We start from the raw sequence: 115343 nt of genomic DNA on the forward strand, positions 1-115343 counted from the left end.
AATGGAATTTAAAAAAGATGACCCCTATTCAATTTAGGAATCATCTTCTAGTTGCTTAACCTCTTTTTTTATTGTGTCCTTGACATGGGTGCCATTTTAGAAGCTTATTCATTTTTCGGTAGCCTTTTTTATTTCTTGATGGCGGTCAATGAATGATAAAATATCATAAGTCTTGCTAAATAGAATGAGTTGGATTTGAGATGTCTAAGTTAACTGTTAGTTTTCGCTTATAGTCTGCAAAAAGCATAAAAATTAACAATAGTAGCAGAATCACCATCGAGAACGGAATTATCCATAACTGGGAAGGAACAAGCGACCATCCGATTACAGTAATGATAATTGATAATACAGGAGACATAATGTAAAAAGGTTTGCAATTATAGAGCCACCCATATGGGAAGAAATGGGCCCCAGTAATGATGGCGAAAAATAAAACCATCATATTTGGGTCTTTAGCGAATGCCCAAAACATAATTGGAAAATAAATAAATTGGGCCACATTGAATATAACACCCAAACCGCTTAGTTGAATATCTTTAAAAATCCACTCAGCTTTAATAAGTTTTGAAATCAAAATTGCCAATGGAAACAAGATTCCGGTTGCAAACAGCATGATGACATTTTTTGAGTTAATCTCAATGTCTAATGTAAAAACCACTGTAATAATTGTCCAAATGATTGCACCTGACAATAAAAACCCAATACCGTTTTTACCCCTGACAGATAGCTTGTTTTGTACTTCCTCTAGATTCAAATTTACTCCACCTTCCCAATGTAAAGTTTCTCAACGATTCGTTAAATAGGTATACGAATTGATATCGAATTAGTTTCATAATATTCTGATATAAACACATAAAGTAACCTTAATAAAACGATTGGTGAATTGGAAATATGGAAGGCAAAAAACTCGCCGCAGCGAGTTTTTTAGTTGTTATGCGTGTGGAATTTCATTTACGATTTTTTCAAGAGCTTCCTTTATCGGAGTTAGCGGACGACCAAGTATTTTTTCAAAGTCATTGCTTTCAACAGCAAGTGAACCATTGCGAATACTTTCTTGGATCCCGACGACAATTGGAATAACATAATCAGGTAATCCAATGCCTTTCATTGTTTCAGCGTATTGCTCATCATTAACTTGTCGAACAGGTACTTCTTTTCCAATCACTGAACTTAGTTCTGCTACTAATTTTTCTTGTGTTAAAAGAGGTCCTGACAATTCATATACCGTATTTTCGTGACCGTTACCTAATAAAATGGCTACTGCAGCATCTGCGTAATCCTGCTGAATGGCCCATCCAACTTTTCCTGGACCTGCTGAAGTTACCCAAGGTGCACCTGCTATGGCTCCTTGAATACTACCAATTTCGTTTTCTAAATACCAATTGTTACGCAAGAATGAGTAGGGAATTCCCGTTTGAATGATGGCTGCTTCTGTTGCCACATGTGGAGGTGCCATGATATTTTTGCTTTCTGTAGCATTAGCAATGCTGGTGTAGGCAATAAACTTAACATTTGCCCGTTTAGCGGCTTCTACCGCATTTGTATGCTGACGGATTCTTGTTTCATTATCGCCATCAGCGGAGATGATTAATAAACGGTCGATACCAGCAAAAGCAATATCGAGAGTGTCTGGTTGATCAAAATCTCCTTGGCGTACTTCTATACCAAGGGAACGTAAATTTTCAGCTTTGTTCGGATTTCGAACACTTACTGCTAATTGACTTGCAGGAAGTGTATTTAATAATGATGCAATTATTTTTGAACCTAATTTCCCGGTTGCTCCAGTGATTAAATATTTCATAGTACATTACTCCTTTTGATGTTAATTGTAATCGTTTTGGTTACATGTATTCATTTTAGTTACATGTAGTTCGTTTGTCAACTGATAATACCCTTATATATATTGTCCTTAATTTGATATAATGTACTTGTAATTAAATTAATTACATGATTATCACTAAATATTTCAACAGAAACTAGGGATGGTGAAGTTGGTGTCCATCAGTAGCAGATTTGCGGTAGGAATTCATATTTTAACTCTGATTGATTTTAATAAAGAGGGAACAAGTTCTTCTGAATTTATAGCGTCGAGCGTTAATACGAATCCAGCTTTGATAAGAAAATTAATCGGAATGCTGAAAAAGGCTGGATTAGTTGAGGTACATCCTGGTATTGCGGGGGCAAAACTAGCAAAGAATTTATCTGAAATTACGTTATTGGATGTATACAAAGCGGTGAATGTGGTACAGGAAAAAGAATTGTTTAGTTTACATGAAAATCCAAACCCACAATGTCCTGTAGGTAAAAATATCCAAAGTACAATAGAACCGATATTGGCAGCAGCCCAACTTGCAATGGAAAAGGTTTTGGGGACCGTAACTATCGAGGATATTGTAACGGATATTGAGAAAAGAGTGTAAATAGTGAAGTAGTTACGGACCCGATTCTTGAACCCTTAAAAAATCGAAGAACCGTCTTAAATAAGACGGTTCTTCAGTAATTAATTACGTTATTTTCCATTTATTGAATGAGGAATACACAATGAATTTTGAGATTTGTAATTAAATATATTGTGCTGTGACAGACCGCTCACAGTATACAATACCTTCTGGTGGACCCTCATAAAGTATTTCACCGCCGCCTGTTCCCCCATTTGGCCCTAAATCGATAATCCAATCACTGTTTCGAATGACATCCAAATTATGTTCGATAACAATAACGGTATTCCCTTTATCAACGAGTTTATTAATGATCGTAAGTATGTTAGTAACATCTGACATATGCAAGCCAGTTGTTGGCTCATCGAGGATATAGATATTACCTTTTTTATTAAGTTCTTTAGCAAGTTTTAGTCTTTGGCACTCTCCACCTGACAGGGTATTGAGTGGCTGGCCGATAGAAAGATAACCAAGTCCTACTGTGCTGAGACCTTTTAGTTTCATCTGAATGTCTTTTGCTTCGAAAAAATCCCAAGCATCTGCAACAGTCATTTCCATGATTTCCACAATATTTTTCCCTTTGTATAAGTAGTGGAGTACGTCCTGTCGATAACGAGTCCCATTACACTCACTACATTCCACTTCCATTTTATCCATAAAAGATAAATTGAGTTCAACGGTTCCAGTTCCTTTACACGCCTTACATGCACCTGTCGAGTTGTAGCTAAATAATCCGCTGTCTACATTGTTTTCAGTAGCGAATACTTTGCGAATTGATGACATTATGTCAGTGAAAGTTGCTGGGTTGGAGCGGCTGTTGGCGTGTACTGGGCTTTGGTCGATTAGATTTGCCTCAGGATAATCCTTGGCAAAGACTTCGTTGACCAGGGTGCTCTTACCAGACCCCGCTACTCCAGTCACAACAGTGAAAATACCTGTTGGTACGTGGAGGCTGATGTTTTTTAAATTATGGAGGGAGCTTTTCCGACTTTCATAAAAATCAGAAACGGGTCTCGACAGCTTTTTGATGGCTATTTTATTATTTAGAAATTTAGCAGTAAGTGTATCAGAAGCCAAGAAGTCCTTGTAAGTGCCGTTAAACATAATTTCTCCACCACCAGAACCAGCGAGCGGTCCGACATCAACAACATAATCGGCAATTTTAATAACATCGGGATCATGCTCGACGACCAGAACGGTATTCCCTTTGTCACGCAGTTTTATGAGTAATTCATTGAGCAAATGAACATCCCTTGGATGAAGACCTGTACTTGGTTCATCAAAAATATACATTAGACCTGTTAAGGTACTGGACAAATATTTGACCATTTTAACCCGTTGAGACTCACCGCCGGATAGGGTAGGAGTTTCCCGAGTTAAAGTCATATAATTTAAGCCAATGTCACAGAGATTTCGTAAGCGCTCCATAATGCCAGTTACAATTGGTTTAGCATTAGGATCATTAAATTTAGAGAGGACATCAAATAACTCATCTAACTGCATCGCAGTCAGTTCATAAATTGAATAACCATTGATTTTGGAGGTTAGTACCTGCTCGTTATAGCGCTTACCAGCACAGGCTGGACACGTACCTGTTGTGGTGAATTCAAGTAGTTTCTTTTCACCTTGTTTTGTTGTGTCTTTGTCTCTCTTTACATTTTGGCGCATAAACTTAACCGCCAAGCCTTCGTAGGTTGTATTGATTTCGCCATTTTGATAATTGACTACGACTTTTTCAGGCTCAGCGTATACCAGCTTGTCAAATTCTTCTTTTGAGTAGTCGTTTATCTTTTTGTCATTATCAAAGAAACCGGATTCCGCATATGATTTCCAAAGCCACGTTCCCGTTCCATATCCTGGCAGTAAAATCGCACCTTCATTTAAAGACTTATCCTTATTTAACGCAGTATCAATGTTTAAAGTAATAGTCCGACCAATCCCTTCACAGGTGGGGCACATGCCACTAGGATCATTAAATGAGTAAGCATTGCCGTAGCCGAGGTGAGGTTCTGCGAAACGTGAAAATAACAAGCGCAACAGGGGATTGATATCGGTTATAGTGCCAAGGGTTGATCGGGCATTCCCACCCAGACGTTTTTGATCGACAACAATGGCCGTTGATAGATTATGTATTTCATCAACTTCAGGTCTAGAGTATCTTGGTAAAAACAATCGGGTAAAGCTGCTGTACGTTTCATTTAATTGTCTGCCTGCTTCCTGAGCAATTGTGTCAAAAACGATCGATGACTTACCGGAACCGGATACTCCTGTAAATATTGTTATTTTACCCTTAGGAATCCGTAAATTAATGTTTTTGAGGTTGTTTTCTCTGCCATTTACTATTTCGATATACTCTTGCTTCATAAAATCCTCCTCCTCAGATGTTACTCTATTGTCGCTTTAATCATTTTAACTTTTGCTTTTAGTCAAATAATATGAATACAGTATTATCATATAACATTCAAGCAATATTTCGGTTATGATACACAAAATTATTGATATAATCATATTTATGGGACTAATAAATTAACGATGGACTTTAAGGTTTAACTTTAAAGTAAAGGTGATAGATGACAATGGATGAAAGATTTACACCGAAGCAGATTGCACAAGCATTAGAAATAAGTTCGACAACCTTAAGACGCTATGAAAGTTTAGATTTAATTCCAGAAGTGCCCCGAACACAGAGTAAGCATCGACTTTACACAGAGGTACATTATCAAGCGTTTATCACAATCCGAACTATGCTAAAGGGATACGATTATTCAGTTGTGTATAAGGCAATGCGAAAGATAAAATTTGAGTCGGTTGAAGAAGCCCTGTGGCTGGTCAATCATCAACAATATTTGCTGCAAATTGAAAAACAAAGAGTCGAGGAAATCCTGAATTTAATAAAAAACGCAGATTTTGATGTTTATAAAGATATTAAAATCAAAGAACATATGTCAATTGGAATTGTCGCTGAAATTGCTGGAGTAAACACTTCTGCCATTCGCCATTGGGAATCCGAAGGGCTGCTTAAATCAGAACGAAACCCAGAAAACGGTTATCGGATGTATAGTAAAAATGAATTAAAGAAAGTTTTAGTAATTAGCAGCTTGAGGAAAACGATTTATTTTATCGAACCAATGAAAAAACTCCTAAACGAACTTGAGCTACATCATATTGAAAAAATCGAGCAATCCTTTCAACTTGCTTTGGGTAACCTAAATCATAAACTATTGCTGCAATTTAACTCGATCAAGGAAATGACGAAATATTTAGATTTATTAGCGGGCACACCATTAAAAAACCCTGATGTATAGTGAGACATCAGGGGTGACGACGGTCGGTCAGTGGACACTAATTGTTATAAATTTTCTCTTCCTAAGTTAATTATACCATTTCAAAACAAGCGTTTATAGACTATTTATTTTCAAATTCTACTGCTAAAATCAGTTAGGACATGAATGATAAGGAGAGATGTGAATGAATTCTTTGGTTCTCGGTTTTCAGGAAATGGAAAAAACACAGCTTTGGCTTGTTGGTGGCAAAGGATCAAATTTAGGGGAATTATCAAAAATTGATGGAATACATGTTCCTGAAGGATTTTGTGTTACTACAGCAGGATTCCAAAAAGCCATCGAACAAAATGAATCGTACCACGCCTTGTTGGATCGACTAACAAAGTTAAATGTCGAGGATCGAGATCAAATTAATGAAATCAGCAGGAAGATCCGACAAATCATAATCGATTTAGAGATTCCTTCCGACGTTGTGAATGAAGTTACTCACTATCTCTCCCTGGTGGGAAATGAATATGCTTACGCAGTTCGCTCAAGTGCAACTGCTGAAGATTTGCCAAATGCCTCTTTTGCTGGACAGCAAGACACTTATCTTAACATCAAAGGTCTGAAAGTCATTTTACAACATATTAGTAAGTGCTGGGCTTCACTATTTACTGACCGAGCAGTGATTTACCGAATAAAAAACGGATTTGACCATAAAAAGGTCTATTTGTCTGTTGTCATTCAAAGGATGATTTTTCCAACAGTTTCTGGAATCCTATTTACTGCTGACCCATTTACTTCAAACCGCAAAGTGCTGTCAATTGATGCCAGCTTCGGATTGGGTGAAGCACTTGTGTCTGGCTTAGTAACGGCAGATAACTATAAAGTGGTAGACGAAAGAATTATAGAAAAAACCATTTCTACTAAAAAAATGGCGATAAATCCGCGAGACGAAGGCGGAACTGTGCCACAGAAAATAGATCCTCTACAACAAAAAACTCAATCTCTTACTGACAAACAAATATTACAACTAGCACACATTGGAAGACAAATTGAAGCATATTTTGGTTGTCCACAAGATATCGAATGGTGTTTAGTTGATGATACATTTTATGTAGTCCAGAGTCGACCTATCACGACTCTTTTCCCGATTCCTGAACCGAATGTTGGTGGAAATCACGTTTACTTATCAGTCGGCCATCAACAAATGATGACAAATCCCCTAAAACCATTGGGATTGTCGATATACCAGTTAACTTCTTTTGGACCCAGATTTAAAGCAGCAGGAAGGCTGTTTGTTGATGTCGCACAGATCCTGGCTTCACTAGACGGTAGAAACACTTTATTAAATGGCATGGGCCAACATGATCCTCTCATGAAAGACGCACTCGTTACCATATTGGAGCGAGGAGATTTCATCAAGTCCGTACAAGAATCGAGTTCTGTTAATAGCAAAAAGAGTGCGCCGCCTCTGAATTCTCAAGGCCAAATCGAAAACGATCCGTCAATTGTTACTCAGTTAATTAAGAGTAGTCAAACATCGATCGAAGAGTTAAAACAAACTATTCAAACGAAATCTGGATCGGATTTATTTGATTTTATTATCGAGGATATTAAGGAGTTAAAGAGAATTTTATCTGACCCCCAAAGTCAAGCTGTATATATGACTGCTATGAATGCATCGTCATGGATCAATGAAAAAATGTATGAGTGGTTAGGTGAAAAAAACGCAGCGGATACGATTTCGCTATCTGTTCCAAACAATATTACTTCGGAAATGGGTCTTGCGCTATTGGATGTGGCAGACGTGATTCGTCCTTATCCAGAAGTCATTGATTATTTACAAACTGTTCATGATGATAACTTTTTGGATGAATTGGTAAAGTTTGATGGAGGAATAGAAATTCGAGCTGCAATAAAAGCCTATCTTAACAAATATGGAATGCGATGTATGGGAGAAATTGATATTACGAAAACTCGGTGGAGTGAAAAACCATCCACACTTATTAACATCATTCTTAGTAACGTCAAAAACTTTGAGGCAGGTGCTAGCCAGCGGAAATTTGAGCAAGGTCTGCGGATTGCTTTGAGTAAGAAACAAGAGCTAATACATCGATTAAAACAATTACCCGATGGTGAACAAAAAGCCATAGAAGCAATACGAATGATCGACCTTATTCGTAATTTTATCGGTTATCGTGAATATCCAAAATATGTCATGGTTAATCGCTATTTTCTTTATAAGCAAGCTTTGCTGAAAGAAGCCGAACAACTCGTAAGTGTGGGCGTTCTTCATGAAAAAGAAGATATATATTATCTCACAATTGAAGAACTACATGATGTCGTACGAACAAATAAACTGGATTACGAGATGATCAGCAAACGAAAAGACGAGTACAAATTATTTGAAAAACTAACGCTCCCACGAGTAATTACATCTGATGGTGAAGTTCTTTTCGGTTCTTACAAACGAGAAAATCTTCCAGCAGGATCGATTGTGGGCTTAGCGGTTTCTTCTGGAGTTATCGAGGGACGCGCACGTGTTATCCTAAACATGGAAGAAGCTGATTTTGAAGAGGGAGATATTTTAGTTACTTCTTTTACTGACCCAAGCTGGACCCCATTGTTTGTCTCAATAAAGGGCCTTGTCACCGAGGTTGGTGGACTCATGACTCACGGAGCGGTTATCGCTCGCGAATATGGCCTCCCAGCAGTCGTTGGAGTAGAAAATGCTACGAAAATCATCAAGGATGGGCAAAGGATAAGGGTGAATGGAACAGAAGGGTTTATTGAAATACTTTAATTGGTTGGTTTAGGGACTTTCTCGATAACGTAAAAAGCTGTCCATTGACAGCTTTTTACAGTGATTTTGTTGCGTTTACTCCACATCTTTCGGCTTATAAATCCTACCAAGACCCCATACCTTTTGAACATCACCCTCTTGCATATCTACCATTGCTTTTGAGATCATATTGATTTTGGCATCAATATGATCAATCATGTGACAAAGGTGAGCTTCAAGGGTGATTGGTTCAGCGGTGCTTCCCCAACCATTAGCAAGTGGACCATGATGACTGGAAATAATATTCATCAGTTCGTAAACAGCCGTTACTTCATCTTTAGTTACAGTTCGTTCAGTGCGAATCGCAACGAGTTTTCGGTCTATCATTTGGTTAACGATTTGAATATGCCCTAGAAATTGGCCATAGAGAGTATATTCTGGCGCTGTATAATCTCTGGACATTTCCACAATTTTCCCCATATCATGCAGGGTCAAGGCAGCATACATCTTACTCCGATTTACAATTTCACCATATTGATCACAAATATTTTTGGCGATTCGTAGCAATGAAAGAGTGTGGTAGGCAAGTCCACTTTTAAAATTATGATGCATTTTGACAGCTGCGACATGGTCCATAAAATATTTTTTATTTTCTTCAAATAGTTCAGAGGTAATTTGCTGAAGGATTGGAATTTTGATTTCATTAATAAATGAACGAATTTCAGCCTCCATGCTTTCAACGGTTTCTGGTGCTGCTTCGATAAATTCGCGAAGGTCATATTCCTCTTTTTCAGCTACTCGGAAACTATTAATGGTCATTTGGGTTTGCCCATTATACTCAGAGGCATCTCCAGTGAGATGAAGGATTGTTCCATTTGCAAATACTGTTAATAGTTCATCAACAGTGCGACCGCCAAATCCATTATTCCATAGTTTACAGACTACCATTTTGTGTTTTTTGGCAACAGTAACGTTTAGATATGGATCGCCTTTTTTCGTCTTCTCCGGTTTCACTTCTTTTACCAAGCAATAGCCTTCAAAGGTATTGCCGGGTGTAATTTCTAGTAAACATGAAATGGCCATTTAATTTCCCCCCAATTTTGAAACAACTCAATATATTTTGTAAGTCGTGAATTTACAAAAGAACAAATGTTCTTTATATTTTACCATAGATGTAAAATTTCTTAAATAGAAGTGGAAAGAAAGTAGCAATGGTACGGACTTTCAACTTGAATCGACTTCTAGCATCAGGTATGGTTAGGTAGAATTGACGTATAGAAAGGTGAAATCAAATGGACCATTCAGATCAAATATGTGCTTGGGCGCAATCCAATTCCCTCATGAGAGAATATCACAACCAAGAGTGGGGAGTTCCGAATTATCAAGACAACTACTTGTTTGAAATGTTGAATCTAGAAGGAGCACAATCAGGACTTTCCTGGTTGACCATTTTGAAAAAAAGAGAAGGATATCGAAAGGCCTTTCATCAATTTGACATAAGCGTTTGTGCCGAAATGACGGATGAAGAACTTGCGGAAATTGTTGAAAATGGCGAAGTAGTGCGTCATCCCTTAAAAATAAATTCTGTTCGATCAAATGCCATTGCAGCACAGAAGGTAATTGAAGAATATGGAAATTTTGCAGATTATGTATGGCATTTTACTGATTTTAAACGACAAGTCAATCAATGGACTGCGACGGAACAGCTTCCAGCCAAAAGTGAATTATCCGAGCAAATAAGTAAAGACATGAAGAAGCGAGGCTTTAAATTTGTTGGGCCCGTCACGATATACTCTTTCCTTCAAGCCGTAGGAATCATCGATGACCACGTCATAACATGCCCCTACCACTCAACAAAAAAATAGCCTGTGAAACACTCTGTGAAACAACAAAATTCGGGCGGTGCCTGGCACCAGCAGAGGCACCATTGGAGGTTAGGATGGATAATTGGAAGAGGAATATTATTTTGTTTTTGAGCAGTCAGATGATTTCATTGTTTGGGACTTCTTTAGTTCAATATGCAATCATGTGGTATGTTACGCTCGAGACAGAATCTGGATTAATGATGACATTGTTTATCATTTGTGGCTTCATTCCGACATTTTTGTTGTCGCCGGTTGCTGGCGTTTGGGCCGACCGCTATAATCGAAAGCTTTTGATTATGCTATCAGATGGGATGATTGCTTTAGCCACACTTATTTTAGCCATCGTCTTTTTGATGGGGTATGATTCGGTGTGGTTGTTATTTGTAATGGCAGCGGTGCGAGCAGTTGGTACCGGCATTCAAACTCCAGCGGTTGGAGCGATCTTACCGCAAATTGTCCCACAAGACCAGTTGACGAAAATCAATGGCATTAATGGGAGTCTGCAGGCGATCAATATGTTCGTGGCACCAATGGTTAGTGCAGCACTATTGACAGTTTCAACCATCGACACTATCTTTTTTATTGATGTTGTAACTGCAGCAATTGCCATTTTGATTTTACTTATATTTTTGAAAATTGCTGTACATACAAAGGCTGTTGAAAAACAAACAACCAGCCACATGGATGATTTTAGACAAGGGGTTATTTACATCAAGGAACATGATTATTTAAAAAAATTCTTCATGTTTTTCGCTGTCTTCTTTGTACTTTTAGCGCCAGGTGCTTTCTTAACACCTTTACAAGTCACGCGTAGCTTTGGCGAGGATGTTTGGCGCTTAACGGCAATTGAAATAGCCTTTTCAGTTGGAATGATGGCAGGAGGCGGCTTAATTGCTGCATGGGGAGGATTTAAAAACAAGGTACATACGATGGCTTTCTCAAGTTTCATAATGGGAATATGCACTGTAGCGCTTGGTGTTATACCTGTGTTTTGGGTCTACTTAATCCCGATGGCGATTTTTGGTATCGCCATGCCGATTTTTAATACACCAACTATGGTGCTTTTGCAGGAATCAGTTGATGAAAATTATCTTGGGAGAATCTTCGGTGTGTTTGGAATGATTTCGACATCCATGATGCCAGCAGGAATGTTATTGTTTGGACCAATCGCAGATGTAATCGATATCGAATGGCTGTTAATTGGCACAGGTCTCCTGATCATCTTATTAACTTTTTTCCTCGGTACAAATAAAGCTTTGATTGAAATGGGTAAACCAGATTTAAAGAGCCATGCTGAATAATTTTAATAAAAAAAATGAAGGTGAGCGAAATGAACAAACAAAACGCAGACTATTATATTAAACACTTAGAATTAAGTCCACACCCGGAAGGAGGGTTTTATAAAAGCACTGTTAATTCGGAGATTCAAATTGATGTTAGTGGCAAACAACGGATGTTATTCACGAGTATTTATTTTTTACTCCGCTCGCAAGATGTTTCGCATTTTCATCGATTAAAATCAGACGAACTTTGGTATTATCATGGCGGGAGCTCACTGACGGTTCATGTTATTGATGAGTTTGGCGATTATCATGAGCACAAGCTAGGCTTAAATCTTGAAGCAGGGGAAGTACCACAAGTTTTGGTTCCAAAGAACTCGATTTTTGGATCTTCGGTGATGGAAGAAGGTACGTTTTCTTTAGTCGGCTGTATGGTTGCTCCTGGCTTTGACTTTGAAGATTTCGAACTGCTTGCACAGAAGGATTTGCTAGCAATCTACCCGCAGCATGAGGGTATTATTCGAAAGCTGGCAGATTAGAAATTTTAAAAAACAAATCGACTCTGCATTGTCGTAAAAAGTAATGTTAGAATGATAATGAGAGAAAAAATATTTAGATTATAAGGAAAATTGTCAAGGCTTAGGGGGAGAGGGATAAAGTGGCTAATAAATATTGTCCTATATGTGGTGAAGAAAACGGTTGTATGGCTGGTGCCAAAGACGGTCATTGCTGGTGTAACATTGAAACATTTCCCAGTGGTGTTTTTGAATTAGTTCCAGCTGAAAGTCAGAAAAAACATTGCATCTGTAAAAATTGCCTAGATAAATATAAGGAAGAACATAATATGTAAAATTTCTTCTTGTACCTTGCTTCATAGTAAAAGAGATTATCAGAATAATGACTACCAATTTTGAATTATTAATTTACATTTAGAAAAGAGTGTACTATAATTTTTTAGAATACAAAAAAATAATATAAACGAATAGGTTTCTGAAAAGCTCGACAGAAGAGTTTAAAGACGAAGAGGGAAGTTGGTGAAAATCCAACACGGACCCGCCACTGTATGCGTGTAGGAAGGTTAGGAATACTCCACTGTGTTAATGAACATGGGAAGGAATAACCGACTGTTAATACGCAAGTCAGGAGACCTGCCTATTTGTGATTTTTAGGCTTCCTCGTGGAAAGGGAAAGTTTAAAGTGCAAGTAATCGAGTTTTCATACATATTTTAGATTACTAGTTTAACATACTACATATATGTTAAGTATCTTCATGTTATTCATGTTGCCTTTATCCGACGCTTTCCGCTGGAATAGCGTTTTTTTGTGTTCAAAAATAGAAGGGGGAATTAAAAAATGAGAAATTTTATAAAAAAATGGAGTCTGCTTAGCATTGTACTCTTGTTAGCGCTTGGGTTGATTGCTGGTTGCAGTTCAAATGAATCCGGTACTAAGGAGCAAGATAATAATAAATCAAGTGAAAAGGCTGATAACGGAGCGGCTTTCCCTGTCACGATTACAGATGACGCAGGACGTAAGGTGAAAATTGACAAGGAACCAAAAAGCATTGTTTCCATTCAAACTAGCCCAACTGAAATTGCATTTGCCTTAGGTTTAGGCGATAAAATTGTTGGGGTTTCGGATTATGATAACTATCCTAAAGAAGTAAAGAAGATTCAAAAAGTCGGTGCACAAGATATTAACACTGAGGTAGTTCTTTCCTTACAACCAGATATGGTGTTTGTGACAGATTATCATTATGAAACACATCGAGATATTTTGAAGCAGTTTGAAGATGCTGGAATTGATGTCATTGTTGTAGGTGATGCCACTTCCTTTAAAGATGTTTATGGTAAAATTGAAATGATTGGGAAAGCAACTGGAACTGAAGAAAAGGCTAAAGAAATTGTAACTAATATGCAAGATCGTTTAGCAAAAATTAAAGAAACTGCTAAAAAAGAAGTTAAGGATAAAAAGAGAGTATGGGTTGAAGTAGCACCTGCTCCAGATATTTATACAACAGGCAAAGGAACATTTATGAATGAAATGCTTGAAGCTATTCAAGCCGTTAATGTTGCTGCAGATCAAGAGGGTTGGGTAAAATTGACGGAGGAAGAAATCGTAAAATTAAATCCAGATGTTATTGTTACAACATATGGTTACTATGTTGATGAGCCAAGTAAACAAGTATTAGCTCGTAAGGGATGGGCTGAGGTGCCGGCAATCAAGAATAACCAAATTTTTGACGTCGAAAATGATACCGTTACTAGACCTGGCCCTCGTTTAATAGAAGGAGTCGAGACTCTTGCAAAATTCATTTATCCGGAAGTTTTTGATAAATAAGATTACTTGGTTTTATTTTATAAGTGGAGGGCTTGTACTTGCTGCAGCCCTCCTTGGGTTATTTATTAGTAGTGTACAAGTTCCTGTACCTACTATATTACATATTATTTTAGAGAAAACCCTTGGGCTTGGTTGGCTTGATAGTATTCCTCGAAATGAAGAGATGATTATTTGGAATATCCGTCTGCCAAGAGTTTTGCTAGCCTTCTGTGTTGGCGCTTCACTTTCGTTGGCGGGTGCGGCTTTCCAAGGACTTCTACGAAATCCTTTGGCTGATCCATATACAATTGGTGTGTCCTCGGGAGCTTCACTCGGAGCAGTAATGGTTTTGTTCTTCCAATTTTCAATTATCGGTTTAGGAAGCTTTACTCTTCCTGTTGTGGCTATACTAGGTGGATTTTTAGCATTATTTATTGTCTTCGGCCTTGTTCGTTTAAGTAGTCGTAGCTTGGCAATTGAAACAATTATTTTGGCTGGAATCATTGTTAGTGCATTTATTGGAGCTGTAGTTTCGCTGATTATTTCATTAAGTGACCGAGATTCCATGACTCAAATTATTTATTGGCTATATGGTAGTGTTGCCATGCGGGGATGGGATCACGTTGGCTTAATGATTCCGTTCATGTTGATTGGTTCAATTATTTTGTTTTATCATACTCGAGAATTAAATGCGCTAGCTCTCGGTGAGGAAACGGCTGATCATATAGGTGTTGATGTAAAACGTGGAAAAATGTACATACTAATTGGAGCCTCGTTATTAACAGGAGCAGCTGTTGCGGTATCTGGCTCGATAGGTTTTGTCGGATTGGTCATTCCGCATCTAATCCGTTTAGTAACAGGCCCAAACCATCGTCATGTATTGCCACTTTCATTACTTGTCGGTGGGGCTTTTCTGGTGTTAGCGGATTTACTTTCCAGAACTATCATTGCACCTAAAGAGTTGCCGATAGGTGTGATTACGGCATTGGTGGGTGCACCGGTTTTTGCTCTGTTATTGATACGAGAAAGAATTGGGCGGAGGGAGCATAAATGATAAAGGTTGAGAACTTAATTGGTGGCTACATGAATTGTCCCATTATAAACGGTCTGAATTTTGAGATTCAAAAGGGTGAATTTTTTGCTCTTCTTGGGCCAAACGGCAGTGGAAAATCCACGCTTTTTCGTCTTGTAACAGGTCAGCTGCCAGTTATGGAGGGTAAAATTAAACTTTGTGGGCAAGATATTTCTTCTTTTTCCAAACTAGAAAAAGCGAAAAAATTGGCAGTTCTCACCCAGGAAGTTCAGGTCTCGTTTGATTATACAATCGAAGAAATCGTAAGCTTAGGTCGATACCCACATCAAAAAGGAATCCTAAAACAGCTCTCGAAATCCGATTGGAATGTGATTGAAGAGGTCATGGAAATCACCAATATCAGCCATTATCGAAAAACACCGTTCCGCATGTTAAGTGGTGGGGAGAAACAAAGGGTCCTCCTGGCTAAAGCGTTGGCACAAGAACCTGAAATTTTACTATTAGATGAACCTACTAATCATCTTGATATAAAACATACGATGCAAATGTTGGATTTATTAAAAGAAAGACAACAGTCGCTGGAATTAACAGTTTTTGCAATTTTACATGACTTGAATCTTGCTTCACTTTATGCAGATCGAGTCGCTTTGTTGCACAATGGAAAGTTTTTGGAAGTCGGTGGTGTTGACACGTTAAGAAACGTGCAGCAATTAAAGGAAGTGTATGAGGTAGAGTTGTATTCACAATCACATCCAATCCTTCCAAAACCGCAAGTGTTAATGACACCAAATTTATCTAATAATGATGAATCAGTGCGATTTGAAGACTCCTATTGGCTTGAATATACCAATGACTTACTGCATGTTGAGTTCAATCAGTCACTACGGACAATATCTAATGGAACAGTAGGAGACGGAATTGGGTGGTTAAAACATTTTTGCTATTTTCCTGTTGGTGAACATATCGCTGGTTTACCACATGATTTGAAAATGAAAGAGCATTTTGCTAAGCATTCTATTCCTCATGAACAATCGTTTGGAATAGAAACTGATTATGTGCAAGAGAATTCGGTAATTTTTCACGATGAAATCGATGGAATACAGATGCTAGCGGTAGTGACAATTGGAGTGCAAGTTTTTGAAGATGATCATGGTGAAACGCTTTCTAGCGGAATATCCATTACGCATAATTCAGTTCATTTGATGCTATTCGTTGATGCTAATTTAACAGATGGTGCCCTTATTACTGCATTAATGGCAGCGACACAAGCGAAGGTGAAGGCTTTAAATGATTTAGCATATTGTGATGCCGAAGGTGCTTCATGTAATGATTCAATCCTGCTAGGATTTACACAAATGGGAGAAAAAGCAGTTAATATAGGAAATGGATCATTAATCGGAAAATCAATTAGTCAATTTACTTATCGTGTTGTGTATGAGGCAGTAAATAAGTATTTAAGTCGTAGCTTACAAGTAGCTAACCTATTGAATTCGGAAAATGTCTTTTGTTAAGCTTATATGGACAATGATGCGGTTAAGAAGAAATAGAGAAAGTGTCACCAATAACATCTATTGGTAACACTTTCTTTTTGTATTCGACAAAATTCGGGTGGTGCCTGTCACCTAATTTTAGTTTTATGGTCATAAATGGGAGAGGTAATGCGAATGTTATATGGTGAGGAAATTCAATTGTGATTTTCGTAAACGCCTATATATTGGCGTTATTTTTTTGGTGGAAAGTAGGAGCGTAGTCGTGGGAAGAATGGAAAGAAGGCAACAACGCAGATCATTTAAGCAGTTTTTAGGTCTCTTAAAATCAAAAATGGTTATTAAAAGAATTCTTTTAGCAGGCCTTGTGATAGCACTAAGCTGCATTTTAATTGTAAATATTTTTATTTGGACAAGCGATGTCACGAAGCTAGAGGAGCCAGCGCCGCAACCAACGATAATTTTCGACCAAAATGAGGCTGTTGCTAGTAAAATTGCCAGTTCGAATATTGAAGGTGTTCCAATAGAGCAAATTCCAAATCAAATGATTCATGCAGTGATCGCCACGGAAGATCAACAATTTTACAAGCATCATGGGCTCAATTATTTAGGTATAGCTCGAGCGATGACCCAAAATATTTTTAGCGGAGAGATAGTAGCTGGTGGAAGCACCATTACCCAGCAGCTCGCAAAAAATGCCTTTTTAACGAATGAAAGAACCTATACACGAAAGCTTAAAGAATTAATATTAACGAAAAAAATTGAACGGACTTATTCTAAAAATGAGATTATTGAACGTTATTTAAATCAAATTTATTTTGGTGAGGGAGCTTGGGGGATTCAGCGGGCTGCTCAAACATACTTTGGGAAAGATGCCAGCGAATTAACACTGAACGAATCTGCGATACTTGCAGGCTTAATAAAAGCGCCGTCGGTCTTATCTCCTTTTAAAAACATGGAGAAGGCCATTGAACGGAGGAATTTGGTTCTCTCCTTAATGGAAAAAGAAGGTTATATTACAGAAAATGAAATGGGCGAGGCCAAGCGGGAAACGATTGAATTAGTTGAAACTGAAAAGGATGATTACGAAGGGAAATATCCGTATTATATTGATCACATCATTGCAGAAGCAATTCAAAAGTACGGATTAACTGAAAAAGAGATCCTTTCTGGTGGACTTCGCATTTATACAGAAATGAATCCAAACATCCAAACTTCGCTGGAACAGGTTTATGCCAATGGGGGGATGTTTCCTTCGAGTTCACCTGATCAGTTAATTCAAAGTGGCGCGATTTTTATCAACCCATCCACCGGTGGTATTTCCGCACTAGTTGGCGGAAGAGGTGAGCATGTGTTCCGTGGCTTCAATCGAGCAACACATCTGAAAAGGCAACCAGGTTCCACGATGAAGCCGCTTGCTGTTTATACACCAGCATTAGAAGCGGGCTATGAGGTAACTGATACTTTGAAAGATCAGCCCATAAATATTAATGGCTATCAGCCGACAAACTTTGATAAAACTTACCGTGGTGATGTCAGCATGTACAAAGCCGTTATTGATTCTTTAAATGTTCCGCCGGTTTGGTTGTTGGATAAAATCGGTGTCAATAGTGGCACCAACGCTGTTGAGCGGTTTGGAATACCATTGACTGCAAGCGATCATTCACCAAGCTTGGCGCTAGGGGGAATGAATGAAGGAGTCTCACCATTAGTAATGGCTCAGGCGTATTCTACCTTTGCAAATAATGGAGAAAGAGTAGAGGCTCATGCAATTCAAAGGATCGAGGATGCCGAAGGGAATGTCCTAGCTAAATGGAAAGAGCGAGTGGTAAAGGTTACCGATTCAAAAATTACTCAGAAGATGACCTATATGCTTAAGGGGGTTGTCGATGAAGGGACCGGGACAAAGGCTCAAGTATCTGGTATGGACATTGCAGGGAAAACGGGTTCAACCCAACTTCCATTTGCGAATTCAAGTGGTACAAAGGACCATTGGTTTGTCGGCTATACGCCTGAAATTGTAGGTGCTGTCTGGCTTGGTTACGACCAAACTGATGATAGCCATTACCTAGTTGGGTCGAGTGGTGCTACGGCACCGAGGATTTTTAAAGAAGTTCTTTCCGGAGCCAATTCCGAATTTTCTAAGAAAAAATTTGAATTAGATACAGTTGGAAAGCAAATTAGTAACGAACTAAAGAAAATTGAAAAGCAGAAGAAGAACGAAAATAGCCAAAAACAAAAACAGGACATGAATCACAAGGAAAATAATGATGAAAAGAAAAAGGAAAAAGAAATGAAAAAGGCTGAAAAACAGCATGGTAAAGGGAATGGTAACGGTAACGGAAAGGAAAAGCGAGATAAACACAAAGAATGATGATGAAGTAAAATATCAAAGCAATCCTTCTGGTTAATTTGATTTTTTTCATATTTTTCAGTGAACGATCGCTCAGTATGTAGTAAAATAGGATTATTAGATAAAGATTAGTACTTCTTTATAGGGGGAAAAAGGTGAACACTCAATTAAAAAACGATTTTAAACTTTTTGCTTTAAATTCAAACAGAGAGCTAGCAGAAGAAATGGCACAGTTGCTGGGATGTAGGCTAGGTGAATGCTCTGTCACGCAATTCAGCGATGGAGAAATTCAGATTAATATTGATGAAAGTGTTCGCGGATGTGACGTATATGTCGTTCAATCAACCTCACAGCCAGTAAATACACATGTTATGGAGCTTTTGATATTATGTGATGCCTTGAAAAGGGCTTCAGCACGGGAAATCAATGTGGTCATTCCCTATTTTGGTTATTCTCGCCAAGATCGTCAGGCTGGTCCGCGTGAACCAATCACTGCTAAGCTAGTTGCAAACCTACTGGAAGCAGCTGGTGCAACACGAGTTATTACCATTGACCTTCATTCTCCACAGCTTCAAGGATTTTTTGATATTCCTGTTGATGAATTACGTGGTGCACCAATCCTCGCGCACTACTATGAAGAAAAAGGGTTAGACGATATTGTGGTCGTTGCACCGCATAAAGGTGGCGTAACAAGAGCACGGAAAATGGCGAGTGAACTACACACACCATTAGCATTAATTGATAAACGTGATTCTGAACCTGATTCACCTGAGGAAATCAACATTATTGGTCAGGTTGAAGGGAAAGTGGCTATTTTATTTGACGATTTAATTAACACTGCTGACACAATTACTACAGCTGCGCATGCATTAGTTGCTGGGGGAGCAAAAGAAGTTTATGCTTGTTGTACTCATGCTGTTTTCTTAGAGTCAGCAATTGGCAAAATCGAAGCATCACCAATCAAAGAATTAGTGATTACCAACACCATTAAATTATCAGACGATAAAAAGTTGGACAAAATGGTAACGTTATCAGTCGCTCCATTACTTGTTGAGGCTATCCGCCGTATCCACAATGAAAACCCAGTTAGTCCATTATTCGAGTTTAGTTATCATTTATAAAAAATAAAGCAGGATGTACTCTTCTACAGACAGAAGAATGCATCCTGTTTTTTTGGGGAAAATGTCGCGTTTAATACCCTTCATTATCTTATTATTTTGATATAATAACTTTTATGCGGTTATCGAATTAGTAAGTGAAGGGTAGAGGTGTGTTTTTTTGGATATAGATATCTCGATGTTAATCATACTGATAATATTTGGTTTTTTGGGTGCATTTATCGATTCAGTTGTTGGTGGAGGAGGTCTGATTACCTTACCAGCACTAATGTTTACCGGCTTAACGCCAGCCGCAGCAGTTGCCACGAACAAATTGGCTGGAACAATCGGGTCACTTACCAGCACAATTATGTTTTATCGTTCTGGAAAGCTTGATTTAAAGGCGGTATATAAATTATTCCCTCTAGCTTTCTTTGGTTCGATGCTTGGGGCTTGGACGGTCCATTTGTTGGATCCTCTGATATTAAAACCTTTAATGCTTATTATGCTAGCGGGGGTGGCCATTTACACCGTTTTTAAAAAGGACTGGGGCAGTATCTCCACTAAAAAACAATTATCGACACGAACCTTTATCGTATTTGTCTTGTTAATATCCATAATAGGTTTTTATGATGGGTTTATTGGACCAGGTACAGGGTCGTTTCTTATTTTCACTTTTTTAATGATTGGTCATGATTTTATCAAGGCAGCCGGCTCGGCAAAATTTTTGAATTTTGGCAGTAATATTGCAGCGTTAATCATGTTTTTATTATTAGGAAAGATAAATTTCGGATACGGTTTCGCTATGGGTATAGCTCAAATTGCTGGCTCGATATGTGGGTCAAAATTTGCTATCAGTCGTGGCAGCGGTTATGTACGAGCTCTTTTCATCTCGGTAACGTTTTTGTTATTGGCAAAAAATGCATATGACTACTTTCTTTGACCTTTAATTAAGTTAAAAGACTAATTTTGTTAGCCTGTGGAAAAATAATGAGAACTCTTCATTACTTTTAAAGGTCGGTGTAATAATGGAAAAACAAAATATTCTTTTTAATCTTGATGATACTTTAGCGTATTGCAATCGATATTTCAATAAGGTAGTTGATGACTTTGTCAGTCAAATGACCAAATGGTTTGATGGATTAACTAGGCAGGAAATCAGGCAGAAGCAGCTTGAATTTGATTTAGATGCTATTTCGGTGCACGGTTTACGTTCTGACCGATTCCCGGAATCTTTTGTGAAGACTTATCAATACTATTGTGACGTTAGAGGAATAGACAAGAAAAGATCTGAAATAGATTATTTACGAGAACTGGGTTTTCAGGTGTTTGCTATTCCGGTTGAGCCAGTGCCGTTTATGAATGAAACTTTGGACCAATTAAAGGATGCTGGTCACGAGTTATATTTGCACACCGGCGGTGATGAAGCCAATCAAATGCGTAAAATATCGCAGTTAGAACTAACAACCTACTTTGAAAACCGTATCTTCATTTCGGAAAATAAAGACACGACTGCATTATCTGATATTTTAAAGACAATTGATGCAAATCCGGATGTTACTTGGATGGTGGGAAATTCTTTGCGGACCGATATCATGCCTGCTCTTAAAATGGAAATTAATGCGATTTATATCCCCGCAGAAACTGAGTGGAAATATAATGAAGTTGAAGTTAATTTGGAACCAAAAGGAGCATATTTTCAGTTAGAATCTTTACGTGAAGTCCCAGATGCAATCCAGCACTATGTTTTTGTAGATAGTTATCAATAGCATCAAGCTCTGAAAGAGTCTGTTGGTGGCCATACAATCAAAACGATAAACACGATAGAACCTTTACATTAAGTCGTCATTCAAATGATGGCTTATTTTTATGGAGTTTAATGGAAACGATTCTAGGTTAACAAAAAAAATACGAGTAGACTGTTGAGTTCATGAATGTATTAGTGTACTATGTAGATAGTACACTAATACATTCATAAAGGGGAATCGTAAATGAGTCCTTTTCAGGGATTGTTAATGAAAGATTTTCGGATTTCAAAGGTCCTATTTTTGACCTGGCTTATGGCGATCATTCTAATGATGTTAATTGGCATCGCCATTTCATCTTATACAGAACAACCCGCTGGTACATATCCAGTCATTGTGTTAATAACGCTTGGCCATTTTGTGTTTGCTCCAGTGTTGATGTTCGCGCTCTTAAACATTGAAGCTAAAAATCAGCTGTGGTTGTACTCTCCACAAAATGGTGCTCAGTTGCTTTTGTCAAAGCTACTCGTTATTGTTTTTTATCAAATAATCACCCAAATCATCCTTACTATTTTTTCCGGGTTCAGTTTGTACTGGTTTGGAAAAACGGTTTATGACCAACTTAGTTTTGTTGATTTTTCCCGGACCATTGCCGTAATGAATATCGGCTTGTTAATAATGGGAATATATTTCACTTGCTGGTTAACCTTTTATTGGACAATTTTTCATGCGTTAAAACAAAAGATTAATGGTAAACCCTTGCGTTCGGTAATTGTCTTACTAATAATGGCGGGCTATAACATTATGGAGTCTTTAATCTTGCGGATTAAGGGTTTAAAAGATGTTATTTTTCAGTATAAATTGGATGTTTTTTCGGATGCAGTTCTCCGGTTTAAGGATGAAAATTGGACCGTGATTCTAGGTGTAACAGAGGTACCAGTAGTTCCACTTGTTCATTTCATCTTATTAACCATCGTATTATTTTTCATTTCGGCAAAAGTTCTTGAACGGAAAGTCGAGGTGTAAGATGTGGTCGAGTTTCAGTCATCTAAACCAATATACATGCAAATCGTTGATAAACTAATCATCGAGATACTACAGGAGCAGCGCAAGGTTGGAGACAAATTACCGTCAGTTCGAGAAATGGCAGTCACAATGGGGGTTAATCCCAATACAATCCAAAGAACTTATAGCGAGTTAGAAAGGATGAATATTGTGGAAACCAGAAGAGGGCAAGGAACATTTGTTAGAGAAAACATAGAAATGCTAACCCAAATAAGGGAATCAATACAAGATGAAATTATCAAATCCTTTGTTGATAAAATGGAAGAAATCGGAATAACAAAACAACAAATGTTGGTGCTGCTCCAAAAATACATTGGGGGTGAACACTAAATGGGAATCGTGCTTCAGAATATTTATAAACATTATGGAAAGACAGAAGCGTTACGAAATATTAATCTAATGTTTGAAAAAGGAAGAATTTATGGGTTGCTTGGTCCAAATGGAAGTGGAAAATCGACGACCTTGAAATTAATAACCGGTTTAGTTTTTCCAGATCAAGGCATAGTTTCTGTCAATGAGATACCTGTATCTAGAAAAACCTGTTTGAAAGTAGCGTATTTAACAGAACTTGATATGTTTTATGATGCGTTTACGGTGCGTGAAACGGTTGAGTTTGTCCGTAGTCAATTTCCTAATTTTAATATGGAAAAAGCACTGTTACTCCTAAATGAGTTAAAGCTTGATCCAACTAAAAAAGTACGTTCCTTGTCAAAGGGGAACCGTGGCAGGCTGAAGTTGGTTACGACACTTGCTCGAGATGCTGAGGTGATTTTGCTAGATGAACCGTTTTCTGGATTAGATCCGATGGTTAGGGATTCAATTGTAAAAAGTTTGCTGCAATATATTGATTTTGAGAACCAAGTCATTGTGATTGCAACACATGAGATTAATGAAATTGAGCCATTATTAGATGAAGTAATCGCCATTCATAATGGAATCATGATAGGTCATGAAAACGTTGAGGCTTTGCGAGAAAAACAAGGATTATCAGTGCTACAGTGGTTTAAGGGAATATTGATAAAAGCTGAGGAGGGACAATAATGGCAGCAGTTTTAACGTTAGATAATGTGAAAAAGACGATAAGTGGTAAGGAAATTATTAAAGGCTTGAGCTTTACGGTTAATGAGGGGGAGGTATTTGGTTTTCTTGGTCCAAACGGTGCTGGGAAAACTACGACAATCCGGATGATTGTTGGCTTAATGCGTTTAAGCGAAGGGGATATCTTCGTTAACGGTAAAAGTATAAAGAAGGATTTTGAAGGTGCTGTAAAACAAATTGGAGCCATTGTTGAGAACCCAGAAATGTATAAATTTTTAACTGGTTATCAAAATTTGCTTCAGTATGCGCGAATGCATAAGGGAATCTCGAAGAAAAAAATCAATGATGTCGTAAAGCTAGTTGGTCTTGAGGCGAGAATTCATGATAAAGTTAAAACTTATTCACTCGGAATGAGACAGCGACTTGGTCTTGCTCAATGCTTATTGCATGACCCAAAATTACTAATCTTGGATGAACCGACTAATGGCTTGGACCCAGCTGGTATTAAAGAGATACGTGATCACCTGAGGATGCTGGCCCGTGAAAAAGGTATGAGCGTCATCGTGTCAAGTCATCTTCTCTCAGAAATGGAATTAATGTGTGATCGGATTGCGATTATTCAAAGTGGAGAGTTAATTGATATTCAACAAGTCAATGACTTTGTCCAACAAGAAAACACAGACTATGAATTTGAAACTGGTCCGCTTAAATGTGCGTCTAGTTGGCTTGTGGATAACTGGAAAGCAAAAATCACCAATAGGGGCTTTGTTGTGCAAGCCAAAAGAGACGATATTCCAGCTATTTTAAGAGAATTGGTCAACAAGGATGTTGATGTGTATTCTGTTGAAGCGCTTTCGAAATCTTTGGAAGACCGTTTCTTGGAAATCACAAATAGACTGGGGGATGAAAAATGATGGGACAATTAATCATAAATGAATGGGCGAAATTATTCAGGAGAACAGGAACACTTGTAATGATTGGCCTAGTGGTTTTATTAGTGTTTGGTGTTGCAGGTGTTTTTAAATATGATGAAATTAAAAACCCTCCCCAAGAAAATCCGCAGTGGAAACAGGCGCTTGAGCAGCAAATCAAAGATGATACAGTTGCGCTTGAAGGAGTAGGTAAGAAAAATGCCAATATGAAAATGTATCTTGAACGTACCATTGCGATTAATCAATACAAGGTTGAACACAATATTGCACCTGATTCAAATAAGAATGTATGGCTATTTGTACGTGACGCAGAACAAATTCTTAGTTTTGTCGGGATTTTCGTAATAGTTGTTGCGGCGGGGATGGTTTCATCAGAATTTTCATGGGGCACGGTGAAGCTTCTGTTAATTCGCCCAATTAGTCGTATGAAAATTTTATTATCTAAGTATTTGACGGTAATATTATTCGGGCTGATGTTGTTGGCGTGTCTTTTTATTCTTTCGTGGATAGCAGGGGTAATTTTCTTTGGATTACCAGAAGGTACGACTTCACATCTAGCTTATGTCGGTGGGGAAGTTGTTGAGCGGAATATTGTTGTACAGCTCATCGTGGAATATTTGTTAAGTTCGATCGATTTGTTGATGTTAGCAACGATGGCGTTCATGATTTCTGCTGTATTTCGAAACAGTAATTTAGCGATTGGTCTTGCTCTGTTCTTAATGTTTATGGGCCAGACAGCAACAATGCTGCTTGCAGCAAAATTTGAATGGGCTAAGTACATTTTATTCGCCAACACAAATTTAACGGTATATTTTGATGGGGTACCACCTGTTGAATCGATGACACTGACCTTTTCAATTGTTATGCTTATCGTGTATTTCCTCGCGTTCCATATGCTCTCGTTTACTGTGTTCGCTAAGCGGGATGTCGCTTCTTAGTTTAAAATATGGATAATAGAAATCGGGTGCTCATTAGATGAAACTCGATTTTTTTTAGTAGATTGAAAATTATGTAACTTTAGAGTTTATTCTTAAAAAACGATTTATAATAAAATGAGTAGTAAAGGAGATGGTACATATGAAAAAAGTAAAAGTACTAAGAAATATTCAAGATTGTGGAATAGTGGCGATTATCCGTACTGAATCAAAGGAAGAAGCCGTTAAGATATTTGATGCATTGGTATCTGGGGGTATAACAAGCGTTGAGATATCGTATACGACTCCTGGTGCCAATGAAGCGATACAGGAACTTGCTGCTCGATATTGCCACTCCACTGAGGTGGTGGTTGGGGCTGGAACCATTTTAGATGCAGAAACAGCAAGAATCGCTATTTTAGCCGGGGCCCAGTTTATCGTCAGTCCTAGCTTTGATGCCCAGACTGCCAAACTGTGTAATTTATACCAAGTCCCATATTTACCAGGTTGCATGACGGTAACAGAAATGAAGACGGCGCTAGAATATGGCGTAGATATTATAAAATTATTTCCTGGCCATTCATTTGGACCGGAATTCGTAAGGGCAGTTAAGGCACCGCTTCCACAGGTTAATATTATGCCAACCGGTGGAGTGAGACTGAATAATATTGATGATTGGTTCAAAAGTGGTTCTGTTGCAGTTGGGATTGGTGACAGCTTAACTGCATCAGCAAAACACGGAAATTATGATCAAATTAGTCAAATAGCTAGTCAATATTTATTAAAAGTTCAAGATGCTAAAAGAGAAATGGTAAATGGGTAATGAATATGGGTGCCGTCCTTTCAATGAAGGATGGCACTTTTTAATTAATTGTGGTTTTTCTGATTGTATGAGATCGCAAATTGATAAAATAGGTATGTGATTGACAGCACAATTAAATAAATGGGTATGGAAAAAATCAACTTCCAGCCATTATATTGATAAACATGTAGTTTTACTAAACAGAATTCAAACATAGCCGCAAAAACAGACCAAGTAATGAAGTATAAAATTAGTTTTATTTTTTCGAAATGGAACCAATCAAAAACATAAACAAACAAATATCCAAATGCTGGATATCCAGCATATAAAAGTATATCAAATAGCTCTAATTTCTTTGAATCAGTTATATCGTAATAATTATGTGGGGCTGCTCCAATCGTGTGATCAATAATTTGTGGAAAAGAGATGCTCAATAGGACAATGAGAGGTGTTATCTCTTTTGGAAGTCTTTTTGGGAGAAAACGAAACAACAAAATATTAAATATAATAATCAATATAACAGTCCACTCATTTTCATCGAACTTTGTTGGAAAGTAAAGTAACATGATTTTTACCTCAACAGCAATTTTTTTCGATACCAAATCCATGCGAATAATGTAATCAATAACGTTATGATCCATTCCGTTAAAACGTCATAGAGGTAATAATTTCTGCTAACCATGATCCTTAGATGGATACATATACTTTCTGAGATGGTGAGAGTTAAGATATTGATGAATAATAACATTATCTTTAAAAAAAGTGATTGTAGCCGTACGTAAATATCGAAAAAGATGATAATAATCAAAGGATATAAAATGGTTCTATTTAGAAAGTGCATACTAAACTTGAAAGGATCTTTTGGAATTTCTAGAACCTGCAAATTGGTGGTAAGAATGGATGATGTTGAATGTGTAATGATCCAAACAGTCATCCAAATGAAAAATATTTCAAAGAGATGAAGCTTTTTTTTATAGCTACAAAAGATAATCATTAATAGCACTAATAGATAAGCATATATAGCTAAAACCACAAGTAATTCTCCTAATTAATTTAAGATTCCTTCTAAAGTCCCGTCTAAGATATTCTTTGATAAGTATGAGGCTAATATGCATCACAAATTGCATTTTTAAACAGTTTTATCCAAATTATGGTTGACAGAAAGAGATTACATTTGTAATATATATTCAAGATTACGAATGTAATATCGGAGGTATCAACTAAAATGTCGCAAATTCTGCCAAAAATTTCAGATGCAGAAATGGAAATCATGAAGCTACTTTGGGCTAATGCACCACAGACAGCTAATGAAGTTATCGAAAAACTTGAACCAATGATGGATTGGAAACCTAAAACTGTTCGTACACTTATCAATCGATTGGTACAGAAGGGAGCAATTTCTTATCATCAAGAGAAAGGCAGTATGTATGCTTATTATCCGTTGGTTACTCAGGACAGCTATCTGCAAATAGAAACAAAATCTTTGTTAACACGATTCTATGGTGCTGCATTAAAACCGTTACTTGTAAATTTTTTAAAGGAAGAAAAATTATCTAAAGAAGACATTAATGAACTGAAACGCATCCTTGATGAAAAGTCAGAAGAGATTCAGAGGAAGGAAAGCTAATGATAAAAGAGTTCCTCATGAATAACTACTTCCTCGATTTCTTTAATTGGATCATTGAAACGTCGATTTCAGCAAGTTTCCTTGTGGTTATGATAATTTTTGTAAAATCAGTATTAAAAAGTAAACTTACACCGAGATGGCATTATCTCCTTTGGATGATATTAATCGTTAGGATGATATTCCCTTGGTCTCCCATTAGTACAAATGGCATTTATTCATATTTTGTTAAAGGTATTAATGAGAAGGTCTCTATTCAAACTGAACAGGATATCATATCAAAAAACGCGGACAAACAAGTATTGACTAATTCAAATATAAGCCCGATAAGAGCAGAAACAGCAAGCGATATTCGTACATCAAAATCAAGTGTTAAGGATAAGGAAGAAACAAAAGAAAATAGTAACGCAACTGAAAGCGCACCCAGTACAGAAACAAAAAATGAAAGTGTGATTTCTTCTTATGTAATTGCTTATTTCATTTGGTTAACTGGTACTTTTATGTTTGGCGCCTTAACCTATTTAATTGTTCGAAACTTAAATCATTATATTCAAAAGCAACCTTCCGTTACTGAAACGCACATTGTCGGGATTTTTGAAGAATGTAAGAAAATTATGGGGGTAAAGAAAAGCATTCCAATATTATTATCTGGAAAAATAGCAAGTCCGACAATTCTTGGATTTTTTCGTCCGAAAATTTTGCTAGGAAATGAGTACATATATCAACTTAGTGAACAACAGTTACGACACATTTTCCTACACGAACTGGCCCATATTAAACGGAATGACGTAGGCCTAAATTGGGTAATGCATCTATTATTAATCCTCAATTGGTTCAACCCCATTCTATGGTGGGCGTATATTCGGATGAGAGAGGATCAGGAACTTGCCTGTGACGCTCTTGCGCTTACCGTGATGGATGAAAACGAAAGATTATCTTATGGACGTACAATTATTAGTCAACTAGAGAGATACGCCAATCATTATCCAGTCCCCAACTTGGCTAACTTTAGTAAAAATAAAAAAAGTATTAAGCGGAGGATTATTTTGATAAAAAATTTTGATAAAAAATCTTATCAGTGGTCTTTGTTAGGTGTGTTTGCAGTTGTCATTGTCTCGATTTTTTCGATTCTAAACACGAGTGCAGAAGTTAGAAATGAACAGCAGGAAGGGTTTGGAAAAGAGAGTACTGTTGTTCAAAAAGGAAAGGAAGAAGTCGGAAATACCACTATTTATACACCTCCACATCAGGAAGAGGATTTCAAGGATATGTCTAAAAACGAAGTAGCACTAAAGCTATTAAACTCAGTCGATTATTTTCATACCATTATTGGAAAGTATGAAACTCATGATGTTTATTATGATAATTCAACAAGTACGATTAGTTCCGAATTTCAAATTAGCAATAACGATGTGATAGGGGGATATGAAAAATATGTTAGTATTCCTGATAAAAGCACAACTGGATTAAGTGTTCAAACGAATGAAATGTATTATGATGATAAGGCAATTTGGATAGTAAATCCAGATAAACAAATTTATCAAAAAAATATTTATGATAGTAAAAGCAAAAAAGAGATTGTGAAACCTGAAGATGTTTTTACGATTAGCCCAAGTAAAATTTACGATTCACAAGACAAATTTAGAGAAAGACCTCCAGTAGGCATTTTTGCTTATGAAGAAACAGCTAAATATTTGAGATATGCAAACCAATGGAACATTGAAAACCAAAATGAAGAGTTGTTAGGGCATAACACGATTGTCCTATTTGGGAAAATTGATAAAAGCATGGAGAATATTATGCAACCACAAGCTGATACTTTTCGTTTTTGGGTTGATAAGGATACTGGATTGTTATTAAAACGTGAACTTTACAATTCTAGTGGAGAAATTATTAGCTATTTTCATCCAGAGGTTTTCAAAGTAAATGTACCAATTGACCCAAAAAACTTCGTACCATCTTTAGAAGGCTATCAGGAATGGAAAATCGGAGGGCCTCATTATAAAGATCCAAAAGAGAAGGAAATTAAAGTTATTGAGAATGCCGAGTCAAACAAGGAAGAAGTTGATCAAGTAGTCCAATCACTACGAACAAAATTCCCAGCATTATATCAATTCACAAATCCTGATTTTCAACTTTTCTCAGCCAGTATGGAAAAGTATATAGATGATTATCATGCGTATTTTGTCTATTATTATAATAAGGATGTTGAAATAAATACTACAGCCCGCGTGATTTATGTAAGATCGTATCAAAAAAATACAGTTGTAAGATCAACAGGAGATTTTGCAACAAATAGAGGAAAAAAACTCGATGCTTTCACGATTAATGGGATAAAGTGGAGTGTATTTGAAGTGAAAAATACTCCGGATTTTCACTTTGTTGGGCGTTCTGGGGATTATAAATATGAAATGGTCGTACAAGGAATATCATTACCGGAAATGAAAGACCTCCTAAAATCATTTGAAAAGAGTCCTAAGTAATTCAATAAATTGGTTAACAGTTAACAACTAAATCAATTTGCAAAATTAGACAATCTAAACTGTTAAAATATAGTATTGATTTAAGGCAGATTATCCTGGTTACTAGGATGATCTGCCATTTTTTTAAGTTAAAAGGGCAGGTCATCAAAAGGTATGGAAGCTTTGGCTAATTTATTAACCTCCTCGGTGATATCCTTTTCGTTATTCCAAATCACCTTTTCAATCAAAGTGGTCCGGTAGCCAGTGTCCTTTTTTATTTGTTGAATCCATTGATAAGCCAACTGTGGAATCTCTGTTTCCCTATAAACTTTAAAATCCCCTCCACAACTACAACGATTCCCATCTATATTTAAATTTAGCTGTAAGTTGATATTCATAATGAAAAAATTCCACTCCTTATCTTTTTGAATTATACACGAACAAACTTTCGCATGTCCATTATTGAATTCTTTATCTTTTTTTCTGATCTTAGAATGATGAATGGTGGCTTTTTCCACAAAATTCCTCTAAAAAATTTACACCTGCAATAATCGGGAGTAGTATTAAAGTGTAGATTATTAGAAATTTCTCAGCCTCTGATTATCTATCATGCTGGAGTGAGATTCATGGAGCAGCTGGTTTTCTGCTTTATTTATCGGATCAATGGAGGGCAAAAACAATGAGTGAAATTCGTGAAAGGCCTAAAATAAATAGCTTAAAAGGTAATGTGTTGAATGCTGAACAAATCATTTCAAAACTCATACCACAACAGGTATTTGAGGAGTTAAAAACTAGTCCAGGTGGTCTTTCAGTAGAGGAAGCTAGAAAAAGGCTTTTGCACTATGGAAAAAATACGATTAAGGAAAAGCCAGGAAAACCGCTTTATCAGCAGTTTTTAGCCAATTTTACAAGTTTAATGGCAATTTTGTTGTGGTTTAGCGGTGGAATTGCCTTCATTGCCAAAATGCCAGAATTAGGCGTTGCTGTTTGGTGTGTAAATTTGATTAATGGTGTTTTTAGCTTTATTCAAGAATATAGAGCAGGAAAGGCGACTGAGGCATTAAAAGGAATGCTTGCCTCATATGCTCGGGTCATTCGGGATGGGAAGGAAGCGCAAATTGTTACGGATGAACTTGTTCCTGGGGATGTAATCCTCCTAGAGGAAGGCGATAAAATTTCGGCAGATGCTCGATTAATAAAGTCTAGCGATTTACAAATCAATCAATCTGCGCTAACCGGTGAGTCTAATCCTGTCCGAAAATTTGCTGATGCCATATATCGGGATGATTTAACCGGTTTTGAAACTTCTAATCTAATTTTTACCGGAAGTACCGTTTCAAGTGGTTCTGGCCAAGCTGTAGTGATAAAAACAGGGATGGAAACAGAATTTGGAAAAATTGCAACGTTAACGCAAAATGTTGTCCATGAACTAAGCCCTTTGCAAAAGGAACTTAACCGATTGACAAAGCAAATCTCAATCATTGCTCTTGGATTTGGCGTAGCCTTCTTTTTGTTAGCAATTTTTCTTGTGAAAAATCCAATTGCTGAATCATTTATTTTTGCCCTTGGAATGATTGTTGCGTTTATTCCAGAGGGTCTTTCGCCAACTGTTACATTGGCGTTAGCACAAGGTGTGCAGCGGATGGTGAAGAAAAATGCACTTGTAAAAAATCTTTCTGCTGTTGAAACACTAGGATGTACCTCAGTTATCTGTACAGATAAAACAGGAACTTTAACCCAGAATGAGATGACGGTTAATCATATTTGGCTTCCTGACAAAGAATTGGAGGTAACTGGAACTGGTTATGCACCTAAGGGAAGTATTCTTTTTCAAGGTGAAGTAATCTCGGCTGAGTCAAGCACTGCATTAAGAATGATTTTAACAGCTGCAAGTCTTTGTAGTAATGCCAGGGTTATACCACCAAACGAAGAGCATCGCACCTATACCGTGCTTGGCGATCCTACTGAAGCTTGCTTAGGTGTTGTTGCAGAAAAAGCAGGAATACGAGCAGATGAGATAGCAAAACTATTTCCACGCATTCGTGAATTACACTTTGATTCGAGAAGAAAAAGAATGACAACAATTCATCAATTACCAGAGCCTGTTAATGGAAAAAATCGGGTTGCCTATACAAAGGGAGCACCTAAAGAATTAATTGAATTGTGTAGCTCAGTGTTCATCGATGGTAAAATCTCTCCGATTACAGATGAAATGAAGCAAACGGCACTTGCAGCAAATGATGAGTATGCTCGGCAAGGTTTGCGAGTATTAGCAGTTGCCGTACGGTATCTCGGTGGAGATGAACAAGCTGTTCCAGCTAGTTTAAGTGCCTATACACCTGAGTTAATCGAGGAAGACATGATGTTTGTTGGTTTTGTTGTGATGGCTGACCCGCCACGAGCGGAAGTAGCCGAGGCAGTTGCGAAAGCTCATAAAGCTGGAATTAGAATTGTCATGATTACTGGAGATTATGGCTTAACTGCAGAGAGCATTGCTAAACGGATTGGTATTGTTGTAGGTGAGCATCCGCGAGTAATTTCTGGAATCGAATTAGAAAACATGACAGATGAAGAGCTAAAGAGTGCATTAAAGGGTGAAGTAATTTTTGCTCGTGTTGCACCAGAACAAAAATACCGAGTAGTTGAAAATTTACAAAAAATGGGGGAAATCGTCGCGGTGACTGGTGATGGAGTGAACGATGCTCCTGCTTTGAAAAGAGCGGATATAGGCGTTGCCATGGGGATTTCAGGAACAGATGTGGCAAAAGAAGCAGCCGATATGATTTTAACCGATGATAATTTTGCCTCAATAGTCCACGCGGTTGAACAAGGGCGTGCTGTATACAATAATATCCGTAAATTTTTACTCTATATTTTAAACAGTAATATGCCAGAGGCTGTTCCATCAGCATTCTTTCTTGTCTCCAAAGGAGCAATCCCTTTGCCATTAACAATTATGCAAATTTTATTTGTGGATTTGGGAACTGATTTAATTCCGGCACTTGGCTTGGGATCTGAAGAACCAGAAAAAAATATTATGAACAAACCTCCACGGAATTTAAATGAACCACTATTGAATAAACGCATTATCTTGAAGGCATTTTGCTGGTATGGGGTTTTAGCTTCGGTGGTTTCAATGTTTGCTTATTTCTTTGTAAACTACATCAATGGCTATTCAATGGGAAATTTAGCAAAAGAAGGCAGTGATATTTATATTATTGCAACAACTATGACATTGGCAGGAATTGTTTTTAGTCAAATTGGAGCAGTTATGAATTGTCGGACAGAAAATGAATCTGTTTTTAAAAAAGGTTTATGGAAAAATCGGACGATCAACCTAGGCATTATTACAGAAATCATATTTCTCATGATCATTATGTATGTGCCAATTTTACAATCTGCGTTTGGAACGAAACCAATTCAGATGAAAGACTGGTTATTCCTTATTTGCGTTCCACCAATAATTTTGGCAATTGAGGAATTTCGTAAAGCAATTTCCAGAAAACGGGCTCGAACGATGTAATTCTAAAAAAGGGGAAAGAGTGAAAAATATGAAGTCCATAATTGTTGGATGTAGTCATATGGGTGCTGGATTGGCAATGAATTTACAAACAAAAGGGCATGAAGTCACCATCATTGACCGCGACAAGGATGCTTTCAAAAAATTACCCCAAGTGTTTCATGGTCAAACGGTTGTTGGTTTTGCCATAGATAAACGAATTTTGGAATCTGTACAAATTCATTTGGCTGATGCTGTTATAACCTGTACAGATAATGATGAGACGAATGCTTTGCTTGCAAGAATTGCAAAGAATCAATATCACGTTCCACGAGTAATCGCTAGAATTTACGATCCACGTAAGGCTGTTATTTATCAAAGCTTTGGCATTCAAACAATTTCCCCCATTACATGGGGAATCCAAAGGAGCACTGAATTGCTGAGCTATAACCAATTAGACAGCATTTGGATTGCTGATAACGGTAATGTCGAAATGATACGCGTAGATGCTCCAACATTATTGATTGGTCATCCAGTCCGAGATATATCAAGCTTAGGAGAAATAAAAGTGGTGACGATTACCAGACAAAATAAATCGTTCATACCTATTTCTGGAACGCTTATTGAAGCCCACGATGTTTTATATTTAGTTGTTGCCACTTCTGCATTACATAAGCTAAAAGCGATGTTGGGATGAGGGGAGGTTAGGCAGATGAATGTGATTATAGTCGGAGGAGGTCAAGCGGGTTCGCATATCGGACACCTATTGTTACATCATAACATCAATGTTAAATTTATCGAATCTCAAGAACTCCGATGTGAAAAATTAACAAGCGAGTTTTCGACTGCAGCAGTGATATTAGGAAGTGGTACCAATCCTGACACCCTTGAAGCAGCAGGTGTTGAGGAAGCAGATGTCATATTGGCTGTAACCGGCAGTGATGAGGTTAATCTTGTGGCATCGACTATTGCCAAGTTTGAGTTTGCGATTCCACGTGTCGTGGCCCGGGTGAACAATCCTAATAATTCGTGGCTTTATAATGCAGAAATGGGAGTAGATGTTTCGATAAACCAATCAGATTTACTTGCACAAATGGTGGTTAGCGAAATGGATATGGACCATATCTCAACCTTGCTGAAATTAAATCGCGGTAACCTATCGATTGCCAAGGTCAATGTGAATGCAAATTCAAAAGCTATTGCTCATTCAATTAAGGAGTTAAACATTCCTGCAAAATGTGTCTTGATTGCCATATTGCGAGATGAGGAACGCGTAATAATCCCAAGAGGAGACACTGTCATTGAAGCAAATGATTATATTTTGTTGCTAAGTGACGAAAGTACGAAAGAAGAATTGAATGCGATTTTTGTTGATGAATGAGGTATGTTGATAAAGTAAGCTTTTTACTCTGGAATTTGCGTTTTTATTTTCAATTTACAATAGATTCACTATAATGAAATTAGTGGGATGTCGCTGACTTTTGGGGGAAAAATTAAATGAATACAGGTGGGTGAGAGAAATGGGTATTCTTTTTGTTGAAAAGCAAAAAGTATGGGTTAATATTGATCATCCAACCAAGAGATTTTCCTTACATAAAGTGTGTATCTTTACAGAAAAAATGACCGAAACCCCCTTTAAAGGTGTAGGAACATTGAAGCGGGATGGAGGGTGGTTGCAGATGAAGAATCTACAAGCAGCTGAACAGCTTTACGCTGACAAGTATTCGAATTATCAGTTCATTAATCACTGTATTCCAGCTCATGGGAAAAAGGTTGTTTAACTGGGAGTGAAAAACATGTTTATAGAAAGTGTTTGTCCGAAATGTGGTGAGATTACCAACATGGAGCATCATGGAGAAAGTGTTATAGTTGTTAACTGTAAGCACAAACACGTTTATGATCACGTTGTAATCCCTTATTCTAGAACAGCAGAATTGAAAAATGATAAGTTACATCTGCTGGAGGAAATGATTGTCGAGAAGAAATTTCAACGAATGAGCGATAGATCGACGATTTGTCTATTAATCTTTGAAAACGGTTATGAAGTGGAAGGGCGATCCACTGTTAAAAATAGTGAAAATTTCCATCTGGTGATTGGAAAAGATAAGGCCTATGAACATGCTTTAAAAAGAGCGCTAGAAGCATTCGGTGCTTATTTAGTATAAATCAAGACAATTAGACAGACCTATTCTTCAGAAGAATAGGTCTATTTCGTGTTTTTTGTTTCAGAAAATATAGAAAAATTAGAAAAATCTTATTTATTTTTAACTAATAATGTTATAAGATTTTCTTATATATCGAAATAAGGGGGATTTTTGTGACCTGGCTTTTTGTATTTTTACTATTTAGTTCTTTTTTGCTAGGACTATTTAATGCACCGATGTGGATGATCTTTGTTGTCTTCGTCTTATTTATTGGCGGAGTGATGTACTTGAGCTTATATCCAGTATTATATGAAAAAAAGGTTGATAAAATATTAAAGTTTTTACAAAAATCAAAGAATGCACATAATCAATTCCTTTATTATCTATATCATGGGAATTTGGATAAAGCTGCAAAAGCTGTAAAAGAAATTAAAAATGAACAGCTTCAATATTATGCTAAATTAGCATTATTGGATCAACAAAAAAAGCTGATGGAAGGCAAAACCTATCTTTCTAAGCTGAAAAACGGTGAGTATAAGGCCTATTATAGTGCGGCAATTGCTCTTGAAGAAGGGAATTTTCAAGAATATCAAGAGAATCTATCATCAGTAAAAGATCAACTGAATCGTTCATTTTTATTAATCGAAGAGAAAGTTCGTGCTGGCGAAACGCAGCAAGCTATGAATACACTAGATAGTCTTATTAGGAAATTAAGAGGCTTGAAATTATTGTCAGCAGTTCAGTACAAAAGGGAAATTGAACAACGGAGAGTAGGATGAAGGAGTGGTTATTCTGGTGTTTTATCAGAGTAACCGCTCCTGATTTTTATTTCAAAATTACTAGCCCTTATGAATCACACCAGCTAGTTCCAAAAGAGTTAGAACGATTTCAAATACGATGAGAAGGACGATAATCCATTCAACGAAAAGGCCACGAATGGAATGACTGATATTGGAAAAGCCATCCATGATGTTATAAAGAATTTCAGTTTTGCTCTTTAAAATATTATAACGATCGTTTAACTCAAAGAAATCAAACATACTGTCATAAAATTCACCAGCTGTGCTACTTGTCCAAGTTATGTCAGGTTTATCGAGAATCATGATATAGGAAAGTGTGTTGTATTCGTGGCGAACAATTTTGGCAGTTGTTCGCGCGAGCTCTTTGTTACCAATTCGAAGTTTGCCTTTTTCAAGACGGTCAACCATATTTTCTAATTTATCAAGAATGGTTCCGAGCTGTTCTTCCGTTTTCTCTAGTGCAACAGATTTAGCCAAGACCGTGGAGATTAATTCAGGTTGGAAATTTTCATATTCAGGGACGACCACAAATTCATCGTTTAGCACTAATTCTTCATCTTCTCGCACATGAAGGCAATAATCATCAGTGTACCGGTCAAAATCTCCGAGGTTGATGTCTTTTTCAAAGTGATGGAGAAACGATAAAAATTGTTTGATTTCATCAAGACTGGAGTAATTTATGAAGACAACGCTACCAAAGGAAAAAACTTGTACTTGCTGCGATGGCTCAACTTTTTGATGAAGGATGGATTCCAGTAAGTCGTTTTTGAGGATGAGAGGTTCCTCCCAGGTGAATTTCTTGGGAATACCACAATGGATTGCGATACTGTTTAAATCAATTTCGTTAGTTAGTGCGAATGCTTTAAAGGCTATTGGCTTCATCGTTTATATCACTCTTTTCAGCATTTGATATATATCCAATATATTCTATTATACCGAAAAACATGAATTTTCTTCATATGGTTGGTAGGATGTCACGAAGAGTTCAAATTGATATTGATTTTAAAGTCTAAAGGGTTTTTCGTTTGGGTAAAGAATTGTTATATGTATCCGAATTCTAATATAGAGGTGTGGTTTATGTTGAAAAAGGACATTGCAAGGCTGTTGCAAATACAATATCCCATCATTCAGGCACCAATGGCAGGAGGCGTGACAACCTCGATATTAGTTGCTGCGGTTTCAAATAATGGGGGTCTCGGCATGATTGGAGCAGGTTACTTAAACGCTGAGCAAACACGTGAATTAATTAGAGAAGTAAAACAACTTACTTCTAATCATTTTGGAATTAACTTGTTTGTTCCTAACGAATTCATTCTATCAAACACAAACATCGAAACTGCTAACCTTCTGTTGAGACCTTTCCGTGAGCATTTAAATATTCATAATGAAGAAGGACTAAAACTCCCAGACTATCAATCAATTAATCAATCCTTTATTGAGCAAATTCAAGTTGTAATTGAAGAACAAGTTCCGATATGTTCATTTACGTTTGGACTTCCTACGCCTGAAATGGTAATTGATATGAAACAGCATGATATTGTCGTTATCGGTACGGCCACTACGGTTTCTGAAGCAATGGAAGTTGAAAAGATCGGTATGGATATTGTGGTGGCACAAGGGTCTGAAGCGGGAGGACATCGGGGAAATTTCCTTAACAATTTTCAGGACAGTCAAATTGGCTTAATGTCGTTAATCCCACAAGTTGTTGACAACGTTAAGATTCCAGTAATTGCAGCAGGAGGAATTATGGATAAACGGGGATTAAAGGCTTCACTTTGTTTGGGGGCAAAAGCTGTTCAAATGGGTACTGCGTTTTTAACGTGTCAGGAGAGCGGAGCACATAAGGTACATAAAGATGCGATTCAATGCGCAAGTGAGGATCAAATTGTTCTCACACGTGCTTTTTCTGGTAAATGGGCTAGAGGGATAAACAACACTTTTATTTCGGAAATGCAGACTCATGAGTGCGAAATCCTTGATTACCCAATTCAAAATACACTGACTCAAGCCATTCGAAAGGCGTCTGCAGCCCAAAATCAACAGGAATTTATGTCGTTATGGTCAGGCCAAAGTCCGAGGTTGGCGAAAAATCAAACTGTAAAAGACTTAATTACTAGTATGGTTGACGGAGATTAATTTGAGAGAGAATGTTTAGTGCCTATTTTTAAGATTTTGTATGAAAAGAGGGCACTTAGCAGGTCGATAAGTTACCTATTTTCCAGATTTTCAGAAAAAGGGGGCACTTAACAGGTCGATAAGTTACCTATTTTCCAGATTTCCAGAAAAAGAGGGCACTTAAAGCGATAGATCCACCAAAAGTGCCCTCGTTCAATATGAATTTATCAACCCAAACTCAGTCAACCGGTTCCATTGCTCGAAGTGATTCAGCGACTTTAACCATCATTGAGCATTCGATCCGTTTTTTAAAGATATCACAGCTAAATTGATAGGTTCCATTTAGTGAACCAGTGGCATGTAAATTGTTAGCAGGGCATCCTCCGCTGCAATAAAGCTTTGCCCAACAATCTTCGCAATCAGGTTTTGAGTAACAATTACTTTGCTTAAATTGAGCTTGAAGTTTGACGTTGGTAACCCCATCCCAAATATTACCCATACTGTATGCTTGATCGCCGACAAATTGATGACAAGGGAAGAGCTCGCCCCAAGGTGTTACAGCTAAATACTCGGTACCAGAGCCGCATCCAGTTAGTCTTTTTTGCACACAAGGTCCTTCAGAAAGATCGAGCATGTAGTGGTAAAACGTAAATCCATTGCCGTTCTCGCTGCGCTTTAGCATTTCATGTGCGAGAACTTCATATTGCTCATAAATCTGCGGAAGGTCCTTTTCTGTTAAGGCATAAGGCTCACGTGGGTCACAAATAACCGGTTCCATCGAAAGTTTATCAAAGCCAAGCTCGGCAATGTGGAATATATCATTGGTAAAATCAACATTGTTATGCGTATATGTTCCACGAACGTAATATTCTTTTTCCCCACGTTTTTCAACAAATTCTTGGAATTTTGGAACAATATGATCATAGCTTCCTTTACCGGTAACGGTTTTTCGAAGATGATCATGAACTTCCTTACGTCCATCGAGGCTCAACACGACGTTGTACATTTCCTTATTTAGGAATTCTGTGACTTCATCGTTTAGCAACATGCCGTTTGTCGTAAAAGTAAAGCGGAATTTTTTCTTGTATTCCTGTTCCTTGCTTCTAGCGTACTCCACGATTTGTTTGACTACGTTCCAAGCCATTAGCGGCTCGCCACCAAAAAAGTCGATGTCGAGATTGCGATGATGTCCGGAGTTTTCCAGTAAGTAATCAATGGCTCTTTTCCCAACCTCAAAGCTCATCACGGCACGGTCGCCGTTATATTTGCCCTGACTTGCGAAACAGTATTCGCAGGATAGATTACAGGTGTGGGCAACATTAAAGCAGAGGGCTTTTAGATAAGTTGGACGTTTCGTAAGGTCAATTGATAGGTCTTTAAATTCATCATCGCTAAATAGCTGACCGCTTCCTTTGAGCTCAGCAACTGCAGCAATTGTTTCGTGAATCTCCTGATTTGTGATGGATGGGTTTCCTTTATATTTTTCTAGCATTTTAGTTACGATATCAAGTGCTGAATTCTTTTCAAAAAGGGCAATAATGTCATAGGCGAGGTCATCGACGACATGGACCGACCCACTATAAGTGTCGAGCACAATATTATATCCATTTAATTGGTATTGATGAATCATGGTGTAAAGTCAAGCTCCTTCTTAACAAAAAATTGCCGCCCAGCTGAAGTCAGTGGGCGGTATGTTGAGTGGTCTAGCTGTGTAAAGAATTCTCGCACTTTTGGTTTGCAACTCCACAAGAGGTTTTGCATGCTGACTGGCAAGAGGTTTGGCATGCGCCACAGCCACCATGTTTTACAGTGTCTGTTAGTTTACGTGTACTAAGTGTTACGATTCTTTTCATTATGTATTGCTCCTTTAATAAATATAGTTATAGATTGCAAGTTTTATCAGCATCTATAATGTTATGTCAGGATAATTCTAGCAATGCCCTGTTGTGACGTCAATTCGACAGTGGAAAGGATGTTTTGTTTTTCAAATGTTTATTAAAAAGGTTCATAAAACTTTCAAATATACACTTGTAAATTTGCTGGTAGAGGTTTTTGATGAAATGAATCACCTTATCGACGGTAATAATATTATGTAAACTAATCGTTTAGAAACATTTAACATTTAAGCTAATTAAGGACAACTCTTTTTGTTTATAATTTTACTATGATTATCTTATTAAGTTAAAAAACGAAATTGAAATGGAAAATCAATATTTATGTAAGGGGATGAAATGATGAATAATATTTTAAACACCGTATATTTGTTTATCCTTGGAGTTGTTGCGATATACACGAAGGAACTGGTTACGTTTATTATGCTGGGGATTGTTTTAATCGCACTAAACAATATTAACCAAACTTTAAAAGAGTTATTGGCTGTCCAAAAGCAAAATCAAAAGCAGAATAGCTAAAACAAGGGGATGATGATGGCTGCACAAGTCATCCCCGTCATTTCCAAATGAAAGTTTATCTATTACGAGTTACTAATCCTAAAAACTAACAAAACAAAAGAATGTGCAAATTAATACTCTTGTCAGTTTCTCAAGCATAAGCACAACACCTCAATGTTTTGATTTTGATATCTTTATCATATGAGATGAATGTTAAGCCAGCTTGAGGCTATTGTTAATTTGACATTAAAACGTGCTCAGAATGGATACTCACAGTTTCATATGTAAACAAATTATATGTTTCGTTACGTTTCAATTCTTCTGCATATTTAATGATTTCATCTTTACGTACTTGAAACATTCTTCTACCGTGCATTTTTCCTTCAAACCAGCCCTTTTTGGCACCGCTTAAGATTTTTAAATAATGACTTTGCTCATCTTGAATAATGCCTAAAGTATTATGAACTATTTTACTTGCTGTAGGTATGGTGATATAACCATGGTCTAAATGATAGGTTCTGCTCATCTTACACCTCCAAAATATGTCTTTTTCTATTTTTTATGAAATTAGTTTGGAATTTATTCTAGCGATGTTGAAGTCTTCTTCGAAAAGGAAAAGAATTAAATGTAAAAAATAGGAAATTCTAAAGGGGAGTTATTTCTACAATTCATTCTTAGGAGGCAGGTATGGTAACGATGACAAGCGAGAAAGAGAAAATGTTAAAGGGTGAACTATATAATGCCGCTGACCCTGAGTTATTCCAAGAAAGAATCAATGCCCGTAAGCTGACCAGATTGTATAATCAAACACAAGAAACAGAGAACCAATTAAGAACAGAATTGCTCAATGAGCTCTTTGGCACAATCGGGAAAACGATTAACATTGAGACACCATTTCGCTGTGATTATGGTTATAACATTTATGTTGGCGAGAATTTTTACGCAAATTATGATTGCGTTTTATTAGATGTGTGTGAAATTCGATTCGGCGATAACTGCATGCTTGCCCCTGGTGTACATATATATACTGCTACACATCCACTGAATCCAATTGAACGTGTATCTGGAGCCGAATATGGCAAACCCATATCGATTGGTGACAACGTTTGGATCGGAGGTAGAGCAGTAATAAACCCTGGATTAACGATTGGGAACAATGTGGTGATTGCTTCTGGCGCTGTCGTAACGAAGGATATTCCAGATAACGTCGTCGTTGGTGGGAATCCTGCTAAAATCATTAAGCAATTAGATGGATAAAGGGTATGATAATCCAAATGAAGCTGAGGAAGTCTTAATCACAAGTAGACGATTTTGGGAGCGATGAATATTCCGGACCTCACATAAGCAGTGTGGTCCGGTTTCTGTATATTGATCTTTGGGAAGAGGGTCACTTTCTTTTTTTTATCGAAAGAATAATTGTACCCAGTAAAATAAAAATAGTAGGGTAACGACAGTGCTTAGTGGAATGACGATTATTGAAACACTCAAGTAATCCCTCCAAGAAATTTTGACGTGATGCTGTTTTAAAATATACATCCAGATTAGTGAGGCCAGTGTACCAATCGGCAATAATAAAGATCCGATATCGCTCCCAATGATATTGGCGAGATAGATGGTCTGAAGCGTAATGGTATCTAGACCCATATCTGTTAAAGTCATTGTTCCTATCATTAACGCAGGATGATTATTAAAGAAGTTTGATAGAAAGGATACTAAGCCACCCATAACAAAGCTTGCGTACAAAAGGCCCTGGCTTACGATCGGTTCAAAGTAATTCACCAAAAGGGCAGTTAGTCCAATATTGTGCAGGCCGTAGATGATGACGTACATTGAAAAAGCGAACACCAGTATATGCCAAGGGATTTTCTTGATGATATCTGTTGGATTTATATGGAGTTTGTACCAACGCCATAGTAATAGAATAATGGATCCGCTAACGGCAACGATTGAAATGGGGATGGACAAGAACGAAGCTAAAAAAAGCAAACCGCGCATGAGTAAAACAAATAACAAAACAGTAAACATAAACTGTGACCGTTTCTTTCTTACCTCTAAAGGAACGATTCCGTCCTTCAAGGGGTGGAAATGTGACGAAAAAATATTTTCTTCAATATCATAAACGATATCCGGTAATCTTTTGGGCAACTTTCTTTTTACAACGAAAAACATCAGCACGGACATAAAAATTAACCCAAGTGTGGCTGGAACAAACATCATTTCTGTATAGCGGTAAAGTGACATATCGATAATGTTTAATGAGATTAAGTTAACAATATTGCTGACACCAATTGGAGCACTAGATGCTGTTGCTATTAATGCACCGCTTAATAAATATGGGATTTGCTGATGGAGTTTTAGCCGAAGATTTTTTAATAATAAAATCAGAATAGGAGTAGTGATTAATATGCTACCATCATTGTTAAACAAAAGGGTCATTAAAAAGCAAAGTATTTGGATGTACCAATATAGGCGGTAACCAGAGCCTTTGGCTAGACGCGCTAGATTGGCTGCTGACCAGTGAAAGAAGCCAAAACTTTCGAGGATCACAGCCATGACAATTGTTGCAATGATTGTAATGGATGCACCACCAATTTTTTCGACGATATACAAAATGTCTGTGTTTGTCACGATTCCAGATAAATAGATAATCGATGCTCCGATTGCTGCTGGAAAGGCTTCATTTAACCCTTTTGGTCTCCAAAAAATAACAGACATAGTTGCTAGGAATACAAAAATTGTGATTCCTATCTGAAAGGTCATTTTCCTCCTCCTTTCCTTGTTATTCGGCATGGAGTTACATGCCCTACATGTCCGTTTGCTTATATTTATATTCGTCCACAAAGAAAAGGAAATAGATAATTGACCAGATTTGTCTAAATGTATGTTTGTCTACTAGGGTTAAATGCCGTTATATGATAATGGAATAAAAGGAGAGTAAACTAAGTCAATTCTGTTATCTAGTTAAAAAAATGATAGTTAGCCTAATGAAAATGAACCAAAATCCATTCTAGGTAAATGCAAAATCAAAATGCATTTACCTGGAGTCCAAAAATCTTTTCTAGGTAAATGATAGTCCGTAGGATGATCTATGTAGATTATCTTTTTTCACTTGAATCCAGTTATAGAGCTGCTTCTTAAATAGAACAATTAGGATTTAATTAACGAAGTTCATTTTTTCGTCACTTTTCAAGATGAATTCTTGTTAAGGATTGGAAATTTGGTTTTCAGACAATCCTTTGTTTATGCTATATTAGACATATAAACTTGGAATCATGAAGGTTCCTGATTTAAAAATCTAGCAAATGTAAACGAAACCCATGAAGGGGATAAGTCTAAACCACTTACCTTTTTTTGGGTTATTTTATTTTTGGGGAGGCTTGTTACGATGCATATGGCTGATGCATTACTATCGCCAGCGGTTGGCGGAACAATGCTAGCTGTCACTACAGGAGTTGCGGCTTATTCGATTAAGAAAGTCCAGAAAGATTTAGATGAAACAAAAATACCATTAATGGGTGTGATGGGGGCCTTTGTATTTGCAGCACAAATGATTAATTTTTCGATTCCTGCTACAGGTTCTAGTGGTCATATAGGCGGTGGAATGCTTCTAGCCATTCTATTAGGTCCGTATGCAGGTTTTTTAACAATGGCCTCAATATTACTTATCCAGGCATTATTTTTCGGTGATGGTGGCCTGCTGGCCTACGGGGCGAATGTATTTAATCTCGGCTTTTTTACTTGTTTTATTACATACCCACTTATATATAAAGTGCTGACAAAGAAAGGGCTAAGTGCCAATCGCATCCTTGTGAGCACAATCATTTCGGCAGTAGTCGGACTACAGTTTGGTTCTTTTAGCGTTGTATTGCAAACGTTATTCTCAGGAAAAACAGAACTTCCGTTTACGACCTTCTTATTCGTGATGCAGCCAATTCACTTGGTCATTGGAATAGTTGAAGGTTTAGTTACCGCTGCTGTGGTTACGTTTGTCTGGAAGGCACGTCCAGAAATTATTGAGAATGTTCGTTCTGAGCAGGCGCTTGGACTGATTTCTATGAAAAAAGTATTAATAACACTTGTTTTTACAACTTTCCTTGTTGGAGGAGGAGTTTCCTTGTTTGCATCAGCAAATCCAGACGGTTTGGAATGGTCGATCGAAAAAACAACGGGAACGGCAGAGCTGGAAACTACAGGGGCGATATATGATTCATTAACGAAATTGCAGAAAAAAATGGCGGTACTTCCGGATTATGGGTTTAAGGATAGCGTGACTTCGAACGGTGAAGATGCAACATCTGAGAAAAACGATGACTTGTTTAGTAACGCAGGAACAAGCCTATCAGGTGTTGTAGGTGGTGTCTTAACACTTGGATTGGCAGTCCTAACAGGATTCACCATACAATTTCTTAAAAAACGAAAAAAAACAACGAGTCAATAGGAAATGCAGCAAAAGAGACTATCAGTAGGAATTGATGCCGATGGAAAATATCAAATCTTCATTATATAATTTACGACTTTTGGATGACTTAGCGCACCTGGACTCATTCATTCACAAACTTCACCCGCTAATCAAGCTACTTACTACGATTGTATTTTTAGTTACAGTTGTGTCGTTTCAAAAGACGGAAATCATTAGATTAATCCCGTTTTTCTTTTATCCCATTCTGATTTTTACGCTCGCTGAGATACCTTTACTTCCAATCCTGAAACGAGTGCTACTAGTTGCTCCCTTTATCATCGGTATTGGGATATTTAACCCGATGTTTGATCAGCATTCAGTTTTTATTTTGGGCATTGAAATAGCACAAGGTTGGCTTACTTTTATTTCGCTTTGTGTGAAAGGTCTGTTAACAGTAACAGCAAGCCTATTGCTGATCGCAACAACCGGAATGGAGCGTATAGCTGCTGCGTTAAGGACACTGAAAGTTCCAAAGCTTTTTGTCATGCAGCTCCTCTTAACCTATCGATATATTTCAGTGTTAATCGAAGAGGTTGGGAGAATGCTGAGAGCTTACTCCTTGCGGGCACCTGGTCAAAAGGGGATTGAGCGAAATGCTTGGGGACCGTTCGCTGGACAACTCATATTAAGAACATTTGAGCGCGCTCAACGAGTTTATCAGGCTATGAATTTGCGGGGGTTTACCGGAGAGTACTATACTGGTACATCAGCAAAGTTTGGCATGAAAGATTTAGTCTATTTTGCGGGTTGGAGCTTGTTGTTTATTTTATCTAGATTATATAATCTACCATTATTATTAGGACAAATGTTTACAGGGGGGTGATGAGGATGAGTCATCATAAGCTTGAGGTTAGAGACGTTCGGTTTCGCTATCCAGATGGTCACGAAGCCTTAAATAATCTGTCGTTTACAATTTACCATGGAGAATCAGTTGGTATCATTGGTGCAAACGGCGCTGGAAAATCGACATTATTGATGTTATTAATGGGGGTTTTTTTTCCAGAAAACGGACAGGTATTAGTGGGGGATGTACAGATTACCAAAAAAACACTTCCGCTCATCCGTAGACGCTTGGGAATGGTGTTTCAGGATCCTGATGATCAGCTATTTATGACTTCTGTTTACGATGATGTAGCGTTTGGCCCGCGAAATTTTCAGTTAAAGGAGTCAGAGGTGGAAAGTAGGGTTAATAAAGCGTTGGAAATGGTGGGAATTCCGCATTTGAAAGATCGTGCACCGTTTAAATTATCAGGTGGTGAGAAGAGAGCAGCAGCGATTGCTTCGGTAGTTTCGATGGAACCAGACATTCTGATAATGGATGAGCCGTCTTCAGCGCTTGATCCAAAATCGCGCCGCCGCTTAATTAACTTATTAAACGAATTTAATCACACTAAAATCATAACGAGTCATGATTTGGATATGGTGTTGGACACCTGTGATCGAGTGATTGTGATAAAGGATGGAAAAGTTGCTGCAGAAGGTAATACGATGGAGATTCTTGCTAATGCTGACTTACTTGACGAATGCGGACTTGAAATTCCTCTTTCTCTGCAAAATTGCCCCACTTGTGGTTCGACAAAGCCGTGAGTCTAGGAAAAATCAAAACAATTCTCCACTCGCTAAATTATCGGACAACCGGGATGAGCTTTTTTGGTATAATGTACCTGTGAGCTTATAGAGTGGAGGATTATCATGAGAATTGCAGTGATAGATGGACAAGGTGGAGGGATTGGCAAGGCAATCGTTGCGAAGTTTCGCCAGCAGTTTGAAGATTCGATTGAGATTGTTGCCCTTGGAACGAACTCAGTGGCAACTTCGCTTATGTTAAAAGCTGGAGCGAATGAAGGAGCAACAGGGGAAAATGCAATCATGTATAATGCTCCGAAAGTCGATATTATTCTTGGAACAATAGGCATTATTAGTGCCAATGCTTTTCTAGGCGAATTGACTCCGAAAATGGCTACTGCAATTGCTGATAGTCCAGCGGAAAAAGTATTAATTCCTTTGAATCGGTGTCAAGTGTATATCGCCGGTGTTGAAAACAAGCCGCTGCCACATTATATTGATGATGCGATTGATATTGTGATAGCTCATAGAGGTGATCGAAATGTGTGAAGCGAATGTGTATGTGATTGATAAGGATGGGAATGAGAAGCTTTTGTTGGAATCCGTTGATAAAGTGGTTCCAACCGAAGACGGTCTGCTCATTGAAAATATATTTAGTCAAAGAAAACATATTAAAGCGACAATCAAAGAGATGGCACTTGTTGAACATCGGATTGTACTTGAGGAAAAGTAATAACTAATCAGCGGTAGACATTAATATACATTATAAGTAAAAATATAGCAAAAGGCGCATTCTCGTCAGAGATGCGCCTGATTTTATCCTTCTTTTTCTAAGTTATTGATTTTTCCAACAAGGCTATATGTTGATCGAAATAAGACAGGGATGAAAATAGCCCAGATGATAAAATTGATCATGGCTTGATCGTTGTAGACAGCACTAATTCCAATGATACCTAGGGAGAAAAAATAAAAAGTTATCATGCCCCAATAGGCAAACCTAAAATATTTGGATAAAAAGGTCATTTCTTTTTTATAGGGTTTCCCAAATAAAAAATGAATAAGTTTTTTCATAGTTTCCTCCGTTTGAGCATATGTCTTAATATTTAGAATAATACAATAATTTATCCAAAAACGCTATCATTATTTACTACAACAAATCTATAAAAAAACTAACCCTATGGAGGATTAGCGTCTTCAATAATTTATTATTTCTGATACAAAATTGTTTGCGCAATCCCGATGAAATATTCTGATTCACGGATAATATGATTCAGTACGGTTTTCGCGGTTGGGTTAGTTCTAATTGGTACACTGTCTTTTATCAACATCCGGCAAAATTCTGTAAAGCTTTCACTTTGTTGCAGACAATAATTTACTAATTGCATTATATCTTGATAAAGCGAGGGGCTTACCTGTCCGCCTGAACGATTCACTGTTTCGATATATCGCACTACGCGCTGATGGGTTTCTGCGAAATCAAGCTCCCATTTTTGTAACGCTTCCACATACTCTCGTTCCAAGCCTTTTACTAACTCCCGAATCACAACTGTATGTTCTTCTTCTTGATGTTTCCAAAACTCAGCCTCATCTAGTACCCGTAGTGGCAATTGATTACCATAATAAAATTGCATTGTCCACCTCCGAAAACATTGTCCATCTCATATTTATTCCAGAAGTTTACAATACAGAACTAGGTTATTTTTTGAATATCAAATAACAAGCAGGTATTGAAAAAATAGATAGATAATGATAAATAGAATCGATAATCTGAATTTATATTAATATAATTAGTCTTTATAATATAAGAGATGGTTATTTTGGATATTTTAGGAAAAAGAAGAATACTATCACAAAGTAAAGCTAAACTGGCTCTGAGGGAGAATCCGATGTCATTTCAATACAAACCTGATATTACTTATGATGCTGGTCCAACTGGTTGTGGGGAATTGATTATGAATTTATTTTTAACCATGAAGAAAATGGATAAAGGTCAAATGATTGAGGTCGTTTCTTACGATCCCGGTGCTCGTGAGGATCTACCTGCTTGGTGCCGGATGCAGAACAATCCCTTATTAGCTCGTGTAGATAATGGAAAAATCAGTCATTATTTTATTGAAAAAGGTTGATTTATTACCTTTTACATAATAATTTGCCCGTTCATCCGGGACACACATGAATTTTAGGAGGAAAAGAAGAATGGCTGGAAAATTTTTAGTAAGCTTAACAAATGCGAAAAATGATGCTGATAAGGCAACTGTTGGTTTTGTCGTAGCTAATGCAGCGGTAGCTTCTGGTCAAGAAACAGTAGTATTTCTAAACGTTGAGGGTGCTTACTTAGCTGAAAATGGCTATACGGATGATATTCATGAAGAGGGTTTTGCACCGATAAAGCAATTAATGGAGCAATTTGTTGAAGCTGGCGGAACGATTTGGGTGTGCAGCCCATGCTTTAAAAAGCGTGGTTTAAACGAAGAAAATTTAGTTGGTGGTGCAACTATCGTTGGCGGAGCAAAGGTTGTTGAATTCCTCAGCCAAGGTGCTGCATCGATTACTTATTAATTAGTGGTGATTTGAATGTATAATCCACAGGCAGTTTGTGATGGTGGAGATTTAGATTGTGGTTCTGGATTATTATTAATTATTAAAAAGGCGATGGACCCGTTATTGGGCGGAGAGATTTTAGAGGTGCGCAGCCGTGAACGTACGGTTTCAGAAGACCTACCAGCATGGTGCCGAATGGTCGATCACCAGTTTCTTGGTTCAGAGCCAGGCGAAAATACAACTCGATATTTTATTAAAAAGGGTAGAGAGCAAACTGAGCTAAAGGCAGAGCTCGAGGCAGCCAAAGGCTATCAATGGAGTGTTCGTGTACAAGGGGAATCTGATTTATCGGCGAAGGTACACTCGCGAAACCACACTTTTGTTGTTGGACAACCAGCAGATTTTAGCCCAAAGGTAATTGCTCCGAGCGCTATCGATTATTTGCTAGGTTCCCTTGCAGGATGCTTGACTGTAGGCTATAAGGCCCAGGCATCCAAACGAAATATTGAAATTGACCATTTAGAGGTATCTTTAAAAGCTGGCCTTGAAAATGTGTTGTTTCATTTGGAGCTTGAGGATGAGGGAAGTCCAAAGCTTAAGGAAATTAAAGGGACTTTTTACGTTTCCTCACCTGGTGATGAAGCAGAGCTAGAAAAGCTTTGGTCAAGTACTCTTCTTCGTTCGCCAATCTATCAAACCCTAAAGCAGGCTGTAAATATCGATGTGCAATTTGCAATTGTATATTAATAGGGGGAGCTTAAGCTATGACATTACCAAAATTTCCAACTGCAGTAATGGGGAGCTGGCCTAGGTCAAAAGAAGTCCTTCGTGCTTTGCGTGATAAGCGGGCTGGTCGGATTAGTGAAACAGAATTTCTTGCGATTACAGAAAAAGCTTCTTTGCAAGTTTTAAAGTGGCAAGAAGAAGCTGGGATTGATTTTGTCTCGGATGGCGAGCAACGTCGTGATAACTATATTTCCTTTGTTGCGGATCATCTTGAGAATGTGAAAATGTTAAGTGTTTCTGAGTTGCTTGAGTATGTCGAGGATAAAGCAAGCTTTGAGGAAATTCTTGGTACGCTAGATGTACCGGCATTTTCAATGTCTAATCCAGCAGCAACAGGAAAAATAAGTCGTAAGAAACCGCTTGCTCTGAATGATTTCTTATTCTTGAAAAAACATACCAATAAAGCAGTCAAGGTGGCTATTCCTGGTCCTTATTTATTAACTCGATCCATGTGGATTGAAGGGCTCTCGACTGAAGTTTATCCAACAAAGGAGGACCTGGCTATCGATATCATTAAGATTCTACGCGAGGAATTAGAGGATCTAATTGCTGCTGGTGTGGAATTTGTACAATTCGATGAGCCTGTTCTTACTGAAGTGGTCTTTACCAAGAAAAATGCAAACCGCACGTTTATGTGTGGTGCACTCACAGCAAAAGCAGACGCTGAGGAAGAGATTGCCTTTGCGCTGAGCTTGATGAATCAGGTGACAGAAGGAATGCTGGGAAGAGGAACTCGGATTGCCGTTCACGTATGTCGCGGTAACTGGAGCACTCAGGATGAGATTCTCCTAAGGGGCCCCTACTATCCACTGATTCCTTATTTTAAGAATGTAAATGTTGATCAGCTGACATTAGAATATGCTACGCCTCGTGCAGGGGAACTAGATGCGATTTCAGACATTTGTGGAAAAGAACTTGGTTTTGGGGTCGTCAACCCTCGGACTGAGACAGTCGAATCGGTGGACCAAATTGTTGCTCGGGTTCAGGAACTTCGTCAATATCTTCCGGATGAGAAGATTTTCTTGAATCCAGATTGCGGTTTTGGTACATTTGCGCAACGACCTATGAACAGCGACCAAATTGCCTTTGAGAAATTAAAAGTGATGGCTGAAGCAGCAAAGAAGCTACGTGAATTAGAATAGTTTTGTAAAAATGGATGGATTTTTCCCTTTGGAGAAAGCCATCTATTTTTTTGAGTTCTTCTTATATATGTATTTTTCTAATATAATGATGACGAAAGATAGATTATTTACTACATCAATAAGAGGAGTTGCAAATGGATAAAGTATTTATTTTTGATATGGACGGTGTCATCATAAATAGTGAACCTATGCATGAAGAAATCGAATTGGCAGTCGCTTCTGAACTAGGGATAAAATTTGATCGAGAAAATTGGGAGAAGTATGTAGGGATGCGTTCCCGCGATATGTGGGAGTCTGTAAAAATTGAGCGACAGCTTTCCTTTGATGTGGATAATATTCTTACATTGGCTGATAAAAGGAAAGTCCAATATATAAACACCAAACAGATTGAACCAATTAATGGGATTAAGGAATTATTAGAAACATTGACGGAATTAGATTATCGAATAGGGCTTGCCTCTTCATCACCTAAGCCTTTTATTGAAGCAGTACTGAATAAGTTTCAAATTTCGAAGTTTTACGATGTTGTCGTGAGCGGTGATGATATAAAAGAAGGAAAGCCAGCTCCAGATATTTATATTGAGGCTGCACGAAGACTTGCTGTGAGTCCCGATGTCTGTTTTGTGTTAGAGGATTCGGAAAACGGTATTAAAGCGGGCAATGCTGCCGGAATGAAGACAATTGGTTTTAAAAATCCGGCATCTGGGACGCTTGATCTTTCCGAGGCTGCTTATCAAGTGAGAACAATCGAAGAGGTATTAGAATTGATTTAGGGTCACGCTAATATTAAAGAAGCTTTACTCCCTCAAGTATCTAACGTCTATCAGTCTCAAGTCTTATAGTAAAATCAACCTTTGGATAGTTTAGATATTCCGATATTTATAAGACAATGAGGCTAGTAGAGATGAAGCGGAAAGATTGAATGCCGGCTTGATAAGCATTCACTAGGGGGAGAAAGGCATGTGGGTGTATATTGTATTAACTGACACAGGAACATGGTTTACGAAATTGATAAAATGTTTCACAAGAAGTCCTTTGAATCATGCATCTATTTCTTTTTCTAAAAACCTTAAGGAAACCTTTAGCTTTGGCAGGAAACGCGCTAATAATCCATTCATTGGCGGCTTTGTTAAGGAGGATTTAAATAGCAAGCTCTTTCAAAATGCAACATGCGCTATTTATCGCTGTCATGTTTCAGCAGTAGCTTTTGAGAAAATGCAAAATGCTATCAGACAAATGGAAGATCAAAAACAAAACTTTAAGTATAACTTTTTAGGTTTATTCGGGGTGATTTTTAATAAAGAAATCAAACGAGAAAAAGCTTTCTTTTGTTCACAATTTGTTGCAACTATCCTTCAAAATGGAGGTGTTAAGGTTAATAGTAAACCAGCCAATCTCATTAGGCCTTGTGATTTAGCAGAATCTGAAGTAACACATCAGGTTTATGCTGGGCAATTGCATACGTATCTGTTGAAACAGGAAATGATACAACCTCAACCACAATTACAAGACTATCAAATCAATTATCGGAACCAATCTTCTGGTTTCCATATGAAATCACGGGACCAAATTAAATCTGCAAGTTAAGAAGCATACCTAAACGTAAGCTTTTATCAAGCAGGTGTATTTTAACTGTCTAGGATGTTTATTAAAAAATATTTCGTAAGTGCCAAATATTCGCGACTATAGGATTTTGGAATCGCAATTAAAGGCGTTTTTGCCGGGAGACCTGAAACCTGCAAATGGTAGTCTTTGGCAATTTGAATTGAGCGATAGATGTGAAAATCGTTCGTGACAATTAGGCCGATTTTTGCGTGAATAGGGAGTAGTTTTTTTGAAAAATTAAGGTTTTCATAGGTATCTGTTGAGCGGTCTTCTAAAATAATTCTTGATTCGTAGATTCCCTGTTTCATTAATTCTCTTTTAATGCATTCAGCTTCTGAGATTTCCTCGTCTGGACCTTGGCCACCAGAGGCAATCGCTATCGTAGTCTTATTTTTCTTTAAGTAATTGGAGGCTGTATTAATCCTTTCCTGCAATGTAAGGGAAGGAGAGGTACCATGAACACGTGCTCCGAGAATGATTATATAATCTGCATTTTTATCGGGCTTTGCAAAACTGTAACGAAGCATATTTACTTGAAGATATCCAATATATAGTAGTATCAAACTAATTATTATAATTAACATGAATTTGTACCTGCTTTTTTTCAATAGTGTCACTCCACCTGTTTCAGTAAAAATATAAACTAGTATTAGTTTATCATATGTGGTTGAGTAGAAGTCCTTATACTTTGACGCAGGTGCAGCTGTATCGCAACGTCTGGATCTTGCACTTGAATAAACGAAATTTTTGGGTGAGGTAGGTCATATGAAGGGGTGGTGCAGAATTGCTAATAAGGTATGGCAGGCTTGAAAAACCATCTCGTGCAAATTGATTGGGGAGTTTGCGTAAAAAGATAAATTTTCGATGTATACGGAAAAGCGATTACTTACTCAAATAGGCAATCGCTTTTATTCTAGTTCTTTAAGTGTTGGTATTTAAAAATTAATGTATCTAACTCTTGGCTAATGGCAATCGTTTTATCGTTTGTTAACCCAAGTTTCATGCCGGTATCAATCATATAGCTTTTTAAAGATTCAATTTTATATTCAAGCTCAATCTTAGAAGCTGTTAATAAGCCTTCCATAAATATACCTCATTTCAACATATGTATATTCTTTACTTTATTTTACATTATATTAAACTAGCATTTTACAAATATTTTTGACAATAATTTGAACTTTAATAACGTATCTGTAGTGTAAACTTCCTGAAAAATAGGAATGGGAAGGTTTTTTACCCTCCCAAAAGATCTTCATTTTACATTTCTAAGAGCTTTTGATTGTGGATGCAGAGAAATTTCTAATCATTTTTTGTAAATTGCGATGGGATTCCCTTAATTTTATAGTTTCTTCAATAATTTTTTGAAATCCTTCCAAATCTCGGTCCGATGCACTTAATAAGGAACTAGGGATACCTTCAACGATTTGTTTAAGAGATAACTCTGTAGCCACGCATATTACCACCTTTCCATCAATCGTAGACCAATATTTCATCTACTTTAATATTTTGGGAAAGGGGTAGGTTTTTCCTGCCGCTTGTGTTAAAAACTTCTCAACATTTATCTTCATATAATTATATGAAAAGAGTAATTGTATGTTATTTTTGCAAAAAACGACAATGATGGTTGTTGTATTTTGAACTAAATGGGGAATTTCTTACAAATGGAGATTAGTGAGATGATGTAAATAACGAGGAAATTAATTACAAAAAAAGAAAGGATTCATTCGTTTTAATGAACCCTTGTAATTTGATCTTCAGTTACTAATTCGACTTGTCTTAACAAATCATCTTTCATGATTTCATATTGCCCGTTACGGTAATCATAAATAATTCTGTAGATCTTTCCTGAAAAAATCACTTTATCATTAATTGACATGCTTCCACCTCCTTTGACTAAATTATACAAAATAAGTGTTAATTCAATTTTTAATCGATGTAAAGCTTTCGTAAATTCAAACAAATGGCATAATCTTTTATAAAAAAACATTTATTTACTTGACTTCAGATATAAATCCTAAGATTATATAGGTTATGGAAAGGGTGATGCTAATGGAAATATCCGAAAATAAAGGTTTTCCGCAAAATCCAGAACAGTCTGGTGGTAGTATTTTTGCCAATAAAATTGTTCTGGCAATTATGTCCTCTAATTTCTTGCTGCAGCTAGGAATATGGGTAAGAAATTTTGCCATTCTTCTTTATGTAACTGACATAACAAACAACAATCCGTTGTATGTTTCCCTCATCTCGGTTGCCGAGTTCGCACCTATTTTTATTTTTTCATTTATTGGAGGGACTTTTGCTGATCGGTGGAAGCCAAAATTAACAATGGTGTGGTGTGATTTACTTTCAGGAATTTCAGTGTTTGCAGTACTTCTTACATTGATTTACGGTTCATGGCATGTGATATTTTTTGCAACATTCATGTCTGCAGTGTTATCACAATTTTCCATGCCTTCTGCAATGCGATTATTTAAACAACATGTTCCAGGAGAGCAGCTGCAGTCGGTTATGGCGATGTTTCAATCCTTAATGGCCATCTTTATGGTGGTTGGACCGATGATTGGCACATTTGTTTATCAGAAGTTCGGCATTAATGTATCAATTGCGGTAATGGGAGTCATGTTCTTCCTATCTGCATTAGTATTAACAAGGCTTCCGAAGGATATTGAAAAAGAGGGCAAAGCCGATAACAACTTTAAGAAGGAATTAGTCGATGGACTTCGGTATGTGTTGTCTAGTACAGTCTTAAAAGTAATGGGCGGAATGTTTGCCGTATCAGGATTAGCTGTCGGATTGATCCAACCTCTTGGGATTTTTGTGGCGATAGAAAACTTAGGGATGACAAAAGAATTCCTACAGTGGTTGTTGGTTGCCAATGGGGTTGGAATGCTCGTAGGCGGCGGTTTTATCATGGCCATTTCACGGAAAATCTCACCACAAATGCTATTGTCTATCGGGATCCTTGCCAATATGATTGGTACAATCGGCATTGGCTGGTCGACAAGTTCAACACTTACAATCATTTTACAGGTGTTTAATGGATTGTTCTTCCCATGTATTCACATCGGAATTAATACATTGATTCTTAAAAATTCGGCTGAGGATTTCGTTGGTCGTGTAAATGGTGTACTTAATCCATTGTTCATGGGAATGATGGTCGTCGGAATGTCACTTTCAGGAGTGGTGAAGGTGCCGTTAACGTTATTTGGAGTTTATTTACTTTCAGGCTTGTTATTTTTAATTGGAGCAATCCTTCTGATTCCTCTTTTTAAAAAGAAGGTAGAAGATACGGTTGGAAATCAAGTACTTGAGACAAGTGAATAATAATGTGATTAATGAAGAAAACGCTGGGTTATCATAACCTAGCGTTTTTCTTCGTCTTCCACAATATATTTTAAAATCGAAAGTTTATTGTTCCAAAACTGCTCATAAAATGTTAACCATTGTTTAATTTCAGTTAATGGTTCTGGTTGAAGATGAAAGATTTTTTCACGACCTGATTTTCGACCACTGACCAGATTTGCTTCAGTTAAGATTTGTAAATGTTTAGCAATTGCCGTGCGGCTAATCGAAAAGTGTGACGTGATTTCTGAAATCGGTAATTCCTTTTCTGCCAATAGCCTTAACACTTCACGTCTTGTTGGATCAGCAATTGCCTGAAAGACATCATGCTTTTTGGCAGGAGAAGACATATTAATTCTCCATTTGCTGACGCAGTTTTTGTACGATTCCCATCCAGCCCTTGCTCATATTTTCGCGAACTGTTCCAGCTTTTTCGCCAGCTTTGCCAATAATTTCATCCGCTTGTTTCCAGCCACCATGAACGACCGTGAATTCAGTTTGTTCTCCTAACTCCTTTAATATGAAGGTCAAAATCCAACCATCAGTATCCCAAGTAAAAGATAATCTGTGCGGAGGAGATAATTCCGTTACTTTACAAGGTGATGGTCCAAACGGTGACTGGATGTGAAATTCATATCCGACTTCTGGTTTGAAATCATTAGGCATGAACCATGCACTGATGCCTTCTGCTGATGAAACTTTTTCCCATACCTTTTCAATTGGTGCATTAATGATTACTGACTGTTGAATATCTTGTAGTGTATTTTCCATATATGCTCCTACTTTCGATAATGAAATGTAAAACTGTTTGGTTTCGTATTTCAGTATATAAAACCATTTGGTTTCATGTCAAGTTTCGAATTTTGATATCATATAATTATTAATGTTTAAAAAATGTTGTTGGGTGTGTTGTCGATGTTTTTTCTTTTATTCACTTTTACACTTATTCTCGGAGTAACAGGAGGATATTTATTTTCAGCAGGCAATGAATTATTTGGGACGATTTTTATTGTTGCTAGTGCTGTTAGTTTGATTTTTACCATCGCATATTATGCTTCTAAGCGGAAATATAACTCGTGGAAGTGGGATTGTCTCGATTGCGCTGTACCTGATTGCGATTGTGATGGATTGGATTGTAGTTCGGATTGTAAACCAGATTGTGATTGTGGAGGACCAAATTGTGATTAATGAAGTTATTAGGGATATCTTCACCTTACAATTTGTACCATGCCATCGTAAAAAAGAACGGTCTTTAATAATAAGAGGGAAACAATTCCCGCTATGTTATCGCTGCATGGCGATATTACTAGGGTATCTATTTTTGCCGTTTTTGCTCTTCATCGATTTTTCCTTTCCGCTTTGGTTAGCGATCGTGCTCAACTTTCCGATGGTTATTGATGGGACACTACAAAGGATAGGAGTACATACGAGTACTAATTTCTTGAGATTATGGACTGGATTAATATGTGGACTAGGTCAATCTATGATCGTAGCATATGTTAGTCGTTTTTTATTCGATATTTTAATGCAGTAAAGCGATGGGGGACAGTCCCCCATCGCTTTACTGCATTAAAATGTATTGGATGGTGTTGGGGTTAATCGGTGTTATGGTATGGATTTGATAACCGATGCTTAGTAATTGTGCAAGAGTTTCGGCACAATTTGTGTGCGGAGGTTCAATGGGAGCATGCTTGCTTTGATACATGTGTAGGAATTGGTTGGTTGGTGTGCATTGAACAATTACTACATGTTTTCCCATCCACGCTTGCCCGATTATTGGGTTTGCTGGGGTTCTTTTGCTTGGATACCACCACATAGGCATATAATCCACCTTCAGTTTGTTGATAGTATACTTTATTCATATTTTCTTGAGTTGCGCTCTGTTCGTAGTACTTTGCTTAATTACATACTTTCTAGAAACTTAGCATCTAATGATAATGAGGTGTTTTTTTCTATGAAACGTAATCATCTTAGATTCATGGTCTTACTGCTTATCGTAGTTTGTTTTTATCTAGTTGTTTTTCGGACAAGAACGGTAACTTATCAAGGTGAAAACGCAAATTGGCAAGTTCGGGTTCAAGCTAAACTCACCGGTCTAAATGGTACCCATACTATCAGGATCAAATATAAGGGGAAAAAATCGATTCGTGTTGGGGAATATCACATCAAGCCATTTTTCGAGGGTGAACAGGAACCCAAACTTATAAATGGTGAAATTGTTTATCAATGTACCGATGATTGCGGATATTACTCAAAAAATGAAACATTAATATTTTTCATCGTTTGGGTTGAAGGTGCAAATCAAACAGAAAAAATAAATTTGATTGATATGAACAAGAAAGAATGAAGCTTGCTAGTATCCGCCTATGAAATCTCATTCCTTCAAAAAAATTTATTATTAAAAAAGGTTTCGCTAATTTTTACCAGAAATACATAGTAATAGAGTTTTGAAGAGGTGATATCAAAATGCCAGTGATAACAATTAAATTAGCAAAGGGAAGAAGCGAGGCGCAAAAGCAGAAATTTGTAGAGGCAATTACCAAAGAAGCAGCGAACATTTTAAACGTGCAAGCGGAATGGGTGACAGTACTTTTTGACGAATATGAGCGTGAAAATTGGGCTTCAAACGGCAAACTGCATTCATTAAAATTCGGAGAAGGATTCGGTCAAACCGGAACAACACTATCCGAAGCTGAAGAGGAGATAAAATGAAAATCGTGATTGCTGGAGGTACTGGCTTTATTGGAGAAATATTAACCCGATATTTACTTGATAAAGGCCATCATATCGTGATTTTGACAAGAAACCCCAAACAAGCAAAGGGAAACATTTCATATGTGAAATGGCTAACTGCTGACTCAAATCCCCAATTGGAGCTTGAAGGGGCGGACGTGTTTATTAACTTAGCAGGAGTTTCAATTAACGCAGGGCGTTGGACAAAGCAACATCAACAACAGATTTATGAAAGTAGGATGAAGTCAACCGATGAACTTCTAAGTATTATTGCCACGTTGCACGTTAAACCTTCCGTGTTCATTAATGCTAGTGCCATTGGAATTTATCCTGCTTCAGATAAAGTAGAATATACAGAAACTAATCATGAAGTTGCCAATGATTTTCTTGGAAAAACAGTTAAAGATTGGGAAGAAAAAGCTGGTAGAGTGGCGGCCGATGGGATTCGTTGCGTTTTTATGCGATTTGGTGTAGTCCTTGGTAGAGAAGGCGGAGCACTCCCGTTAATGGTTCTTCCCTATAAACTTTTTGTTGGAGGGCGAGTTGGTACAGGGAAACAATGGGTTTCGTGGGTCCATGTATTGGATGTTGTAAGGGCAATAATCTTTGTTATCGAATCTCAGCGAGTAAGGGGACCAGTAAATATTACAGCACCTTCTCCAGTTACGATGGATGAATTTGGTAGGACAATTGGGGAGGTTATACATCGTCCGCACTGGTTACCCGTTCCAGACTTTGCTATGAAGTTTGTCTTAGGCCAAAAAAGTGCCCTTGTGTTAGAAGGACAGAAAGTTATTCCTGAAATACTAGAAAATTCGGGGTTTGTATTTACTTTTCCTACGCTTAAATCAGCATTAGAAGATTTGCTCAAATAACGAATAGGATTTAAAAACCTAACAAACGTGAGGTGAAACATAAATGGAATGTCCTTTTTGTAGTGAGAAAATTAATACAGTTGCTGAAAATGATCTTGCTTATGCTATTTATGACAAATATCCAGTCAGTGATGGGCATATACTCATCATCCCGAAACGACATTTTAGCAGTTTTTTTGATGCTAGTGTCGAAGAACGACGTGCTATGAATGATCTATTGGACCAATGCAAAAACATACTGGATGATGTAAGTGCCCCGCATGGATATAATATTGGAATAAATTGTGGCGAAGCTGCTGGGCAAACGATTTTTCATGTCCATGTTCATTTAATTCCCCGTTTCACTAGTGATATTAACGATCCAAGAGGTGGAGTCAGAGGAGTCATACCGGAAAAAAGAATATATGAATGAAAAAATGTGAGGGAACGATTATGTTCACTCACATTTTTAAAATTTCATGTTCTGATACTAATAATACTTTTCTAGGATTATTCTCGCTTTTAATTTCATATTGTCCATTTCGATAATCATAGAAGATTCTGTACACATTGCCTGAGTATAATACTTTGTCGTTTACTACCATATTATTACCTCCTAGGTCTTAAGTAAATTAAGTTTACTTCATAATTTTTTTGAAAGATATTGTATTGTTAGATAATCTGACATTGATTTTTTTTCTGGTTATCTTTCATTAAAACTTTTATCTTAATTCCCAACTTACTTCACACTTTATCGGAATTGTGACCCATCCCTAAATTTTCCCATAAACTATTCAGTAATTGAAAATAATCTGATGATTATGAAAATCATTATCAATAATAATTATTTATTTAAAATTATTACTATTTATTTTTTAAATCACCTGTGTTATGATGTCATTACGTTAATAGGGATAAATTTAGTTAAGTAGTACACCTTATTGTTATTTTACAAAAATGAACGAGATTTTCATTCTCATTTAAAATTTATTTTTGAGAATCTAAGATGTGTAATCAAAGGGGAGGTAAAAATATGCTTGCTGAAGTAAAAACGATAAAGCAGCCAGTACAAATCGAGGCACCTTTTTTAGAAAAAGTAAGACCGCATATTGAATTAATAGCTGCCTTATTCAGTGGAGTGCTTATTTTAGCAGGCTGGCTCTGCATGAAAACCGATTGGCAGACTGCTGCAATTGTAATTTATCTTGCAGCCTATATCATTGGGGGTTTTTCTAAGGCGAAAGAAGGATTAGAAGATACTATTGCCAATAAAGAACTAAATGTGGAAATGCTGATGATTTTAGCGGCGATCGGTTCCGCGGTTATTGGATACTGGAATGAAGGGGCAATTTTAATCTTTATTTTTGCATTAAGTGGAGCACTTGAAACCTACACCTTGAATAAAAGTCAGAAGGAAATTTCGTCGTTAATGGATTTGCAGCCTGAAGAAGCAATTCGTATCAATGATGGGATAGAGGAAAAAGTTCGTCTCGAACAGCTTTGTGTTGGGGATAACATACTTATTAAGCCAGGTGAACGGATTCCAACCGATGGAAGAATCATTGAAGGACAGACGAATTTAGATGAAGCAGCTATTACAGGTGAATCGATGCCTGTAAGTAAAACCATTTCCGATGAAGTATTTGCAGGGACAGTTAACTTACGTGGGACCATTATGATTGAAATGACTAAACCTAGCAGTGAAACATTATTTCAAAAAATCATAACGCTTGTTCAATCAGCACAAAGTGAGAAGTCTCCATCTCAGCAATTCATCGAACAGTTTGAAGGAAGATATGTTAAAACGGTATTAATTGTTGTTGGTTTGATGATGTTTGTTCCCCATTTCGCATTAGGGTGGAGTTGGACGGAAACCATTTATCGTGCGATGATATTATTAGTAGTTGCTTCACCATGCGCTTTAGTTGCAGCGGTAATGCCGGCCACTTTATCTGCCATTTCCAATGGTGCCAGACATGGAATTTTGTTTAAGGGTGGCGTTCATATAGAAAACCTTGGGAACCTACAAGCGATTGCTTTTGATAAGACTGGCACATTGACGAAAGGAAAACCTGAGGTAGCGGATGTTGTGGTACGTGAAGATGTAAGTACAGATCAATTTTTATTACATGTAGCATCAATTGAAAAATATTCCAATCATCCGCTTGCAGCAGCCATTGTTCGATATGCGAATCGGAATCCGCAAGAATTACTGAAACCGGAAAACATGGAGGATCTTGCTGGATATGGTGTGCAGGCAACGCTCGACTCTGTTCAATGGAAGGTTGGTAAGGCCGACTTTGTAGGTCGCGCTGAAGCTGAGGGATTTCAAAATGGTATTGCATTAAGTTTCCAAGATGAAGGAAAAACGATTGTCTACGCAAGTGATGATAAAGGAATTGCTGGTATTGTAACATTAAGTGATTGTGTTCGAGAGGAGGCAATTCAGGCTATCCGTTCATTAAAGGCGGAGGGTATTCATACTATCATGCTTACAGGTGATAGTAACAAAACAGCGACAACGATAGCAACGGCAGCAGGAATTGATTATTTTATCTCAGAGTGCTTACCTGAAACAAAGGTGGATGAGATGAAAAAATTAAAGGAACGCTATCAAACCGTCGCCATGGTTGGTGATGGCATTAATGATGCGCCAGCACTTGCCACTGCAACAGTTGGAATTGCAATGGGTGAAGGTACTGATGTAGCTTTAGAAACAGCAGATGTGGTCTTAATGAAAAATGATTTACCGAAAATTGCAGAAGCTGTAAGGTTATCGAAACGAATGAATCGCATTATTAAACAAAATGTCATTTTCTCAATTTCTGTTATTATGCTTTTAATCGCTTCAAATTTTTTGCAAGCTCTTGCTCTACCGTTTGGGGTCCTTGGTCATGAAGGAAGTACCATATTGGTCATATTAAATGGATTAAGACTATTACGTTCATAAAATGCAACAGCAGAAATGCTGTTGTATTTTTTTTGTAACAATAGTTTGCTGAAAACGCTTCAATCTGGTTGTTTTTAACAAAAATCAGCTTAAATTGGTAATTATTGTACCTAAGATTACAGCACTTTTAATCCTTTTGTAACATAACAGTTGTTTTCTTCTGTTATAATTAGTTGTCGAGGAGGAGAAGTGCATGCCAGAATTTAAGCGTATGATTCTCTTAAGTTTTACAACGATGTTATGTGTTTCAGGGACTTTCATTGGTGATGCGAAAGCAAACACTGAAACGATACAAAACATACAACAAGAGTTAGACCAGACGGCTAAAGAAAAGCAATCGATTAATAATGAAATAGCCAACATACAACAAGATATGGAGTCGTTAAATAACTTTATTGAAGAGAATAAGACAAAAATGGCTAATACCCAAAAGAGAATTGACGAAATGAATCAGCTGATTGAACAAAATAAAGAGCAGATTGTCATTCTCGAGGATAAAATTCATAATCGAAAAGAGGTTATGAAAAACAGACTAAAAGCCCTTCAAAGTGACGATAATAATTTTAATTTAGTTATTAAGGTTTTAATCGAGTCTAAGAGTTTTGATGATTTTATCCAAAGGGCAAGCGCTGTTAATGCTCTTCTTGATGCAGATAATGATATTCTAGAAGCGCAAAAACAGGACTTAAAGCAAATTGAAGAACGTAAAAAAGAAATCGATGAACAACAACAAATATTAAATGAAGAACAAGACACACTTGTACAGCAACAAAATGAGTTGAATCAAAATTTACAAGCTCGTCAAGAAAGTCTTTCGGCAATGCAGGCAAAATATAGCCAAATCGAACAGCAAGAAGCCGGGATTCAATCTGAGCTACAGGCAGCACAAGAACGAATTCGCCAAGAACAGGCAGCGGCCTCAGCGGCGGTTACTGCTAACCAAGGAGTTAAACAAGTTGCACCTACTGGAGATGGCAGAGAATTGTTCGTTTCTGCAACTGCATATAGCCCAGAAGAGGCTGGTCCAACAACAAGATTAGGCTACAATATTCATGAAAATCCTAATCTGAAAATCATTGCCGTGGACCCTTCAGTTATTCCTCTTGGAAGCAGAGTATGGGTCGAAGGTTATGGTGAAGCGATTGCGGGAGATACTGGTTCAGCTATTAAAGGTTATAAAATTGATGTGTTAATGCCTTCAAAGGCAGCTGCACTATCATGGGGCCGAAAAACCGTAAAAGTTATTATCCTAAATTAGTAGACTTATATACTATAAAAGATCTAGAAAAAGCATGTCACTCATTATTATGAGGACATGCTTTTGCTTTTTATCTGGCACAAACATCCAATTCCGATATAGATGGGTATAAATACAAGATAAATGTACGATTTGGAATACCTTATATAAGACGTTTAACAAGTCATATATAAAGGGGATGGAATAGAGTGAGTAATAATTCAAAAGATCATCACGACGAAAATCGCTATTATGAAGGTTTCAAAGATGGTTACCGGGAAGGTTATAGTGACGGTTATAAAGATGGTATTAAAGAATTATTAAAAAAAATGAAAAGAGATCATGATAAAGAAGAGTCAAAAAGAGAAGAGAAGAAGGCAGAAACAAAAGAAAAGCAAAAAGATACAGTTAAGGAGACGAAAAAAGAACAATCGAAGCAGGTCATTAAGATCAATAAGAGGAATTTGGACGAATGTGAAATAGAAAAAAATAAAAACGATCATCACGAAAAAGAAGAAAGATGTGAAGATGAAAGCAGCAGTAGTAGTAGCAATAGTAAGGTAAGAGTTGAATTGAAGGTTATTCGTAAGGATGATAAAAAGAAAAAAAGTAAAGATGAGCATGAAGGAAATTATGACGAATACAAGAAAGATTATCATAAAGGCCGGAATAAAGAGTACGATAAATATGATAAAAAAGAACGGGACAAAGAATCCGATTCACACTATTCAGCGTTTGATAGTTTCTTTAATGATTCTAGAGACTCAAGAGATTCGAGAAGATCACGCAGAAGAGGTAGTTCGAATTAACAGAACAGTATAGAAGTCCGAAGGGTGTCGATATTGAGCACCCTTTGGTTTTGCTGATAATTTTCAATTTCATTTAAATTAATCTGCTTAAACAAAGTGTCCCCAGCATATATAGGGTTTTATGTCTAACAGAATTTGTATTGATATTTGTTATTAATAAAAATATCCAATAATGGGTAGTCTAATAGAGAAGATTTACAAACAAAGGGGGAAATTATATGGATGCGATGTTGAAAATTGGAGATCCAGCACCAGATTTTACCTTGCCAGCAACCAAACTGGAAAAAATTTCACTATCAGACTACTATGGTAAAAAGAATCTAGTCGTTGCATTTTATGGTATGGATTTTACACCGGGATGAATCAAGGAAATTGCCTCTTGGAAAGAGGATTATGAGAAATTTGGACAATTTGGCGCGGATATTTTGGCAATAAGTGTTGATCATATTCACTCCCATCGCGTTTTTGAAGCAAGTATGGGAACTTTGCCGTACCCGCTATTATCAGATTGGGATAATAGCACAGTTAAAGCTTATAATGTGTTTAATCCAAAGGGAGGGACTGCGATACGTTCAGTGTTTGTCGTAAACAAGGATGGATTGCTGACTTACATAAATACTTCATTCAAAGCAGATAATCAACAACATTATCAAGCAGTATTTGATGAACTGGAAAAATTAAACGATACTCCGTCAGTAAATATTTGGATGAACCAAGAAAAGAACATGGATTCATCTGAATTCTTAAATTAAAAAAATGCCTTGCGATTTTATTTCGCAAGGTATTTTTATTTATGGGATTATTTTAATCAATTGTTTATATCAAAACCAAAACCACTATATACTAATCATTCGTAAGATTTAGCGCTGTTTCAGTAATACTTAAATCCAATTGGAGCTGCTCTTGTAAATTATTAGGATGATACATTCCATTAGCAACCATGTAATTCGATATGCTTTCATGTGTCGCAACAGCAGTTCGCAATTGCTCACGTAATGAAAATTTGACCTCAGGAGTGGTGCATTCAGTTATTGCGAACGCCAAATTTCGTACCCCAGCCTTCGCAGAGATAAGAAAATCCGAGGCAATGACTTGATCGGTCATTCCACCCATTCCCATTAAACTTTTTATCATATTATTCATTGGATATCACTCCCATCTGTTATAAATTGCTGGAGTCTGCTAATATCCCGAATGCCCGAATCGACATCAGCATTTAAAATTGCTTTTAGTTCAGGATCTTGTGCTACCTTACCCATTACAAAAGCTTTGGTTAAACATAAATTTTTGAATGTTAACAGTTCATGAATTTCGAGTGTCTCGTGTAAAGCCATGAATTTTGTCATGCGGAAAAACTCCTTTATCATATGATTAATTTCATTGTGTGCAAATAATTAGAAAGCCCTCAAAGAAATATTTGTTATTTTTTCAATCAAGCGAAACTGAATACTATTACTTAAACATGGCAAATTAACTCTAGATTCTGACAAAAGGGTGGATAAATAATGGAGAATCCTGTGCTTGGTTACCATGAAACGATGGATACACATGAAATGATAAATTTTAAAACAGTCTGTTTAATGAAATCAAAGCTGATGCAAGGTATTTGTTTCGATAATGACCTTAAAGCGTTAATGCAAAAAGATGTCCAGCAATCTGTTCAAGCACTTCAGGAATTAAAAGGCTTGTACGAGCAAGCGCGTACTGACTATTAACATAAGGAGAGGTATCATGAACCAGGATTATTTAGATCCGAAATACTCAGAGGGCATGCCCAATATGGCTGACTCAGCATTTGCGATGGACTTTTTATTGGGAATTAAAACCGGCATTCGCTACTATGCGGTTACTTTAACCGAAACAGCAAGTCCAGAGCTTCGGCAAGTTTTATATAAGCAAATGGAGCAGGCTATTGATTTACATAGTGAAGTGACCGAGTTAATGTTAAACAAGGGTTGGTTATATCCTCACGATGTAAATAAGCAAATTGAGTTAGACATAAAATCAGCAGATATGGCTCTTAGTATTGCCGATATGGAACTGTTCCCAATTGACACGGACCGACGGGGAACCTTTGCAACACCGAATATTTAGCATGTTTGGAGGGAGTTAGCGATGAGAGCAGTAACCTATCAAGGCATAAAAGACGTTGCCGTAAAAGAGGTACAAGACCCGACGATTCAAAAAGCAGATGATATTATTGTAAAAATCACGAGCTCAGCCATTTGCGGTTCCGATCTTCATTTAATTCATGGGATGATTCCTAACACGCCGGAGGATTATGTAATTGGTCATGAACCAATGGGGGTTGTCGAAGAGGTTGGACCTGATGTTACGAAGCTGAAAAAAGGTGATCGGGTGATTATCCCGTTCAATATGAGTTGCGGTCAATGTTGGTACTGTCAGCATGATTTAACGAGCCAATGCGATAATTCTAACCCTCATGGTGAAATGGGTGGCTTTTTAGGGTATTCAGAAACAACGGGGGGATATGCAGGTGGACAAGCTGAATATTTGCGAGTGCCGTATGGAAACTTCACCCCGTTTAAAATTCCTGAAAATTGCGAAGTAGAGGATGAAAAATTGGTATTGTTAGCAGATGCCGCAGGGACTGCGTATTGGTCAGTTGAAAATGCAGGCGTAACAAACGGATCTACAGTCATCATACTTGGATGCGGACCAGTAGGGCTTCTAGCACAAAAATTTGCTTGGTTTAAAGGGGCAAAAAGAGTCATAGCAGTTGATTACATTGATTACCGGCTCGAGCATGCAAAACGAACCAATCATGTGGAAATTGTGAATTTTGAAAAGCTTGAAAATGTTGGTGAGTATTTGAAAGAAATCACTCAAGGGGGAGCAGACATTGTCATTGATTGTGTGGGAATGGATGGAAAAATGACACCTTTGGAGTATTTGGCCACTGGACTTAAACTTCACGGAGGGTCAATGGGAGCAATTGTAACGGCAACACAGGCTGTGCGTAAAGGGGGCACTATTCAAATCACTGGTGTTTATGGGATGAGATATAACGCATTTCCGCTAGGGGATATTTTTCAGCGCAACGTCAACATTCGAACGGGACAAGCACCAGTGATTCCGTATATGCCATTTCTATATGATGTTTTTGCGCAAGGTAAAGTAGATCCAAGTGATATTGTCACTCATGTGTTGCCATTAGATGAAGCGAAAATGGGCTATGAGGTCTTTGACACGAAAACCGATGGATGCATTAAGGTCATATTGAAACCGCATTGATATAAAAGACTGAATAAAAGAAACTGTCTCAGAAGTTGGTTAATGAAACCCTTTTGAGACAGCTTCCTTGTGTAGTGAGGTTTAATTTTTCGGTATCAACAGCGTTGTGTTAAAATAATGCTATAAATATTTTTCATATATAGTAAGTGAGGAAAAATAGATGAAAAAGGAAAGCGATTATATACAGGAATTTAAGCAAAAGTTATTGGAATTAAAACCTATTGTTCTTTTAGAAAGAAACGAGGAAGAAAGAGAAATCGATTTTCAAAAAAGAAAACTGCAAGCGGAGGATAGAAGATCGGATTAATAAAGGTAGAGAGGGATTGTGATGAATCAGCAGGAATCGTATAATCTTGCGGTTGATTATATGAAGGATGAATTATTTGATGAGGCATTGATTATCCTTGAGAACATGGTGAACGAAAATGTCACATTTGATCAGGCAAGGTGGGTGACTGGATTAGCCTATGTATTTACTGGATACCCAGCCAAGGCTTTACAGATATGGTCTGAAATAACAGATAAGTACTGCAATGGGGTCATGCAGGCAATGGAAACCGTTGAAGCAAAGCTTCCGCTTTATCAGAAGATTTATCAAACTTATAATGACGCACTCATGCATGTTTTTAATAGTGATTATCAGAGGGCAGCTATCCTATTTGAAGAAACAATCGGATTAAGGTGGGAAGTACCACTTCCTGTCGAATGTTATCAGGGTTACATATTAACGAAAATCATCGTTGGCGATGAGAAGTTGGCTTTTGATGAAATGATTAATCTCCCTGCGTATATTCGAAAGCGTCTCGTTATCCAAGAATTAGGCGAGGAGTTGCATCATTATTTAGCAGAATATCGAAATTCGAAAGCAATTTTCACTGACAAAATCAGACGAAGATCAAACATGCTCGACCTTTTTAAGCGATGGCTCCAAAACACACTGAGGTGATTAGAAATGTCTAATTACGATGAAATTATTGCCTACATACCATATTTTAATCAAGAAAACCCAAACTTCTGTAAATGGACAACTGGTCAAGATACCGTAGATGGCAGTTTAATATTACCTTATCCTGAATATGACCGTGAGTTTACTCACTTCATCGATGCCGTCCATGATGCTCAATTATTGAATGGTAATTATTTTGAAATCATAAATGAAAGGGTTCCTGATAAGAAATACCGGGCTGCGATATCTGCAGCAGACGTAGAGTTACTATCAGCCATATTAACCTATTATGTCCGCGCTGAGCGTTATTGTGATGGTGCGTGGGAGACCGCCTATCAGGAACAGATATTCTTAAAGATTTTATTAAGATTAAAGGAATTAGTAGATATCCATTAAAAAACTTGGTTGATAATTCAACCAAGTTTTTTGTCGAGAGTCTAATTATTAATGTATTTTTCAAACACTTTGCCAAAGTCTTTTTCATGATACTGATCGCGAACTTGAGTTAGCCATTTGAAGCCAAATTCTGTGAGTTCCTGATATGAAGTTGCTAAATTTGTTTGTACATCAGTACGAGAATTTTGGAGGATATTATTCGCCTTATCAAGACTTAATTCAGCCATTCGCGTGATTACTGTATTTTCATGGGTAATTTCTGAAATTCGCGTTAACGATTTATAAAGATCCTTAAGTTTTTCAATTTGGTTTTTCTGAACATCAATATCAAATTGTACTTCACCCATCTTGAATTTGATTTCAACATCAAGATCAATTTTTCCAGCTGTTTCAAGCAAAACGTTCGAAATGCGATGCCGGGAATAAGGATAGCGCTTTAATGTCCGTTTAGACGAAACGGCACTTTCGCCATCTACATGAATCAATGCTAAGTTAGTAAAGCAATATTCATCCTTTTTCGTTTTGATCAGGAAGTAAATCTTTTCTTGATCTTCATGCATCACGTAATCATCAGCATCTGCTTTATCATAATCTGATGGGTCAATAATTTTTCCGATATCTGATAAACCTAGTGCATCTGCAGCAATTTTTTTAAACATAAAATCCCGTCCTCTCCTTAAGTATCCTCAATCATTCTATGATTCTGGTTATTTTTGCTATTCGTAAAATAAATCGACACAACGACTTGGAAGTTTATCCGATTTGTAAAATAGGATGGGTCGATGGATAATGAAAATATTGCCGAACAGCAAGTGAAATTCCTTTGGCAATGTTGTTTGCCATCGTATAAATCAGGTGAAGATCAGAAAATAGTAATTCCGTTTCTAAATCACAGTCATTTTTGACAACTACACCCATCACACTGCAATCACCAATCGGTGGGAGGTCAGATCCAAGTCCCTTACCAGGCTTAATGTGCCCATTTTGGACAACAATCGAATTGATCGTATTATCATTGCCAAGTACACTATCAATAGCCACGACAAAGGAATGACCGGGTAGTGAAAGTTTGGAGATTTCTGATTCAATCGATATACAATCTAACGGAAGTTTAAGATTCCCAAATACGGTTAAGTGGTTTGGGAATAAATCATCTAGAAGGGTGCCAACAAAAGGACCAAGACTATCACCACTTATTCGGTTTGAGCCAATTCCCGCAACATAAATGTGCTCAGTCCCTTCTGGAATGAGGGAATATAAGGCATCCCTTATCAAAAGGGGGCTGAGACGGTGATTGTATGGTATGAATGATGAAACTTTGCTTGAGAACTGGTCCATCTGATTGCGCATGACGATTCCCCTTGTTAATTAATCGAAGGTTGCTGCTGATTAAATATTCAGCATAACATGTCTATATTCCTTCCTAATTTAGAAATTCCATATATTGTTACGGAGATGAAACAATTGAGTAGACAATTTGTAAAATGGTACGATTTTTTTATGAACCCTCTTGAGAAGGGAAAATTCAAGGCGATCCGGAAAGATTTATTGAAAGAGGCTAGGGGAAAGGTACTTGAAATAGGATCGGGGACCGGAGTTAATTTCCCATTATATGAAATTGATCTTGCTGAAGCTGTTTATGCGATTGAGCCAAATCCGGCAATGATAGAAAAATCATTCATAAAAAAGCAAAAAGCAGCAGTCCCAATCGAAATTGTGGGTGTTGGTGCAGAACAGCTGCCGTTTATGGATAACTGCTTCGATACTGTTGTCGCAACTCTTGTATTTTGTACGATTCCGAATGTGGATTCAGCGCTAAACGAGATTAAACGAGTCCTGAAACCAGGAGGTAAAATCCTATTCTTTGAACATGTAAAAATGGAGAATCGTTTCTTAGCTCAATTACAGGACTGGTTAACCCCAGCCTGGAAACGAATTTGCGATGGGTGCTGTTTAAATCGCAATACAATTAAACTTTTGAAATCTCACAGTTTGGAAATCACGGAAAAGAAAGACTATTACAAAGGCCTTTTTGTCATAATTAAAGCAACAAAACCACTATGAATAAATTCATTGTGGTTTTGTGTTAAATGGTTATTTTAATCCTTCAATAATAACTTTTTTTGCAGGGAGAAAGTCCTCTTCGGTATCCATGTAGGTTACCTTGACGACGTCACCTTCTTTTAAGTAAATCGCAAGTGGGCTATTTTCGGAGGAGATTGTATAGTTCTTGTTATTATCCAAAAGGAAACTAACAATCGTAAATTCTCCTGATTTCTCCTTATATACACGAATAACAGTGCCATTCGCATGTTTTTCGTCTGCCTTCGAACTACCCTTAACAGTGCTTCCACCACGCTGCAGGGCTGTTTTGTATTGCTTTAATGCTTCATTCGGTGTGCTAGCATAAACAGAAATCTCTGGGTTAGCCGCCGAGACAATGAAGTAATTTTGCAAAAATCCATTTGTATCCAAAACTGGTGAGAGCCAGCTAGCTTCGCCGTAGAAGTTATAAAGCACTGGCATTGCACCAAACCATTTCTTCTCAATGAATTTCTTCTCAATTATTTGCAAGGCACCTTGTGAATCCATATACGATTCTTCCATGTTACCGGTATAATAGGTCGCCTCACCGGTGCGTGCATTAGTTAATGAGTAACCGAGCATGGAATCGACGCCTTCTTTAGGGCTTGTAAAATCAGTAAAATAATACATTTCTCCATTTTCATCAAAAATCGGACTTACATTGGCTTCAGTTCCTTCATCAGATGGCAATTTTACATCGGATTTGCCAAACTTGCTATTCCAGAACCCATGAATGTAATTTCCAAAATAGCTATTTTGTAAACTGACGACTTCTGGAGATACTGCTCCATCAATGAAATCGGGTACTTTATCTAAAGTGTAGGAATCTGTTTTTCCAGTTTTCGGATCGACCATGACAATTCCTTTTCCTTCAAACCCATTTCGAGCCGAAATGAATTCTCCATATGATCGAATGTAATATGGTTTTCCGTCTTCGTCTATCTCAAGCTGAACATCACCATAATAAATCGCGTTTGGATAGTTCATTCGCATATGTCGTTCAATATTTTTATTGAAAAATGAAGAAGGTGTGTAGCTCATTTCTGCTTTAATAAACTTTGGATTTGCTGAGGAATCGGTTGCACTAATCATAAAGTAGCCTGGTGTTACGTCACCGTTCATCCATTTAAAGAAACCAGAAAACTCTACAGGTGCAATATATACATATTTTCCATCGATTTTTTGAATTTGCAGATTTCCTAATTCGTAATAGCTTGTGTTCGGTACTTGACCGAATGCTTTTTTCATTTTATTACGGGCAAATTGCGGTGGAACGCTTGCAGGTGTTTCTTTTTCATCAAAGGTTTCGATTTCAACTTTCTGTGTCATTTTTGCAGAATCAAATTTTTCATTGGAATTAAAAATAAAGGCGGTTAGGAAATACACGCCTAAGGCAAGGCTTGCTAAAAATACGATGCCTTTGATTTTTTGTTCAAAGCCGTTCGAGAAAATAGTCCCAATCAACGAAAGGATGATGACCGGAGCCCACAGAATCGTGAAGTTTCGATCTAGATTAGTAACATAAAACGTTGCAGTAATGAGAATGAAGAAAACAATAATGGCTCCAAGCAGAAAGGTTGCAGTCGGTTTTTTTGCTGCCTTCGATTTTCCACTCGAAAATGGAATGAGTAATAGCGAAAATATTAGACTGGCAATAAGCGAAAAAAGAAAAATATTTCCCATAAAAATTCTCCTTCTGAAATGTCATAGTTTTATGTACGATTCATCTTGCAGAAAGTTTCAAGAACATAGTATTTATTCATTATAAGTTTAATTCGTTAAAAGGCGAAGAAATGAAGAAAAAATATGAGAATAAATAAAAGCTTGCTTCCACTCTATAGGAGTTGAGGCAAGCTTTTTTAGTGGACTAGTTCAACTGCTTGTAGACAATATATTTGGTTTCGTCCATTAAGCTTTGCTTGATACAATGCTTGATCGGCAAAGTGAATCAGGGTTTCCGAATTTGAACCCGAATCAGGTATTATAGAAGCGACCCCAACGCTAATTGTAACAAAAGGGCTGATCACAGATTGTTTATGTGGAAGTTTAAGTTCCTCAACATCGAGTCTAATTTGCTCAGCTATTATTTCTGCATCTCGTAGCGTAGAATTTGGTACGATAATAGCAAATTCCTCGCCTCCGTAGCGAGCAGGCAAGCAAATGGGATAATCAGTTACCCCAGAGAGTAAACGAGCTACACTTTTAAGACAATTGTCGCCCATTATGTGACCATATGTATCATTGTAATTTTTAAAGAAGTCGAGATCAAACATGATTAAGGAAAGTGGTTGTTTCAGCTTTTCGGCTTTTGTCCATTCAAAATCGAACTGCTCATCAAAATATCGGCGATTGGCAATCCCTGTTAATCCATCACGATTAGAACGATATTCTAATTCCTGGTTTAATTTCATAAGCTTTTGTTCAGTGGCTTTACGCTCAGTAATATCATTCACCATACCAATGACATAAGAAAAATCACCTTGGTTATTTGGGAATAAGGAAGAAGTCACTTCACCCCACACAATCTGTCCATCTTTTCTAATATATCGTTTTTCTAATGTGTAGGATTCGATTTCCATCTTAACTAGTTTATGTAACTGTTCGTAATTTATTTGTGCATCCTCTGGTACGCTAATGTCATTTAATGTTAACTTTGTTAATTCACTTTCAGAATATCCTAACATTTCTTGTAGCTTTGGATTTACCATAACGGGGCGGCCATTTTGATCAATGAGAGCAACGCCAATTCCAGCTTTTTCGAAGATCGTCTGAAACCTTTTGTTACTTGTTTTAAGCTCCTTTGTATGATGTTTATTTCTGTCGTATATTTTACCCAGAATCCAAAAAATCGGGATGTAGAATACAATCATGATCATCTCAAAGATTTTATTTCCTGTTTCGGTAAAATGGAGCTTGTGGTGGAAAATCCACATGATTAATTGGAGTATTACAAGGGTTATTCCTACTAATCGACCTTTATACTTCATGCTCCACCTCCTAAAGCGATAATATATCAGTATAATAATAGTAACTTAAACATATTTTATCACATTATGAAATTTACATAACTTTGGGAATTGTAGATAATTTGAACGAACTAGTATATCTAATAAGAAAACCTGTGATAAATTATCACAGGATCATGTTTTAAAGCTTTTTAAGCTTAGATGGATTATTGATTTTGTATGCCACAGTCCCATCGAAACGAAGCGCTTCATCGTCAATGTCTTTGCCTTTTGGTAGAGATTTTTTGACAATTTTACCGTCAAATTCAAGCGTTTCTGCTGGTGTTAACTCAAATTTCTTCAGTGTTTTACTATGAGCACACCAAGCAAGACCTACTTCAACTGGTGTTTCAGAGTCAATCCTAACATTTTCCAGAATGACGACTTCATCATTTTCCTCATTAAAATGGTTCCAGCTTAGCGCAAATTGCTTTACTTGGGCGGTAAAATGAACCTTTTCCTCTGGGAGAATAAGTTTCGGTGCTTTTTCTTTTTTTACTTTGCTTGGTTGGGCGGCTTTTGGTGTAATTTCCCCGGAATCAGAAGATTGACTCTCAGGAGATGTCGTGGAGTCAATTGAACTGCTTTTCGCTCGATTGGAATCCTCCAAAGCTTCAATTTGTTCTGTTGTCGTTTGAATCATCAATTCCTTGGCGAAACTCGCAGACTGCATTTCTTTTAATAGGGCTGGATTAATACAAGATAGATTGCCATCTTGAAATTGGATGACTAACGTGTCAAATTCTCCGGTGACTCCGTAGGATTCGTAACCTTTGATCGTCACGAGACGTTGTAGCGTTCTTTCTTTGTACCAAAATTCTTTCTTAACATCCTTCGCACTACTTAAGCCCCATTCCCGAACTTTTTCGGCAAAGTGCTTTTCATCAGAAAAATGTATGTATTCACCTTTTGGCGGAATGTAGTGAGTTGTATTGGCAGTTTCAATATGCGGTAAAGTAATTGCCATGCTTTCACATCCTTTCTAACCTATTTTACAATGGGAAAAGGATAAAAAGCCAATCGAGATGTTCAAGAATTAGTTCGAAATGAGAAAGTTCAATATTTGAAATATATTTGACTTCCTTGTAAGATTTTTTTAGGTAAAAATAAAACAAAAAGGTGCGCAATTGACATGAAAATTACAATCATCCTCGCTGTTATTCTGACCATTATTATTTATGGACTGCTTTGCTATTATATCGGCCGAAACGGCTGGATTCTGATCAAAAATACCACCTTAACTAAATACAAAAAAAGCTATATTACCTTAATAGTTTTTCTTTCGCTGTCCTTATTTTTCGAAATTATGCTTCCATATCGGCCGCTACAATGGATTAGCGGCTATTGGATGGCCATCCTTTCGTATAGTATCTTGATTTTACCGCTTGCAAACTTGCTTTATTTTTTATTAAAAAAGAAATATTTGGTACCAATTTCGATCGGAGTCATCGGTGTTTACTTTTTTATTTTTCTCTATGGTACATACAATGCATGGACTCCTACGGTTCGGAACTATACTGTAGAAATCAATAAAAGGTCAGACCTTAAAGATTTGAAAATTTTCATGGCTTCAGACATTCACTTGGGACAATTAGTCGGAAAGAATCATTTGGAGCGTTTGGTTGATTTAGTCAATACGGAAAAGCCTGATATTGTGCTACTTCCAGGTGATCTTATCAATGACAATATTGAACCTTATCTAAAGCAAAATATGGGGGAAGTTCTCGGTAAGGTAGATGCGCCCCTTGGTGTATATGCTGTACTTGGAAATCATGATTACTACGGTGGTGATAAGGATGATATCATTTCCGAGATGAACAAGCTAGGAATTCACGTGTTAATGGACGATTTTATTAAAATTCAAGATTTTTATCTTGTTGGCAGGAAGGAACACACGGATAACAGTCGAATAAAACTTAATGACTATCTTAATAAATTGGATAAAAATAGACCAATCATTATGATGGATCATCAACCGAAGGACCTCAAGGAAGCAGAGGAATTTGGCGTGGATATTTTATTATCAGGACACACCCACCGAGGTCAACTTTGGCCGGCCAATCTGCTCACGCATCTCATTTATGAAAACGATTATGGATATTTAAAAAAAGGTGAGCTTCATTCCCTCGTTTCATCTGGGTTTGGTTTGTGGGGACCACCGCTTCGAATCGGTACCCAAGCAGAGGCAATGGTCATTGAGGTTAAGTTCGTTGGCAAATAGAAAAAAGGGGGAGAATCATGTTTTCACAAGCAGAAAAGGAAGCGGTATATAAAGCAATCTATCATCGCCGCGATATCCGCACGTTTCTACCAGATCCGGTTCCAGAGGAATCGTTAAATCGAATTTTACATGCTGCACATCATGCTCCGTCAGTGGGCTTTAGTCAGCCATGGAATTTTGTTATTATCTCTTCTGATGAGGTAAAAGAAAGACTGGCATGGGCTGCTGATAAAGAGCGGCGCGCACTTGCGATTCATTATGAAGAAAACGAAGAGAAGGAATCGAAGTTTTTAGGGTTAAAGATTCAGGGATTAAAGGAAGCACCACTAACCATTTGTGTTACCTGTGACCCTACGCGAGGTGGCTCCCATGTATTGGGACGTAATTCGATACCTGAAACTGATGCACTTTCAACCGCCTGTGCGATTCAAAATATGTGGTTGGCAGCCTGTGTTGAAGGGCTGGCAATGGGCTGGGTCAGCTTTTATAAAAAGAACGATGTGCGTGATATTCTTCAAATTCCACCGCATATTGATCCATTAGCATTAATCTCAATTGGCTATACGGACCATTATCCAGAGCGGCCGTTGTTGGAACTTGCCAATTGGGAAAAACGACAAGAATTGGACCAGTTGATTTTTCAAGATCAATGGGGGCAAAAATAGGGCTGATAATAAATCGAGGCTGTTCGATTGATGACCGGACAGCCCCTTCGTTTATGAAATTAACTCCTGTCGTGCTTATAGGCTTCTGAACTCAGGAAAATTTGGTTTAATGAACACATGAAGGGCTCATAAGTTCAAAACTCGGAAATTATTTTGCGGAAATGAACTCATAATGGGTTCATAAGTTCAAAACTCGGAGAATAATTTACGGAAATGAACTTATGAAGAGCTCATGAGTTCAAAACTCGGAGAATTATACTGAGAAATGAACTCATAACAGTTTATGATGTTTGTTGTTCATAGTCCTCATCTATAATGTGGATTAATGAGCTTCTTTTAACCCAATATTGGAAATTATCCATCGGAAAAACGCCTCGACAGTTTGAGTTATGCATTTGGACGACGACGCTCTCTGGTGTCACTTCAATAATTTTCAGTTTTTCAGCTTTGCTAATATTCGGGACAAAGCTACTCGTAATTTCAAACTCCATATCGTTAACTAATTTTAACATTATTTTGCTCCTTTATTTTTACATAGTTACATAAGTATTCTCTCCATTAATCGGAACGTTATCCATAAAATGGATAATTTGTTGCGATATAAAAGACATAGCAACTGAAAGCTATGCCTTAATAATTTACAGGCTTTGAACTTGTTCGTCAAAGATTTGTTTTTGTTTCATGATAATGTCAATCGCTTGCTCAGATACATGGCTCAATTCTTGATAAAGCTCTTTTGAAGCGTGCCCATCACCTTCTTGTACCTCCTGAAATACTTGCTCAGCAAGTTTCCGTCGTTTATGACCAATCTCTCGCAATTCATCACCGAGTTGTTCAAATTGCTGTCGATCCATTCAGATACCTCCTAATCTAAAAACAACGCTGTGTTTATGTTGATTTCCGCTCCAAGCAACTTGCGAATAATCAACATAACACAGCCTATAATAAAAAAACCAATATGTAAGATTAGGATTTACTTAATTTAAGAAACCTATTCATTATTTTAATAACAGTTTAAGAATGATATTTTCAAGAGTTCGCCATGGCAAGAGACTTTTCAGTATAATGTTCAGTTTTACCCCTTTACCAATCGGATAACGAAGCTTTGGTGATTTTTGCATGGAAGCTATTTCAGCAACAAGTTTGGCGACATCGAGTGGATTTCCATGTTTTGCTTTTCCGGTGTTCACCTGATTTAAAATTCTATTCAGATATTCATGATAGGGGGAGTCTTGATTAACAGGGATTGTGTCGATAATCGACCAAATATTGGTTGAATAGGATCCAGGCTCAATCAGGACAACGTCAATTCCGAAGGGCTTAAGTTCAAGACGCAAGCTTTCACTGTATCCTTCAAGGGCGTGTTTTGAGGCAACATATGGAGACATCCCAGGAAAGCCAATTTTTCCGCTGATACTGCTCATATTTATGATTTTACCATGACCTTGGGTGCGCATAATTGGGAGGACGACATTGGTAACACTAATCACTCCAAAGAAATTCGTTTCAAATTGCTGCCGATATTGATCAATTGAAATTTCCTCACTAAAGCCGCCAAGAGCATAACCAGCGTTATTGACCAAAACATCGATGGTTTTAAAACGTGGTAAATATTCAGAAAATTGTTGAATACTTTCGATTGAAGTGACATCTAGACAGTGGAGGTGGATTCGCTTAACTACACCAGCTTGATTGGCTAGTTCTAGGAGAGAATCTGCTTTTTTGAGGTCCCGCATTGTTGCGACAACTTGAAATTCTTGTTTTGCGAGTTCAATGGCGCTTAACAGGCCAAAGCCGCTGGAGGCACCCGTAATGATGGCTATTTTATCGTTCATGTTTGGCTCCTTAACTAAGCTTTTCTTTAATTTTAACGAGTGAACGCCTTTAGTGGCAAATGAAAGATAAAAAAGCGGCCAAATAATTGGTCGCTTTTTAATATCGGCGATTAAATCCGAAAAACGGCGATTATTTCAAAAACCGATGATGAACCAGTCAAGATTGTTTATTTTTTAAATCTTGCTTCGTAATGGCGCTTCTTATGTCAGTGTCCTTGTTGAATTCAGTATCCTGTCGTTTAGTATTTGGGTATTTATTCATCCGTTCGCGGTTATTATTTTTATTCGTCATCTAAAGACCTCCCATCGTAATAAAAACGAGGAAAGGACCCATTCGCGGGTCCAATCCAGTGAAACCATAACAACCATTTATTGATTTTGTTGATTTCGCAATGATTGCTCGCCGAGGGCGATCAGTCGTTTTGTCATCTCGCCACCGACAGAACCATTTGCTCTTGCGGTCGTATCTGCACCAAGTTGAACTCCAAACTCATTGGCAATTTCCTCTTTCATTTGCCCTAGTGCGCTTTCTGATCCAGGAACCAAAAGTTTGTTTCTAGCCATGATCCATCACTCCCGCCGAAAAAATTTGAGCTAAAAAATTAGCTCATCGTTAATTTCTCCGAAATTTTGCACCTGATTCGATGTATATTTTTCCTTACAAAAAAGTGGTATTTGTGTATTTTTTTAAAATTGCTAATTGTATTTCTTTTCATTATATGGTAATTTTCTATATGTTAACTAAAATAAAAATCAGGTTTACAAAAAACAACGACGTTATATTTATTTTATGAAAAAGGGGAAACGAAGGATGGAAGTAACGACTAAGAAAGATTGGAAAAAGCTAGCACAAAATATTATTGATGGTTACCACATTACCGAAGAAGAGGCTTTGGCGATTATTCAAGCGAAAGATGAAGAAATTCTAGAAATTATGAACGCGGCTTATATGATACGCCATCATTATTTTGGCAATAAAGTAAAATTAAATATGATTATTAATACAAAATCAGGGCTTTGTGCAGAGGATTGCGGTTATTGTTCACAATCCATTGTTTCAGATGCGCCAATCGAAAAATACGGCTGGCTAACAAAAGAGGAAATTGTCGCTGGAGCTCAGGAGTCTATTCGCCGCAAAGCAGGTACATACTGCATTGTCGCTTCAGGACGACGTCCAACTGATCGTGAGATTGATCATGTCATTGAAGCCGTGCAACAAATTCGTGAAACCACTGATTTGAAAATTTGTTGTTGCCTGGGCTTCTTGAATGAAGAGCATGCGAAAAAACTATCTGAAGCAGGAGTTCACCGTTATAACCACAACATTAATACAAGTAAAGGGAACTATCAAAACGTTTGTTCGACACACTCGTATGAGGACAGAGTTGATACGGTGGAAAAGGCAAAGGAATCTGGAATGTCTCCTTGTTCTGGGGCGATTTTTGGCATGGGCGAAAAAGATCTTGAGGCAGTGCAAGTTGCAACTACATTACGCCAATTGGACGCTGACTCAATTCCGTGTAATTTCTTAAACGCAATTGAAGGTACGCCTTTAGAAGGACAAAAGCAATTGAACCCACGTAAATGTTTGAAACTATTAGCGATGATGCGTTTTGTGAATCCAACTAAAGAAATTCGGATGAGTGGTGGTCGAGAAGTGAATTTCCGCTCCTTACAGCCGATGGGACTATATGCTGCCAACTCGATTTTTGTGGGTGATTATTTAACAACAGAAGGCCAAGAGCCAACTGCAGACTGGGGGATGATTGAAGACCTAGGCTTTGAAATTGAGCATTGTGCAATATAAAACAGTAATATACAATCATTCATAATTAATATTTGCTAAGCTGATGAACTTTCAATTCGTTCATCAGCTTTTTCTATTTTCTGATCATCAAAAGAAATCGTAGATTAGTCCACAAATTAAATATATTTTATAATGTACGATCATAAAGATTATGATATAATAAATTGGTTTCATATTATGTTGAAATATTAATGTGTTATTTTCATAAAGAGGTTCTAGCTACCCTCTCAAAAAAACTAAGGAAAACAGCACTGCTTTCTTAGTAGTGCTGTTTTTTATGTAAAGGAGCATGAAAAAATGAAAAGCGACAAGGCCATAGTAGTTTTCAGTGGAGGCCAAGACAGTACAACCTGTTTATTTTGGGCAATGCAACAGTTTAAAGAAGTCATCGCAGTAACGTTCGATTACAATCAACGCCACATTACCGAAATCGAATGTGCCAAGAATATTACGAAAGAACTTGGGATTCAACACCATATATTAGATATGTCATTATTAAATCAATTAGCTCCCAATGCTTTAACTAGAGCTGATATTGAAGTAAAAGCTGGAGAAAACGGAGCACTACCTTCGACGTTTGTGCCAGGACGAAACTTGTTATTTATGTCATTCGCTGGTGTACTAGCATATCAGGTTGGCGCAAAACATATTGTTACTGGTGTTTGCGAAACTGATTTTAGTGGCTATCCGGATTGCCGTGATGCATTTGTAAAATCGTTAAACGTGACATTAAATCTGGCAATGGACGGTCAATTTGTGATTCACACACCACTTATGTGGTTAAATAAAGCGGAGACGTGGAAGCTCGCAGATCAGCTTGGTGCATTTGATTTTGTTCGTGAAAAGACATTAACCTGTTATAACGGCATTATTGCCGATGGTTGTGGTGAATGTCCTGCCTGTAAGCTCCGTCAAAATGGGCTTGAAGAATATTTACACGAAAGAAAGGAGCTATAATACATGTATGGTTTTCGTATTGTGGATAAGCTCCAAAAAATCGATGAAGACATTAAACGTGACCAATTGAAATACCATCAAAAGCGCGTGATGATCAGCAAGGAGTTCACTTTTGATGCGGCACATCACTTACATGCGTATGAAGGTAAATGCAAAAATCTCCATGGTCATACTTATAAGGTGATTTTCGGGATAAGCGGCTATCTCGATGAGCGTGGCTTAATGATGGACTTCGCTGATTTAAAGGAGATTTGGAAACAGGAAATTGAAATTTTTCTTGATCACCGCTATTTAAATGAAACATTACCACCAATGAATACAACCGCTGAGAATATGGTGGTATGGATCTATGAAAAGATGCAGAAATCACTACAGACAGAAGAAAGACAACAGCAATATTTAGGTGCAAGAGTTGAGTTTGTCCGATTATTTGAAACCCCAACTAGTTACGCTGAAGCAAGACGGGAGTGGATGGAGCTTGAGTAAAATTCCCGTGATTGAAATTTTTGGACCGACCATCCAAGGCGAAGGAATGGTGATTGGTCAAAAGACGATGTTTGTTCGGACTGCAGGATGTGACTATTCATGTTCCTGGTGTGATTCTTCGTTCACATGGGATGGGAGCGGAAAAGAGTTAGTCAAACAAATGGAAGCAGACGAAATTTGGGCAAAGCTTGAAGAACTTGGTGGTGATGGCTTTTCATTTGTCACCATTTCCGGTGGGAATCCTGCATTATTAAAGAATTTACATGAATTAATCCAAATATTAAAAGCTAAGGATATTAAAATCGGCTTAGAAACTCAGGGTAGCAAGTGGCAAGATTGGTTTTATGATATTGATGAGTTGACAATCTCACCAAAACCGCCTAGCTCTGGCATGGAAACCGATTTTAACTCTTTAGATACAATTATAGAGAAATTAACGAAAGATTCCCCAACCCATCATATGAGCTTAAAGGTTGTCGTTTTTGATGTCAAAGACTATCAATATGCGAAAGATATCCATCTTCGCTATCCTCATGTCCCGTTTTTTCTGCAAACGGGGAATGATGACATAAACACCATCGAAAATCAACAATTGGTAGCCAAACTGCTTGAAAAATATGAGTGGTTAATCAACAAGGTGATGTTAGATCATCAATTGAAGGATGTAAGAGTGCTACCACAGTTACATACCTATATTTGGGGAAATAAGCGTGGAGTATAAGGACATTCAGGGGAATTTGTAACCTATCATTAAAGATGTTTTTAAAAGAAAGCTGAAATAGATGTCTGTAGGAGGAAGTAAAATGTCAAAGGTAAATCGTGCCCAAATTGAAGAAGGGATACGTTTAATATTAGAAGCAGTTGGAGAAGATCCAAATCGAGAAGGATTACTTGATACTCCAAAACGAGTCGCAAAAATGTATGAGGAAGTGTTTTCGGGTTTAACGATTGACCCGAAAGAATACTTTGAGACTATTTTCAGTGAAGATCATGAAGAGCTTGTCCTAGTTAAGGATATTCCGTTCTACTCAATGTGCGAACATCATCTTGTCCCATTTTACGGAGTCGCCCACGTAGCTTACATCCCAAGGAATGGCCGCGTTGCCGGCTTAAGTAAACTTGCACGTGCCGTCGAGGCTGTATCCCGCCGTCCCCAATTGCAGGAGCGTATTACAGCAACTGTCGTCGATACAATAATGGAAACACTGGAGCCACATGGTGCAATGGTCGTTGTCGAAGCAGAACATATGTGTATGACCATGCGCGGTGTTAACAAACCTGGTGCAAAAACAGTAACATCAGCTGTTCGCGGAGTCTTTGCAGAAGATGCTACGAAACGTTCAGAAGTACTTGCTTACATTCATCAATAATCTTATCATAGCCACTTCATTCGAGGTGGTCGGGCTGTCGAGAAAGTCTCGTCAGCCTAATATCGTTCAAATTTCGTGATGATTCACCGCGTTAATACCATGAACCCTTCAAAAGTGCATTTTCATGGGTTTAGAGCTTGTTTTTGTCCTCATGGACCGTTCATGAAAGCAATTTCCTGGGTTCAAACTCGCTTTTTGTCCTTATAAACCTTTCATACGGACACTTTGACGAATTTCCACACCCATTTTGTCCTTATAAACCTTTCATACGGACACTTTGGCAAGTTCCTACATCCATTTTGTCCTTATAAACCTTTCATACGGACATTTTGGCAAGTTCCTACACCCATTTTGTCCTTATGAACCTTTTATACGGACACTTTGGCGAATTCCCACACCCATTTTGTCCTTATGAACCTTTTATACGGACACTTTGGCGAATTCCCACACCCATTTTGTCCTTATAAACCTTTCATACGGACACTTTGGCGAATTCCCACATCCATTTTGTCCTTATAAACCTTTCATACGGACATTTTGGCAAGTTCCTACATCCATTTTGTCCTTATGAACCTTTCATAGGACACCTCGGCGGATTCAAACGAGCTTGTTTTTGTTCTCATGGACCGTTCGTGAGTGCATTTTAACGGGTTTGGAGCTTGTTTTTGTTCTTGATTAGCACCCTGTTGATTGGAGTGGAAGGTGCGAAGACTCCTGCGGGAGAAGTGGGACAGGTGAGACCCCGCAGCCGCTATAGCGCCGAGGAGGCTCACCGCCCACCCCGCGGAAAGCGAAGCACCTGGAACGGAATTCAACTGGCCATTTTGCAGGCTAAAAAATAGAAATAGGTATATTAAAGCTTTTAAAAATGAAAATTGCCGAGATGAGTACCTTTTCTTGACAATCTGGCCACTTCATTCGAAGTGGTTTTTTGTTTTCTAGAGAACGAATTAACTCATGCTCCTTAGGATAAATTAACTGAAATACTTAATCTTAGGGGGGATTATGATGAAGCGAATTTTCCTTTTTGGCTTATCGATAATGATGTTTTTGATTTTGAATCCTTCTTTAAAAGCGAACGCTGTAACGAAGCAATTAAAGGCTGCAATCATTATTGATGATTTTGGGGGTGGTGTAGGTGGCGTTGAGGAATTTTTAGAAGGAGATATTAAAATAACTGCAGCTGTCATGCCATTTACTGATAAATCTAAAGAACATGCTAAATGGGCCCACAAAAACGGGATAGAAGTAATGGTTCATTTACCGATGCAGCCAAAGAAAGGCAAAAAATCGTGGCTTGGCCCAAAGCCGATAACTGTCGATTTATCGAAGGATGAGGTTAAACAACGGGTCAGAGAAGCCATCAAGGATGTACCATATGCAAGAGGTCTCAATAATCATATGGGTTCATTGGCAATCGAAGATGAAGAAATCGTACGAGCGATTGTTGAGGTGGCAAAGGAAAATAAACTATATCTGGTTGATAGTGGGACAAGTCCTCATTCGAAAATCCCGGAAATTGCTACAGAATTAGGGGTCCCATATTTGTCCCGTGATGTATTTTTAGATGATATATCATCAAGTTCGTATGTAGCCAAGCAAATGCGAAGGCTTGCAAAAATAACAGAAATCAATGGACGTGGTATTGCGATTGGCCATGTTGGTGTGACAGGAAAGGTTTGCTCAAAAGGAGTGTTCGCTTCAATGAATCATTATCAAGATAAAAAAATAAAGATTGTTCCAGTATCAGAACTAATATATGATGATTTTAATCAAAAGTATTTTAAGCAGTTGAACTATTAGATATAGAGGTGTATTTGTAGCGTGAAATGTGTGTCACTTGATCTCGATGGAACATTATTAAATTCTCAATTTGAAATTACTTCAGCAAGTATTGCTACGATTGTCAAGCTTCAAGAAACAGGGAATGAAGTGATCATCAATACCGGAAGGGCACTTAGCGATTGTTTGAAGGTGTCAGGTATCAATTCGCTAAACTGTCCGATTGTATGTGTCAATGGTTCAATCATTTTCTCCAAAACTGGCGAGTTATTATTTGAAGCAACCTTGACCCGTGCAATTTACGAACCAATCATTGCTATTTTAAAGAAATTAGGGGTTGGCATTCTCGTGTATACAGACAAGGGTGGCTATCCTTCAACCTTACCACCCTTGCATGCAAAAACTAGAGCCGAATTGGCAGAGTTATTTGCATCCTTTGATTATGACGGATTGTTAGCACATGACCATTTGAAAGTTTATAAATTAATTGCACTCGTTTATCCGGATCAACTTGAACGAGTGGATGAAGTGAAAAAAGCATTAGCTCAGTTTGACAATATTTCGATGGCTTCATCATTTCCAAATAACGTGGAAATAACTTCACGAGAAGCGCATAAGGGTAGGGCATTATTGCGTTATGCAGAGCTTAATGGGATTGAATTTGAAGAAATATATGCATTTGGTGATGGTGGAAATGATTTATCACAATTTGAGGTGGCCACAAAGTCAGTAGCTATGGCCAATGCGCCAATGGAAATTCGTGATCAAGCTGATTTTGTCACTAAAAGTAATGACGAAGATGGAATTACTTATGGAATTAGTGAGATTTTAAAATTAATATAAAAAAAACGTCTCGATTTCTGCTTTGTAATCGAGACGTTTTCTTTTTGTCCTTAATCTGCAAAGAAGTTTTCAGTGTAATACGGCTGACTTTCTTCGTTAAAGGCGACACCGACGCCTAGAAATTCGTATTCAGTTCTAAGAATATTTTCACGATGGCCCATTGAGTTCATCAAGCCTTCATGGGCAAAAATACTGCTGAATTGACCATAAGCTAAGTTTTCTCCGGCTGCTGTAAAGACCACTTGATCCGCTTGCATTCGGTCAAATGGTGATTGACCCTGTAAATTTTGATGGTCAAAGTAGTGATTAGTTGCCATATCTATGCTATGGTCTCGCGCTGTTCCCTTCACTCGTTCATTCCAGGTCAGAACCGATAAGCCATGATTAACTCTGGCTGCATTGGTTAAATCGAAAAGCTGATATTCAAAGCCCTCGCGGAGCTGGGCTGTTTCAGCAGTATAGAAATCTTGTTTATGATCTTCCATCTTCTTACTGATAATTTGGAGCGCAGTGACAGTATTGTTTTCGTGTTTATCATAGAATATTGTGGTATAACAGTCGTTTAACAGATAAACGTCATAGTCTCGGTTTTCTTCGATTTGGTAATAATAAGTTCCTTTTTCAATTTTTGTAAGTGGATTACCAAGTTGTTGCCGTACCATTTCCTTTGTTGAATTGAGTTTGATTCCTTGAGTGGAGGAGATGAGATCCTGGTTTGTATACATACCAGCCACTTGATTATGATCATCATAGGCGACCATGAAAAAATCTCGATAATTTTGATGGTAGGTCGACCATTTCAAACCGTATTCATTATAGGTTGATTGTTTAGGTGCTCCAACTAATCCCTCAACTTTTCCCAATGTATCTCCAATCTCAATATTATATATGGAAAAGCTTTGTGAATTAGGCTTTGTTAACTCAGGCTTTGCAATTGGTGTTTCTGCGGTTTTATTCTCTGATGGATTGATGTAATCTTCATCGAGCGCAGTAAGAAATTGGTGGATACTCTCGAAAAATGAATCAAGAGCTTCGGAATATTTTGGTTGATCCTGAACTTTTCGAATCCCACCTGTGATTTTTTCGTAGGTTGCTCCAAAATTACTTTGAATGATTTTTGTTTCAATTAATGGCCATGAAATGCTGAAGACAACTAGCACTAGTAGTATTTGGACGAATCGCCTCATATGAAAATCCCCCGTTCTAGTAAAATTGTATCCAATCAGCACGAATAATAAAAGCGGGAAAGCTGCCCAAACGGTTAAGAATTTATACTATTCTTTCGGAGAATTTCGCTACACGAATTTTCAAGGAGAAATACCAACTTTTCATTCGGATTTTACTCCAGATTCTTTCTTGAAACATTCAGAAATGTAAGTTATATTAATCAAATAACAGACAATTAGGGGGGCTTTAAATGGTAGGTGCACCATATAGTAGTGGTTCGAAAAAAATGTTGTTGCTCGGCTCAGGGGAGCTAGGGAAAGAGGTTGTAATCGAAGCACAACGCTTAGGGATTGAAACAGTTGCGGTAGATCGTTATGAAAATGCTCCAGCAATGCAGGTGGCACACCGTTCATATTGTATCGATATGTTAAATGGTGTAGAACTGAGAAGGGTAATCGAAACGGAAAAGCCGGATTTTGTCGTTCCTGAAATCGAGGCAATTGCGACGGAAACCTTAATCGAGCTAGAACAGGAAGGCTATCGGGTTGTCCCAACAGCTACTGCTGCGAACTTAACGATGGACCGCGAAGGAATTCGCCGCCTTGCTAGTGAAACGTTAGGATTGCCAACTGCAAAATATGAATTCGCCAACACTTTAGAGGAATTAATAGCAGCCGTTAAAGCAATTGGAACACCTTGTGTAATTAAGCCTGTCATGAGTTCTTCAGGTAAAGGCCAAACCGTTTGTCGCACGCTCGACGATGTTGAGAATTCCTGGAATGAAGCAATGGCTGGTGGTCGAGGCAAGAAAACAAGAGTAATCGTTGAGGAATTTATTAAGTTTGACTCGGAAATCACCTTACTTACTGTAAGATCAGTATCTGGAACTACATATTGTGCACCAATTGGCCATATCCAAAAGGACGGAGATTATATCGAATCTTGGCAACCACACTTTATGAGTGAAGCACAAGTTGCAGATGCCCAAGAAATTGCGAAAAAAATAACCGATGCTCTTGGCGGTTATGGATTATTTGGGGTTGAATTATTTTTAGCTCCGGATCAAGTTTACTTTAGTGAAGTATCACCACGTCCACATGATACCGGCATGGTCACGATGGTAACTCAGGATTTATCTGAATTCGCGCTACATGTTCGAGCGATTCTGGGCTATCCTATTCCAGAAATTAAACTATTGTCTCCTGGTGCAAGTAGGACGTTAAAGGCTTGGGAAGAAAGCAAATCCTATCAAATTACCGGAGTAGAAGAGAGTTATTCCATTCCAAATACTCAGGTGCGCGTATTTGGTAAGCCTGAGACCAAGGTTGGCAGAAGAATGGCAGTTGCTTTAAATGCCGCAGAAACAGTGGAACTGGCAAGAGAGCGGGCAGAAACAGCTATATCAAAAATGAACATCATTTATAATCAATAAACTAAGATGGATGGGTGAGCTAGCTGCTCAGCTCATCCTTTTTTGTGCCTGTAAACTGGTAAAATTGTACAATATTTCTGAAATTACTTTTAATTTTTTAATCATATTATCTCCTCTATAATGAAGAAAGTGATTCATTTGAGGTGAAAGTAAAATGAGAATATTGGTAATAATTATTGGATCGATCATTGTTGGAGCTGCGTATAATTTATTTTTAATTCCTCATCATATTTTAAGTGCAGGCTTGAGTGGCTTGGCAATATTACTTGGAATTCTAACCCCACTCAATACAGGCCTATTAAATTTTTTAATGAACCTACCACTATTAATTGTAGGATTTTACCAACTCGGAAGACAATTTATAAGCTATACGATTGTATCAGTATTGGTTTTATCAGCAAGCTTATATCTCATACCCGTTGTACCGATATCTTCTGAACCGATTCTATCGTCATTATTCGGCGGAGTTATTTCTGGAGTAGGAATAGGTCTAGTGTTCCGGGCTTCAGGATGTACTGGTGGTTTTGACATAGTAGCGATGTTAATTGCCAAAAGAAAAGACTTTCCGCTCGGAGTCTTATTTTCAATTTTAAACGCGATCGTAGTGGTTATTTCCGGATTCGTCTTTAACTGGGACTCCGCGTTAAACACCTTGCTTGGAATTTATGCGTCTGGGAAAGTCATTGACATGATCCATACAAAGCATATTAAATTAACCCTGATGATTGTTTCAACTAAAGGGGACGAGCTTAAACAAAAATTATTAGCGAGTTTATATCGTGGTATAACACTTATTGATGGAGAAGGCGGATATACTGGCCAAAAAAGAAAAATATTAATGACGGTAATTACTCGTTATCAGCTCGGTGAGGTAAAGGCTATTATTAAGGAAGTCGATCCGGAATCATTCGTTAACATTACACAGACAACGGACGTATTAGGATTTTTTGATCGTAGTAATTAAAGCTTAAACAAAAAACAAGGTTCGACTTTAGTCGCAGCCTTGTTTTTTTGTAAATCAATTCATTTTAAAATTGTACAGGAGGGATACTTGGATTTAACGCCTGCAAATCAAATGACTGTGAGGTTAAATATTGCAACAGTGCGGGAAGTTGCGCCAGCGTTTCCGGTTGTTCATGAAGTAAGATTACTAATGGTGCTGTAGAATCCTTTTTTGCTTCAATCTGTGCGATGACGGTATCCACTAAGCGACCATCACGGAAATACCAGTCTTTACTATCAATATTCCAATCCCACATTTGAAAGCCATGTGCAATGACTGATTGTTTATACTCCTCAGTCATGTGCGGGGCACTCCCGTATGGAGTTCGAATTAAAGTTGTATCGACACCAGTCACTTCTTTAATGGTGTTTTTTGTTTGTTCCATTTCCGAAATGACAGTTTGCGCAGTTTGATAAAATTGATCAGTTCGATGTGATACACTGTGAGAGCCAACTGTATGTCCGCTTCCAACCATTTGTCTAGCCGCATCAGGATAGGCTCTAATATTTCCTTCAATCATAAAAAACGTGGCTTTCGCACCATATTGCGATAATACCGCTAGAATTTCAGGAGAAAATGGTTTTGGACCATCATCGAAAGTTAAGTAAACTGTTTTTTTCGCTTGAATTGCACCGACCTGGTTTTGATTTGGAAGGTTACTAGTTTGTACTACATTATTTTGTGCAGTGTTGAGTCCTGGCTCCGAACTAATTCCTGCGGCAGTTTTGATATTATAAACAGTGTCTAATGGTTTAAGGCCAGTCAGCTTTTCGGGGAGTTCAGTAACAACTGGAATGTTTCCTGCGGTTACGGGTTTCGAGAAGTTAAAGAAATCGTTAGGAATCGTAATGGGATTATCGTTAAATCGTAAACTATTAATGTATAAAAGCCATAATCCTAACAAAAATATTGCCAAAACACTTAAATTTCGTTTCTTTTTTAGAAACATCCCCAGACATCCCCTTGTTGTTAAAAATAACCAATCTATTCTACTTATTTACCATTTTATCAAATTGTAAATATATTACCAGTTGTTTTTTTACATTTTTCGGGCTTTTTCACCATTTTAATAAAAAAAATAAAGCTAGCATAGCGCTAGCTTAAAATCCAAAAATACTGGCGAAGATATTTTTCTTTTTTGTTGATTTTTCTCGTTTTTGTTGGTCATATACGAGCGGAAGTTCCATCAAGGTTTTCTTTTTTAAATCAGTCAATTCGGATTCAAGTGCTTCCATTTGTGTGGTTAGCGTAGAGATAAGCTCTTGCAGATCTTCTAATTCGCGACGGTGCTGTAGGAGTTGATAAGTTGTAACGGAATCAGCTTTTCCATTTAGTTTTTGCTCGATATGGTCAATTTTTGAAGCTAATTCTGTCATTGCCTTGTTATTTTCATTCGCAGTTGTTTTTACCATACCAGTTCGTACCTCTTTTTCTGGTAATGGAGCGATTTCGTGAAGTAGGATACCATTGTTGATTTGACTTTGAATAAACTTTAAATAATCGATAGTCTCATTGTTAAACTGATAGTGACCGCGTTCATTGCGTTCCATTTGCAGACCTAATTGCTTAACCCAGCGTTTAATTGTACTGACAGAAACACCTAACAACTTAGCAACTTCACTTGTGTTCAAAATGAGATCCTCCTTTTTCATTTAAGCTAGTTCACAGGTACAACATTACCGAATATGGTTATTTTTCACGTGATATAGGTGTTGTTATTTCCAGAATTTCCACCATTTCTTGGTTTCCTTTATTTCTTTTGCGGCTGCACTTGTACGGAAACTAGCCACCATATCTTGAAACACGGATTCACGTGTACGAATTTCTTGTTTATAATGCATTCGTTCCTCATGGAGGGTTTCAAGATAGAGTTCTCGATCTTTATTAATTGCCTCTACTAAACTGCTTAGTTCATGCTGAGTGGACAATGAAGAATTGGCAATCGAGTTTGAGATTGATCGAAAAGTGTCATTTGTATTCTTTGTTGCCTTAGCAAAATTTTCTGTTAATGAGGCAATGGTGTCATTCGTATTTTCAGTCGAGACAGCGATTTTGTTGGTCAAGTTTTCGAGAGATTCTGAGGTGATTTCAGCGGTTGAAGTAATAAAATGAGATAATGTGACAAAGTCTTCGGTTGTATTTTCGGCATTTGCATTTAATTGACTTGTTAATGCTTCAATTGAATCTGTAGTAGACTCAGTCGTTTCGTTAATGAGATGTGATAGGGTTAATAGGTTGTCATTAGTGTTTTCAGTGGTGGCATATAATTGACCTGATAATGCCTCAATTGATTCTGAAGTATTTTCTGAGGTAGCGGTAATGATATGTGATAATGTAACGATGTTTTCGGTTGTATTTTCAGCTGTCTCTAGAATCGTTTGCGAGAGCTCTTGAATATCTGATTTTGTGTTTTCAGCTAATTTATAAATTGAATTCGATAGTGTTTTAACGGTATGCATAGATCCCTTAGAAATCTCTTTTTTTACTTCCTCAATAACTTCCTTACGTATACCATTTCTGATTTCAGATTTTATGTCACTTAATAGATTTTGCTTATAGGCCTCCATAACATTGAAAAACTCTTCAAGATTTGGAAGACCTTGACCTTGTTCGGTGTCAGTTGCGATAGGTCTTGTTATGACAGCAGTTTCAAATTCGACTGTCTGTGACAGCTCATTTTCATTGTCATCTGATAATACTGGAATAGGAACAGTTTTTTCGGTGGGTTGAAGTTCAGATTCCGCTGCAGGCTTGACACTTGTGTTTGGCTTTGTCGATTTATTTACTTGTTCTCGTTTATTTTGTTCTTGTTCTAGTAATATGTCTTTGATTTTTTCCAAACTTGTGTTGTTTTCTCGTAAATTTTTAATCTTAATCAGCTTCGCTAGTTCTAGGTTAGTATAGTATCGTGCACCTTGCTTAGTTCTAGGAATGGTGAGTAAGCCATCTAAATCCTTTTCCCAACGCTTAATGGTTCCGACAGGGATTCCAAGTAGTTTGCAGATTTCCTGTATCGTATATGTTTTAATGTTAGGACTTTTCATATTTATGCCAACCCTTTCCCTCTATGATTAATTGTCAGGTAATTTCATTTTTTAAGCCCCTGTTTTAAATGCTTTAAAATACTATTCAGCACAACCTAGTTAATATTCCTGCCTGATGACAAAACTTCTCAAAACAAGACGAGATTCTCCACAAGTTAAAGAAAACCGCAGAATTGCAGAAGGATGTCGGACTATTGAGATGTTTGTCAGAAATAACATTGATAATAAAAAACGCCTTAAGCTCCAATTAATTGGAAGCATTAGGCGTCTTTTTATTGGAATGAGTGGTTCGTTGAAATAGCCAACGTAAAAATGGGGGAACGGCAAAGTAAATGAATAATAAGCGGAACATTTGAAAGCCAGCAACAAATGATAAATCCGCTTTAACCTCATGAGCAATAATTCCCATCTGATCCATTCCTCCTGGAGCTAAGCTTAAAAAAGCAGTAACGACAGAGATTTTGTATATTAAATGAAGCAAATAACTAAACACAAACGAGGCTGTGACCAAGATGATTCCGCTTATTAATGATAGCCATAAGATATTTCGATGCTGTTTAAGCTTATCTACCTGAAGAAGCATGCCGATATATACACTGATCATCAGTTGAGACATATCAATGAACGAAACTGGCAATTCAGGTCCATGTAATCCTGTAAGGTTTAAGCAGATTGTTGCGACAATCGGACCAAGTAAATAGGGAGTAGGAGCATTGGCTTTTTTTCCAAGTATTGCAAACAATATAATAGCTGTACAATAGACTAGGACTTCAGGTAAAGAGTTTATTAATTGACTCGCTCCCGATTCCGAACCTAATTTAACGATATTTGATGTTTCTCCCGGAAAAAAAGGACTAAAAACTAGTAATGGAACGGTAAATATAATCACAAATAAGCGAACTACTTGTAAAAATGTGACGATTGAAACATCTATTCCTTTAGTTTCTTCAGCAAAATAAACCATTTGTGTTAAGCCACCAGGAATACTCCCAGTTAAAACAGTTGGAAAATTTACACCGGACAGCTTCGCAACGATAAATGCCAAAAGAAAACATAATAATAAGGTTAAAGTTGTAAATAAGAACATGACGGGTAACTGCAAAGAAATCTCTTTCAGCACCTCTTTAGTAAAAGAAAGTCCTATGGAATACCCTATAATTAATAAACCAGTATCCCTAATTTTGCTTGGCCAATAAAAACTAACACGAAACAGTTTTGTGAAAATTAAAATGAACGCCATTGGTCCGAGCAGCCATGGTACTGGTATATGAAGTAAAGAAAAAACTATACCCCCAAAAAGGGCGATAAGAAAAGTAAACAAAAATTGAACAGGTTTTGATTTTAAATTAAGCGAAAATATTCCCATATATCTCCCAATCCTTTCGTTATTTTAGTCTAACACAAGGTTCGAGTGATGTAAGCAATTGAATCATTAGTGACACCTTAACAGAGGCATATGGTAAAATAAGAGAATATGTGATTGTTTTAGAAGGATAGAATGGTTGTGATGATATGAATGGTTTTTATCCAGTAAATATTCGGTTTACAGATAAAAAAATAGTGATTATCGGTGGAGGAAAGATGGCGGAACGAAAAATTCGATCGTTTCAACATTCTGGAGCAAACCTTGAAATTGTAAGTCCGACCTTAACCGAGACGCTTCATAAACTGCTATTAGATTCTGTATTTATATGGAAACAAAAATATTTCTCTAAAGAGGATATAGAAGGGGCTTTCATGGTAATAGCCGCAACGAATGAACCAAGAATCAATCAAGCAGTCAAAGAGCATGCATCAGCGAACCAACTCGTTTGTTTATTAGACAACCAGGACCTGTCAGATGTCCAGTTTCCAGCGATAGTTAGACGTGGGAAATTGATCATCGCAACATCCACATCTGGCGCTAGTCCAGCTTTATCAAAAAAAATTACCGAAAAGCTAGCCGCTGACTTTGACGAACGCTATGCAAGTTATTTGGATTTTTTACATGTGGCTCGATGCGTAATTTTGAAGCAAGTAAACAATCCCCAACTGAAAAAAGAACTATTAACCGAGATTGTTCATGATACATTTCTACATAGTAATCAGCGTTGGGAAGACTTTAAAAAATTATTAATAGGAAGAAATATTGAACTGACTATTAAGGAGGCAGAATGAACGAGAAGATGAAATCATTATGGCAAAATGAAATTTTCTCTTTATTTTAAGATAATTTTTTATTAAAATGATTATCGTATCCTGTTAAATAATAGGTTAGGTGCAGCGATGAGGCTGACCTAGCTTTTTTTTGATTATTTCAAAAAAATAAGTCCTTGTGGAAAAAACATATGTGCACACACAAAAGAAAACGCTTGATTCTTTTGGAATAAAAGGTGATAATAAGAAATAAATTTGACATAGACATTACATGAGCAGGGGTTGTTACTATGAAAGTTGTGAAGTTTGGAGGTTCATCATTAGCATCTGGTGAACAGGTTGAAAAAGTTTTTAATATTGTTACAAGTGATACTGAGCGCAAAATCGTTGTGGTTTCTGCACCAGGAAAACGGTTTTCAGATGATATTAAAGTAACCGATCTTTTAATTGCTTGTGCTGAAGAATATATGAAGCATGGCGAAGCAAATGAATTAGTTAATAAAATTGTAGAAAGATATTCTACTATTGCTGATGAATTAGGGGTTCCATCAGATATAATTAATACGATTAAAGTAGATTTACTGACATTGCTCGAAGGTGATCAAAGTTCACCAGAACGATATCTTGATGCGATTAAAGCAAGTGGTGAAGATAACAATGCCAAACTAATTGCGGCGATTTTCCAGCATAAAGGGGTCGAAGCTACCTATGTTAATCCTAAGGATGCTGGCCTTTTAGTGAGCAACGAACCTGGAAATGCACAAACCTTACCGGAATCCTATCAGCGTTTGCATTCTCTTCGTGATCGCGATGGAATTGTGATTTTTCCAGGCTTCTTTGGATATAACGAATTCGGTCAAGTGTTAACTTTCTCACGGAGCGGATCAGATATTACTGGTTCTATTTTAGCCAATGCGGTTAAAGCGGATGTATACGAAAACTTCACAGACGTCGATGCGGTTTATTCGGTAAATCCAAATATTGTTCAAAACCCTAAGGAAATTAAAGAAATGACATACCGTGAGATGCGTGAATTGTCGTATGGAGGTTTTTCTGTGTTTCATGAGGAAGCTCTACTTCCAGCATTTAGAGCTGGAATTCCAGTAAATGTGCGGAATACAAATAACCCAACAGCACCAGGAACTTTCATCGTGAACAAACGAAATGGTTCGACTGGTCCTGTAGTTGGAATTGCCAGTGATGGCGGTTTCTGCAGCATCTATGTAAATAAATATTTAATGAACCGAGAAATTGGATTTGGTCGTAAACTTTTGCAAATTTTAGAGGATTATGGTTTTTCATACGAACATATCCCATCTGGAATTGATGATATTTCAATCATTCTTAGTCAAAAGCAAATGACAAAAGACGCTGAAGAAAAAATCGTTGAACGAATTTACAATGAACTTCAGGCTGATGAAGTAAAAATTGAACATGATTTAGCGTTAATCATGGTCGTTGGCGAAGGAATGCGTCATAATGTTGGAACAACAGCCCGCGCTGCCAAAGCGTTAGCGAATGCGCATGTTAACATCGAAATGATTAACCAAGGTTCTTCAGAAGTAAGTATGATGTTTGCTGTTAAAGAAGAATTAGAGAAACGTGCCGTACAAGCATTGTATGATGAGTTTTTTGTCGCTGTACCAGTGTAGGTTTATTTGAAAATTTCATTAAAAAACAAAGAACAATCTTGACTTTATTTCAAGACATCTGTAATAATAGATTCAAATTATCGAACGTTGATAAAGGACTAGTAAGCGAGTCATGATGTGACAGAGAGCGGAGTTTAAAAGCTGGAAGACCCGCCACAGTAATGCCGCTGAACCTGCCTTTAGAGTCCTATGTTAAAAGCATAGGCGCAAACTGGCGTTATCAGTTTAAGTGGGATGTCAAATACATCCAAACAAGGTGGTACCACGGAAAACAAAGCTCTTTTCGTCCTTATTTTTAGAGGCGGAAAGGGCTTTTTCTTATGAAGAAAGATGTGTAAAATTTAGGTGATGATGATAGGACATAGAGGCAAACCTGCCTCTTCAGTCCGTAAACACTGTTTGTATTTCTTGGGGGAACTATTATGGAAAAAAAACGGGTTGTCGTAAAAATAGGAAGCAGTTCCTTAACCAATTCTAAAGGTGAAATTGATTATGTTAAATTCACCGATCATATTCAGGCCCTTGCAAAATTAAGGGAAGACGGACATGAAATCGTGCTTGTCTCATCCGGGGCTGTTGCTGCAGGCTTTACAAAGCTTGGTTATCCATCAAGACCTGTGACCTTAAAAGGAAAACAGGCTGCGGCTGCAGTAGGTCAAAGCTTGTTGATTCAATCGTATATGGAGCATTTAGGAAAATACGAAATCGTTCCTGCGCAAATTTTACTTACACGCAATGATTTCTCGAAAAAGGATCGCTACCGAAATGCCTATTCCACGTTAACAGAGCTTTTGGAGCGAGGTATTTTGCCAATAATTAATGAAAATGATACGGTCTCGGTTGAAGAGTTAACTTTTGGTGATAATGATATGTTGTCGGCACTCGTAAGTGGATTAGTTCATGCAGAGCAATTAGTTATTTTAACGGACATTAATGGCTTGTATAGTGATAATCCGCGCTCCAATCCAGATGCTCGAAAATTTGATTATCTTACTGATGTTACCGACGATATGCTTGCTGTTGCTGGCGGGGCAGGCTCGAATGTGGGGACAGGTGGTATGCTTTCCAAGTTAATCGCTGCCAAAACAGCATTATCGCTAGGCGTTCGTGTTTTTATCGGACGGGGCAAAGGTGAATCAAAACTACTTGATATTTTAGAGGGTAATGGCGACGGTACGTATATTGGCAGTGATGAGCTACAGACAGTAAACAATAACAAACAGTGGATTGCTTTACATTCTGCAGTATCAGGACAAATTTATGTTGATAAAGGGGCAGAAGAGGCTCTCTTATTTAATGGTAAGAGTTTGTTGCCAGCAGGAATATATCATGTTGATGGTGTGTTCGAGAAAGGTGAAGTGGTCGAGGTTTATGGTCCTTCAGGCTTACTTGGTAAAGGCGAGGTTTTGTTTTCTGCTGAAGAGTTATCTAAAATTATGGGTAAACGAACAGACGAGCTGGAAAATTGTGCAGCTGTCGCTGTCATCCATCGTGATAAATGGGTAAAAGCTTAAAGGGGAGGAATGGAAATGAGTGAGGTTAAACAAAAGGGAGCATTGGCAAAACAGGCAAGCTTTAAGTTAATTGGTATTTCGACAGAGCAAAAGAATGATGCTCTAGAAAAAATTGCGAAACAATTATTGAAAGATCAAGAATATATCATATCCGAAAATCAAAAGGACCTGGAACTAGGAAAACAAAAAGGTTTAGATGATTCAGTTCTTGACCGAATCCTCTTAAATGAGAAAAGAATTACAGATATGGCCGAAGCAATTGGTCTTCTCGTTAAGCTTGGCGATCCTGTTGGTGAAACCCTCGAATCAATTGAGAAGGAAAACGGCTTACTAATCAAGAAACGCCGTGTCCCAATTGGGGTCATCGGGATGATTTATGAGGCGAGACCAAATGTTACGATGGATGCTGCGACACTTTCATTAAAAACAGGTAATGCAGTTATTTTACGGGGAAGCTCATCGGCTCGTTTCTCTAATATTGCCTTAGTTCAATCCATTCATCGAGCTTTGGAAAAAACAGATTTACCTTTAGCTGCCGTGCAATTGATTGAAGATACAAGTCATGAAACGGCAACTGAGTTGTTCCACTTAAATGAGTACTTAGATGTATTGATTCCCCGTGGCGGTAAAAATTTAATTGATAAAGTTGTTCGTGAAGCATCCGTCCCTGTCTTGGAAACGGGTGCTGGTAACTGTCATATTTTTATCGATGAAACAGCAGATCCAATCATGGCTGAACGCATCGCGATTAATGGTAAAACGCAACGCCCATCAGTTTGTAATGCAATCGAAACAATCCTTATTCATGAAAATTGGTTTGTTAACAATGGCGAAAAACTATTGAAAGCACTTGATGATCATTCTGTTGAAATTTACGGAGATGAAAAGGTTTGTGCAACGTTTAGTAAAGCGAAGCAAGCAACGGAAGAAGATTGGTATACAGAGTATTTAGCACTGAAGGTGAGTGTAAAGGTTATTTCAAATGTAGATGAAGCCATTGCACATATTAATCAATATGGTACACGACACTCTGAGGCGATTATTACTGAAGATAACGCAAATGCTGAGATGTTTTTAACTAAAGTTGATGCAGCTGCAGTTTATCACAATGCATCAACTCGTTTCACTGATGGATTTGAATTTGGCTATGGTGCAGAAATTGGCATTAGTACGCAAAAACTGCATGCACGTGGACCTATGGGGTTACCGGCGTTAACGTCTAGTAAGTTTTATATATACGGAAACGGCCAAGTCCGAGGATAATATAGGGAATAAATGCACCGGTTTTTCGGTGCATTTATTTTTCGTAGAAAAATTACCTAATTGTATTATCAAAATAACGGAACAGATACCCACTTTTCCTTCAATTCCAAAATCCCCTGTTTACATACACCATACTGAAGCCAAGAGCAGCCCTTACATAAAAAATCTAAATCATCTGGTTTTACTTTCATCGCGACTAACTCCATTAATTTTGATTTTTGATATTTTTTACCCACCATTAAACCTAAATGGTTCAAAACCTTTATATCCATGGACAAAACATGTTTTTGAGAACCAATACTTGCTTCACAGACGCGCTCACCTCGATTTGGACATGCCATGCACGCATTGTCAAAGCCAGCCACTACCGTAATGGGAAAATCAAGTTCTTCATCACGAAGTTCGTTAACAATCTCATTCATTTTCACGACAAAATAATCGCTATAGCCCATTCCCTGAAAACCTTGAACACATAAAAGATGATGTCCTCTTAAATACAATCTTGTCACCACCAATCTAAATTTCACCTTAAAAGTAAACTTTTTATAATTTTAGGTTAACATAATTTTTTCCTAGTTAAAATCATTATTCAACGACACAATTCCCCACAATATTTTTTGGTATGAATCCAAGAAATTGGAAACAATATTTACATCAAAAGAGCCCCAGTTCTCAAGTTAATCCATTTCAATTGAACATATTTGCTCATCATACTCATAAGGAGAGATCTTTGTGGAAGCAACCCGCATTAAAATATATCTATCAGTTGTACTTACCATAAGCTTGGTATTTGGAGCTGGTGGCTTTGGAATCAGCACTGTATCCGCAAGGGAGGCTATTACCGCGAGTCAAAATCAACGAACGATCCCTTCTTTATTGAGTCTGCGAATTATGCAAACGACAGACGTGCATGCTCACATATTAAGCTATGATTACAATAAAGATGAAGAGTTTAACAAGGTTGGTCTGTCCAAAACGGCTACACTGATAAAAAATGCGAGAAAAGAGATAAAAAACAGTATTTTAGTTGATAATGGTGATTTAATACAAGGAACTCAACTTGCTGCGTTTAAAGCGAAATATGATTTATTAAAGCCAGGGGAGATTCATCCGGTATTTAAAGCTATGAATTTAATGGACTATACAATTGCAACTTTAGGCAATCACGAATTTAATTTTGGTATCGAATTTCTTAAGGAAGCATATAATGATGCTAATTTTCCATACATCAACGCAAACGTCTACATTGATGATCAAGATGATAATCCCGACAATGATAAAAATATGTTCAAACCTTATAAAATCATTAGGAAAAAATTTATCGATGAAACAGGAAAAAAACAAGTATTAAAAATAGGCTTTATTGGATTTATGCCTCCTCAAGCGATGATTTGGGACAAGGCAAATCTTAAAGGAAAAGTAGTCGTGAAGGATATCGTTGAGACGGCTAGAAAATTTGTCCCTGAAATTCGCGAAAAGGGAGCAGATTTGGTCATTGCACTTGCTCACACCGGCTTTAAGCCGACAATTAGTGATTCGGAAAATGCCGTTTATCCGTTAAGTAAAATTCCTGGGATTGATGCGATTGCCTTTTCACATTCGCATAAGCTTTTTCCTGCAAAAGCTGCGACTGCATTGGATGGTTCTTTGCTCGGACCAGATAAACAACCATTACCAGGAATTGATAATCGAAAAGGAACAATAAATGGAGTCCCGGCGGTACAGGCGGGTTTTGGAGGCGGTTCACTAGGGATCATTGACTTACAGCTAAATAAGCTGAATGGAAAATGGACAGTAGTGGATTCGCAATCACATACACGAGAAATTTGGTTAGAAAACCAGGATTCGGTAACTGGAAAAATGAACTATACAAGTATTGTGCAACCGGATGAGGAAATTGTTCATGCGGTGTTATCTGATCATAAAGCAACAGTACAATACATCAATACTCCGATAGGAAAAACAAGTGATGACATTCAAAGTTATTTCGCGCTTGTTCAGGACGATCCTTCCATTCAAGTCGTGACAAATGCACAAAAATGGTACGTGGAAAAACACATAGAGAAAATAAAACCAGAATATCAAAATTTGCCAATTCTGTCTGTCAGCGCACCATTTAAAGCCGGTAGAAATGGATTTGAGGATTACACCGAAATTAAAAAAGGTAATTTTACGATACGAAGTACAGGAGATTTGTATTCGTATGATAATACATTTCAGGCAATAAAGGTTAAAGGCTCGGTTATAAAGGAGTGGCTCGAAATGTCCGCGGGGCAATTTAATACGATTGATCCTTTAAACAAGGAAGTTCAACCGTTGCTTAATCCGAATTATCCAGTCTTTAATTTTGATGTTATGGATGGTGTTCAATATCAATTTGATGTAACGAAGCCACCAAAATATGATATTGCTGGGAAATTAATTAATCCAGCCTCTAATCGGGTGATAAATCTGTCCTATAACAACAAACGGATTGACCCGAATCAAGACTTCATAGTTGTGACTAATAATTATCGCGCGAGTGGAGGGGGAAATTTCCCAGGGGTTGGCGGAAGCGAAGTAGTCCTTGATGCTGTTGCTGAAAATCGCCAAATTTTAATGAAGTATATCATACATTATAAAGAAATCGTACCAACAGTTGATCAAAACTGGTCAATTGCGCCAATTAATAAACAGGTCAAGATTAGCTTCACAACATCACCGAAAGGCGAGACCTACATTAAAGCTGGAAGCAGAATTTCATTTACAAAACAAATTGATGAACAAGGATATGGAATCTATAAATTGGATTTAAGTAAGGATTAAGCAAACTTGGGTGACTCATTCGAGTTACCCTGCGTTTTTTACAGGAATTCAAAATAGTTGAGGGGCTTTTGTGCCGAAACGTGTTGAAAGTCGCTATATTTATACAATTTATCAATAGAAATCTTGTAGTATAATTGTAAGTAAGGATTCTGAAAAACCAGAAAATTAAAACATCTTTCTTTGTAAAGGAGGTAAGTATATGAGTTATCAATATATTCGGACTCAATACGAACAAGATATTGCGATTGTTTTTATTAATCGTCCGCCAATTAATGGATTAAATACACAAATCCTTCATGAATTGCTTTCGATGATTGATAAACTTGAAGCTCGAAATGATATTGCTGGTATTGTCATTACTGGTGAAGGTGAAAAAGCATTTGTCACGGGTTATGATTTAATGCAAATCCAACAATTTAAACAATTCGCCTTACAGGATTTATCTACGATTTCACGCGCTGCTTTTGCTAGAATTGAAAGGGTATCCAAGCCAATCGTTGCAGCAATTAACGGTTTAGCTCTCGAGAGTGGCTTAGAGCTTGCTTTATCATGTGATTATCGCATTTGTTCAGAGAATGCTAGATTTATTTTTCCAAAGATCGATGAATCCACAGACAGAAAAGTTCATACAAAACGATTGCAAGATGCCATGGTTAAGGAGCAAGTCAAGGATTTGATACGCAATCACACTGTGTTTAATGCAATGACAGCGCTCAAATTAGAAGTTGTTGATGATATCATTGCTAGTGAAGAATTGGTAGATGTGGCAATGGAATGGGCTCGAAAGCAGCCGTTAAAAGATGTCATATAAAGATAGAATTTAACTTCAATTACAAAACAATAGTAGTGAACGTAATGATAGTGGAAATATCTGACATAAAGTTGTCAGAAATTATTGTGATATAGGACAGGAAACAGGATATATTTCCTAGAATCTTTCTGTATATAAATGAACTTCATTTGTGAACTGTGACATTCATTTTTATGACCACCTTTATAAAATAAATGTTTGTATCCAGAAAGGGTGAAATCAAATGTCGAGTCCGGTTATATACAGAGTAGATGGGCAAATAGGACATATCATCCTGAATCGACCAGAAAAGGAAAACTCGTTAACGGAGGATTTAGTAGTCAGGGTAGTCGAAGCTTTAAGAGTTGCTGAAGAGGATCCGGATATTAAAGTTATTATTCTTTCTGGTGAAGGTCAAAATTTTTGCGGTGGTGCTAATTTAGATGTGCTGATGGCATTGGAGAACGCTAGCGAAACATCTAAATGGATTGAAATGACTGCATCACTGGCAAAAACAATTGTCGATTTAGATAAATATGTTGTTGCAGCAGTTCAAGGCTTTGCTACAGGAGCCGGCTTTGGATTGGCACTCGCTTCAGATTTTATCATTGCCGACCGGACCGCAAAGTTTTCTTTAAGCTTTTCGAGACTGGGATTAATTCCTGATATGGGTTTAACCAAGAATTTAGTGGATTATTTGCCGCTCGCACTTGCAAAGGAATGGATTTCTTCTGGAAGAATCATCACTGTTGAGGAGGCCTATCAAAAAGGAATTGTAAATCAAATTGTTGAAGGCAACCTTTATGAACATGCAGTTGCTTTTTCACAATTTATTATGGATGGTCCACCTCTAAGTAATAAATACGTGAAACATTTGTTAAATCGAGCTAGATATAGTAATCTAGATGTCGCATTAATGAATGAAAATATGGTGCAAACAGTGCTGCTGCAAACACAGGACCATAAAGAGGCAGTCAGGGCCTTTCTAGAAAACCGAACCCCGAAGTTTTCAGGCAATTAACGTAGCTGATTTTAATAAGGATAAAAAGAAGGAGTACTCGACTCCTTCTTGTTTTATTTTGAGACTATTATGGAAGTAATGCTAATAATTTTAAGCCATTGTATACACCTGAATTGCAAACGTCTGTAGTGACATGTTTGGCATATTGGAATAAGTCTGGGTTACTGTTTCCCATTGCAATCCCTTCGCCAACCATTGACAACATCTCCTTGTCATTTAAGCCGTCACCAAACGCAATTGCCAATTCAGGTGGAATGTTCAAAGAATTTAGCATTGCTTGTACCGCAATACCTTTATTGATATCGGCGACAAGCATATCAAAGCAGTGATGCATCCCCTCAACATTAATTTGAGATAATAGGACACCATTATTAGTCGGATAAAGCTTGAGGTCATCTTGATGGGTGGTAATGAGTGTGGCGGAAAAGATTTGATCTCTATATTTATCCTTAAAAGTGTTGTTTTTTGTAAAACAAAAATGTTCTAAAAAGGTCTTGATTTTTTTCGAATCAGGATTGACCATTAGGTTTTCTTGATTCGTATAAAAAATGAGATCGTGACCATGTGCTGACGCAATCGTAATATAATCATCAATTACATTGGTATTGATATACCTTTTAAATATCTCTCGACCCTTGTAAATGGCATACGAGCCGTTATACGAAATAAAGGATTGTATATCAAGCTCAGTCGCGATTTCTTCAAGTTCGTGGAGAGGTCTGCCAGTTGCTAAAACAACTTCCAATCCTTTTTGTTTTATTTGCAAAATCGCTTGTTTTGTTGAAGCTTCAATTGTATGATCCGGACGCAAAATCGTTCCATCAATATCTAAGAATAATATTTTGTAATCTTGCATGAGATACTCCTTTTAACATGATTGATTTTAGATGATGAAAAATAGGAAATGAATAATTACAGGATAGCATATTTAATAATATTTGGGTTGTTTTTTCCAAATCGATGCACAAAAATCGCCACCGGCTCAAATCCGGTAGCGAGGAGATTTTAGGCATTCATCCGTTATTTTACCAAAGCAAATCGAAAAGCCTTTGGTTCACTAGGTTTGTATCTATCGGACACTCTTTTGCATTACGGCCATATTGCCAGCCCCAGACATTTGCCTGACATGGTGGTTTTGTGGGGCGGAAGCGTGGAGGGTTACTAGCTTTTGAAACACCAGCTTCTGGGCGAGCACTCCATAAAACGACATGGTTAGCAAGCGCATTATTTTCACTAACAGCAGCACAGTAGCCTTGTTGGAAATTCTTCTCCAATGGATCAAAGTATATACCGGCTAAATAATCACTATTTCGCATCGTATTGATATAAGCTGTTATCCATGCCCCATCCACCGCAAAATAGCGTTCGATATTGGCAAATAAAATTTTTCCACGTGGTACACCGAGCCGCCTAGCCTGATAGATCATGTTACCTGCAACCATTCGACCTGCGCGCTCACCAGTTGCACTTTTAAAATTACTATAAATCGGCATGATTTTTGTGCCGTTATTTCTGATAAATTGAATTTCTGCACGTGTTAAACCAGCGGCCGCGTTGGGAACTTCAATCAAATAACGCCCCCAATAGGCTGGCTTCCCATAAGTATTTTGGACACAATCATATAATTCCTTATTTACCGCTTGAGCTGTGTCAACTCCCCAAATGTGATTCAAACCAGTCTCCCCTTTCGAGAAAAAGCCTTAATCGTACAATATATGATTTACTAACTAAATCAATACTTGATAATCCGAAAAAGGGAGGTTGAAACAAGTGTTCTGTTTGAGAATAATTGAAAAATATGTAGTTTTTGACTAGCTTTGAATTTCGTAACCTTTTTTAGACAATTCACTGAAAATAAACTCAACATGATTTTGATTTTTTGTTTCTAATGATAAGTGGAGCATAGCATATCCTGGGAAAATTTTTTCGCCAATATGTTCTAAAGATAAGTTTAAGACATTAGCCTCCAAATTTGTAATATTCCCGAGTAGTTTCTCCAATTCACCTGGCTTATCCTTTAAAAATAAACTAAAGTGAACAAAACGACCTGCTTCAACCATTCCGCGTTCGATAATCCTAGAAATAAAGCTCACATCAACGTTTCCACCACTTATAACGGCTACTGTTTTCTTTCCCTCAATCGGAAGTTTACGATACAGCAACGATGCAAGAGAACAAGCACCTGATCCTTCAACAAGCAGTTTACTTCGTTCAAGCATCATCAGCATCGTTCTGGCAATCTCCATTTCATCTACACAAAAAATATCATCCACATACTTTTGGACGATTTGAAAGGGTAGTTCACCTGGCTTTTTCACTGCTATTCCATCTGCCATAGTGGGGGAAGAATCAATTGAAACGACTTTGTTTGATTGGAGCGATTGTTTCATACTAGGGCATGCAAGGGCTTCGATTCCGTAAACTAAAACATCTGGTTTCTGCTCTTTAATTGCCATAGCTAATCCAGCAATTAAACCGCCGCCGCCAATAGGACAAACAACTGCCTCAACGTCAGGTAGCTGCGCTAATATTTCCAAACCAACTGTACCTTGACCTGCGACAATAAATTGGTCATCAAAAGGATGAACAAAAGCAGCTCCAGTTTGTTGCTTTAAATCAAGTGCGTAATTAAGTGCCTCATCAAAGCCTGAGCCGTGTAGTTCCACTTCGGCACCGTATTGTCTCGTGGCAAGGATTTTACTAATGGGCGCCCCTTTTGGCATGATAATCGTACAGGGAATATTTAGTAAATGACTTGAAAAGGCTACGCCCTGGGCATGATTTCCGGCGGATGCTGCGATAACACCTTTTTCAACTTCATCTTTTCTTAACGAAAGCATTTTGTTAAAGGAGCCTCGCACTTTAAATGAGCCTGTTTTTTGTAAATTTTCTAGTTTTAAATAGACTTCGTTTTTAGAAAGTGTGCTAAATGTTTTTGAGAAATCGAGAGGTGTCTGGTGAATCATCCCGTTCATTTTTTCTTGTGCTGTAAATATATCTTCAATACAAATCATGAAAATGCCTCCTCCCTGTTATTGTTAACGTTCCCAATCTGTTTATTCGTTAACAGATTTAGGTGGGGGAGAAGGCATATAGGCAAAACTTAAAGATTTTTGTAATCATATAAATTACTCACGCTTTTAAAGATTATCTGTCCCATTGTTTTCTCACTTGCTCAAATGCCATTTGTTTAATTGCGTCTTCACCCGTTTCTTTATTCGTTAAAACATTCGTCACGTAATTTTTTCCCCGATAGTTAATAGTTACAGTTACTTTGATCATCAAACATTACTCCCTTCTAATTTTGATCATTTTGTTTTTTTGAAAGATTTTTTTAGAAAATGAAAATCTTTTTTGTGATACGGATACATGTCCGTAAAATGAGGAAAAGATACTCTGGACCAATCGGCCCGAAAAAGGATTGATTAAGAGTGGTTAATAACTAGTGAAGGAATCCTTCTAAAGGTAATAAACCTTATGAAACTTGAGTTACATCAAGTTATATTGTTAATAGTATATGACCGATAAAATGGATAATCAAGAACATACGCTCGACAAAAAATTATCATGTTCACCCTTACAACTCGTGTTTTGTCGGATGGAGAAAAATTTTCTGATTATTTTGTCGGAAAAGTTTTCTTTGAAAGCGGACACAAATAAACACTGGCTAATAACCAGTGTTTAAAGAGAAATAATTGTAGAATTTTTTTGGTTTTGTATCAAGACCAGAGACTTTTTTTCTTATGTGTAGATATTTCTAGGGCGTTGATTATCGTTACAGGCGCTTGTTTTTGAAGATTGAGTAGCTTATCAGGAAAAAGTAGCACCAATAAGGCTCATTGAAGCTATATTTGAGTAGAACGACAGGAAAAAGTAGCACCAATAAGGCTCATTGAAGCTACTTTTGAGTAGATCACAAGGAAAAAGTAGCACCAATAAAGCTCATTGAAGCTACATTTGAGTAGAACGACAGGAAAAAGTAGCACCAATAAGGCTCATTGAAGCTACATTTGAGTAGATCACAAGGAAAAAGTAGCACCAATAAGGCTCATTGAAGCTACATTTAAGTAGATCACAAGGAAAAAGTAGCACCAATACGGCGCACTGCGCAGAGGTCCTCCCTATTACCGCCCACGGAAAGCGAAGCACCCGGAGCGGAAATCAACAGGTCTAGTAGCAGGTCAAATAATAAATTAATTAATAATAGGTGCATTAAAATTCTGAAAGGTAACTTTTAACGGTTTGTTTCTTTAATTGTGAGTTGGAGTAATTTTTCTGTTTTTGTATCAAATTTTATCGTGACGTATACACCGAACTCGCGACCAGCTTGCTTTAACCATAGCTTAAAGGTTTCGGTAGTGGTTTTCGGATTTTCTTTTCGACCAACATGCAAATAATCAACAATTTGGGCATTTGGATATTTCCGCTTTGTTTCCTGCATGGCAATACGACCCCATTTGGCATAGGCTGGTGCGGGCCTTTGTTCATATTCCACATTTCTTGCCATAACCACCTCTTGAGGCACAAAATCACTAAGTATAGAAACAGAAAATATGAATATGATGATAAATGTCTTCGGCATCTTCAAATTAATCATCCTTTCTGGTATGTTTCTATTAGTATGATACAAATTCCTTTGAAGATGAATGGTGATTAGAAAATGATATGGAATAACACTAAGGAGGGGACATTGTGCTAAAAACAAAAATCAAGCTAAAAAATCCGGATGAAGTTTTATCTATATTAAACGAAATGGTTAAACGCTCATATGAACGGGTTAAGGATGAGGAGATTTTGCTTTGTCTTGATTGTCTTGATGTTGATCTTTATATTGCCTCCACCAATAATGATGAATTTTACGATGCAATTAAAGAAAATTTCGAAGTAGATGAAGCAGGAGATATTGTTGATTATGATACGTATAAAGAACTAATGGGTGATCTTAACGAAAGCTTTATTTTGCTTCATAGTACTAGTGGATTATTTGATTATTTCCCTCCAGGTGAATACAGCGTAAATGGAGAAATTAGAGAACAGGAAAGTGACTACCTAGCACCAAGTGGGGTTTTTTATGCACCATATGAGGATGCAATTAAAGAAAAGTCCTAACAAACAGGTCGGAAAGTAAAGAAAATTCCAACTATTATTTCTCGGGAAAGCGCAAAATAAGACAAAATCCCTATTTCCAAGTCGAAATTTGTCTAATTGTTGAATATTTAAAGGTTTATTTGTGGATTTTAGTGCGTTTGATACACTAAATGTAATAATAATGGAAAAATTCGACGATGTAAAGTGGAAATAGGGAAATTATGTCTATAAAGTGGGAAAAAATCTTAATGGTTCCATTAATCTAAAACAGCTGATTATGCTGTTTTTTTTTATTGTTTGGAAAATATAGATTTAGATGAAAGTGTTAAGTTTGAAAGTGTCTTTAGTGAGGGGGTTCCTATGGCGAAGCAAGCAAATGGCAGTGAGAGTTCTGAAAAGTTGCTTGAATGGTGGCAACTCTCATTGATTGGGGTAGGGTGCATAATCGGGACAGGATATTTTTTAGGTTCAGGACTGGGAATTAAGATGACAGGTCCTTCGATGTTTTTTGGTTTTATCATTGCGGCGATTGGGACTTATGTCGTATTTGATGCATTATCTAAAATGTACACGAAGGATCCACAAAAGGGATCATTCCGTTCATATGCCAAAAAGGCATTTGGACGATGGGCAGGATTCAGCAGTGGTTGGGTTTATTGGTTTTCGGAAATGCTTATTATGGGAAGCCAGCTCACTGCATTGTCAATTTTCACGAAATTTTGGTTTCCTAATATGTCATTATGGGTTTTCGCCTCAATTTATGCGGTCCTTGGTGTTATTGTTGTCTTAACAGGAACAAAAGGGTTCGAACGAATGGAAAATATGTTTGCAATAATTAAGATTGCAGCCATTTTAATGTTTATTGTTTTGGCAGGTGCTGGACTATTCGGTGTACTCGATGCCGGAAAAGAAGTCTTTCACACACCTAAACAAGTGGATGAATATTTTCCTGCAGGCTTTAAAGGGATATGGTCTGCGTTAATCTTTGCTTTTTACGCCTTTGGTGGAATCGAAATTATGGGAATCATGTCTGTGCGTTTGCGCAATAAAAACGACGCTGGTAAAGCGGGGAAAATCATGATTCTCTTGTTGACAATTATCTATCTTTTATCGATTGGATTAGCAGTAACAATGGTTCCTTGGCAAAATTTTAATGCTAAAGAAAGCCCTTTTGTGATTGCCATGGATAATTATCAGTTGAAATTTTTTCCACATATTTTTAACGGCGCCCTTATTATTGCTGGTTTCTCAACTATGACTGCCTCATTATTTGCTGTAACAAGCATGTTGGTTACGTTAGCTTCAGACGGTGATGCACCACAACTGTTTGCAAAAAAAGGGAGGCTAAAAGTTCCTGTTTTCGCCCTGCTGCTAACCGTGTCTGGATTAGTTACCTCAATCATCTTAGCATTAGTTATGCCGGATTCGATTTATGAGTATATCACCACGGCAGCAGGATTAATGCTTTTATATAACTGGCTATTTGTGTTGATGTCAGTTCAAAAATTGATAACCTTGACTATATGGGATCATTTTAAACGTTTAATTGGGATGGTCTTTATTTTATTAGCCATAACAGGAACATTATTCCAAGACTCAATTAGGCCAGGCTTTTTAGTGAGTATCGGTTTTGTGGTTATTATTGGGATCATTTCATTGATCATTCACTTCAGAGCCAAAACAAAGGGTGGAGCTTCGACCTTACCAAGGCCAGTATTTGAAAAATTGGTATTAAAAGAAAAATAATGTCTTCATAGCTTCAACGCCAAAATAAATCCCAAATCCTATTAGTGATAGTCCTGAAATATAAGCAATGGATGTAAGCAAAGATCTTGATAAATATCGCCTAAAAGTACTGGCTAATAGCGCCATAGACAAATCCCAAATCATTAAGCCACAAAACATTGCACACGTATATATGATTAATTGATCAGCACTATAGTTAGAAATGGTCTTTGCTAGAACTGAGCCATATATTCCGAGCCAAAAAAGAATCGTTAATGGATTGGATATTGACATAAAAAATCCTGACATTAATGATTTTATTAAAGGCTCGGATTGCCGTGAATTGCCAGTTGTGACTTTTCCGGCGCCGATAATGCTCTCTATACCAGTATAAATCAACACGAAACAGCCAAACGACCAAAGAAACGATTGAATGATCGGTTTTTCAAGAAAATGGACAAAGCCTAAATAAACAAGCCCCATATAAAAGGCATCTGCGATAATTGCTCCAATGCCCACAAACCACGAATGAAAAAATCCATTCCGAATTCCTTTTTCGAGCTGTGCTGCATTAATCGGACCGATGGGAGCCGCTAATGATAATCCTAAAAATATAAAACTAAAAAATGTTGTCATATCGCATTTACCTCCTGCTAAAACAGTGCTCGTACAGTTTATTCAGTTTTTAGGGCATGTACGACAACTGAATGGAAATATTTATCACCTTCGTAGTAAATTTACTAAAAACGGGTGAGTCCTTTGTGTAATCAGTTTACATAGCATGATTTCTATTCAGACATTCCTAACAAAGATAAATGGAATAATATTTCCATTTTAGCAAACCTTAAAAATAGCCTTTAATCTAACTGGTTAATTTAAAGTGACTGGTGAGGTGCATGATGAAAGGGAACCTGCAAAGAAATGAAATGGTTTATGTGATAATAGCATTGCTATTGATTGGCATGTATTTGTCACCGTTGTTTATTTTGGGAGAAAACGCTCACATCCGTGTCCATGATAATTTAGACTCAAACATTGCCTGGTACAAGGTATTGGCAAAAAGCGGACAGTTGTTCGGGTCATTTAATGCGACGATACCCCAAATCATTAATGGCTTACCCCGCAATGCATTCGGGTCTGAATTCAGTGGGATTGTTTGGTTGTACGCAATATTTCCTACAATGGTGGCATACGGTTTAAGCCAAGCGCTTACTCGGCTTTTTGCTTTTATCGGAATGTATTTATTACTTAAAGATCATTTTTTAAGTGAAGATAAATTCCAAGTATACCGTGTTGGAGTGGCTCTTACCTTTGCGATAACGCCATTTTGGCCATCGGGGATGCTCAGTACGTTAGGTATGCCATTGGCACTATGGGCATTTCTCAATATTAGAAATGGTATAAGAACCTGGAAGAATAGCTTAGTGTTAACTTTGCTTCCGTTCTACTCCAGTATTGTTCTGGGCTTTTTCTTTTTCCTTAGTGCGATGGGGATATTTTGGATTTGGGATGTAGTGAAATCAAAAAAGATTCAGTTGCGCTTTTTGTTAGCGCTGCTCTATATGACAACCATCTATATGGTAGTTGAGTATCGCTTAGTTTACTCGTTTTTATATACTGCAGAACCAAATAGCCGTGATGAATATTTTCATGCGAATCTGCCTTTGGAGCGAGTGATACGGTTGGCCTTTAAAAATTACATATATGGACATACGCATGTCATGACTGTCCATACTTTAATCATTCTTCCAGTATTATTTATTGGCTTGTTCATCATTTGGAAGAATAAACAATGGAGAACAGAACGGACTTTTGTGTTTTTCTTTTTCCTCAATTTTGCTTTATCGCTATGGTATGCATTTTGGTTTTATGAAGGGTGGCTTCCATTAACGAAGCGATTTCATTTTATGGATACGTTTAATTTTGCCCGCTTTCATTTTTTGCGCCCGTTAATTATATATGTGAGTTTTGGCCTGGCACTGAAGCTGATATGGGAAAATTGGAAACTGTTGCGGCATACAGCATCAGTTCTTCTTTTGGCACAGGTTATTTTGTTATTTTCGTTTAATGATGAATTGGTCTATCAAAAAAAACCAACCGTAAAACAGTTTTATGCCGAGGAGCAATTTCGTGAAATTAGAGAGTATATTAATCGACCAGTCGAAGAATACCGCGTTGCTAGTATCGGGCTGCATCCAGCAATAGCTCAATATAATGGTTTCTATACGCTTGATACGTATAATAATTTTTATCCACTTAAGTATAAGCATGAATTTCGAAAAATAATTGCAAATGAATTAGATAAAAATAAAAAAATCCGTAAGTATTTTGATAAATGGGGGGGACGATGCTACTTTTTCACGAACGAGCTCGGTAAATCTTACATGTTTAAAAAGCATTCCAAAAAAACGATTCAATCCATTAATCTCAATTTAGAACCTTTCAAGAAAATGGGCGGACAGTACTTATTTTCGAGTGTAAAAATCATAAATGCGAGTGAAAAAGGACTATTGCTAGAAAAGGTGTTTGAAACTAAAACATCCGCTTGGAAAATATATCTATATAAAGTCAGCTAAGTTTGGGAGGTACAACAAGATGGAACCAACTCTGACAATCGTTATTCCTTGTTACAACGAGGAAGCGGTACTCCGTGAAACGATAAATCAATTGAATGAGCTAATAAACCAATTAGTGGAAGACAATTTAATCTCAAAGCAAAGCATGCTGCTGTTTGTGGATGATGGCAGTAAGGATAGCACCTGGGGCATGATTTATAAGGAAGGATTGAAAAATGAGCGCATTAAAGGCTTAAAACTTGCGCGTAACGTTGGACACCAGCGCGCTTTATTAGCGGGATTGCTAACAGCCAAAGAACGATCGGATTGTGTCATTTCTATCGATGCCGATTTACAAGATGATATTAACGTTATTCGGGAGTTTATCATGAAATATCAAGAAGGATATGAAGTGGTCTATGGGGTCCGCGACTCTCGAAAGAGCGATTCGTTTTTTAAAAGAAATACAGCTCAAGGCTATTACAGACTTATGGAAAAACTCGGTGTTTCACTCGTGTATAATCACGCTGACTATCGGCTAATGAGCAAACGTGCCCTTGAGGAGCTTGAAAAATTCGAGGAGGTAAATTTATTTCTGCGTGGAATAGTTCCTCTAATCGGATTTAGGTCGACCTCAGTCTATTATGCTAGGAAAGAACGTCTTGCTGGGGTATCGAAATATCCATTAAAGAAAATGCTTTCATTTGCCTTGGATGGTATTACGTCTTTTTCAATCACTCCAATCAGACTTGTTTTATTTTCAGGATTAACTGCCTTTTTAATTAGTTTATTATTTGGAGTGTATTTCTTCTGGTTAAAAATGTATGGCAGTACCGTGACAGGGTGGACCTCGCTAATTACCTCGATTTGGCTTATCGGTGGTTTGCAGTTAATTGCGATTGGTCTAATTGGTGAATACATCGGAAAAATGTATATTGAAACGAAACGACGGCCAAAATACGTCATTGATATCAATACTTTTCAATTACCACAAGCTTTTCAAGCAAATGGGAATAAA

General features: G+C 37.4%; 126 protein-coding genes, 2 riboswitches and 1 other annotated feature (1 of these 129 running past the window's edge). Of the genes, 82 read left to right on the plus strand and 44 right to left on the minus strand.

The features are described 5' to 3' along the window. Positions 1-175 precede the first annotated feature (175 nt). Together HHO41_RS12120 and HHO41_RS12125 are read right to left on the minus strand one after the other, a co-directional pair. Positions 176-754, minus strand: coding sequence for a DUF7010 family protein (locus HHO41_RS12120; protein ID WP_169098929.1), 579 nt, complete (start codon positions 752-754; stop codon positions 176-178). Positions 755-931: 177 nt separating this feature from the next. Further along, entirely contained in the window at positions 932-1801 is an 870-nt protein-coding gene (locus HHO41_RS12125) for an SDR family oxidoreductase (protein ID WP_169098931.1), read from the minus strand. Positions 1802-1994: 193 nt separating this feature from the next. Here HHO41_RS12125 and HHO41_RS12130 point away from each other — a divergent pair, with 193 nt between their 5' ends. Then, a complete protein-coding gene (locus HHO41_RS12130) occupies positions 1995-2420 on the plus strand; it encodes an Rrf2 family transcriptional regulator (protein ID WP_169099185.1) in 426 nt (141 codons plus the stop codon). A 141-nt stretch (positions 2421-2561) separates the two neighbouring features. On the opposite strand, the gene HHO41_RS12135 is transcribed toward HHO41_RS12130, so the two are convergent. After that, positions 2562-4802 (minus strand): ATP-binding cassette domain-containing protein, encoded by a 2241-nt coding sequence (locus HHO41_RS12135; protein ID WP_169098933.1) that lies wholly within the window; start codon positions 4800-4802, stop codon positions 2562-2564. Positions 4803-5014: 212 nt separating this feature from the next. Between HHO41_RS12135 and HHO41_RS12140 the strand changes: the two genes are divergently transcribed. Continuing rightward, positions 5015-5743, plus strand: coding sequence for a MerR family DNA-binding transcriptional regulator (locus tag HHO41_RS12140; protein ID WP_169098935.1), 729 nt, complete (start codon positions 5015-5017; stop codon positions 5741-5743). A gap of 163 nt (positions 5744-5906) precedes the next feature. Further along, positions 5907-8510, plus strand: coding sequence for a phosphoenolpyruvate synthase (gene ppsA, locus HHO41_RS12145; protein ID WP_169098937.1), 2604 nt, complete (start codon positions 5907-5909; stop codon positions 8508-8510). Positions 8511-8585: 75 nt separating this feature from the next. Here the strand turns inward: ppsA and HHO41_RS12150 are convergent, their stop codons facing one another. Further along, positions 8586-9572: a 3'-5' exoribonuclease YhaM family protein gene (locus HHO41_RS12150; protein ID WP_169098939.1), complete on the minus strand. Its 987-nt coding sequence runs from the start codon at positions 9570-9572 to the stop codon at positions 8586-8588. A 209-nt stretch (positions 9573-9781) separates the two neighbouring features. Here HHO41_RS12150 and HHO41_RS12155 point away from each other — a divergent pair, with 209 nt between their 5' ends. The 17 genes from HHO41_RS12155 to HHO41_RS12235 all read left to right on the plus strand — a co-directional run bounded on the left by HHO41_RS12155 (position 9782) and on the right by HHO41_RS12235 (position 26440). Then, positions 9782-10354, plus strand: coding sequence for a DNA-3-methyladenine glycosylase I (locus tag HHO41_RS12155; RefSeq protein WP_169098941.1), 573 nt, complete (start codon positions 9782-9784; stop codon positions 10352-10354). A 74-nt stretch (positions 10355-10428) separates the two neighbouring features. Next, positions 10429-11655, plus strand: a complete 1227-nt coding sequence (locus tag HHO41_RS12160; RefSeq protein ID WP_169098943.1) for an MFS transporter — start codon at positions 10429-10431, stop codon at positions 11653-11655. Between the two features lie 29 nt (positions 11656-11684). Then, the gene (locus HHO41_RS12165; RefSeq protein ID WP_169098945.1) at positions 11685-12173 is read left to right on the plus strand and encodes a cupin domain-containing protein; all 489 of its coding nucleotides are present in this window, start codon (positions 11685-11687) and stop codon (positions 12171-12173) included. A 119-nt stretch (positions 12174-12292) separates the two neighbouring features. Beyond that, positions 12293-12484, plus strand: a complete 192-nt coding sequence (locus HHO41_RS12170) for a cysteine-rich CWC family protein (RefSeq protein WP_169098947.1) — start codon at positions 12293-12295, stop codon at positions 12482-12484. Between the two features lie 117 nt (positions 12485-12601). Continuing rightward, a riboswitch (cobalamin riboswitch) is annotated at positions 12602-12804 on the plus strand. Positions 12805-12999: 195 nt separating this feature from the next. Then, positions 13000-13974 (plus strand): helical backbone metal receptor, encoded by a 975-nt coding sequence (locus tag HHO41_RS12175; RefSeq protein WP_169099187.1) that lies wholly within the window; start codon positions 13000-13002, stop codon positions 13972-13974. Continuing rightward, positions 13937-15007, plus strand: coding sequence for a FecCD family ABC transporter permease (locus HHO41_RS12180; RefSeq protein ID WP_169098949.1), 1071 nt, complete (start codon positions 13937-13939; stop codon positions 15005-15007). The genes HHO41_RS12175 and HHO41_RS12180 overlap by 38 nt, the downstream gene beginning before the upstream one ends. Further along, positions 15004-16497, plus strand: a complete 1494-nt coding sequence (locus HHO41_RS12185) for an ABC transporter ATP-binding protein (RefSeq protein WP_169098951.1) — start codon at positions 15004-15006, stop codon at positions 16495-16497. The genes HHO41_RS12180 and HHO41_RS12185 overlap by 4 nt, the downstream gene beginning before the upstream one ends. Before the next feature lie 250 nt (positions 16498-16747). Next, on the plus strand, positions 16748-18847 hold the full coding sequence (locus tag HHO41_RS12190; protein WP_248278451.1) for a transglycosylase domain-containing protein: 2100 nt from the start codon (positions 16748-16750) through the stop codon (positions 18845-18847). A 134-nt stretch (positions 18848-18981) separates the two neighbouring features. Further along, a complete protein-coding gene (locus tag HHO41_RS12195; protein WP_169098955.1) occupies positions 18982-19947 on the plus strand; it encodes a ribose-phosphate diphosphokinase in 966 nt (321 codons plus the stop codon). Positions 19948-20122: 175 nt separating this feature from the next. Continuing rightward, positions 20123-20866, plus strand: a complete 744-nt coding sequence (locus HHO41_RS12200) for a TSUP family transporter (RefSeq protein WP_169099189.1) — start codon at positions 20123-20125, stop codon at positions 20864-20866. An 85-nt stretch (positions 20867-20951) separates the two neighbouring features. Further along, positions 20952-21692, plus strand: a complete 741-nt coding sequence (locus HHO41_RS12205) for an HAD family hydrolase (RefSeq protein WP_169098957.1) — start codon at positions 20952-20954, stop codon at positions 21690-21692. Between the two features lie 222 nt (positions 21693-21914). Beyond that, a complete protein-coding gene (locus HHO41_RS12210) occupies positions 21915-22694 on the plus strand; it encodes a hypothetical protein (protein ID WP_169098959.1) in 780 nt (259 codons plus the stop codon). Between the two features lie 36 nt (positions 22695-22730). Further along, a complete protein-coding gene (locus tag HHO41_RS12215) occupies positions 22731-23063 on the plus strand; it encodes a GntR family transcriptional regulator (RefSeq protein ID WP_169099191.1) in 333 nt (110 codons plus the stop codon). After that, on the plus strand, positions 23064-23774 hold the full coding sequence (locus tag HHO41_RS12220) for an ABC transporter ATP-binding protein (protein ID WP_169098961.1): 711 nt from the start codon (positions 23064-23066) through the stop codon (positions 23772-23774). It begins immediately after the preceding gene. Further along, a complete protein-coding gene (locus HHO41_RS12225; protein ID WP_169098963.1) occupies positions 23774-24685 on the plus strand; it encodes an ABC transporter ATP-binding protein in 912 nt (303 codons plus the stop codon). Before HHO41_RS12220 ends, HHO41_RS12225 begins: the two co-directional genes overlap by 1 nt. After that, positions 24682-25641, plus strand: coding sequence for an ABC transporter permease (locus HHO41_RS12230; RefSeq protein ID WP_348981272.1), 960 nt, complete (start codon positions 24682-24684; stop codon positions 25639-25641). Before HHO41_RS12225 ends, HHO41_RS12230 begins: the two co-directional genes overlap by 4 nt. Positions 25642-25780: 139 nt before the next feature. Continuing rightward, the gene (locus HHO41_RS12235; RefSeq protein WP_169098965.1) at positions 25781-26440 is read left to right on the plus strand and encodes a bifunctional 4-hydroxy-2-oxoglutarate aldolase/2-dehydro-3-deoxy-phosphogluconate aldolase; all 660 of its coding nucleotides are present in this window, start codon (positions 25781-25783) and stop codon (positions 26438-26440) included. Between the two features lie 44 nt (positions 26441-26484). Here HHO41_RS12235 and HHO41_RS12240 read toward each other — a convergent pair whose 3' ends face one another. Then, a complete protein-coding gene (locus HHO41_RS12240; RefSeq protein ID WP_169098967.1) occupies positions 26485-27060 on the minus strand; it encodes a hypothetical protein in 576 nt (191 codons plus the stop codon). A gap of 584 nt (positions 27061-27644) precedes the next feature. Here HHO41_RS12240 and HHO41_RS12245 point away from each other — a divergent pair. Together HHO41_RS12245 and HHO41_RS12250 are read left to right on the plus strand one after the other, a co-directional pair. After that, entirely contained in the window at positions 27645-28046 is a 402-nt protein-coding gene (locus HHO41_RS12245) for a BlaI/MecI/CopY family transcriptional regulator (protein ID WP_169098969.1), read from the plus strand. Next, positions 28046-30526 carry a M56 family metallopeptidase gene (locus tag HHO41_RS12250; RefSeq protein ID WP_169098971.1) on the plus strand — a complete coding sequence of 827 codons (2481 nt, stop codon included), beginning with the start codon at positions 28046-28048 and terminating at the stop codon, positions 30524-30526. Before HHO41_RS12245 ends, HHO41_RS12250 begins: the two co-directional genes overlap by 1 nt. A 128-nt stretch (positions 30527-30654) precedes the next feature. Here HHO41_RS12250 and HHO41_RS12255 read toward each other — a convergent pair whose 3' ends face one another. Beyond that, positions 30655-31023 (minus strand): hypothetical protein, encoded by a 369-nt coding sequence (locus HHO41_RS12255; protein WP_248278445.1) that lies wholly within the window; start codon positions 31021-31023, stop codon positions 30655-30657. A 161-nt stretch (positions 31024-31184) separates the two neighbouring features. Here HHO41_RS12255 and HHO41_RS12260 point away from each other — a divergent pair, with 161 nt between their 5' ends. The 6 genes from HHO41_RS12260 (at position 31185) to HHO41_RS12285 (ending at position 36927) form a co-directional block, all read left to right on the plus strand. Then, positions 31185-34028, plus strand: coding sequence for a cation-translocating P-type ATPase (locus HHO41_RS12260; RefSeq protein ID WP_169098981.1), 2844 nt, complete (start codon positions 31185-31187; stop codon positions 34026-34028). A gap of 28 nt (positions 34029-34056) precedes the next feature. Then, positions 34057-34701 carry a potassium channel family protein gene (locus tag HHO41_RS12265; RefSeq protein WP_169098983.1) on the plus strand — a complete coding sequence of 215 codons (645 nt, stop codon included), beginning with the start codon at positions 34057-34059 and terminating at the stop codon, positions 34699-34701. A 15-nt stretch (positions 34702-34716) separates the two neighbouring features. Beyond that, on the plus strand, positions 34717-35385 hold the full coding sequence (locus HHO41_RS12270; protein ID WP_169098985.1) for a potassium channel family protein: 669 nt from the start codon (positions 34717-34719) through the stop codon (positions 35383-35385). Between the two features lie 139 nt (positions 35386-35524). Further along, on the plus strand, positions 35525-35785 hold the full coding sequence (locus tag HHO41_RS12275; protein WP_169098987.1) for a hypothetical protein: 261 nt from the start codon (positions 35525-35527) through the stop codon (positions 35783-35785). Between the two features lie 15 nt (positions 35786-35800). Next, positions 35801-36169 (plus strand): Gp49 family protein, encoded by a 369-nt coding sequence (locus tag HHO41_RS12280; RefSeq protein ID WP_169098989.1) that lies wholly within the window; start codon positions 35801-35803, stop codon positions 36167-36169. 152 nt (positions 36170-36321) lie between these two features. Next, positions 36322-36927 carry a hypothetical protein gene (locus tag HHO41_RS12285; RefSeq protein ID WP_169098991.1) on the plus strand — a complete coding sequence of 202 codons (606 nt, stop codon included), beginning with the start codon at positions 36322-36324 and terminating at the stop codon, positions 36925-36927. Positions 36928-36987: 60 nt separating this feature from the next. Here the strand turns inward: HHO41_RS12285 and HHO41_RS12290 are convergent, their stop codons facing one another. Continuing rightward, entirely contained in the window at positions 36988-37830 is an 843-nt protein-coding gene (locus HHO41_RS12290) for an RMD1 family protein (RefSeq protein ID WP_169098993.1), read from the minus strand. A 195-nt stretch (positions 37831-38025) separates the two neighbouring features. On the opposite strand from HHO41_RS12290, the gene HHO41_RS12295 reads away from it, so the two are divergent. After that, positions 38026-39084, plus strand: coding sequence for an NAD(P)H-dependent flavin oxidoreductase (locus HHO41_RS12295; RefSeq protein WP_169098995.1), 1059 nt, complete (start codon positions 38026-38028; stop codon positions 39082-39084). A gap of 217 nt (positions 39085-39301) precedes the next feature. Here the strand turns inward: HHO41_RS12295 and scfB are convergent, their stop codons facing one another. Together scfB and scfA are read right to left on the minus strand one after the other, a co-directional pair. Continuing rightward, entirely contained in the window at positions 39302-40693 is a 1392-nt protein-coding gene (gene scfB / locus HHO41_RS12300) for a thioether cross-link-forming SCIFF peptide maturase (protein ID WP_169098997.1), read from the minus strand. A gap of 73 nt (positions 40694-40766) precedes the next feature. After that, positions 40767-40916 carry a six-cysteine ranthipeptide SCIFF gene (scfA, locus tag HHO41_RS12305; protein ID WP_169098998.1) on the minus strand — a complete coding sequence of 50 codons (150 nt, stop codon included), beginning with the start codon at positions 40914-40916 and terminating at the stop codon, positions 40767-40769. A 381-nt stretch (positions 40917-41297) separates the two neighbouring features. Between scfA and HHO41_RS12310 the strand changes: the two genes are divergently transcribed. Then, positions 41298-41474, plus strand: a complete 177-nt coding sequence (locus HHO41_RS12310; protein WP_169099000.1) for a hypothetical protein — start codon at positions 41298-41300, stop codon at positions 41472-41474. A 214-nt stretch (positions 41475-41688) separates the two neighbouring features. Here the strand turns inward: HHO41_RS12310 and HHO41_RS12315 are convergent, their stop codons facing one another. Next, positions 41689-41979, minus strand: a complete 291-nt coding sequence (locus tag HHO41_RS12315; protein WP_169099002.1) for a hypothetical protein — start codon at positions 41977-41979, stop codon at positions 41689-41691. A 170-nt stretch (positions 41980-42149) separates the two neighbouring features. On the opposite strand from HHO41_RS12315, the gene HHO41_RS12320 reads away from it, so the two are divergent. Then, positions 42150-42710, plus strand: a complete 561-nt coding sequence (locus HHO41_RS12320) for a maltose acetyltransferase domain-containing protein (RefSeq protein WP_169099197.1) — start codon at positions 42150-42152, stop codon at positions 42708-42710. A gap of 144 nt (positions 42711-42854) precedes the next feature. Here the strand turns inward: HHO41_RS12320 and HHO41_RS12325 are convergent, their stop codons facing one another. Beyond that, a complete protein-coding gene (locus HHO41_RS12325; RefSeq protein ID WP_169099004.1) occupies positions 42855-44213 on the minus strand; it encodes an arsenic transporter in 1359 nt (452 codons plus the stop codon). 625 nt (positions 44214-44838) lie between these two features. Between HHO41_RS12325 and HHO41_RS12330 the strand changes: the two genes are divergently transcribed. From HHO41_RS12330 to HHO41_RS12350, 5 genes are all read left to right on the plus strand, one after another. Continuing rightward, the gene (locus tag HHO41_RS12330; RefSeq protein ID WP_169099006.1) at positions 44839-45891 is read left to right on the plus strand and encodes an energy-coupling factor ABC transporter permease; all 1053 of its coding nucleotides are present in this window, start codon (positions 44839-44841) and stop codon (positions 45889-45891) included. A gap of 40 nt (positions 45892-45931) precedes the next feature. Continuing rightward, positions 45932-46735, plus strand: a complete 804-nt coding sequence (gene cbiQ / locus HHO41_RS12335) for a cobalt ECF transporter T component CbiQ (RefSeq protein WP_169099008.1) — start codon at positions 45932-45934, stop codon at positions 46733-46735. A gap of 5 nt (positions 46736-46740) precedes the next feature. After that, entirely contained in the window at positions 46741-47499 is a 759-nt protein-coding gene (locus tag HHO41_RS12340) for an energy-coupling factor ABC transporter ATP-binding protein (protein ID WP_169099011.1), read from the plus strand. Positions 47500-47604: 105 nt separating this feature from the next. Then, the gene (locus tag HHO41_RS12345; RefSeq protein WP_169099013.1) at positions 47605-48027 is read left to right on the plus strand and encodes a DUF3842 family protein; all 423 of its coding nucleotides are present in this window, start codon (positions 47605-47607) and stop codon (positions 48025-48027) included. Beyond that, a complete protein-coding gene (locus tag HHO41_RS12350) occupies positions 48020-48211 on the plus strand; it encodes a CooT family nickel-binding protein (RefSeq protein ID WP_169099015.1) in 192 nt (63 codons plus the stop codon). Before HHO41_RS12345 ends, HHO41_RS12350 begins: the two co-directional genes overlap by 8 nt. Positions 48212-48294: 83 nt before the next feature. Here HHO41_RS12350 and HHO41_RS12355 read toward each other — a convergent pair whose 3' ends face one another. Together HHO41_RS12355 and HHO41_RS12360 are read right to left on the minus strand one after the other, a co-directional pair. Next, positions 48295-48549, minus strand: a complete 255-nt coding sequence (locus HHO41_RS12355; protein ID WP_169099017.1) for a hypothetical protein — start codon at positions 48547-48549, stop codon at positions 48295-48297. Between the two features lie 134 nt (positions 48550-48683). After that, positions 48684-49109 (minus strand): DUF2935 domain-containing protein, encoded by a 426-nt coding sequence (locus HHO41_RS12360; protein WP_169099019.1) that lies wholly within the window; start codon positions 49107-49109, stop codon positions 48684-48686. A gap of 255 nt (positions 49110-49364) precedes the next feature. Here HHO41_RS12360 and HHO41_RS12365 point away from each other — a divergent pair, with 255 nt between their 5' ends. The 6 genes from HHO41_RS12365 (at position 49365) to HHO41_RS12390 (ending at position 53534) form a co-directional block, all read left to right on the plus strand. Further along, positions 49365-49604 carry a sulfurtransferase TusA family protein gene (locus HHO41_RS12365; protein ID WP_169099021.1) on the plus strand — a complete coding sequence of 80 codons (240 nt, stop codon included), beginning with the start codon at positions 49365-49367 and terminating at the stop codon, positions 49602-49604. A 70-nt stretch (positions 49605-49674) separates the two neighbouring features. Further along, positions 49675-50037 carry a DsrE family protein gene (locus tag HHO41_RS12370; protein ID WP_169099023.1) on the plus strand — a complete coding sequence of 121 codons (363 nt, stop codon included), beginning with the start codon at positions 49675-49677 and terminating at the stop codon, positions 50035-50037. A gap of 15 nt (positions 50038-50052) precedes the next feature. Next, a complete protein-coding gene (locus tag HHO41_RS12375) occupies positions 50053-50766 on the plus strand; it encodes a sulfurtransferase TusA family protein (RefSeq protein ID WP_169099025.1) in 714 nt (237 codons plus the stop codon). Between the two features lie 17 nt (positions 50767-50783). After that, positions 50784-51947 carry a cobalamin-independent methionine synthase II family protein gene (locus HHO41_RS12380; protein WP_169099027.1) on the plus strand — a complete coding sequence of 388 codons (1164 nt, stop codon included), beginning with the start codon at positions 50784-50786 and terminating at the stop codon, positions 51945-51947. Between the two features lie 134 nt (positions 51948-52081). Continuing rightward, positions 52082-52720 (plus strand): HAD family hydrolase, encoded by a 639-nt coding sequence (locus HHO41_RS12385; protein WP_169099029.1) that lies wholly within the window; start codon positions 52082-52084, stop codon positions 52718-52720. Between the two features lie 187 nt (positions 52721-52907). Continuing rightward, positions 52908-53534 (plus strand): hypothetical protein, encoded by a 627-nt coding sequence (locus HHO41_RS12390; protein WP_169099031.1) that lies wholly within the window; start codon positions 52908-52910, stop codon positions 53532-53534. A 41-nt stretch (positions 53535-53575) separates the two neighbouring features. Here HHO41_RS12390 and HHO41_RS12395 read toward each other — a convergent pair whose 3' ends face one another. The 4 genes from HHO41_RS12395 to HHO41_RS12410 form a co-directional block, all read right to left on the minus strand. Next, positions 53576-54136 carry a YdcF family protein gene (locus tag HHO41_RS12395; protein WP_169099033.1) on the minus strand — a complete coding sequence of 187 codons (561 nt, stop codon included), beginning with the start codon at positions 54134-54136 and terminating at the stop codon, positions 53576-53578. Between the two features lie 329 nt (positions 54137-54465). After that, positions 54466-54636: an aspartyl-phosphate phosphatase Spo0E family protein gene (locus HHO41_RS12400; RefSeq protein WP_169099035.1), complete on the minus strand. Its 171-nt coding sequence runs from the start codon at positions 54634-54636 to the stop codon at positions 54466-54468. A 181-nt stretch (positions 54637-54817) separates the two neighbouring features. Next, a complete protein-coding gene (locus tag HHO41_RS12405; protein WP_147535498.1) occupies positions 54818-55003 on the minus strand; it encodes a hypothetical protein in 186 nt (61 codons plus the stop codon). A gap of 278 nt (positions 55004-55281) precedes the next feature. Further along, positions 55282-55428, minus strand: coding sequence for a hypothetical protein (locus HHO41_RS12410; protein WP_169099037.1), 147 nt, complete (start codon positions 55426-55428; stop codon positions 55282-55284). Positions 55429-55601: 173 nt separating this feature from the next. On the opposite strand from HHO41_RS12410, the gene HHO41_RS12415 reads away from it, so the two are divergent. Then, positions 55602-56876 (plus strand): MFS transporter, encoded by a 1275-nt coding sequence (locus HHO41_RS12415; RefSeq protein ID WP_169099039.1) that lies wholly within the window; start codon positions 55602-55604, stop codon positions 56874-56876. Between the two features lie 38 nt (positions 56877-56914). Here HHO41_RS12415 and HHO41_RS12420 read toward each other — a convergent pair whose 3' ends face one another. Beyond that, positions 56915-57244, minus strand: coding sequence for an ArsR/SmtB family transcription factor (locus HHO41_RS12420; protein ID WP_169099042.1), 330 nt, complete (start codon positions 57242-57244; stop codon positions 56915-56917). A gap of 1 nt (position 57245) precedes the next feature. Next, positions 57246-57665, minus strand: coding sequence for an SRPBCC family protein (locus HHO41_RS12425; protein WP_169099044.1), 420 nt, complete (start codon positions 57663-57665; stop codon positions 57246-57248). Positions 57666-57809: 144 nt separating this feature from the next. Between HHO41_RS12425 and HHO41_RS12430 the strand changes: the two genes are divergently transcribed. The 6 genes from HHO41_RS12430 to HHO41_RS12455 all read left to right on the plus strand — a co-directional run bounded on the left by HHO41_RS12430 (position 57810) and on the right by HHO41_RS12455 (position 60914). Then, positions 57810-58082, plus strand: a complete 273-nt coding sequence (locus tag HHO41_RS12430) for a hypothetical protein (protein WP_169099046.1) — start codon at positions 57810-57812, stop codon at positions 58080-58082. Further along, entirely contained in the window at positions 58018-58428 is a 411-nt protein-coding gene (locus tag HHO41_RS22800; protein WP_481747096.1) for a DUF2085 domain-containing protein, read from the plus strand. The genes HHO41_RS12430 and HHO41_RS22800 overlap by 65 nt, the downstream gene beginning before the upstream one ends. A 420-nt stretch (positions 58429-58848) precedes the next feature. Then, entirely contained in the window at positions 58849-59241 is a 393-nt protein-coding gene (locus tag HHO41_RS12440; RefSeq protein WP_169099050.1) for a hypothetical protein, read from the plus strand. A 119-nt stretch (positions 59242-59360) separates the two neighbouring features. Further along, positions 59361-59606: a tautomerase family protein gene (locus HHO41_RS12445; RefSeq protein WP_169099052.1), complete on the plus strand. Its 246-nt coding sequence runs from the start codon at positions 59361-59363 to the stop codon at positions 59604-59606. Then, on the plus strand, positions 59603-60502 hold the full coding sequence (locus HHO41_RS12450) for a TIGR01777 family oxidoreductase (protein WP_169099054.1): 900 nt from the start codon (positions 59603-59605) through the stop codon (positions 60500-60502). Before HHO41_RS12445 ends, HHO41_RS12450 begins: the two co-directional genes overlap by 4 nt. 43 nt (positions 60503-60545) lie before the next feature. After that, positions 60546-60914, plus strand: a complete 369-nt coding sequence (locus tag HHO41_RS12455) for an HIT family protein (RefSeq protein WP_169099057.1) — start codon at positions 60546-60548, stop codon at positions 60912-60914. 28 nt (positions 60915-60942) lie between these two features. On the opposite strand, the gene HHO41_RS12460 is transcribed toward HHO41_RS12455, so the two are convergent. Next, positions 60943-61086, minus strand: a complete 144-nt coding sequence (locus HHO41_RS12460; RefSeq protein WP_169099059.1) for a hypothetical protein — start codon at positions 61084-61086, stop codon at positions 60943-60945. Between the two features lie 428 nt (positions 61087-61514). Between HHO41_RS12460 and HHO41_RS12465 the strand changes: the two genes are divergently transcribed. The 4 genes from HHO41_RS12465 to HHO41_RS12485 all read left to right on the plus strand — a co-directional run bounded on the left by HHO41_RS12465 (position 61515) and on the right by HHO41_RS12485 (position 66229). After that, the gene (locus HHO41_RS12465) at positions 61515-63431 is read left to right on the plus strand and encodes a heavy metal translocating P-type ATPase (RefSeq protein ID WP_169099061.1); all 1917 of its coding nucleotides are present in this window, start codon (positions 61515-61517) and stop codon (positions 63429-63431) included. A gap of 193 nt (positions 63432-63624) precedes the next feature. After that, positions 63625-64689, plus strand: coding sequence for a 3D domain-containing protein (locus tag HHO41_RS12470; RefSeq protein WP_169099063.1), 1065 nt, complete (start codon positions 63625-63627; stop codon positions 64687-64689). Between the two features lie 188 nt (positions 64690-64877). Next, entirely contained in the window at positions 64878-65477 is a 600-nt protein-coding gene (locus tag HHO41_RS12475) for a hypothetical protein (protein WP_169099065.1), read from the plus strand. A gap of 227 nt (positions 65478-65704) precedes the next feature. After that, a complete protein-coding gene (locus HHO41_RS12485; protein ID WP_248278454.1) occupies positions 65705-66229 on the plus strand; it encodes a redoxin domain-containing protein in 525 nt (174 codons plus the stop codon). A gap of 91 nt (positions 66230-66320) precedes the next feature. Here the strand turns inward: HHO41_RS12485 and HHO41_RS12490 are convergent, their stop codons facing one another. After that, on the minus strand, positions 66321-66620 hold the full coding sequence (locus HHO41_RS12490) for a spore coat protein (RefSeq protein WP_169099070.1): 300 nt from the start codon (positions 66618-66620) through the stop codon (positions 66321-66323). Continuing rightward, the gene (locus tag HHO41_RS12495) at positions 66617-66823 is read right to left on the minus strand and encodes a hypothetical protein (RefSeq protein WP_169099071.1); all 207 of its coding nucleotides are present in this window, start codon (positions 66821-66823) and stop codon (positions 66617-66619) included. Before HHO41_RS12495 ends, HHO41_RS12490 begins: the two co-directional genes overlap by 4 nt. A gap of 159 nt (positions 66824-66982) precedes the next feature. On the opposite strand from HHO41_RS12495, the gene HHO41_RS12500 reads away from it, so the two are divergent. From HHO41_RS12500 to HHO41_RS12525, 6 genes are all read left to right on the plus strand, one after another. Further along, entirely contained in the window at positions 66983-67192 is a 210-nt protein-coding gene (locus tag HHO41_RS12500; protein WP_169099073.1) for a spore coat protein, read from the plus strand. A gap of 16 nt (positions 67193-67208) precedes the next feature. Continuing rightward, positions 67209-67571 carry a spore coat protein gene (locus tag HHO41_RS12505; RefSeq protein ID WP_169099075.1) on the plus strand — a complete coding sequence of 121 codons (363 nt, stop codon included), beginning with the start codon at positions 67209-67211 and terminating at the stop codon, positions 67569-67571. Between the two features lie 21 nt (positions 67572-67592). After that, positions 67593-68732, plus strand: a complete 1140-nt coding sequence (locus HHO41_RS12510; protein WP_169099077.1) for a zinc-dependent alcohol dehydrogenase — start codon at positions 67593-67595, stop codon at positions 68730-68732. A gap of 160 nt (positions 68733-68892) precedes the next feature. Further along, positions 68893-69039, plus strand: coding sequence for a hypothetical protein (locus HHO41_RS12515; RefSeq protein WP_169099080.1), 147 nt, complete (start codon positions 68893-68895; stop codon positions 69037-69039). A gap of 21 nt (positions 69040-69060) precedes the next feature. After that, positions 69061-69678, plus strand: coding sequence for a hypothetical protein (locus tag HHO41_RS12520; protein WP_169099082.1), 618 nt, complete (start codon positions 69061-69063; stop codon positions 69676-69678). Positions 69679-69684: 6 nt separating this feature from the next. After that, positions 69685-70074, plus strand: a complete 390-nt coding sequence (locus HHO41_RS12525) for a DUF6508 domain-containing protein (protein WP_169099084.1) — start codon at positions 69685-69687, stop codon at positions 70072-70074. A 41-nt stretch (positions 70075-70115) separates the two neighbouring features. On the opposite strand, the gene HHO41_RS12530 is transcribed toward HHO41_RS12525, so the two are convergent. Further along, entirely contained in the window at positions 70116-70733 is a 618-nt protein-coding gene (locus HHO41_RS12530; protein ID WP_169099086.1) for a PH domain-containing protein, read from the minus strand. A gap of 94 nt (positions 70734-70827) precedes the next feature. Continuing rightward, positions 70828-71424 carry a spore protease YyaC gene (gene yyaC / locus HHO41_RS12535; protein ID WP_248278446.1) on the minus strand — a complete coding sequence of 199 codons (597 nt, stop codon included), beginning with the start codon at positions 71422-71424 and terminating at the stop codon, positions 70828-70830. A gap of 114 nt (positions 71425-71538) precedes the next feature. Between yyaC and HHO41_RS12540 the strand changes: the two genes are divergently transcribed. Further along, positions 71539-72138 (plus strand): class I SAM-dependent methyltransferase, encoded by a 600-nt coding sequence (locus HHO41_RS12540; protein WP_248278447.1) that lies wholly within the window; start codon positions 71539-71541, stop codon positions 72136-72138. Between the two features lie 30 nt (positions 72139-72168). Here HHO41_RS12540 and HHO41_RS12545 read toward each other — a convergent pair whose 3' ends face one another. From HHO41_RS12545 to HHO41_RS12555, 3 genes are all read right to left on the minus strand, one after another. After that, entirely contained in the window at positions 72169-73842 is a 1674-nt protein-coding gene (locus HHO41_RS12545; protein WP_169099090.1) for a hypothetical protein, read from the minus strand. Between the two features lie 176 nt (positions 73843-74018). Beyond that, positions 74019-75146: a GGDEF domain-containing protein gene (locus tag HHO41_RS12550; protein WP_169099098.1), complete on the minus strand. Its 1128-nt coding sequence runs from the start codon at positions 75144-75146 to the stop codon at positions 74019-74021. Positions 75147-75306: 160 nt separating this feature from the next. Next, on the minus strand, positions 75307-76131 hold the full coding sequence (locus tag HHO41_RS12555; protein WP_169099100.1) for a hypothetical protein: 825 nt from the start codon (positions 76129-76131) through the stop codon (positions 75307-75309). 165 nt (positions 76132-76296) lie between these two features. Here HHO41_RS12555 and HHO41_RS12560 point away from each other — a divergent pair, with 165 nt between their 5' ends. Both HHO41_RS12560 and bluB read left to right on the plus strand, forming a co-directional pair. Beyond that, positions 76297-77385, plus strand: coding sequence for a metallophosphoesterase (locus tag HHO41_RS12560; protein ID WP_169099102.1), 1089 nt, complete (start codon positions 76297-76299; stop codon positions 77383-77385). Between the two features lie 17 nt (positions 77386-77402). Then, complete coding sequence (bluB, locus tag HHO41_RS12565) at positions 77403-78050, plus strand: 5,6-dimethylbenzimidazole synthase (protein WP_169099104.1); 648 nt, start codon at positions 77403-77405, stop codon at positions 78048-78050. A gap of 281 nt (positions 78051-78331) precedes the next feature. On the opposite strand, the gene HHO41_RS12570 is transcribed toward bluB, so the two are convergent. The 5 genes from HHO41_RS12570 to HHO41_RS12585 all read right to left on the minus strand — a co-directional run bounded on the left by HHO41_RS12570 (position 78332) and on the right by HHO41_RS12585 (position 80449). After that, positions 78332-78562 carry a hypothetical protein gene (locus HHO41_RS12570; protein WP_169099106.1) on the minus strand — a complete coding sequence of 77 codons (231 nt, stop codon included), beginning with the start codon at positions 78560-78562 and terminating at the stop codon, positions 78332-78334. Between the two features lie 126 nt (positions 78563-78688). Then, positions 78689-78904 carry a hypothetical protein gene (locus tag HHO41_RS12575; RefSeq protein ID WP_169099108.1) on the minus strand — a complete coding sequence of 72 codons (216 nt, stop codon included), beginning with the start codon at positions 78902-78904 and terminating at the stop codon, positions 78689-78691. A 144-nt stretch (positions 78905-79048) separates the two neighbouring features. Further along, a complete protein-coding gene (locus HHO41_RS12580) occupies positions 79049-79885 on the minus strand; it encodes an oxidoreductase (protein ID WP_169099110.1) in 837 nt (278 codons plus the stop codon). 157 nt (positions 79886-80042) lie between these two features. After that, positions 80043-80177 (minus strand): hypothetical protein, encoded by a 135-nt coding sequence (locus HHO41_RS22640; protein WP_282434282.1) that lies wholly within the window; start codon positions 80175-80177, stop codon positions 80043-80045. 77 nt (positions 80178-80254) lie between these two features. Next, complete coding sequence (locus tag HHO41_RS12585; protein WP_169099112.1) at positions 80255-80449, minus strand: alpha/beta-type small acid-soluble spore protein; 195 nt, start codon at positions 80447-80449, stop codon at positions 80255-80257. Between the two features lie 247 nt (positions 80450-80696). On the opposite strand from HHO41_RS12585, the gene bioB reads away from it, so the two are divergent. From bioB to HHO41_RS12620, 7 genes are all read left to right on the plus strand, one after another. After that, positions 80697-81692: a biotin synthase BioB gene (gene bioB / locus HHO41_RS12590; RefSeq protein WP_169099114.1), complete on the plus strand. Its 996-nt coding sequence runs from the start codon at positions 80697-80699 to the stop codon at positions 81690-81692. A gap of 203 nt (positions 81693-81895) precedes the next feature. Next, positions 81896-81938, plus strand: a riboswitch (PreQ1 riboswitch). A 51-nt stretch (positions 81939-81989) separates the two neighbouring features. Then, a complete protein-coding gene (gene queC, locus HHO41_RS12595) occupies positions 81990-82649 on the plus strand; it encodes a 7-cyano-7-deazaguanine synthase QueC (RefSeq protein WP_169099116.1) in 660 nt (219 codons plus the stop codon). Between the two features lie 3 nt (positions 82650-82652). Beyond that, entirely contained in the window at positions 82653-83135 is a 483-nt protein-coding gene (gene queD, locus HHO41_RS12600) for a 6-carboxytetrahydropterin synthase QueD (protein WP_169099118.1), read from the plus strand. Next, positions 83128-83856 (plus strand): 7-carboxy-7-deazaguanine synthase QueE, encoded by a 729-nt coding sequence (gene queE, locus HHO41_RS12605; RefSeq protein ID WP_169099120.1) that lies wholly within the window; start codon positions 83128-83130, stop codon positions 83854-83856. Before queD ends, queE begins: the two co-directional genes overlap by 8 nt. Positions 83857-83938: 82 nt before the next feature. After that, positions 83939-84505, plus strand: a complete 567-nt coding sequence (gene folE / locus HHO41_RS12610; protein WP_169099122.1) for a GTP cyclohydrolase I FolE — start codon at positions 83939-83941, stop codon at positions 84503-84505. A gap of 1005 nt (positions 84506-85510) precedes the next feature. Beyond that, positions 85511-86308 (plus strand): divergent polysaccharide deacetylase family protein, encoded by a 798-nt coding sequence (locus HHO41_RS12615; RefSeq protein WP_248278448.1) that lies wholly within the window; start codon positions 85511-85513, stop codon positions 86306-86308. Between the two features lie 21 nt (positions 86309-86329). Then, complete coding sequence (locus HHO41_RS12620; protein ID WP_348981275.1) at positions 86330-87130, plus strand: Cof-type HAD-IIB family hydrolase; 801 nt, start codon at positions 86330-86332, stop codon at positions 87128-87130. A gap of 50 nt (positions 87131-87180) precedes the next feature. On the opposite strand, the gene HHO41_RS12625 is transcribed toward HHO41_RS12620, so the two are convergent. Further along, positions 87181-88317, minus strand: coding sequence for a CAP domain-containing protein (locus HHO41_RS12625; protein WP_169099124.1), 1137 nt, complete (start codon positions 88315-88317; stop codon positions 87181-87183). 230 nt (positions 88318-88547) lie between these two features. On the opposite strand from HHO41_RS12625, the gene purT reads away from it, so the two are divergent. Together purT and HHO41_RS12635 are read left to right on the plus strand one after the other, a co-directional pair. After that, positions 88548-89729, plus strand: a complete 1182-nt coding sequence (purT, locus tag HHO41_RS12630) for a formate-dependent phosphoribosylglycinamide formyltransferase (protein WP_169099126.1) — start codon at positions 88548-88550, stop codon at positions 89727-89729. A 154-nt stretch (positions 89730-89883) separates the two neighbouring features. Further along, positions 89884-90693 (plus strand): YitT family protein, encoded by an 810-nt coding sequence (locus HHO41_RS12635; RefSeq protein WP_169099129.1) that lies wholly within the window; start codon positions 89884-89886, stop codon positions 90691-90693. A gap of 64 nt (positions 90694-90757) precedes the next feature. Here the strand turns inward: HHO41_RS12635 and HHO41_RS22645 are convergent, their stop codons facing one another. The 4 genes from HHO41_RS22645 to HHO41_RS12655 form a co-directional block, all read right to left on the minus strand. Further along, the gene (locus HHO41_RS22645; RefSeq protein ID WP_169099131.1) at positions 90758-91681 is read right to left on the minus strand and encodes a polysaccharide deacetylase family protein; all 924 of its coding nucleotides are present in this window, start codon (positions 91679-91681) and stop codon (positions 90758-90760) included. A 151-nt stretch (positions 91682-91832) separates the two neighbouring features. Then, the gene (locus tag HHO41_RS12645; RefSeq protein WP_169099133.1) at positions 91833-92363 is read right to left on the minus strand and encodes a MerR family transcriptional regulator; all 531 of its coding nucleotides are present in this window, start codon (positions 92361-92363) and stop codon (positions 91833-91835) included. 84 nt (positions 92364-92447) lie between these two features. Then, positions 92448-93776, minus strand: coding sequence for a helix-turn-helix domain-containing protein (locus HHO41_RS12650; RefSeq protein WP_169099135.1), 1329 nt, complete (start codon positions 93774-93776; stop codon positions 92448-92450). A 247-nt stretch (positions 93777-94023) separates the two neighbouring features. Then, positions 94024-95142, minus strand: coding sequence for an AbrB family transcriptional regulator (locus HHO41_RS12655; protein WP_169099137.1), 1119 nt, complete (start codon positions 95140-95142; stop codon positions 94024-94026). Between the two features lie 146 nt (positions 95143-95288). Between HHO41_RS12655 and HHO41_RS12660 the strand changes: the two genes are divergently transcribed. The 4 genes from HHO41_RS12660 (at position 95289) to HHO41_RS12675 (ending at position 100341) form a co-directional block, all read left to right on the plus strand. Further along, on the plus strand, positions 95289-95933 hold the full coding sequence (locus HHO41_RS12660) for an NAD(P)-binding protein (RefSeq protein WP_169099139.1): 645 nt from the start codon (positions 95289-95291) through the stop codon (positions 95931-95933). A gap of 269 nt (positions 95934-96202) precedes the next feature. Beyond that, positions 96203-97564, plus strand: coding sequence for an aspartate kinase (locus tag HHO41_RS12665; protein ID WP_169099141.1), 1362 nt, complete (start codon positions 96203-96205; stop codon positions 97562-97564). Between the two features lie 78 nt (positions 97565-97642). After that, positions 97643-97858 (plus strand) — a binding site (T-box leader). A 128-nt stretch (positions 97859-97986) separates the two neighbouring features. Further along, the gene (gene proB / locus HHO41_RS12670; RefSeq protein ID WP_169099143.1) at positions 97987-99078 is read left to right on the plus strand and encodes a glutamate 5-kinase; all 1092 of its coding nucleotides are present in this window, start codon (positions 97987-97989) and stop codon (positions 99076-99078) included. 15 nt (positions 99079-99093) lie between these two features. Next, positions 99094-100341, plus strand: a complete 1248-nt coding sequence (locus HHO41_RS12675) for a glutamate-5-semialdehyde dehydrogenase (RefSeq protein WP_169099145.1) — start codon at positions 99094-99096, stop codon at positions 100339-100341. A 68-nt stretch (positions 100342-100409) separates the two neighbouring features. Here HHO41_RS12675 and HHO41_RS12680 read toward each other — a convergent pair whose 3' ends face one another. Then, positions 100410-100850 (minus strand): DUF1284 domain-containing protein, encoded by a 441-nt coding sequence (locus HHO41_RS12680; protein ID WP_169099208.1) that lies wholly within the window; start codon positions 100848-100850, stop codon positions 100410-100412. A 223-nt stretch (positions 100851-101073) separates the two neighbouring features. Here HHO41_RS12680 and HHO41_RS12685 point away from each other — a divergent pair, with 223 nt between their 5' ends. From HHO41_RS12685 to HHO41_RS12695, 3 genes are all read left to right on the plus strand, one after another. Next, positions 101074-103146 (plus strand): bifunctional 2',3'-cyclic-nucleotide 2'-phosphodiesterase/3'-nucleotidase, encoded by a 2073-nt coding sequence (locus tag HHO41_RS12685; RefSeq protein WP_169099147.1) that lies wholly within the window; start codon positions 101074-101076, stop codon positions 103144-103146. Between the two features lie 199 nt (positions 103147-103345). Then, positions 103346-103957 (plus strand): enoyl-CoA hydratase/isomerase family protein, encoded by a 612-nt coding sequence (locus HHO41_RS12690; protein ID WP_169099149.1) that lies wholly within the window; start codon positions 103346-103348, stop codon positions 103955-103957. Between the two features lie 223 nt (positions 103958-104180). Beyond that, on the plus strand, positions 104181-104957 hold the full coding sequence (locus tag HHO41_RS12695) for an enoyl-CoA hydratase/isomerase family protein (protein WP_169099151.1): 777 nt from the start codon (positions 104181-104183) through the stop codon (positions 104955-104957). A 67-nt stretch (positions 104958-105024) separates the two neighbouring features. Here the strand turns inward: HHO41_RS12695 and HHO41_RS12700 are convergent, their stop codons facing one another. The 5 genes from HHO41_RS12700 to HHO41_RS12720 form a co-directional block, all read right to left on the minus strand. Then, positions 105025-105813: a Cof-type HAD-IIB family hydrolase gene (locus HHO41_RS12700; RefSeq protein WP_169099153.1), complete on the minus strand. Its 789-nt coding sequence runs from the start codon at positions 105811-105813 to the stop codon at positions 105025-105027. Between the two features lie 169 nt (positions 105814-105982). Continuing rightward, on the minus strand, positions 105983-106630 hold the full coding sequence (locus tag HHO41_RS12705; RefSeq protein ID WP_169099155.1) for a glycoside hydrolase domain-containing protein: 648 nt from the start codon (positions 106628-106630) through the stop codon (positions 105983-105985). A gap of 138 nt (positions 106631-106768) precedes the next feature. Beyond that, on the minus strand, positions 106769-107971 hold the full coding sequence (gene ilvA, locus HHO41_RS12710; protein WP_169099157.1) for a threonine ammonia-lyase: 1203 nt from the start codon (positions 107969-107971) through the stop codon (positions 106769-106771). Between the two features lie 133 nt (positions 107972-108104). Beyond that, the gene (locus tag HHO41_RS12715) at positions 108105-108239 is read right to left on the minus strand and encodes a BA3454 family stress response protein (RefSeq protein ID WP_169099159.1); all 135 of its coding nucleotides are present in this window, start codon (positions 108237-108239) and stop codon (positions 108105-108107) included. A gap of 952 nt (positions 108240-109191) precedes the next feature. After that, a complete protein-coding gene (locus HHO41_RS12720) occupies positions 109192-109464 on the minus strand; it encodes a YqzG/YhdC family protein (protein WP_169099161.1) in 273 nt (90 codons plus the stop codon). A gap of 185 nt (positions 109465-109649) precedes the next feature. Here HHO41_RS12720 and HHO41_RS12725 point away from each other — a divergent pair, with 185 nt between their 5' ends. Then, entirely contained in the window at positions 109650-110066 is a 417-nt protein-coding gene (locus HHO41_RS12725; protein ID WP_169099163.1) for a hypothetical protein, read from the plus strand. 339 nt (positions 110067-110405) lie between these two features. Then, positions 110406-111791 carry an amino acid permease gene (locus HHO41_RS12730; protein ID WP_169099165.1) on the plus strand — a complete coding sequence of 462 codons (1386 nt, stop codon included), beginning with the start codon at positions 110406-110408 and terminating at the stop codon, positions 111789-111791. Here HHO41_RS12730 and HHO41_RS12735 read toward each other — a convergent pair. After that, complete coding sequence (locus tag HHO41_RS12735; protein ID WP_169099167.1) at positions 111777-112406, minus strand: LysE family translocator; 630 nt, start codon at positions 112404-112406, stop codon at positions 111777-111779. The genes HHO41_RS12730 and HHO41_RS12735 overlap by 15 nt on opposite strands. Before the next feature lie 263 nt (positions 112407-112669). Here HHO41_RS12735 and HHO41_RS12740 point away from each other — a divergent pair, with 263 nt between their 5' ends. Together HHO41_RS12740 and HHO41_RS12745 are read left to right on the plus strand one after the other, a co-directional pair. After that, entirely contained in the window at positions 112670-114346 is a 1677-nt protein-coding gene (locus HHO41_RS12740; protein ID WP_169099211.1) for a DUF6044 family protein, read from the plus strand. 19 nt (positions 114347-114365) lie between these two features. Beyond that, positions 114366-115343, plus strand: the 5' portion of a protein-coding gene (locus tag HHO41_RS12745) for a glycosyltransferase family 2 protein (RefSeq protein ID WP_169099169.1). Its footprint extends 51 nt past the window's final position; only the first 978 of its 1029 coding nucleotides appear in the window; the start codon lies at positions 114366-114368; its stop codon lies beyond the right edge, outside the window.

Source organism: Bacillus sp. DNRA2 (genome assembly GCF_012843265.1).
GTDB lineage: Bacteria > Bacillota > Bacilli > Bacillales > Cytobacillaceae > Bacillus_BU.

What these genes read in the sequence shown, in the direction of transcription:
- HHO41_RS12320 (WP_169099197.1), top strand. Translation starts at nt 42,150, where the DNA reads ATGACAAGCGAGAAAGAGAAAATGTTAAAGGGTGAACTATATAATGCC.
- scfA (WP_169098998.1), bottom strand. Translation starts at nt 40,916, where the DNA reads ATGAAAAGAATCGTAACACTTAGTACACGTAAACTAACAGACACTGTA.
- HHO41_RS12275 (WP_169098987.1), top strand. Translation starts at nt 35,525, where the DNA reads ATGGGTATTCTTTTTGTTGAAAAGCAAAAAGTATGGGTTAATATTGAT.
- HHO41_RS12245 (WP_169098969.1), top strand. Translation starts at nt 27,645, where the DNA reads ATGTCGCAAATTCTGCCAAAAATTTCAGATGCAGAAATGGAAATCATG.
- HHO41_RS12410 (WP_169099037.1), bottom strand. Translation starts at nt 55,428, where the DNA reads ATGTCAATTAATGATAAAGTGATTTTTTCAGGAAAGATCTACAGAATT.
- HHO41_RS12290 (WP_169098993.1), bottom strand. Translation starts at nt 37,830, where the DNA reads ATGAAGCCAATAGCCTTTAAAGCATTCGCACTAACTAACGAAATTGAT.
- HHO41_RS12330 (WP_169099006.1), top strand. Translation starts at nt 44,839, where the DNA reads ATGCATATGGCTGATGCATTACTATCGCCAGCGGTTGGCGGAACAATG.
- proB (WP_169099143.1), top strand. Translation starts at nt 97,987, where the DNA reads ATGGAAAAAAAACGGGTTGTCGTAAAAATAGGAAGCAGTTCCTTAACC.
- HHO41_RS12580 (WP_169099110.1), bottom strand. Translation starts at nt 79,885, where the DNA reads ATGAACGATAAAATAGCCATCATTACGGGTGCCTCCAGCGGCTTTGGC.
- purT (WP_169099126.1), top strand. Translation starts at nt 88,548, where the DNA reads ATGGTAGGTGCACCATATAGTAGTGGTTCGAAAAAAATGTTGTTGCTC.
- HHO41_RS12315 (WP_169099002.1), bottom strand. Translation starts at nt 41,979, where the DNA reads ATGAGCAGAACCTATCATTTAGACCATGGTTATATCACCATACCTACA.
- HHO41_RS12235 (WP_169098965.1), top strand. Translation starts at nt 25,781, where the DNA reads ATGAAAAAAGTAAAAGTACTAAGAAATATTCAAGATTGTGGAATAGTG.
- HHO41_RS12720 (WP_169099161.1), bottom strand. Translation starts at nt 109,464, where the DNA reads ATGGCAAGAAATGTGGAATATGAACAAAGGCCCGCACCAGCCTATGCC.
- HHO41_RS12135 (WP_169098933.1), bottom strand. Translation starts at nt 4,802, where the DNA reads ATGAAGCAAGAGTATATCGAAATAGTAAATGGCAGAGAAAACAACCTC.
- HHO41_RS12265 (WP_169098983.1), top strand. Translation starts at nt 34,057, where the DNA reads ATGAAGTCCATAATTGTTGGATGTAGTCATATGGGTGCTGGATTGGCA.
- HHO41_RS12420 (WP_169099042.1), bottom strand. Translation starts at nt 57,244, where the DNA reads ATGTCTTCTCCTGCCAAAAAGCATGATGTCTTTCAGGCAATTGCTGAT.
- HHO41_RS12160 (WP_169098943.1), top strand. Translation starts at nt 10,429, where the DNA reads ATGGATAATTGGAAGAGGAATATTATTTTGTTTTTGAGCAGTCAGATG.
- HHO41_RS12140 (WP_169098935.1), top strand. Translation starts at nt 5,015, where the DNA reads ATGGATGAAAGATTTACACCGAAGCAGATTGCACAAGCATTAGAAATA.
- HHO41_RS12730 (WP_169099165.1), top strand. Translation starts at nt 110,406, where the DNA reads ATGGCGAAGCAAGCAAATGGCAGTGAGAGTTCTGAAAAGTTGCTTGAA.
- HHO41_RS12520 (WP_169099082.1), top strand. Translation starts at nt 69,061, where the DNA reads ATGAATCAGCAGGAATCGTATAATCTTGCGGTTGATTATATGAAGGAT.
- HHO41_RS12125 (WP_169098931.1), bottom strand. Translation starts at nt 1,801, where the DNA reads ATGAAATATTTAATCACTGGAGCAACCGGGAAATTAGGTTCAAAAATA.
- HHO41_RS12375 (WP_169099025.1), top strand. Translation starts at nt 50,053, where the DNA reads ATGTATAATCCACAGGCAGTTTGTGATGGTGGAGATTTAGATTGTGGT.
- HHO41_RS12615 (WP_248278448.1), top strand. Translation starts at nt 85,511, where the DNA reads ATGATGAAGCGAATTTTCCTTTTTGGCTTATCGATAATGATGTTTTTG.
- HHO41_RS12310 (WP_169099000.1), top strand. Translation starts at nt 41,298, where the DNA reads ATGAATAATATTTTAAACACCGTATATTTGTTTATCCTTGGAGTTGTT.
- HHO41_RS12650 (WP_169099135.1), bottom strand. Translation starts at nt 93,776, where the DNA reads ATGAAAAGTCCTAACATTAAAACATATACGATACAGGAAATCTGCAAA.
- HHO41_RS12270 (WP_169098985.1), top strand. Translation starts at nt 34,717, where the DNA reads ATGAATGTGATTATAGTCGGAGGAGGTCAAGCGGGTTCGCATATCGGA.
- HHO41_RS12530 (WP_169099086.1), bottom strand. Translation starts at nt 70,733, where the DNA reads ATGTTTAAAAAAATTGCTGCAGATGCACTAGGTTTATCAGATATCGGA.
- HHO41_RS22645 (WP_169099131.1), bottom strand. Translation starts at nt 91,681, where the DNA reads ATGTTTCTAAAAAAGAAACGAAATTTAAGTGTTTTGGCAATATTTTTG.
- HHO41_RS12360 (WP_169099019.1), bottom strand. Translation starts at nt 49,109, where the DNA reads ATGCAATTTTATTATGGTAATCAATTGCCACTACGGGTACTAGATGAG.
- HHO41_RS12660 (WP_169099139.1), top strand. Translation starts at nt 95,289, where the DNA reads ATGAATGGTTTTTATCCAGTAAATATTCGGTTTACAGATAAAAAAATA.
- HHO41_RS12250 (WP_169098971.1), top strand. Translation starts at nt 28,046, where the DNA reads ATGATAAAAGAGTTCCTCATGAATAACTACTTCCTCGATTTCTTTAAT.
- HHO41_RS12430 (WP_169099046.1), top strand. Translation starts at nt 57,810, where the DNA reads ATGTTTTTTCTTTTATTCACTTTTACACTTATTCTCGGAGTAACAGGA.
- bluB (WP_169099104.1), top strand. Translation starts at nt 77,403, where the DNA reads ATGTTTTCACAAGCAGAAAAGGAAGCGGTATATAAAGCAATCTATCAT.
- HHO41_RS12355 (WP_169099017.1), bottom strand. Translation starts at nt 48,549, where the DNA reads ATGAAAAAACTTATTCATTTTTTATTTGGGAAACCCTATAAAAAAGAA.
- HHO41_RS12445 (WP_169099052.1), top strand. Translation starts at nt 59,361, where the DNA reads ATGCCAGTGATAACAATTAAATTAGCAAAGGGAAGAAGCGAGGCGCAA.
- HHO41_RS12545 (WP_169099090.1), bottom strand. Translation starts at nt 73,842, where the DNA reads ATGGGAAATATTTTTCTTTTTTCGCTTATTGCCAGTCTAATATTTTCG.
- HHO41_RS12400 (WP_169099035.1), bottom strand. Translation starts at nt 54,636, where the DNA reads ATGGAAGGCTTATTAACAGCTTCTAAGATTGAGCTTGAATATAAAATT.
- HHO41_RS12425 (WP_169099044.1), bottom strand. Translation starts at nt 57,665, where the DNA reads ATGGAAAATACACTACAAGATATTCAACAGTCAGTAATCATTAATGCA.
- HHO41_RS12555 (WP_169099100.1), bottom strand. Translation starts at nt 76,131, where the DNA reads ATGGCAATTACTTTACCGCATATTGAAACTGCCAATACAACTCACTAC.
- HHO41_RS12495 (WP_169099071.1), bottom strand. Translation starts at nt 66,823, where the DNA reads ATGACAAAATTCATGGCTTTACACGAGACACTCGAAATTCATGAACTG.
- ilvA (WP_169099157.1), bottom strand. Translation starts at nt 107,971, where the DNA reads ATGATTTGTATTGAAGATATATTTACAGCACAAGAAAAAATGAACGGG.
- yyaC (WP_248278446.1), bottom strand. Translation starts at nt 71,424, where the DNA reads ATGCGCAATCAGATGGACCAGTTCTCAAGCAAAGTTTCATCATTCATA.
- HHO41_RS12325 (WP_169099004.1), bottom strand. Translation starts at nt 44,213, where the DNA reads ATGACCTTTCAGATAGGAATCACAATTTTTGTATTCCTAGCAACTATG.
- HHO41_RS12500 (WP_169099073.1), top strand. Translation starts at nt 66,983, where the DNA reads ATGGAGAATCCTGTGCTTGGTTACCATGAAACGATGGATACACATGAA.
- HHO41_RS12210 (WP_169098959.1), top strand. Translation starts at nt 21,915, where the DNA reads ATGAGTCCTTTTCAGGGATTGTTAATGAAAGATTTTCGGATTTCAAAG.
- HHO41_RS12415 (WP_169099039.1), top strand. Translation starts at nt 55,602, where the DNA reads ATGGAAATATCCGAAAATAAAGGTTTTCCGCAAAATCCAGAACAGTCT.
- HHO41_RS12345 (WP_169099013.1), top strand. Translation starts at nt 47,605, where the DNA reads ATGAGAATTGCAGTGATAGATGGACAAGGTGGAGGGATTGGCAAGGCA.
- HHO41_RS12390 (WP_169099031.1), top strand. Translation starts at nt 52,908, where the DNA reads ATGTGGGTGTATATTGTATTAACTGACACAGGAACATGGTTTACGAAA.
- HHO41_RS12560 (WP_169099102.1), top strand. Translation starts at nt 76,297, where the DNA reads ATGAAAATTACAATCATCCTCGCTGTTATTCTGACCATTATTATTTAT.
- HHO41_RS12655 (WP_169099137.1), bottom strand. Translation starts at nt 95,142, where the DNA reads ATGGGAATATTTTCGCTTAATTTAAAATCAAAACCTGTTCAATTTTTG.
- HHO41_RS12155 (WP_169098941.1), top strand. Translation starts at nt 9,782, where the DNA reads ATGGACCATTCAGATCAAATATGTGCTTGGGCGCAATCCAATTCCCTC.
- HHO41_RS12295 (WP_169098995.1), top strand. Translation starts at nt 38,026, where the DNA reads ATGTTGAAAAAGGACATTGCAAGGCTGTTGCAAATACAATATCCCATC.
- HHO41_RS12690 (WP_169099149.1), top strand. Translation starts at nt 103,346, where the DNA reads ATGAGTTATCAATATATTCGGACTCAATACGAACAAGATATTGCGATT.
- HHO41_RS12675 (WP_169099145.1), top strand. Translation starts at nt 99,094, where the DNA reads ATGAGTGAGGTTAAACAAAAGGGAGCATTGGCAAAACAGGCAAGCTTT.
- HHO41_RS12440 (WP_169099050.1), top strand. Translation starts at nt 58,849, where the DNA reads ATGAAACGTAATCATCTTAGATTCATGGTCTTACTGCTTATCGTAGTT.
- HHO41_RS12220 (WP_169098961.1), top strand. Translation starts at nt 23,064, where the DNA reads ATGGGAATCGTGCTTCAGAATATTTATAAACATTATGGAAAGACAGAA.
- HHO41_RS12240 (WP_169098967.1), bottom strand. Translation starts at nt 27,060, where the DNA reads ATGGATCATAACGTTATTGATTACATTATTCGCATGGATTTGGTATCG.
- HHO41_RS22640 (WP_282434282.1), bottom strand. Translation starts at nt 80,177, where the DNA reads ATGACGAATAAAAATAATAACCGCGAACGGATGAATAAATACCCAAAT.
- HHO41_RS12665 (WP_169099141.1), top strand. Translation starts at nt 96,203, where the DNA reads ATGAAAGTTGTGAAGTTTGGAGGTTCATCATTAGCATCTGGTGAACAG.
- HHO41_RS12370 (WP_169099023.1), top strand. Translation starts at nt 49,675, where the DNA reads ATGGCTGGAAAATTTTTAGTAAGCTTAACAAATGCGAAAAATGATGCT.
- HHO41_RS12505 (WP_169099075.1), top strand. Translation starts at nt 67,209, where the DNA reads ATGAACCAGGATTATTTAGATCCGAAATACTCAGAGGGCATGCCCAAT.
- HHO41_RS12395 (WP_169099033.1), bottom strand. Translation starts at nt 54,136, where the DNA reads ATGTTAATTATAATAATTAGTTTGATACTACTATATATTGGATATCTT.
- ppsA (WP_169098937.1), top strand. Translation starts at nt 5,907, where the DNA reads ATGAATTCTTTGGTTCTCGGTTTTCAGGAAATGGAAAAAACACAGCTT.
- bioB (WP_169099114.1), top strand. Translation starts at nt 80,697, where the DNA reads ATGGAAGTAACGACTAAGAAAGATTGGAAAAAGCTAGCACAAAATATT.
- queC (WP_169099116.1), top strand. Translation starts at nt 81,990, where the DNA reads ATGAAAAGCGACAAGGCCATAGTAGTTTTCAGTGGAGGCCAAGACAGT.
- HHO41_RS12570 (WP_169099106.1), bottom strand. Translation starts at nt 78,562, where the DNA reads ATGTTAAAATTAGTTAACGATATGGAGTTTGAAATTACGAGTAGCTTT.
- HHO41_RS12585 (WP_169099112.1), bottom strand. Translation starts at nt 80,449, where the DNA reads ATGGCTAGAAACAAACTTTTGGTTCCTGGATCAGAAAGCGCACTAGGG.
- HHO41_RS12715 (WP_169099159.1), bottom strand. Translation starts at nt 108,239, where the DNA reads ATGATCAAAGTAACTGTAACTATTAACTATCGGGGAAAAAATTACGTG.
- HHO41_RS12470 (WP_169099063.1), top strand. Translation starts at nt 63,625, where the DNA reads ATGCCAGAATTTAAGCGTATGATTCTCTTAAGTTTTACAACGATGTTA.
- HHO41_RS12735 (WP_169099167.1), bottom strand. Translation starts at nt 112,406, where the DNA reads ATGACAACATTTTTTAGTTTTATATTTTTAGGATTATCATTAGCGGCT.
- HHO41_RS12340 (WP_169099011.1), top strand. Translation starts at nt 46,741, where the DNA reads ATGAGTCATCATAAGCTTGAGGTTAGAGACGTTCGGTTTCGCTATCCA.
- HHO41_RS12380 (WP_169099027.1), top strand. Translation starts at nt 50,784, where the DNA reads ATGACATTACCAAAATTTCCAACTGCAGTAATGGGGAGCTGGCCTAGG.
- HHO41_RS12740 (WP_169099211.1), top strand. Translation starts at nt 112,670, where the DNA reads ATGAAAGGGAACCTGCAAAGAAATGAAATGGTTTATGTGATAATAGCA.
- HHO41_RS12490 (WP_169099070.1), bottom strand. Translation starts at nt 66,620, where the DNA reads ATGAATAATATGATAAAAAGTTTAATGGGAATGGGTGGAATGACCGAT.
- HHO41_RS12635 (WP_169099129.1), top strand. Translation starts at nt 89,884, where the DNA reads ATGAGAATATTGGTAATAATTATTGGATCGATCATTGTTGGAGCTGCG.
- HHO41_RS12165 (WP_169098945.1), top strand. Translation starts at nt 11,685, where the DNA reads ATGAACAAACAAAACGCAGACTATTATATTAAACACTTAGAATTAAGT.
- cbiQ (WP_169099008.1), top strand. Translation starts at nt 45,932, where the DNA reads ATGGAAAATATCAAATCTTCATTATATAATTTACGACTTTTGGATGAC.
- HHO41_RS12190 (WP_248278451.1), top strand. Translation starts at nt 16,748, where the DNA reads ATGGAAAGAAGGCAACAACGCAGATCATTTAAGCAGTTTTTAGGTCTC.
- HHO41_RS12280 (WP_169098989.1), top strand. Translation starts at nt 35,801, where the DNA reads ATGTTTATAGAAAGTGTTTGTCCGAAATGTGGTGAGATTACCAACATG.
- HHO41_RS12385 (WP_169099029.1), top strand. Translation starts at nt 52,082, where the DNA reads ATGGATAAAGTATTTATTTTTGATATGGACGGTGTCATCATAAATAGT.
- HHO41_RS12200 (WP_169099189.1), top strand. Translation starts at nt 20,123, where the DNA reads ATGTTAATCATACTGATAATATTTGGTTTTTTGGGTGCATTTATCGAT.
- HHO41_RS12625 (WP_169099124.1), bottom strand. Translation starts at nt 88,317, where the DNA reads ATGAGGCGATTCGTCCAAATACTACTAGTGCTAGTTGTCTTCAGCATT.
- HHO41_RS12460 (WP_169099059.1), bottom strand. Translation starts at nt 61,086, where the DNA reads ATGGTAGTAAACGACAAAGTATTATACTCAGGCAATGTGTACAGAATC.
- scfB (WP_169098997.1), bottom strand. Translation starts at nt 40,693, where the DNA reads ATGATTCATCAATACCAATTAAATGGATATAATATTGTGCTCGACACT.
- HHO41_RS12525 (WP_169099084.1), top strand. Translation starts at nt 69,685, where the DNA reads ATGTCTAATTACGATGAAATTATTGCCTACATACCATATTTTAATCAA.
- HHO41_RS12695 (WP_169099151.1), top strand. Translation starts at nt 104,181, where the DNA reads ATGTCGAGTCCGGTTATATACAGAGTAGATGGGCAAATAGGACATATC.
- HHO41_RS12365 (WP_169099021.1), top strand. Translation starts at nt 49,365, where the DNA reads ATGTCATTTCAATACAAACCTGATATTACTTATGATGCTGGTCCAACT.
- HHO41_RS12185 (WP_169098951.1), top strand. Translation starts at nt 15,004, where the DNA reads ATGATAAAGGTTGAGAACTTAATTGGTGGCTACATGAATTGTCCCATT.
- HHO41_RS12150 (WP_169098939.1), bottom strand. Translation starts at nt 9,572, where the DNA reads ATGGCCATTTCATGTTTACTAGAAATTACACCCGGCAATACCTTTGAA.
- HHO41_RS12550 (WP_169099098.1), bottom strand. Translation starts at nt 75,146, where the DNA reads ATGAAGTATAAAGGTCGATTAGTAGGAATAACCCTTGTAATACTCCAA.
- HHO41_RS22800 (WP_481747096.1), top strand. Translation starts at nt 58,018, where the DNA reads ATGGATTGGATTGTAGTTCGGATTGTAAACCAGATTGTGATTGTGGAG.
- HHO41_RS12350 (WP_169099015.1), top strand. Translation starts at nt 48,020, where the DNA reads ATGTGTGAAGCGAATGTGTATGTGATTGATAAGGATGGGAATGAGAAG.
- HHO41_RS12575 (WP_169099108.1), bottom strand. Translation starts at nt 78,904, where the DNA reads ATGGATCGACAGCAATTTGAACAACTCGGTGATGAATTGCGAGAGATT.
- HHO41_RS12455 (WP_169099057.1), top strand. Translation starts at nt 60,546, where the DNA reads ATGGAATGTCCTTTTTGTAGTGAGAAAATTAATACAGTTGCTGAAAAT.
- HHO41_RS12465 (WP_169099061.1), top strand. Translation starts at nt 61,515, where the DNA reads ATGCTTGCTGAAGTAAAAACGATAAAGCAGCCAGTACAAATCGAGGCA.
- folE (WP_169099122.1), top strand. Translation starts at nt 83,939, where the DNA reads ATGTCAAAGGTAAATCGTGCCCAAATTGAAGAAGGGATACGTTTAATA.
- HHO41_RS12700 (WP_169099153.1), bottom strand. Translation starts at nt 105,813, where the DNA reads ATGCAAGATTACAAAATATTATTCTTAGATATTGATGGAACGATTTTG.
- HHO41_RS12450 (WP_169099054.1), top strand. Translation starts at nt 59,603, where the DNA reads ATGAAAATCGTGATTGCTGGAGGTACTGGCTTTATTGGAGAAATATTA.
- HHO41_RS12230 (WP_348981272.1), top strand. Translation starts at nt 24,682, where the DNA reads ATGATGGGACAATTAATCATAAATGAATGGGCGAAATTATTCAGGAGA.
- HHO41_RS12515 (WP_169099080.1), top strand. Translation starts at nt 68,893, where the DNA reads ATGAAAAAGGAAAGCGATTATATACAGGAATTTAAGCAAAAGTTATTG.
- queD (WP_169099118.1), top strand. Translation starts at nt 82,653, where the DNA reads ATGTATGGTTTTCGTATTGTGGATAAGCTCCAAAAAATCGATGAAGAC.
- HHO41_RS12215 (WP_169099191.1), top strand. Translation starts at nt 22,731, where the DNA reads ATGCAAATCGTTGATAAACTAATCATCGAGATACTACAGGAGCAGCGC.
- HHO41_RS12225 (WP_169098963.1), top strand. Translation starts at nt 23,774, where the DNA reads ATGGCAGCAGTTTTAACGTTAGATAATGTGAAAAAGACGATAAGTGGT.
- HHO41_RS12205 (WP_169098957.1), top strand. Translation starts at nt 20,952, where the DNA reads ATGGAAAAACAAAATATTCTTTTTAATCTTGATGATACTTTAGCGTAT.
- HHO41_RS12260 (WP_169098981.1), top strand. Translation starts at nt 31,185, where the DNA reads ATGAGTGAAATTCGTGAAAGGCCTAAAATAAATAGCTTAAAAGGTAAT.
- HHO41_RS12510 (WP_169099077.1), top strand. Translation starts at nt 67,593, where the DNA reads ATGAGAGCAGTAACCTATCAAGGCATAAAAGACGTTGCCGTAAAAGAG.